Genomic DNA, 85,778 nt, shown 5'->3' with positions numbered 1-85,778 from the left:
CGCGCCCGCGGCGCCGGAGCCGACGCTCCGGGTGGACACCGCGCGGCTCGACACGCTGATGAACCTGGTGGGAGAACTGGTCCTGGTCCGCAACCGCCTGGTGGCCCTGAAAATGCGCGGCGGCGGCGAGGCAGCTGAGACCGCGGTGTCCGGCCTCGACCTGATCACCTCCGAACTGCAGGCCGCCGTCATGCGCCTGCGCATGCAGCCGGTGCGCAAGGTCTTCGGCCGCTTCCCGCGTGTCGCCCGCGACACCGCGCGTACGCTGGGCAAGGAAGTCGACCTGGAGCTGCACGGCGAAGACACCGAGCTGGACAAGAACCTGGTCGAGATGCTGGCTGACCCGCTGGTCCATCTCGTGCGTAACGCGGTCGACCACGGCATCGAGACGCCGGAGGAGCGCGTGGCGCTGGGCAAGCCGCGCGCCGGCAAGGTCGAGCTGTCGGCCGCACAGGAGGGCAACGCGATCGTGATCGCGATCAGCGACGACGGCAAGGGCATGGACCCGGAAGTGCTGCGTCGCAAGGCCGTGGAAAAGGGCCTGCACTCGGCGGACGCGGCGCAGCGCCTCAGCGATGCGGAAGCGTGGGACCTGATCTTCATGCCCGGCTTCTCCACCCGCGCGGAAGTCAGCGACGTCTCCGGCCGTGGCGTCGGCATGGACGTGGTGCGCACGGCGATCGGGCGGCTCAACGGCAGCGTGGTGATCGACTCGCGCGTAGGCATCGGCACGACCATCGAGATCCGGCTGCCGCTCACGCTCGCCATCTTCCCGACATTGCTGGTCAGCGTCGGGGGGCTGCGCTACGCCCTGCCGCTGGCCGGGGTGCGCGAGCTGCTGGAGCTGGATACCTGCCGCACCCGCCGCGTGGAGGGGCGGGAGGTGGTCATGGTGCGCGACGAAACCATGCCGCTGCACCGGATGGCGGAGTGGTTCCTGCCGGGGCACGAGTCGGCGCGGCCGAGCCATGCCGTCGTGGTCGACCTCGGCGCCGGGGAATTCGCTGCCCTGGCAGCCGATGCCCTGCTCGGCCAGGAAGACGTGGTCATCAAGCCCCTGGGCAGCGTGCTGGACGGATTGCCCGGCTTCTCGGGCGCGACCATTACAGGTGACGGCAGCATCGCGCTGATTCTCGATCCGCGCGGACTGGTTTCGCGCCACGCACCGGTCGCGCCCGAGAGGCTGGCCTCATGAGTGCAACGGGCGACTCGGTCGAGGCCGGCCTCGCACGGACGGCTGAAGAAGAAGCGCCGGAGGCCGGGCCCGCGACAGGCGGGCGACTGGACGTATTGAGCCTGGGCGGGCTGTTTCTCGCGGTTTTCGCTCTCCTCGGCGGCAGCATCCTCAAGGGCAGCGGGCTGGGCGCGCTGTGGAACGTCGCGGCCTTCGTCATCGTCATTGTCGGCACCATTTCGGCGGCGATGATCCAGTGGCGCATGCAGGCCTTCCTGCGCGCGCTGAAAATGTTTCGCTGGGTGCTGCGCGAGCCGGAAATGGACCGCAGCGGCGCGATCGAAAAGTTGGTCGGCTGGAGCCAGGTGGCGCGCAAGGAAGGCCTGCTCGGCCTGGAGCGCAGCTCGGAGGAGGAGCCGGACGCGTTCCTGCGCAAGGGCCTGCAGCTGCTCGTAGACGGCACCGAGCCGGACATGATCCGCAATATCCTGCACGTGGAGATCGACACGCTGGAGGATTACGACACGCTCGGCGCGAAGGTCTACGAGAGCATGGGCATCTACGCGCCGACGCTGGGCATCATCGGCGCCGTGCTGGGCCTGATCGCCGTGATGCAGAACCTGGCCGATCCGAGCAAGCTCGGCCACGGTATCGCTGCGGCGTTCACCGCGACGATTTATGGTATCGCCAGCGCCAACCTGTTCTTCCTGCCGGTCGGGCACAAGCTGAAGGCGACCGTGGCCGCGGGCAGCAAGTACCGCGAAATGCTCGTGGAGGGCCTGGCCTCGATCGCCCAGGGCGAGAACCCGCGCAGCATCGAGGTCAAGCTCAACGGCTACGTGAGCGGAGGCTAGGTCATGGCGCGGCGCAAGAAACACGAGGAGCACCTGAACCACGAAGCCTGGGCCATTCCCTACGGCGACCTGATCACGCTGTTGCTGGCGTTCTTCGTCGTGATGTACGCGGTGTCCTCGGTGAACGAGGGCAAGTACCGCGTGCTGGCCGACTCGCTGGTCGCGGCCTTCCGCGCGCCGCCGCGCTCGCTGGAGCCGATCCAGATCGGGCCCTACCTGGTGCGTGCCGACGAGGAAATCCCGACCGGCCTGCCGCGCACGCTGGTGCCTTTCGAGGTCGACGGGCGCATGGTGCCCGAGCAGAAACCAGTGGAAGTCGTGCACGAGGCGTCGCGCCGGCCCGACGGCGGTGCGCCGGTTGCGAGTGCAGAGAACGATTCCTCCTTCATCATGATCGAGCGTCTCGCCGACGAGGTGATCGAGGCGATGGCGCCGCTGATCGAAGCCGACCTGATCCGCGTGCAGCGCGTTTCGTTCTGGCTCGAGGTCGAGATCAACACCAGCTTCCTGTTCGCCAGCGGATCCGCCACTGTGGCGGCCGATGCCCAGCCCGCGATCAGTCGCCTGGCGCAGCTGCTGGCCGCAGCCGACGTCAGGCTGCAGGTGGAGGGTCACACCGACTCGGTGCCGATCAGCACGGCGCAGTTCCCGTCCAACTGGGAGTTGTCGGCCGGGCGCGCGGCGAGCGTGGTGCACCTGCTCGCCGCGCACGGCGTCGATCCCGCCGCAATGGCGGCGGTGGGCTACGGCGAACACCGGCCCGTGGCCGGCAACGACACCGCCGAAGGGCGGCGCCAGAACCGGCGCGTGCTCATCGTGGTGCTGTCCGGCAAGAACACGCCGCGGGATCCCGCCCTGTCCTCGCGTGACGCGCCCGGCTCCGTCGAGGCGGCCGAGACGGGCGAGAAGGCGGCGACGTCATGAGGACGATCGCGGTAGCAAACCAGAAAGGCGGCGTCGGCAAGACCACCACCACGGTGGCGCTGGCCGCGGCCATGGCCGAGCGTGGCCGGCGCGTGCTGCTGGTCGACCTGGATCCGCAGGGCTCCTTGTCCGCATGGTTGCGCCAGCCGCGCACGGAGGGACGCGGCGTCGAGCAGTTGTTCCTGGGCGAGCCGGAGGAGGCCGCATGGCGGGAACGGCTCGACGTCGAGGCGGGCGTTTCGATCCTGCCCTCGTCTCCGGCACTGGCCGGCGTGGAACGCCATGGCGTGCCGGGCCGCGCGCGGGCGCTGGCCGCCGGATTGGCGAGCCTGGCGGGCCAGTTCGAAGAGGCCCTGATCGATTGTCCGCCCTCGCTCGGCTTGCCGATGGTGAGCGCGCTGGCGGCATGCGACCGGCTGCTGGTCCCCGTGCAGACGGAGTTCCTGGCGCTGGAGGGACTCGAGCGGATGACGGGCACCGTGGCGATGGTCGAGCGCTCCCTCGCGCGCAAGATCACCTGGCACATCGTGCCGACGCTGCACGATCCCCGCACCGGCGCCGGGCGCCGCAGCCTGGAGTTGTTGCGCTCTCGCTACGAGGCGCAGGCCTGGCCGGGCCTGGTGCCGGTGGACACGAGCCTGCGGGACGCGGCGGAGGCGGGTCGCCTGTATGCCGGTGCGCCGGGCCGCGCGGGGCAGGCTTATTCCGGGCTGGTCGACTGGCTCGATGGCGCCGGCGTGACCGGCAAGCACTTGGCACAGGAGGCCGCGGCATGAGTGGCGCAAATACTGAAGACTGGGTGGCGGGGATGCTGGACGCGGGTGTGAGCAGCGTGCCGGTGCCGGCGGTCGCCCTCGCGGCTCCGGCCCTGCCTGCAAGCGATGCCGCCGAGGGAGGGTGCGAGTTGCCGCGGCGTTGCGTGACTTTCCGCGTGGAGGGAGAGACTTACGCGCTCGACGTGCTGCGCGTGCGCGAGGTGCTGCGCTCGGCCGACATCGTCCCGGTGCCCGGCGCGCCCGACAGCGTGCTGGGGATCATCAATCTGCGCGGCAGCATCGTGCCTGTGATCGACGCGCGCTCCCGGCTCGGCCTCCCCGCCGCGGCCAGCGATGCGCCATGCCGCGTGCTGGTGATGGAAAGCGACCGCCAGGCCGTGGGCCTGCGGGTGGACAGCGTGGCCGAGGTGATGAAGCTGCGGGCGGAGGAATTCGAATCCACGCCGGTGGTCGGACAGGGCGACAAGGCGCCCTTCATACGCGGTGTGGCGCGCAGCGACGACGGCTTCATCGTGCTGGTGGATGTCGACAAGCTGTTGCCGAGCCGAGTGGGGGCAGGGGCCGCTGCATGACGCCTCCAGGGCCGCTCAACCCGCTCGAGCCCACGTGGCCGCGCAAACCCCCCGGGGAGCGGCGAGAGCGCGGGTTGCCGCGGCCGCCGTCACCCGGCAAGGACGAGGGAGTCGCTCCGGACGCCGAGGATGAGCGAGAATCAGGGCCGGAACCCCGGCCCGCCCCCGGGCGCATCGTGGATGACTATGCATGAATGACCACCAGGTCATGGCCGCCGTGGCGTTGCTCGTGGTGCTGGCCGTCGCCATACGGCTGGCGCTGGGCGCGGCCAGGAAGATCGAGGCCTTGACAGCGCGCGTCGCGATGCTGGAGGCGGAACTGCGTGCTGCGCAGGAGCACACCGCGCAGCTGGCGCAGGGCGTCAGCCAGACCACGGGCGCATGCGCCGTGATGCAGCAACGCCTCGATACGCTCGGCGAGCGCCAGGAACAGTTGCGTATCCTCGACGAGGAGAGCGGGAGCTATCGCCATGCGATCCGGCTGGCGCAGGAAGGCCGCAGTGCCGAGCAACTGGTGCAGGACTGCGGCCTGAACCGGGGCGAAGCCGAGCTGGTGATCGCACTGCACGGACGCGGCGGCAGCCGCTGAGGCCCGACCGCCCTAGTGCATCGCGCGGGCGACAGGTGCCTTGCCGTGCACCGGCGCGCCGTGATGCAGGCGCATCTTCCAGCCCTCGCCCGTGAGCTCGTAGACGTTGGTCACGCTGACCAGCACCGTGCCGTCGTTCGGGACCCGGATGACTTCCAGTCCGACGTGGATCACGAGGCGGTCGACCGCGAAGCGGCTGCGCGGCTCGTAGTTGACGCGGATGCCGTTGCCGCTGTCCAGGATGGCAGTCCAGCTCCTGATCACCGCGTCGTAACCGATCAGAGGTATGGCCCCCGGGTGGATGCACGTGGTTCCCGGGGATACCAGCCACGTGCGGCGCATCTGTTCGCTGTCGCCCTCGCGCATGGCGCGGTAAAAAGCTTCCTGGCAGTCCTCGGCGCTGCTGAAGTGGGTCGTGCCGCTCGGTGGGCTCAAGACGCAAACCTCCCTGTCGTCGTCCCGGCCGTGCCGCCGGGGAAATGCCAAGTCACCCCGCGAGGCTATTCGGAGCGATCCAGGTAGTCGAGCGGGTCCGACCATTCCTGCTTCGCAGGTTGCTCAAGGTCGGCGCGGTAGTCCTCGCGCTCGATGTCGAGCGACCCGGAGTAGTCCTCGGGCGGATCTGCCGCCTGGAACTCGCTCTCCTCCCAGGCGTCGAGGTCCAGTTCTTCCACCGTACCGTCGAAATGCTGGATGTCGATGGTGCCGTCCTGGTCGTTCACGGCAACCACCTCGAACAGCACGCCCCCTGGGGCCTGGTACCAGTCTCCGATCGAGGGTGTGGGTAATGACATTGTGATTTCCCCGTTCAGCCGGGCCTGTTATCCTTGCCGGCCTTTCGCAGCGACACGCTGCCTGAATTTGCCCTGCCCCTCACTTATAGCTCACCTGCACCCGGCTGCAAGTGTGCTCCGCAACAAAGCCGCGCGGTCATGACCGAGCAACTCCTCAAGACATTCATCATTTTCTTCGTGGTCATCGAGCCGGTGTCGCTGGTGCCGATGTTCGGCGCGCTCACCCGTGGCGGCGAGCCCGGCTACCGCAAGAAGATGGCTTTCAAGTCGATCGCCATCTCGGCCGCGATCTTCATCGTCTTCGCGCTCGCGGGCGACTGGCTGCTGCGCCTGCTGGGCATCAGCGTCTCGGCCTTCAAGATCGCCGGCGGCATCCTGCTGTTCCTGCTGGCCGTGGACATGGTGCTGGCGCGCGAGTCCGGCCTGCGCTCGACGACCGTGCGCGAGCAGGACGAGGCGCGCTACCGCGAGGACATCTCGGTGTTCCCGATGGCCTTCCCGCTCATCACCGGCCCGGGCGCGCTGGCCACCATGCTGCTGCTGACGGCGGGCGCGGCCGACTGGATCGGCGTCGGCCTGGTGCTGGCCATGGGCCTGCTGGCGCTGGCAGTGACGCTGGTGATGTTGCTGCTGACCCAGCCGCTGATGCGCGTCATCGGCGTCACCGGCGGCTCGGTGATCAGCCGGCTGCTGGGCGTGGTGCTGTCGGCCCTGGCGGCGCAGTACGTCGTCGACGGCATCACGGAGGTCCTGGTCTAACCCCCCGGCACATCGTGAGACGTCCCATTTGCGGAACGCCGTAAATACGTCCCTGTAGGCTCGCTCGCGAACGTCCTGTTCGCGAGCGTCCGCAAATGGAACATCTCACGATGCACCACGCGCGGCACCCCATGACAGGCCGCGGTTTGGCTTGCACCGGCGCCCGGATCAGGGCCGTATCGTCCAGGCCCGCATGCCGCTCAAACCCGCTGGTAGAGCAGGTCGAAGACCTCGTGGCCGAGTTTCAGGCCGCGACGCTCGAACTTCGTCTGCGGCCGCGTCTCAGGCCGCGGCGCGTAGCCGCCGCCCGCCACCGTGTTCTCGAAGTGCGGCGAGGCCTCGCACACCTCCAACATCTGCTCCGCGTAGGGCGCCCAGTCGGTGGCGAGGTGCAGGCGCGCGCCCGGGGCCATGACGCGGGCGAGCCGGTCGAGGAAGGCCGGCTGCACCAGGCGGCGCTTGTGGTGGCGTTTCTTGTGCCAGGGGTCGGGGAAGAAAATCAGCGCCTCGTCGATCGAGGCAGCCGGCAGCCAGCGATCCACGACCTCCACGGCGTCGTGATGGGCGATGCGGATGTTTTCCAGTCCTTCCCGTTCCATGCGCAGCAGCAGGTGCCCGACGCCGGGGTCGTGCACCTCGACGCCGAGGTAATCGCGTTCCGGGTGGCGTGCCGCCAGCTCGGCGAGGTTGTCGCCGTTGCCGAAGCCGATCTCCAGCGTGCGCCGCGCCGCGCGGCAGAACAGGGCGTCCAGGTCGAGCGGCGCGGCCGGCGGCGTGATGCCGAAGCGGGGCCAGAGCTGCTCGAGTGCGCGCGCCTGCGACGGCGTCAGGCGACCGGCGCGCTTGACGAAGCTGCGGATGGGGCGATGCCCCGGGGACGCCGGGTCGCTCGCCGGGCTCTCCGCCGGGTCCCTCGACGGGCCGTTCACGCTCAGAAGAAGGTGCCGTCGATGGGCGAGGAGGCGGAGGCGAAGCGCTTGCGCGGGATGCGCCCGGCGAGGAAGGCCTCGCGGCCCGCTTCCACGGCCTTACGCATGGCGGAAGCCATGAGCACCGGGTTCTTTGCCCCGGCGATGGCGGTGTTCATGAGCACGCCGTCGCAGCCCAACTCCATCGCCACCGCGGCGTCCGAGGCCGTGCCGACGCCCGCGTCCACCAGGATCGGTACCTTCGCGTTCTCGACGATGGTGAGGATGTTGTAGGGATTGCGAATGCCGAGGCCCGAGCCGATCGGCGCGGCCAGCGGCATCACCGAGACGCAGCCCATCTCCTCCAGGCGCTTGGCGATGATCGGGTCGTCATTGGTGTAGACCATCACCTGGAAGCCTTCCTTGACCAGGATCTCCGTCGCCTCGAGCGTGGCGGTGACGTCCGGGAAAAGCGTCTGCTGGTCGGCCAGCACTTCCAGTTTCACCAGTGGCGCGCCGTCGAGCAGTTCGCGCGCCAGGCGGCAGGTGCGCACCGCGTCCTTGGCGGTGAAGCAGCCGGCGGTGTTCGGCAGGATGGTGAAGCGATCCGGCGACAGGTAGTCGAGCAGGTTCGGCTGGTCCTTGTCCTGGCCGATGTTGGTGCGCCGGATCGCCACGGTGACGATCTCCGCGCCGGCGGCCTCGGTGGCCGCCAGGGTTTCCTCGAAGTCACGGTATTTGCCGCTGCCCGTCAGCAGGCGGGAGCGGTAAGTGCGGCCGGCGAGCTCGAGCACATCGGCGGTGGGCTTGTTTGATTCAGTCATTTCATCCGCCTCCGACGGCATGCACGATTTCGACGCGGTCGCCCGGCGCCAGGCGATGGGCGGGGTGGGCGCTGCGCGGCACCAGCTCGCCGTTCACTTCCATGGCGTAGCGCCGCCCGGACAGGCCGAGCTGCGCCACCAGTTCGGCGGCAGTGGCGCCGTCCGGCAGTTCCATCGGTTCGCCGTTCAGGGTGATCTCCATGGGGCGTATTTTACACGTGTAGAATCCGCGCCATGAGCGGACGCATCGGCTTTGTCAGCCTCGGTTGCCCCAAGGCGCTGGTGGACTCGGAACGCATCCTCACGCGCCTGCGCGCCGAGGGTTACGAGACCGTACCGACCTACGAGGACGCGGATCTCGTGGTGGTGAACACCTGTGGCTTCATCGAGGCCGCGGTGGACGAGTCGCTGGAGGCGATCGGCGAAGCCATGGCCGCCAACGGCCAGGTGCTGGTCACCGGCTGCCTCGGCGCGCGGCCCGAGACCATCCGCGAGAAATTCCCCAACGTACTCGGCATCACCGGCCCGCAAGCTTACGAACAGGTCATGGCCGCCGTGCACGCGCACCTGCCGCCGGAGCACGACCCCTTCATGGACCTGGTGCCGCCGCAGGGCATCCGCCTCACGCCGCGCCACTACGCGTACCTGAAGATCTCCGAGGGCTGCAACAACAAGTGCAGCTTCTGCATCATCCCGGCGCTGCGCGGCCGCCTCGCCAGCCGCCCCATCGGCGAGGTGCTGCGCGAGGCCGAGGGGCTGGTGCGCGCCGGCGTGCAGGAGCTGCTGGTGATCTCGCAGGACACCAGCGCCTACGGCTCCGACATCAAGTACCTGCCCGACACCTGGCGCGGCGAGCGCTACGAGACCCGTTTCCTCGACCTGGCGCGCGGCCTCGGCGAGCTCGGCGCCTGGGTGCGGCTGCACTACGTCTATCCCTACCCGCACGTCGACCGCGTCATCGAGCTGATGGCCGAGGGCCGCGTGCTGCCCTACCTCGACATCCCCTTCCAGCACGCCAGTCCGAGCGTGCTGAAGCGCATGCGCCGGCCGGCGGCGGCCGAGAACACGCTGGAGCGCATCCGCCGCTGGCGCGACACCTGCCCCGAGCTGGCCATCCGCAGCACCTTCATCGTCGGCTTCCCCGGCGAGACCGAGGCCGAGTTCGAGACCCTGCTGGAATGGCTCGAGGAGGCGCAGCTCGATCGCGTCGGTTGCTTCCAGTACTCGCCGGTAGAGGGCGCGACGGCCAACGAGGTCGCCGCACCGGTGCCCGAGGAAGTGAAGGAAGAGCGCTGGCAGCGCTTCATGGAAGTCGCGGCCCGGATCAGTGCGGCGCGGCTGGCGGCGCGCGTGGGCGACATCGAGCAGGTGCTGGTCGACGAGGCCGACCCCGAGGAAGACGTGGCTTACGGCCGCACCCGCCGCGAGGCGCCGGAAATCGACGGCCGCGTGAAGCTCCTCGGCGGCGGCGAGCTCGAGCCGGGCGACCTGGTCGAGGTCGAGATCACCGGCGCCGACGACTACGACCTCGAGGCGCGGCCGCCGGCCTGATCCGGCTCTCCCGGTTCCCGTCGACGAGTTTGGCGGGTTTTCTCCCGATCCTGCGTTAACCACCTCAGGAGCCCCCGCCGTAAGAGCGGGGCCCGGAGCGCCTGTCGGGGGGAGATGTGTCGCCAGTGCTTGAAATGAGCAGTTCCAGCGCGGTGCGGGAGTCGCCGGTGTCACGGTGGCGCCTGGCGGCCGTCGCCTTGTTGTCGGGCCTGTTGCTGGCTGCCTGCGACAACTCTTCCCGCTCCACGGACGATGAAGAACCCCCCGCCACCCGCGTGGTGAGCCTGTCCGGCGTGGTGCAGAAGGGCCTGTTCAGCCAGTTGTCCGTGAACGCCTACAGCTTCAGCACCAGCGGCCAGCTGGGCGAGCCGGTGCTGGCCACGATCACCGCTGACGGCCAGGGCTACCTGGTGGACCTGGAGGCGACCGAGCTGGTGCTGCTGGAGGCCGAGGGCAGCTTCACCAGCGAGATCGACGGCAGCACCATCGCGCTCGACCAGCCGCTGCTCGCCGTGGTCGACGTGCGCGAGGACGCAAGCGCGTTCGAGAGCAACATCAATATTGCGACCACGCTGGAAGCCTCGTGGATCCTCGCCCAGGCCGAGACCTTCGAGGGCGGCACCGACGCCCTGCTGGACGCCGGCAGCGACCTGCTCAACGCCAGCCTCGGCTTCCCCGCGGGCACTGATGCGGGCACGCTGAGCTACAGCGGCATCGATTCGACCTCGACCGTCGCCGACCCGGACCTGCTGCTGCTGCTGCTCTCCGCTGCGCTGGTCGGCTCGCTGGACGATTCGGGCCAGCTGTACGCGGGCGGGTTCGACAGTGTCGTGCAGGATTTCTCCGCGGCCACCAGCGTCGAAGAAGCAGTCGTCGCGTTCGGCTCCCTGGACGGCTACTCCTCCGAGTGGCTGTACGACCAGGCGCTCGTGTTCGGCGGTTACGACCTGCCGCTGCTGACTTTCACTGACCTTGAGATCCTGGGCTGCCTGGCCGAGACCGGGACCTGCAGCTGGGAGACCGAGAGCGACCCCTCGCTGAACTACATCACCGTGAGTTCGCCGACCGTGCGCGAGGCGGACGGGGCACTGCTGGCCTATATCCGCTTCAGCCAGCCGACCGCCGCACCGGTTTCCCTGCGCCTGTTCACCACGGACGAGACGGCCACGGGCGGGCGCGATTTCGTGGGACCCAGCGAGGTGATCGAGGTCCCCGTCGGCACGGTACAGATCCCCGTGGAGATCCGGCTCATCATCGATGCACTGGCGGAGAGCGACGAGACCTTCATTATCAACGCAGAGACCGGCTTCGACGGTTACGCGGTGCGGCGGCCGGGGCTGGTCACGATCCGGGATGTCCTGCCGATTGTGGCCGAGCGCCGCACGGACCAGCTCGCAGTCGTGGAGTTGTGCGTGCTCAGCACCGGCAAGGCGGGCGCGCTGTCGCTGGACGCCTGCGACAGCGCCACGGTCAGTGGCGGGTTCGTCAACGAGCCGGACGCAGCCCTGGCCGCCAGCCTTGACCTGGCGGCGGCCTGCGGCGGGAGCGCGACGTGTCCGCCACGCGATGACGACTGGCTGGTCGAGTTCTTCCTGGTGGCCGACGAGGGTGGCCGGCCGCGCGACGAGCGCGCGCTCGGCACCTACATCTACCCTGTCGGTGCCCTGCAGGATGCCGGCAAGCCGGCGGACGCGCGCAGCTTCCTGCTGTCCCTGGCAGCGCCCGTGGTCACCGAGCTTGCGGAGCAGGCTTTCATCGCCGGCTGGACGCTGCGGCTCGAGGCGCGCATCGCCGGTGCGCCCGTGCTGGCAGCCTCGGCGCCGGCCGGTGCGGTGCTGTTCGTGCCGGCTGAGATCCGTGCCGGCGACAGCACGATTGCCATCGCCGAAGTGATCGCCCTCGACCCGGATGGGGGCGCGGTATGCGAGGGCGGCCGCGGCTATCGACTGGAGGCGGGATTCGTGGTGGGCGAGTTGCCCGGGGCGCCTGGCCTGGAGCGGCCGATCGTTGTCTACGGCGAAGTGTGTATCGGGCTTGAAGAGTTCGCGCCGGATCAGTCTCGCGCGGTCCTGACCGCAGGCAACATCGACCTGACGGCATCCGGGCTGTCCCTGCCGCCCGGTCATGGGACGCTGATTGGCGGCGGGTTCCCCCTGCCGATCTACCTGCCCGGCCAGCTCGAGTTCCGCCCGGGCCAGCCGACCTACCTGTACCAGGAGGACTGGCCGTTCTCGCTGCGCATCTCCGCGGCGGAGCTGAACCCCGGCGGCATCGAGCTGCAGTACACCGAGGTGCGCTCGCTGCTCGCCGTCGACTATGCGCCCACCGATCCGCGCGCGCCGCAGAACGGCGGCGCGCTCAGCAATGCACCGTGGATGCAGGGCGGCGCCGGTGCAGGGAGCCTGTTCCTGGGGCCGGACGGTGTCTCCGGCACGCTGGCGTTCAACCCGGGTTCCGGGCAGACCGTGTTCCCGCGCGGCGAGGTGGCCTGGCAGGCCTTCAGCTACCAGCTGCAGGACAGCAGGCTGCAGGGCACGACGCCGCTGGCGACGGCGTACAGCATGACCCAGTCGACGGCCTGCGCGACGCCGGACTGCCGCGCCGACGCGGAGATCGAGTACGCGGTGCAGGCGCAGGCGCAACTCGACGGCCGCGGCTTCCTGCTCGGCGCGGGCACGAGCACCGACGCCGTGACACCGGCGTGGGGCGCCCATCCGGGTTCCGGGTTTGCCTTCGAGCGCCCGGGCGACCTGCCGGCGGGCGGTGCGCTGCACCTGGCCCTGCCGGGGTACCGGGCGCCGGCCGGCGGGCGACCCGGCGACTACCTGCTCGCCCACGTGCAGTCGGCAGCCCCGGGCGAGTGGCTGCGCCTGCACCCAGCGCGCTCGCGCGCCTTCCGCGACGGCAATTATCACCCGGTCGGCATCTCGGTGGGGCCGGAAATCTACCGCGACCCGGCCAGCGGCGCGCCGGTCGAGGGCGCCGGCCGCAGCCTTGCCGGGCTGCCACTGCAGATCGACAACCAGGTCGACGCCGTGGCGCTCGACAGCTCGGTGGGCGCCAAGTACGTGGCGCGCAACGCCGGCATCACCGGCGTGTTCAACGTCGCCTCGGGGGAGTTGGCGCAACCGGTGCCCTTCTACGGCTACCCGCTGCAGTTCGACCGCTTCGCCATCCGTCTCACGGACAACGAGGTCGACGAGTTCAACTGGCTGGACGGCCGCCTGGCGCTGGAAGGCGACATCGGCGGGCCCTCCGGCCTGACGACCTACTTCAGCAACCTGGCGATCAACTGCGCGGCCAGGCTGGGCAACATGCGCCTCGACTGGGAGCAGTGTGACGAGGTCGATAACGACGGCGACGGCGTCAAGGACGAGAACTGCGACGTCACGCTGCACAGCTGGCGCGCTCCGGCCCAGGTCTACGGTGCGAGCTTCAGCGGGGCGCAGAGCTGCGCCGCCGATAGCCAGTCATTCACGCTGGAACACGACCTGCGCTTCGCCGCACTGGATCGCCCGGTGGGGTTCAGGACCGGCTGGAATCCGCAAGGCCGGCTGGCGTTCCAGGAGAGCAAGCTGGCTGCCCAGTACCGTGTCGACCAGCGACCCAACCGGCCCGAGACCGGCTTCGGTTTTGGCCCGGCCGGCGGCGCCGCGCTGACGGTCGGGGACTCGAACGGCGGTATCGACGGCCGCTACGGGGCGCTGGTGTTCCCCGGCGCCCGGGTCAGCGTGCCGTTCTGGAACGCGCTGCGCGCCGACATCCGTGTGGCCAACGGCGCGGTGGTAGAGAACGAGCGCGTGGCGGAGCAGACCGTGGTCGTGCGGGAAAGCGCGCTGAACTTCGCGGACGCCGGCATCACCAACGCAGCGATGCCGGGTGCGATCGGCACAAGTGCCCAGCTGACCGCATCGTACGACTGGGGCAACACCGGTTACGGCTTCGACCTGCCGGTGCGGTTCCGGCCCTTCCAGCTCGATCTCTCGGCCGAGGCCGATGCGGTCGGCCTGCAGTCGCGCTTCGTCGGCGTGACGGAGAGCGCCGATCTCTTCGTGCTGGACACCGAGCGGGTAGTCAATTTCATCGAGCCGCGCCGCACCAAGATGAGTTTCGGCGCCAGCGCCAACCTGGCCGACCTGGGGAACATCAGCTTCCAGATCGACCTCGACAACCCCGACACCCTGCGGCGCGTGGATGACTTCCTCATCTCGGTCGGCATCCTCAGCCAGCCCGTGCTGGAGCCCGGGCTGAGCGATGTCCAGGACGCCGTGTTCGTGGTCAACCGCCTGGCGGGACGCGGTCTCGAGGACCTGACCCGCCAGGGGCTCGAGCGCAGCCTCGAGTCCCTCGGCGGGGCCGCCGCCGATTTGACCCCCTTCGGCGAGGATCCCTTCGTCATCGCCAGCGAGCGACTGGCGGCGCTGAATGCCTTGCCCGCGCAGCTGGTCGACCTGGTCGAAACGCCGCTGCGGCAACCCTTTGACGCTGCGGTGAACGAGCTCGCTGGGCCGCTGCGCAACGAGCTGCTGCAATTGCGCCAGGACATCGAGAACCTCCGTGCGGGGGATGAGGCGAGTGACGACACGTTGGCCCGGGTACAGGCAGCGCGCGCACTGGTCGGCACTGCGCTGGCGCGGCTGGACGCCGTGGACGGCGCCATCGTCGGCACCATCAACGAGGCGTTCGCCTTGAACCAGCAGATTGACAGCTACGCAACGCAGGCGGGTTTCGCGCTGGAAGAAGTCGATCGCGTGCTGGAGCGCGCCGTCAGCTTCATCGACAGCAGCTGCAACAACGGCTTCATCCCCGGGGCGGAGCTGAACGGTTATCTCGAGGAGGTGATCGCACGCTTCACCTCGGTGCGCCAGTTGCTCGAACTGGTGGGCGCCAGCGACCTGCTGCTGCCGCTGTCCGAGCTGCTGGCCGAGGACCCCGAGGTGCGCGACCGCATCCGCAACGCGCAGGCCAGCCTGGCGCGCCAGGCCGAGGAACTGGCCGGCTTCCTCGCGACGGCCGATGCCGCCGTGCGTGGAGCCGTGTGCACGCAACAGGTCGATGAGGTGCTGGCCGGGGCGCGCGCTGTCATTTCCCGCATGAGGCAGGGCGCCGGAACCGCGACGGACACCACCCAGCTCATCCAGGCGCAGCTGCTGCAGCTGCAGGGCGACCTGGCCGATGTCTTTGGCTTCGCTCGCGATCGGTTGAGCTACACCGCTACGCTGCTGGACTCGTTGCAACGCGACCTGCCGGCGGCGCCGCTGACGGAGCCCGGTTCGGTGCTGCTCGCGCAGCTGGAATCGGGGCTGGAGAGCAACTCCGGCGGCGCCGTGAACCGGCTGGTGTCGACCGCGCCCGGCGATCGCGATGTGATTGAGCTGCTCACCGGCCCGGTGAGCGATGTCGTGGACCTTCTGTTCGACCGGGTGAGCACTGAGGTCGATCGCTTCGAGTTCCTGCCGGGCGCGTATTCAACGCCGGACCAGCTGCGGCGCCTGCTGGTCGCCGAGATCATGAAGACGGCGCCGGTGCGCCAGCTGCACGAGGAGATGAACCGCCACTTCGACGAGATCGGCCAGCAGGTGACCGGCCTCGTGCTGCAGCTCACCGACCAGCTGAACTTCGCCATCCGCAAGGCCGTGGCCTCGGTCGAGAGCAGCGTCAACGGCGTGCTGGACGAGGCACTGGCGCCGGTGCGCAGCATGCCCCTCAAGGCCTTCGAAATGGACGGCTTTGCAGTCATCGCCGGCAACGAGCTGGAGCGGGTGCGCCTGGGCGCGCAGTGGGAGCTGGGCAGCGTGGTCGGGGACGGCCCGACCGGCTTCGCCGCGGCGCTCGAGGCGGTGCGCTGGGGCGCGGTCAACGGTCCCGGTACCTGCGGCGTGGCCGGCGCAGCCAGCCGCCTCGACGTCACCATCTCGGCCTACGGCCTGCCGCTGCCGCTGCCGGCCAGCGACCTCGAGGCGGACGTCCTGATGCTCGGGTTCACCCTGGCGCCCACCGGCGACCGCGACATCCCGCTGTCGCCGCGCGGCCTCATGGGCGGCATCAGCACGACGGGCGAGATCGGCTTCGGTTCCGTCACCATCAACGACCCCGGCTTCGAGGTCGGCATCGGCGATGTGCAGAACTATCTCGGTGCGCGCGCCGATGCACGCTTCGGCGACATCCAGGGCGAGGCCGCTTTCCTGTTGGGCCGAATCTGCTCGACCGACAACATCCTCGCGCGGCTCGACCCGGACGTGGATCGTTTCATCGACCTGCCGGCCGACGGCTTCACCGGCGGCTACGTGCGCGGCGGGGCCACCATCCCGGTCATCCCCGGCGGGTGCTTCCTGAACTTCTCCGTGCGGGGCGATTTCGGCGCCTGGGTGCTGGGCCGGACCTGGGGCGGCCTGGTGGGTGGCGGCGCCATCGGCGAAGTGTTTTGCGTCGGCGCGCTGCGGGGCCAGGTGACTTTGCTGGGCGAAAAACGCGCCAACGGCACCTTCCGCTTCCTCGGCGAGGGCTTCGGCGTCGCCGGCGGCGGCTGGTGCGAGCCCGAGACCTGGACCACGGTGGCGCGCAGCCGCCGCGACAAGTGGTGCGCCACCGGCGACGCCCAGCTGACCCTCGAGTACAACCGCGGCTGGAACATCCTGCGGCGTGACGTGGACGGGACTTTCTGATGCGCAAGATCGGCAAGACAGGCGTGGCATGGATGCTGTTCATGGTGGCGGCCCTGTGGACGGGGGCAGCGCTGGCACAGGCCGAGCCCGCGCCCTTCTACCTGATGGCGCGCACCGCACCGGAAGGGTCCATCACCGCGGCCGGCCAGCAGCGACAGGTCGTGTACCTGCGCTGGGACCTGGTCGAGGGCGGGCTGCCCGCGGACCTGGCGCGGATCGAGCTGCTGCGCGATGGAGAGCTGCTGCTCGAGCAGCCGGTCGAGGCGGTGATGAGCGCGGCGGAGATCGCCGCCCTCTACCAGGGCCCTGCGCAGGCACGGCGACTGCAGGAGACCCTCACCCTGCTGCGCGAGGCCGTGGCCCAGTCAGGCGGCAGCTCGTTCTCGGCCGGCGCTTTTGCCGCGGTGATCCGGGCGCGACTCGACCCGGCTGCTGCGGCGGAAGACCGGGTCTGGGCTTACCAGGCCTCGCGCACGGACTTCAACATCGCCCGCGCCCGCTACCGTGCATTCCTCGACGATCCCGGCGCCGGCACCTTCAGCTACGAGCTGCGCGGCGTCAGCACCGGCGGCCAGCGCCAGCGCCTCGGCCTGGTGACGGTGAACACCACGGTCCCCACGGTGCTGCAGGGCTCGACCGGCTTCAGCCAGTTCCGCGAGGACCTGGTGCGTTGCGACCTGCCGGAGTCTGCGCGCGACCACCACGTCGTGTCCCTGACCTGGGACCGGCCCGGCGCCAACCCGACCGATGCCTTCGCCGCAGACCTCTACCTGGCGGGTTTCGACCTCTACCGCACCACCACCAACGTGGCCCCGGAACTGTCCGCCGCCAACCTGAGGCGTGACCTTGCCGCCGAAGCAGCGGCCGCCGGTTTCGACGCGCGCGGCAATCCCGAGCTGCAGGGGCTGCAGCGCGTGAACGATGCGCCGCTCAATGACCCGGGCGGCGTGTCGCGGCGACCGAAGTGGATCGAGACGCCTGCCGAGCTGGCGCGCGCGGGCGTGCGTCCGGGCGACCGCCGCGCCTACTACCTGGTGGCGCGTGATTTCACCGGCAACTACGGTCCGACCGAGGTGGCGATCGTCGAGGTGCCCAACCTGACGCGGCCGCCGGCGCCCTGGAGCATCCGGCCTTTCGCTGACCAGAGCGGCGGCATGCTGCGGGCGGGCGAGAACCTGACCCTGCGCTGGGAAGCGGTCAACCTGGACAACTACCTCGCCACCTTCAACAGCACCCGGCGCGCCTGCAACCTCGCCGAGGCCCGGACCACCGGCGTGCTCGAGTTCGTCGGGCCGGATGAGGACTGTGCCTTCGATGCGCGCCGGCGCGTGCGCCTGGATGTCGCCGGCTACGCGATCTACCGCTTCCCGGACTTCAGCTCGGCCGAGCAGTTCCGCGACAGCGACGGCGACGGCGTGGACGACTTCGTCGAGCGCCCGGACGGCATGCAGTGCGACATCGAGCGCCAGCCTGCCGGCGCCGCCAGCAATCTCGTCTGGCCGGCCCAGGTGCAGGAATTCGCGCTCGATTCCGGGCGGCAGGTGGTGCGCTTCGTCGACCAGGTGCCGGCGGGCGACAAGGGCCGCGTGTACTGGTACCGCGTCGCCAGCTATACGCCCGACGGTCGCTTCAGCCATCTCAGCGCCCCGGTGCGCGGGCTGTTCCCGGACCGCGAGCTGCCGGAGCCGCCGCGCGTGGACGCGACCCGCCCGGGCGGGAATCCGCAGGGCTGCCGCGCCACGGTCACGCGCCGGGACGGGCCCTGGAATTTCGACATCGCCTTCAAGGACAACGGCCGTCCCTTCGAGCTCTCGTGCGGCAAGACGCTGCTGCAGTCGGTGACCCTGGGCACGCTGGGCGCATCCTGCGCGCAGATTGCCACAGAGTGCGCCGGCGAGACTGTCGTCATCAACTACCCTGCGGTCGAGGACACCGGCGGTGTGGCGTGCCAGGCCGAGGTGCCGCCGGATGTCGCGTTCTGCTCGGCCGGCGAGGTGATCATCGAGCCGAAGCTGGAGCGGGTGGCGGTCGAGACCGGTGAGGTCACGGCCGGCCCGGTCGAGATCTCGGTTTTTGCGCCGTCTCCTGACACCTGCGTCTCCTTGTTCCAGGAGATCGACGGCGAGCAGGCGCGGGTGGCGACGAGCTGCGGTACGGCTAACCTGTCAGCGGTCCTCGAGGTGCCGGCGGGCTACTTCTGCGGCTACGCCGTCAGCCAGGATGCCAACAACAACGTCTCGGTCGCGCAGGCCACGCCCTGCGTGCTGGTGACGGGCGAGCTAAAGCCGCCCGGCATGCCGCAGCTGCTCGACTTCGACGTCGCGTCGAACGCGGCCCAGCTGCGCTGGCGGCTGCCGGTCGAGCCGCTTGCCGCCGTGCTGGTGCGCCTGGAGCACGAGCCCGCCGAAGGCGATCCGGTCAGTGAGGTGTTCAGTGTGCCGGTGGCCGGGTTCGGCGCGGGCGACCCCGTCAATCACGTCCGCACCGTGGCGGGGCTGGCGGGCGAGGTGGATCGCTGGTGCGTCAGCCTGCGCTCGGTGGGTGTGCATGGCGTGGAGCAGCAGTCCCGGGTCTCGGAGTGGACGCCCCGACGCTGCGTCAGCCGCTCCGCGCTGACCGAGACCCCGCCGGTTTACCTGCCGTGGCCGTCGGTGGCTGGCCCGGTTGAGCAGGCGCCGTTGGCGGCTGGCGCCTCACTGCTGCCTTTCCTTTATCTGCGCAGCATCGGCATTACAAATGCCGGCTACCAGGCTCAGGTGTCGCAGTCCGAGGTCGTGGGCGCCATCGGGGGCGAGGATGCTCAGTTACTGCTTGGGAGCCAGCCGATCTACGCCATCGAGCTGGGGCGCTTGAGCGGGCTGGAGGACGCGGGGGACTGCTCATACGATCGCGAGGCGGTCGCCGGATATCCGCCGCTCCCCACCATGGTCTGCGCACAGCGTGGACGGCTGCGCGTGGACAGCGTGCTGGCCTCGGCCGCGGGTTTCCTCGTCTACCGCCAGGCGCGCCCAATTGAAGGCGCCCCGGGCGACTGGCAGCAGGTCTCGCCCCTGATCGAGTTCGCGCATTGGGATCGCGAGGTAATCGAGTCGCCGTTGACTGATCGCCCGATCGTGACCTGGCGCCTGAACGATCCCTTCCTGAAGATGGTGCCGGTGGGCGTCGGTGTCGATGACTGGCGCATCCTGTTCTTCGACCGCTATCCGCAAATGAGTACCCAGGCCTCGATCTTCGGCGAGGCACGCGAGTACCGCTACCAGCTCGTGTATTTCGACGAGCGCCAGCGCCCGGTGGCCTGGCGCCAGTCGGAATGGCTCAAGCCGACCCTGGAGGGGCTGTAGATGCGCACCCACCTGCCAGGTCGCGAACCCTTCCGTGCGCTGCAGGCGCTCGCCGCCGTGGCGATGCTCTGCGGCAGCGCGTTCGCCAGCGCCAGCCCGTTCTTCGACGGCACCACCGGCAACGTCTGGGTGTTGGATCCGGAGACCGGACAGGTCGTGGCCTACGACTTCGGCACCTGGGTGGACGAGTTCGCGCCTTCCGGCTCGCCGCGCATCAACCTTTCCAGCGGCGAGATCGCACTGGTCAACGCCGTGCCGGGCAGCTCCGTTGCGCCCACGCCGGGCCAGCCCGCGCTCAGCCTGGCCGACGTCGGTGCGGCGGCGATCCCCGGCGCCTTCGACGCCGAGCGGCCGAGCCTGCTGATCCGCCCGGCAGACGGGGCCTACGACGGCACCATCGCGGTGCGACTGGAAGTGAGCAGCGCGGTCATCCGCGCCGGCGGCGCCGTGCTCAGCTGGCAGGTCAACGGGGAAGCAGCGGAACCGATCGCGCTGTCTGTGGCCGACCTGGCCGGCGCCGAGCTCGAGGAGGGCTATTTCGCGCGCATCATTTACCTGGTCCGCGACGGCGACTACCAGGTCAATGCGGATCTCTCCGTCAACAACGTCTCGCGCGCCAAGGCTGAGGCCCGTTACACCCTCGCCTCGACCCACCCCGACGGATTCCGCCGCGACACGGACGGCGACGGCATTCCAGACCTGGTCGAGGCCGAGCTCGGCCTCGATCCTTTCGCCGACGACTGGCAGGCGCTGGAGGCTGACGGCTGGAGCCGCTTCGACAAGTGGCTGCGCTCGCGCTGCCTGGACGAGAACCTGGTGCCTGTCGAGACCGGCGACGGATGCCTGGACGAGGACGGCCTGCCGATCGACACGGACGCCGACGGCTGGGCCGACTTCGATGAACGCCTGCGCCGCACCAACCCGGAAGACCCGGAGCCCCTGCTGGCGCCGGAGGGCGAGGAGACGGCGGAGAGCGAATCGTTCCGCCAGCGTGTGCTGCGCTACAAGGACTTTCCCGCGGCGGGCCGGCTGTATGAGCCGGAGCGGGTGGTCACGGCAGGACAGCTGCCGACCCTCACGACCGAGCCGTGGCTGGACGTGACGGCGGCCTCCGCGGTCGGCGTGCTGGCCTACTCGCTGCCGGCGCTGCTCACCGAGGACGAACTCCAGGCAGCCCGCATCGACCCCGCCACGGTCGCCACGCGCCTCCAGCGCATCGACGCCGAGGCCCGCCTGGCCGAGGGCCGCCTGCCGCAGCTGCGCCTGGGGGCGGGCGACAGCATGATCGTGGCCGCCGAGCAGTTCGCCCGGGCACCGGATGTCGAGGCCAGGCGTGTCTTCAAAGCCTGGCTGCCGCGCTGGCCGGACGTCACGCCCTTCCTGTTCCGCGAGTTGGCCGGGGCCGGCGCGTGGGAGACCGCCGCCGAGTGGCGTCGCGACTTCATCCGCTTCCTCGCGGCGCGGCTAGCAGTCGAGGAGGTGGTGAATCCCGACGCGGCCGGCACAGCCGTGGTCAGTATTCTCGAGGGCGCGCTTGGCGAGGAGGCGCGCGTCGCCGGCCGGCAGCCGCTGGTGCTGTTCGCCTACCGGGGCCTGCCGATAAATGCCGAGTTCGTCCAGGGCGTCGAGGCGGCCCTGGAGGACCTGGCGGAGGCCGGCGCGAATCTTGACACGGCGCATGCGGCGATGGCCGCCGACGTGGCCGCGGGCGGCCCGCTACAGGCCATCGCGGCCTGGCTCACTCCATGGATCGAGGCGCCCCCGGCGGGCACCCGCTCAGACGCGCACATCGCGGCGCAGTTCCAGCGCAGCTTCGACATCCGCTGCTACCTCACCGAGGAAGAACGTACCCTCCTGCAGGGCGATGGCGAGGCCTGGGATGCATTCCTGGCGCGCTGCGGCGAGCCGCTCGACCTTGCCAGGCTGCAAACGCTGCTGGACGAGGATGCCGGGCGCGTGTACCTGGCACGGCTGTTCCTGCTGCCCGGCGCGGCCGCAGCGCTGGCGAACGACACTTCCATCGCCGATGTCCTGGCCGACAGCGACCTGGATGGCCTGGAGAACGGCATTGAGCTGTCCGTGCCGCTGAACCGCATCGGCCTGCCGTGGCTCGCCGACACCGATGGCGACGGCGTGCTCGACGCTGCCGATCCCTGCCCGGTGGACCCGCTCGACTTCTGCACCGGCAGCCCGACGCGGCCGGGCGTGCGCCTGGACCCGGAGTTCAGCGTGTTCGAGCCGGCCTCCGGCGCCGGCTACGCGCTGGTGGGCATCGAGCTGGAGCGCGAGCACACCGAGCCCGTGACTATTTTCTTCGAGACCTTCATCGACGCCGGCGACGGCGCCACGCCGGGGCAGGACTTCGTCGCCGTCCAAGGCAGCGTCACCATCGCCGCCGGCCAGCGCGTTGCCCTGGTGCGCATCGAGATCGCGGGCGACCGCGAGCTGGAAGAGGACGAGAGCTTCAGCGTCCGCATCACCGGCATCGACGGGGGCGTGCTCTCGGGCGCCGGCACGGTCCGCATCATCATCAACGACACGCCGCCCGAGGGCGGCTGCGCCGCCGGCTGCTTCGTCGGTGGCGAAGTGCAGGGCCTGGTGGATGGCAACGTGCTGCGCCTGCTGCTGAATAACGGCGCCGGCGAGCTCGACTTGGCCGGAGACGGGCTGTTCACCTTCCCCACGTCGCTGGTTGATGGCAGCGCCTTCACCGTCAGCGTCGGCGCCCAGCCCGGCAGCCCGCCGCAGGACTGCCTGGTGCAGAACGGCAGCGGCGTGATCAACGGCGCGGACTTCCCGGGCGTGCTGGTGCTGTGCTTCCCGGCCGTGAACCTGCAGGCGACGGGCGGTGACGCCCAGGTGACCCTGGGCTGGAACGCGGCCGACTTCACTGGCGCCACCTTCGCCCTGTGCCGCGCGGAACAGGAGCCGCTGGCCGGCTTCGCCAACTGCCTTTCCTACACCGGTGGCCAGCTGTTCGAGAACGTCTCCCAGCCGCTGGTGCAGTCGGGCCTGGTGAACGGGCGCCGCTACTGGTACCTGCTCGAGGTGCGGCATGTCCAGGGCGTGCGTACCTACTCGGCGCCGGCCTCGGCCACGCCGGAGGCGCCGCCGGAGCCGGGGACGAGCCGGCTGAACGACTCGGGCCAGTTCCTGTGCTACGACGAGTCGACCGGGACCATGGCCGCCTGCCTGGAGGACGTCACCGGTGACGCGGCCGCCGTGCCGCGCCAGGACGGCCGCTTCGGCCGCGACGCGCAGTGGCTCGGCGGGCAGCTCGACAAGCGGGGTGGCGGCTCGGGCGGCTTCGACTTCACGCCGCTGGACGCGACCGGCAACCCGATCCCCATCGTGGGCGGCGTGCCCGAGACCACCCCGGCGTGCATCCGCGACAACGTCACCGGCCTGACCTGGGAAGTGAAGACGGCGGAGAATCGCAACACGACCATGAGCCGGGCAGGGGGGTTCAGCTACGCCAGCTCATTAAGTGCGGCGGGGTTGTGCGGCTTCACCGACTGGCGGCTGCCGCTGCGCCGCGAGCTGCTCTCGATCGTAGATTCCGCCCGGCGCAACCCGGCCATCGACACCCGCTTCTTCCCCAACGCGGTGGGCGCCGAGTACTGGAGCAACGATGTTTACCGGCCCAACAGCGCCAACGCATGGTATGTGCACTTTGCCTTCGGCCAGGCCTTCTACAACACCAACGGGACCAGCTACCGGGTGCGCGTGGTGCGCGGCGAACGGCTGCCGACGGCCGACCTCGTGGACAATGCCGACGGTACCGTGACCGACCTGGCTACCGGTCTCATCTGGGACAAGTGTTCCCTGGGCCAGGCCTGGGATGCGGGCACGAACACCTGTGCCGCGATTAGCAACGCCGAGACCAGGACCTGGCCCGACGCCCTGCGGCTGGTCGGCGACACCAACGCGGCAGGCCACCGGGGTCATAGCGACTGGCGCCTGCCCAGCCGCGTGGAACTGGAATCCATCGTCGACCTGGTCGCGCAGGCGCCCGGCACGACGGTCGCGGCGATCGACAACGCCGTGTTCCCGAATACCGCGCGTATCAGCTACTGGACTTCCACGGTGAGCTCGCGCGCCAACGAGCCCGAGGTCGGTGCGACGGCGCTGGAGGCCGTGCGCGTCAGCTTCGGCGACGGTGGAGTGGCTTTCTCCGGCCTGACGAACAGCGGGTATCCCATGCGGGTGGTGCGCGGCGGCGACGACTTCGACGTGCTGGACACGCCCGAGGTGGGAGGCGGCCGGCTCAACGACACTGGCAGGACCTCCTGCTTCGACGGCACCGCGATGGTCGAGTGCACGGCCGAGGTCAGCGGCGACGAGACGACTTGGCCGCGGCAGGACGGCCGCTTCGGCCGCGATGCACGCGCCCGCGCCGGGATACTGGCCAAGGTCGGGGGCGGCTCGGCCGGCTTCGACTTCACGCCGCTCGACGCCACCGGCCAGGAGATCCCGCTGGTGGCCGGTGCGCCCGCCAGCACGCCCGTGTGTGTGCGGGACAACGTCACGGGCCTGACCTGGGAGGTGAAGACGCCGGAGAACTCGAGGACCCTGTACACTCGCGGCCAGGCTTTCACGTTTGCCAATGCGGCCAACAGTGACAGCGGGTTGTGCGGCCTCACGGGTTGGCGAGTTCCGAAGCGTCGCGAGTTGCTCTCGATCGTCGACTATGAGCGCAACCGGCCGGCGGTGGACACGCGGTTCTTCCCGAACACCGTAGGCTTCCTTGGCGCTGCCGGGTACTGGGCAATCGAACAGAACCGTGCGCAATCGTTCCCGTTGAGCTACGCGACAGTCTTGTTCGCATTCGGCGAACCTAGCAACGCCGACGGCACGACCGGCCAGTACGTCCGGCTCGTCAACGGTACCCAGTTCCCAGAAACAGACTTCGCCGACAATGGCGACGGCACCGTCACCGACCTCAGCACGGGCCTCACGTGGGACAAGTGCGAATGGGGCCAGGCCTGGGATGCCGGCGCGAACGAGTGCGCTGCCGTGACCACGAGCCTCCAGATGCCCTGGCGGGAGGCCGTGCGCATCCCGAACGAGGCGAATGTGATCGGACATCGCGGTCAATCGGACTGGCGCCTGCCCAGCATGAAGGAGCTCGAGTCCCTGATGTTCCTCAACCGGGACCGGCCGGTGATCCTCAGTGACACCGTGCCCGGCAGCGTGTTCTACAACTTCCCGAGGCTCGCGTCCTACTGGACCTCGACGGTCTCGTTCACCGATGGCACGGATACCAGCGTTTGGCACGGTGCGTTCAACTATGGCGCGCTCGTCCGCACGACGCTGGACCTGTCCCTGGACAACCACGGCGTCCGCCTGGTCCGCGGCGGCGACGACTTCGACGCGCTGGAGTGAGATGGACCATGGCGCCTGTGCAGAACCTTACTGATCGAGCGACCGGCGGCGCAGCCAGGCGGGCTGCGAGGCCGGTCATCCTGCTCACCCTCGCCCTGGCGCTCACTGCCTGCGGCGGCGGCAGCAACGAGGCAGGATCCGGCGCAGGCGCGGTGGGCACTCCGCCGCCCGGTGGCAGTGCGCCTCCGTCCACGCCGCCACCCGGCAGCACGAACCCGCCGCCACCGATCCAGCCGCCGCCGGACTCGACGCTTGCGCCCGCCATCGCGCCCATCGGCGCGGCGCTGCCCGAGCCCTTGCCGGACAGCGACTACGATGGCATTCCCGACCACCTCGACGCTTTCCCCTTCGAGGCGCCGCTGTTCACCACCCCGGGCAGCGCGAGCTGGATGCGCGTGGAAGGTGCCTGGACCGAGATCGAGGGCCGCGCCGTCCCGGACGCCGTGGTGGCCGGGCACCAGCTCATGCTCAGCGGTCGCGGCCTCGGCGCGGGCGGCGGTGGCGAGTGGGCAGTGTTCGACACGCGCCGCGGCAAGGTCGCGGTGCGGCCGCAGATTGTCTCGCCGGGCACCTGGAAAGTTGCGGCGCCGCCGCTGGCGCTCAGCGTGCATGCGGTGGTCGGCAACCAGCGCAGCGAGAGCCGGCTGCTCTCCTACGTCGAGCCCGGCGCACCGGTGCTGTTCCCGCCCACGGGCCGGGTGCTGGCAGGTACCCCGCTACGTCTTGAGGGCCTGAACCTCGAGGGTGTCGACGTCGTCACGCTCGGTTCCGCGCTGCTGTCGGTGGAGGCGTCAGGTCCGGATTTCGTGCGCGTGACGCTGCCGGCGTCGAGTGACGGGAATGAGCTCAAGGCGCTGGCCGGCGGCCTGGGGTCGAACCCGGTGAGCTTCGATTACCGCCGCCGGGTCATGGTCTCGATCGACCCGGCGCTGCCGCTGAGGCCGGACGACGTGTTGCAGCTCAACCTCCGCGAAGGGGTGGTGCGCCTGCAGCCGGGGAATGCGGTTTCGCTCGAGGTCCCGGCGCACCGGCCCGGCTGGTACGCTTTCGATCTCCTACGTGCCGCGGGCGGGCCGAGCTACGGCATCCTCGGCTTCGCGGCCTGGCCGGACGAGCGGGTCGTGCAGGTCTCCCTCGATGCCACCATCGGCGCGGAGCTGCTGAAGCTGTGGCCCATGCTGGCAAGCGGCGGGGATGCCGACTGGCGGGAGCAGCGCGACCGGGTTCGCGGCGGGCTTGCCCTGCACGAGGCCGCGGCGTTCCGTGACGCGCTCGCCGAGCACCTCCGCTCCGGATCGGCCTTCGCGCGCTACGAATTACGCAGCCGCCTGCTGGCGGCGGTGGACCGCGCGGCACTCGAGGCCGCCGAGATACTCGCCGACGGGCCCAGCCTCGGAGGCGGCCGTTCGCTGGACGACCTGCTGGTCGGCGTCGTCGGGCTGTCCTCGGGTGATGCGCCGGACACGCCGCGCGCCACCTATTCCCAGTTCACCGTCCAGCGTGCCACCGACTGCGTGACCCTCGGACTGCCGGTCGGTACGTCGCCCTCCGACGTCTGTGTCGAGAACGGCACGGTCCTTCCGGCGAGCATCGCAGTCTACGTGCCGCAGCGTTTCATCGGGGGAAGTCGCTATACGCCCACTGCGGCGGACCGCCGGCGGGCGCACATCAGCGGCCCGACCGACAAGAACAGCCTGCGTGACGACAAGACCATCCTCAGCGCCGACGACAAGCAGTCGCTGTGCGGGATGAGGCCCTGCTTCGTGGAGATCCTGACTCCCGGCGCAGGTGAAGGCGCGGGCAACATCGTGCTTACGGCCGCCGAGCAGCAGATTCTCAACAACCTTCGACTGCGCTGGGTCCTGGACGCTTTCGTCGTGCCCATGGCGCGAGACCTGGCCGGCCTGTCGGCGGCGCCAGAGAATGCGGTCTGTCTCTTCGACGCGTTCGTGCAGGACCAGGTCGGTCTCGGCGCAGCGGTGTCGAGCTTCTACATCGGCGCCTTCCAGAACCCCAGTGGGGCGATCGATATTTTCGAGAATACGATGGGCAAGTACCTGGTGGACACGATCACCGAGACTGCCAACATCACGACGGCGGACAAGGTGCTCGACTGTGCTCTTGGCGAGCTGCCCGGTCTCGAGGACGTGCGCGACCGTATCGGGCAGAACCTCGGCAGCGCGCGCCGGCTGCTGAACAGGGTGCTCCTGTTCGTCGACGTGGTGGAGACCACCATGCGGTTTGGCGGCGTGCTCTTCACGCCCCCGAAGATGCTGTTCCGGGTCGAGCCGCGCGCCGAGATCACCGGCTTCAGCCCGTCGGTGCTGGACCTGAACGACATTTACGCGTCGGACGGCAGCGACCGCGTGTTCAAGATTTCCGGCGACTGGCTGGCCAACAGCACGGTGCCGCCCACTTTTGTCCCCACGCTGTACTTCCGCGACAAGCGGGGCGCCAGCCGCGACTTCAGCGTGCTCCCGACCCAGGTCGTGGAGGGCGTCGACCCGCAACGCGAGCTGTTGTTCTCGCTGCCGCGCCTGGCATTTTTCAATCCGGACCTGCCCTCCCCCCTGGCCTCGCTGAGCGGCCTCGAGCCGGGCCAGCTGGAGATGTGGCTCGAGTACAGCGACGAGTACAGCGATCCGGGCTTCAACAACTATCCTGACGGTGTGCTCAAGGTGCCTTCCGCCCTGTCGATCCAGCTGGTCACGCCGCCGCGAATCACCACCTTCGATCCGCCGTCAGCCCGTCCCGGGCAGCAGGTCCTGGCCAGCGGCAGTGGTCTGGAGCGCTATGCGGCGCGGCCGCGTGTAGTGCTACTGAGCAACACCGTTGTGCGCGAGGAATGGTCCGGCGGACCGATTCCGGCCGAGATCAGGGACGGCAAGCTGCTGTTCACCCTCCCGGCTTGCTCTTCGGACACCGGTTGTGTGCCGCGCGGCGACTGGCTGGTCCAGCTGAACGACGGCACAGGCTCGCTCGCGCAGGTGGTGGTCTCGGACCGCGCGTTCTCGACCGGGCCGGGCACGGTGTTCCCGGTCATCAAGCTCGGGGATTTCTCCTCCACCGACGACAGGATGTTCATGCAGTTGCAGGATATAAACGAAACCGTCCTGCAGGAGCGAGTGCTACCCGACGTGATCGGGGACCGCTTCGTTTCGCTGGTGGTGAACGACCCGTCCAACCTCAGGTACGTCGCGGTGGAGTGCGTGGATGCAGGCGCGGACAGCACGTGCACCTACGACCTGACCGGCGAAGACGTGGCGTACCTGGTCGGCACCGATTTCGAGGGGGGCACCGGCGGGCAGATACCCGAGGGCACGTCCGTCGTGTTCCCGGTCTGCGTGCCCGGCTCTTTCGCGGACTGGTGCGATGGATTCATCTGGTGAATTCATCTTCTGACCGGGACGGCCTGGCAGCGCCAGTACGGCACTGCCAGGCCTGAGAGGGGGTTAACCTCCGTCGCCGCTCAGGTCTTCGACGCCTGGTAGATGCTCTCGATCGAGGCGTCCAGCGTGGCGTTGAACTCATCGTCGCTCTGCTGCGCCGAGAGGCCCTCGGTCAGGGCGCGTGAGAAGCTGGCCACCATGCCGTGCTGGCGCGCGAGGCGCTCGTTGGCCTCGTCGCGGGAGTAGCCGCCTGACAGCGCCACCACCTTCAGCACGCGCGGGTGCTCGATGCAGTCGGCGTAGAGGTTGTCCTGCTCGGGCAGCGTGAGCTTGAGCATCACCATCTCGCCCTCGGGCAGGGCGTCGAGCTGCTTTATGAGCTCGGCCTTCAGCAGGTCCTCCGCGGCGGCCTTGTCCGGGCAGTGGATGTCCACCTCGGGCTCGATGATCGGCACCAGGCCGGCAGCCACGATCTGGCGGCCGATTTCGAACTGCTGGTCCACCACGGCCTTGATGCCGCTGGCGCTGGCCTGCTTGATGACGGAGCGCATCTTGGTGCCGAAGATACCCTTTGACTTCGCCTTGGCCAGCAGTTCGTCCAGCTTGGGCATGGGCTTCATCAGCTGCACGCCGTCGGCCTCGTCGGCCAGGCCCTTGTCGACCTTGAGGATCGGCACCACCTTCTTCGCCTCCCAGAGGTACTGGGCGGTCGGGGTGCCCTTGATCTCCCGGTCCATGGTGGCCTCGAACAGGATGGCGGCGAGGATGCGGTCGCCGTTGAAAGCCGGGCTGGTGATGATCCGCGTCCGCATCTGGTGGATGAGGTCCATCATCTCTTCGTCGTTGCTGTAGGCGGTCTCCGGGACGCCATACAGCTTGAGGGCCTTGGGCGTGCTGCCGCCGCTCTGGTCCAGCGCCGCGATGAAACCGGACTGGGTCTGGAACTTGGCTTTCTGCTGCTCGAACGTGCTCATTGCGGTGCCCTCATTGGCGACTGACGTAAACCGTGATTGTCGCGGATTTTGCGGCCCGAGGCGACCATGGGTCGCCCGGGTCCCCCGGCGCACGCCGGAGCCGGGCGCCTCACCGCCCGCGATGCGTGCCCATGCTCATGTAGCCGTGATCGCCGATCGGCACGCCGACGCTCAGCCCGACGCCGACATTGGCTGCGCAGCCCGCCACGAGCGCGCCGGCCACGAGCACGGCGACGAGCATCATCCGCCTGAAAGTCTTGTTCATCGTTCTCTCCCTGCGTCGACGTCTTGCTCAGCACCAGGATCGCGCCGCTCGGGTCGGTCACCACGGCGGTCGTCCCGTCGCGGAATTCGGGCGACGGCGCCACGATGATCCGGCCGCCGAGCGACTCTGCCTGCCGTGCCGCTGCCGCGGGGTCGCTGACGCCGAAATGGGTCAGCCAGGCCGGCTGCACAAAGTGCTTGCCAGGCGGCCCCGGCTGATGTATTTAGATGATTCTCGAAATATCTAAACAAGAACCGAGGCGATGTCTGATTCCCTGTTCAAGGCCCTGGCTGACCCGACGCGCCGCGAGGTGCTCAAGCGCCTGCAGCGCGGGCCGGCGACCGCCGGCGAGCTGGCCGAGGAGTTTCCCCAGGCCAAGGCCACGCTGTCGCACCACTTCAACGTGCTCAAGGCCGCGGGCCTGGTGCGTTCGGAGCGGCGCGGCCAGCACGTGGTGTATTCGCTCAACACCTCGGTGTTCGAGGACCTGGCGCGGATGATGGCAGACCTGTTCAAGCCCGAGAGGAAGAAGCAATGAGCAGCCGACCGACCCAGTGGATTTCCCTGTTGCTGTGCATGCTGGCGCTCAGCTTCGGCGCGCTGGTGTACGGTGACCTGCCGGAGCAGGTTGCCACCCACTTCAATCTCGCCGGGGAAGCGGACGACTGGTCCGACCGCCTTACCGCCGTGCTCATGATGCCCGCCGTGATGCTCCTGACGTGGCTGCTGCTGTGGGGCTTGCCGAAGGTCTCGCCCACCGGCTGGCGGGTGGAGCCCTTTGCGCCGATCTGGAACCGCGTCCAGGTCGCCATCCTCGGATTCCTGCTCTTCATCCACGTCGCCGTGCTGGGTCATGCGCTCGGCTGGTGGGGCGCCGACATGGGACGGCCGGTGCTGGTGGGGGTCGGGCTCCTGCTGGCGTTCCTCGGCAACTACCTCGGCAAGACCACGCGTAATTTCTTCCTCGGTATCCGCACGCCCTGGACCCTCGCCTCGGACGAGGTGTGGCGACGCACCCATCGGCTCGGCGGCTGGACCATGACCATGGCCGGCGTGGGGCTGGTCGTCATGGGACTCTTCGGCGCCAACGAGATTGTCGTGGCGGTCGTGATCGGCGCGGCCGCCCTGGTGCCAGTTGTCTATTCCTTCTTCGCCTACCGTGCCATCGAGGGCTTCAAGCCGCCGCCGGGCGATTGAGGGCCGGCACGCCGTGGCCGGGCAGTGCCGCCGGGCTTGCCGTCGGCGCGGCTCTCACCATAGACTCTCGCCTCGACGCGCGGGTGTAGTTCAATGGTAGAACAGTAGCTTCCCAAGCTACGAACGTGGGTTCGATTCCCATCACCCGCTCCAGAACAAAGAAGCCCCCGCATTGCGGGGGCTTCGTCTTTACGGGTGATGAAGGTCGATGCCCTACTCGTGGTCGTGGGCCTCGACGACAACGTCAGCATTTTCGATGATGGCGTCGTACTGGTAGCCCATGCCGAAGTCCTTGTCCACCGTCAGCACCCCGGTGACGAGGACGACGTCGCCGACATCCGCCATCTGGCCGGTGGTGACGGTGATGTTGTTGCTGCCTTCCGCGCCGGAGCCGTCGCGGACGTGCAGCCAGTTGGTGCCCATGATGCCGGCGTTGACCTTGACCACCTTGCCGCGCAGCGTGACCGGCTGGCCCGCAAGCTGGTCCTTGGCGGCAAAGAGCTCACCGACCGTGACGCCGCCTTCAGCCTTCTCGATGCCGGACAGGTCCACGTCGGCGACTTCCGCGGTCGGCATCGGGTGGGGCTGCTCGGCGGACATGGGAGCGGCCGAGCCGGCCGGCGCAGCGGGTGCAGGCGCCTCCGGTTCCTTGCTGCAGCCGGCAACGGCCAGCAGGGCGCCCAGGGCGATGAGGGAAAGATACTTTGGTTGGGGCACAGCGGGATCTCCGGTTCGTGTATTGGCAAGCTCGGTTTTGCGGAGTCCGAGCCGGCAAGAGTCGAGGCGGCATTATAACGGACAGCGGCGGCGTGTTCCCGGTTCCGCTGTCGATGGCGGCGCGGGCAAAAAAAGAGGCGCCCCGGCGACGGGGCGCCCCGAGTGACCGGCTGGAAACCGATCAGGGGAGGACGATGACGTCGACCTGGTAGATGGTGGTGGTGCCGCTGACTTCGCTGCCGACGACCAGCAGGGGAGCGCCGTTCGGGCTGTCCTCCGCGGAGATGAAGGCCAGGCCTTCGGGACCGAGGTCGCCGACCAGCGCCAGTTCGGTCTCTGGATCCTTGCTGAAATCGCGCGAATTGACGTACTGGACGAAGCGCGCGCTTTGCGGGTTGGTCACGTCGTAGACCATGATGCCGCCGATGCGCTCCAGGCCGATGAAGGCGAAAGTGCGCCCGGCAATCTCGCCCAGTACCACGCCTTCCGGCTCCGGGCCCTTGTTGTCGCTGCGTCCTTCGGGGTCGTTCTCGTCATTGCTGGCGTTGAAGTTGTTCGGATAGCGCTGCGCCGTGATGCGCTCGAACTCGGAGCCGCTGTCGTAGGTCTGCGTGCCGTCCGCCGCCCAGATGGAGAAGGAGCGGCCGCCCAGAACGTAGAGTTCCTCGAAGGCGCCGTCGTCGTCGATGTCGCCGTTGAAGGTGGTCGCGTTCAGGCGCCCGATCGCAGCGTCCGCCTGCAACTCGGCCGCATTCGGGAAGGCCGTGGCGTCGAGCACCAGGTCCTTGATCCGCGCCGTCTCCTCGCCCGGGATGAAGTCGTTGCGGTCGTCGCCCTCGTTGGCCGTGACGTAATACGTCCGGCCGTTGAACTCGTAGGCGGCGATGGCGTCGGGCTGGTACATGCCGTGCACGGGCCAGTTGCGGATGCGGATCTGCGGGTCGCCCTGCGGATCACGGTCGCTGGGATCGAGCTCGTTGCCGAGGATCATGTGGTCCTTGAAGCCGAGTGGCAGGACCGCCGTGATGACCGGCGCCGACAGGTCGGAGAAATCCAGCTCCGCTACCGCGTTGGCCTCCTGCAGCGTGACCCAGGCGGTCGTGCCGCCGGGCGCCACGGCGATGTACTCCGGTTCCAGGTCCTGCGCCACCGTTGCGCCGGGACCGTAGATGCGCACGCCGGCGGCGCGCAGGCTGTCGATCTCGGCGTTGAAGGCAGTGAAGTCGGCCGTGGCCACGCTCGGGTTCGCCGCGCCGGCGCCCAGGTCGATCACGCTCACGGAGCCCTCGGGGTCCACCGTGTAGCCTTCATTAGGCTCACCCTCGTTCGCCACCAGCACGGCGGTGCCGTCCGGGGTGAAGGTCAGCATGTCGGGCAGCGCGCCGACCGTGACCTCGCTGATCTTGGCCAGGGTCAGGGTGTCGTAGAACACCACCTTGCCCGGGTCGGTCTTGGGAGTGGCCTCGATGGCCACTGCGGCCACGCCGCCGAATACTGCCACGCTGTTGGCCGCGCCGCCTTCGGCGCTGGCGTCGATGGTGTCGAGCAGCACCGGGTTGGTCGGGTCGGCGAGGTTCAACACGTCCACGGCGACGGCCGCGGAGTTGACGACAAACAGGCGCTCGGTCGATGCGTCATAGGCGACGATCTCGGCCGCGCTCTCGTCGAATACGCCGGAGGCGTAACGGCCGACCTGGTTGAGGTCGAGCAGGACCTCGGTGGTGCCGGCGGGGCCCTGGGGGCCGGTCGGGCCGGTGGCGCCTGGCGCGCCGTCCCTGCCGTCATCGCCCTCGCAGCCGGCAAGGCCGACGCCAAGGATGCACACCGCCGCCGCGGCCTGGAATTTCGTCAACTGCATGCTTTCGCTCCTGCAAAGTTCCGGGATAAAGAGCGAAAGATGCCGGGCGATGATTACGCCGTGATGTCACCAGCATTGCAGTGGGTGTGCGCGCATAAAGAAGCCCCGGCCTCCTTGCGGAAGCCGGGGCTCGCAGGTTGCGCTGATGCGCTAAGGCCTGGTCGGTCTAGTCACAGTCGACCCGTTCGAGGACCACGCGGCGGTTCAGGGCGCGGCCTTCGTCGGTATCGTTGCTGGCAACCGGCATGGTCTCGCCGAAGCCGATGACTCCGAACTCCTGGGCCGGCACGCCGTTGGCGACCAGGTAGTCCTTGACCGCCTGGGCACGCCGCTCGGACAGCTGCTGGTTGAAGGCCTCGGGTCCGACGCTGTCGGTATGGCCCGAGATCGTGCCACGGATGAAGGTCAGATCGCGAAGCGTCGGAATGATCTCGTCGAGCATCGCCTTGTCAGCCGCAGACAGCGCGGCCGAGCCGAACTCGAAGGTCAGCCTCATCTCGAAATCACAGCTGCAGCCGTACTGGTCGACCCTGGCGCCGGCCGGGGTGGTCGGGCAGCGGTCGACGCTGTCCGGCACGCCGTCACCGTCCGTATCTGCGGGCGGTGGCGGTGGCGGCGGGGGCGGCGGAGCGGGCGGCGGCGGCGGCGGGGCTGCTGCTACCGGTGCAGCAGCGACGACCGGGGCCGGGCGACCGAAGCGGTAACCCAGGTGGATGCCGTAGATAATCGGATCGATCTCGATCGTGCCGATGTCGGCGCCGTTCAGGCTGGCGTCGGAATCGATGTCGATCCAGCGCACCACGCCGTTCAGGAAAATGTTCTCCGTGATGCCGATGTCCACGCCCGCCTGGACGGCCGGCCCGAAGGAGCCGCGCAGGTTCAGGTCCCCGGCGTTGCTCGTCTCGTTGGAGAAGATGGTGTAGTTCAGGCCTGCGCCGACATAGGGCCGGATGCGTGACTCCGGCAGGAAGTGGTACTGCAGGCTGAGCGTCGGCGGCAGGTGCTCGACGTAGCCGGAGATTCCCGCTCCGGGGACCGTGAAGCCGTGGTTCCACTCGTCGGAAGCCAGCAGCTCGATGCCCCAGTGGTCACGGAACATGTAGGTGACGTCGAAAGTGAAGCGGTCGTCGTCATCGACCTGCAGCACGACGCCGGGCGCCAGTACCAGGTTGTCGTCCTTCGGCTGTACGCTGCTCGCGCCGACGCGCAGCAGCACGTCGCCTTGGGCGGCCAGCGCGGTGGCTGGAATGGCTATGCTGAGTGCGGCGGCTACCGCCAGGCCCAGTGCAGTCTTGTTCATCTTTTTATCCTCGATCAGTCCCTGTGGATATCCACGTAACAACCACCCATAGCCTCGCGAAGCCCCGGGTGACATGGTCTTGATATAGGCTATCCGGGGCAAGATGGATATAAGTAGTTGACGTGGCGGCGCCGCTAACCGACTCCGCCCGGCAGGGCTGCAACGGGATACCACGATACTGCGCGTGGCCATGGATGATGAATAATGGTTGCGACCTCCCTCAGAGAGACCGGGATATGAAGATCGCCGTCGCCAGCCAGAACCGCCGCGAGGTCACCGGCCATGCCGGCCGCTGCCGCCGTTTCTGGCTTTTCGATAGCTCGGACCCGGATCTGCGTCCGAGTGAACTGCTGGAGCTGCCGCAGGAGCAGTGCTTCCACGACCTGGCGCCCGCCATTCCGGCGCCGCTGGAGGACGTGGACGTGCTCATCGTGGGCGGCATGGGAAACGGGCTGAGCGCCCGCCTGGCGCGTCACGGCATCCGCGTGGTGGTGACCGACGAGAAGGACCCCGAGCGGGCGGTCCGGCTGTGGCTGGCGGGCGAGCTGCCTGAGGCGGCCGTCGGCGCGGACTGCCACTGCCACCACTGACCTGGATTCACTCGGCGAGCTCGACCAGCTTCATCCGCCCGCCGGCGCCGCTCCGGATCTTCACCTGCGACTTGCGCAGGCCGAAGTGTTTTGCCACCAGCGCGACCAGCTCGGCATTGGCCTTGCCGTCCACCGGCGGGGCTTTCAGCTCGGCGCGCCAGCTGCCGTCGGGCTGCTGCTCCAGCGAGCTGTTGCGTGCCCCCGGCCTGGCCTTGACCTGCAGGGTCCGGGTCGCGCTCACTGCCCGCGCCGTTCGCCCGCCTTTTCCGCCGCGTAGGCGGCGAACTGCGCCCGCGTGAAGCGGATGCTCCACACCAAGCCGATCAGCCCGAGCACGCCGAACGGCGCGAGGCGCACCCAGTCGGCCTTGCCGAAGGCCACAATGGCCCCGTAGAGCAGGGCCCCGGTGACCAGCCAGGCCAGTACGGCCAGGCCCAGCCCCTCGAACAGTTCTCGTTGCGCTGCGTTCATTGCTCCTCCTGCCGGACGATGCGGGGCGGCAAGTCTAACTTGCCGCCCCGCCGCGCTTCATCGTGGCTTGACGCATCAGAGCTCGGTGGCAATCCGCAGCCACAGCGTCCGGCCCGGCTCGAAGATCCGGCGCATGCTGGCGCCCAGCTCGGCGCTGCCGCGCTGGATGTGCTCGCTGTAGGCGCGGTCGAGCAGGTTGTCGATGCCGGCCGTGACGGTCAGCTGCTCGCCGCGGCGCCAGCCGCCGTAGGCCGAGATCACGGCAAAGCCTGGCGTCTCGGTGGTGTCGAGGCTGTAGATGGTGCCGTAGCCCGGATGGATGCGGTCCTGCCGCGCCACGCCCCGCAGCAGCAGGCCGGCGAAGCGGCGCTCGGTCTCGTAGTCGAGGCTGAGCGTGCCCTCCAGCGGCGGGGTCTGGGCCAGTGGCGCGTCGTCCGTGTTGTTGTTGCTACGCACCCAGGCCGCCGTCGCGGTCATGCGCCAGGCGGAAGTGATGCTGAAGGTCAGGTCGGCTTCGAGCCCGCGGGTGTCGGCATCGACATTGCGCGCCTCGGTGCTTTCCAGGCCGGGCCGCACGATCAGCACGTAGTCGTCGAACTCGCCGTAGAACATGGCCAGCGTCGCGCTGACGCGCTCGGTGCGCAGGGTCGCGCCGAGGTCGAGCTGGGTCAGCGTCTCCGTGTCCAGCGTGAAGTCCCGGCGCAGCTCCCAGAAGTCGGGCGCGCGCTCGGCGCGACCGAGCCCCGCGTGCAGGGTCACGGGCCGTGCGGCGAGCTGGTGGCTGAAGCGGATGAAGCCGCTGTCCTGGTTGCTGGTGACGCGCGTGCCGGTCGGCGCGCCGCCGAAGTCCACCGGGTCGCGTGCGACGGACTCGCGACGATCGCGCCGCAGCCCGGCGTTGAGGCGCGAGCGCTCGCCGATGGGGCGCTCCAGCTCGACGAACACGCCGGAGTCCTCGAACTCGGCGTTGTCCTCCCGCGGCACGGCCCGCCAGTTGAAGGCGTCCATGCCCATGATCTGGTTCATGCGATGGCGGTTCTCGGACCAGTCCGCGCCCGCGGCGACTGTCCACGCGTCACCCAGTTTCATGTCCGCGGCGAAGCGCGCCCCCACCGTGCGCCGGTCCGGGTAGTTGACCATCGGCATCATGGGCGGCGCCCGCAGGGTGTAGTTGTCCATGACGTGGTCGACGTAGTTGTAGAAGGCCAGCGCCTCCACCGAGCTCAGCCACGGCGCCAGGTCGCTGCGCTCGGCGCGCAGCGTGTAGCCGGTGCGGTCGAAGATCACGCCGTCCATCGGCCGGTCGTCGTACGCGGCCTCGGCATCGCTGCGCTCGGCGCTGAACTCGACCAGCGTTTTCTCGTCCGGCGTCCAGCCCAGCGTCGCCGTGGTGCTCCAGCGCTCATATTCCGAATGCACCTCGCGGCCGGCGCCGTCGTCGTAGTTTTCCTGCGTGGAGATGGTGCCGATGAGGCGCATGTAGCCGATGCGGTCGCCAGTCGTGACGTCGCCGACGAAGTCCCGGCGGCCGAAGCTGCCGGCGATCACGCTGCCGAAGCCCGTCGTGCTCGCTTCCGAGAAGCGCGTGGGCGCACGATCGAAGTGCACCATGCCGGCCACGCTGGCGCCGTAGCGCACGGACTGCGGGCCCTTGATCACCAGGATCTCGTCGTAGGACTCCGGGAACACGTAGGCCGTGGGCGGATCCATGCGCATGCCGCAGCCGCCGAGGATCTGCGCGTCGTCCAGCATGACGTTGAGGCGGCCACCGCCCAGGCCGCGCAGCTCGGGGTCGCCGCTGGTGCCGCCCTTGCGGCTGACGGTGAAGCCCGGGATGGATTTCAGGTAGGCGCCGCCGTCGTGCGCCGGCAGGGGCAGGCGCGGCTGGCGCGGATCGGTGATGAGCGTGTAGGGGTCGCGCATCAGTACTGCGGTGACGACCACCGGCTGCAGCTGGGCGGCGGCAACGTCCGGCGCGGGCTCCGCCGCGACCACGGGCAAGGCCAGGGCGAGCAGGAGCAGCCCGGCAGGCATCGAGTATCTGGACATGAATGAGGCCTCAAAGCACGAGTTGGAACGGGCGGCGTGGGCGCCGGCCCGGACGACGGCCCATCCCGGCGCCCTGTCTGCGCTGAGACGGGGCGCCGGGTGGCCGCATGGCTCAGCTCAGGCGAGGCGGGGCGGGGCGCGGACGGGCGGGGTCGGCGTGCCGCTGGCGGTGGACGGCGCCAAGGCCCGTCCGGGCGGTGTCTCCCGCGTGACGGCCAGCGCCTGCGCCGCAGGCGGCAGCGCCGGGGCCGCGAGGGTGGTCAGGAGGAGGGACCAGGGGCAGGTCGTGGCTGCGGTGTCGTCCTCGCTGCCGAGGATCTCGCCGGTCTGCGTGTCGACCAGCATCCGCTGCAGGCCGTGCTCCGTGCACAGTTCCACCAGGCGGCCCGGCGCCGGCATGAAGCCCTCGGGCACCAGCGCGCGCAGGCCCAGCGCCACCAGCAGCAGGGCGACGAAGAGACGGGACTGCGCTGGACGGGGCAGGTGGAACACCGCGCGGTGACCCTGTCGGGCAAGGGCGATGCCTGAACTTTAACTCATTCTAATGTGGCGGCGCGACATGCGGCCGCGTCAGTCGCGCAGGATGGCGCGCGCCGCGTTCCGCCCCGGCAGGCCGGTGACGCCGCCGCCCGGGTGCGTGCCCGAACCGCACAGGTACAGCCCGGGCAAGGCGCCGCGATAACCGGCCTGGCCCAGCAGCGGGCGGGCGCTGAACAGCTGGTCGAGCCCGAGGGCGCCGTGGAAGATGTCGCCGCCCAGGAGCCCGTATTCCCGCTCCAGGTCGAGCGGCGAGAGAATCCGTCGCCCGAGCACGCTGGCGGCGAAGTTGGGGGCGTGCTTGTTCACGGTCGCGATGGCGAGATCGGCGAAGGTTTCGCGGTGGGCGTCCCAGCCGCCCGTCGGTTCCGGGTGCACGTGCTGGCAGAACAGGCTGGCCACGTGCTGCCCGGGCGGCGCCAACGTGTCGTCCAGGGTCGAAGAGATCACTACTTCGACCACCGGCTCGCGCGCCCAGCCCGGGTTGTGCTCGCGCGACCGCGCGTCGAAATACGCCCGCTCGAAATACTCCAGCGAGGGGCCGATGAGGATGCCGCTGGCGTGATGCGGCTGCAGCTGCGTGCCCGGCGCGGCGCGGAAATCCGGCAGCTCGGCCAGCGCCACGTTGATGCGGAAGGTGCCCGAGCCGCAGCGGTAGCGCGCGAAGCGCGCCAGCAGCTCAGGGTCCAGGTCGGCGGGATCGAACAGCCGCGTGTAGAGCAGCTTCGGGTTGACGCCGGCCACCACCCGCCGCGCCGGCAGCTCCGTGCCGTCCGCCAGCACCACGCCGGCGGCGCGGCCGTCGCGCACCAGCACGCGCGCCACGCGGGCCCCGGTGCGGACCTGGACGCCACGGGCGTGCGCCTCGGCCGCGATGGCGTCGCTGATGGCGCCCATGCCGCCGATGGCGTGGCCCCAGGCGCCGCTCTTGCCGTTCACCTCGCCGAAAACGTGGTGCAGGAGGACGTAGGCGCTGCCCGGGGCATAGGGGCTGGCGAAGTTGCCGACGATTGAGTCCCAGCCCAGCACGGCCTTCAGCGGCTCCGACTCGAACCAGTGGTCCAGGAGCTCCCCGGCGCTGCGGGTGAAGAGCTCGAGCAGGTCGCGCCGGCCGCGCATGTCGAGGCCCTTCAGCTTGCGCGCCACCGACCAGGAGGCCAGCCAGTCCGCCGGCACGAAGCGGTCGGATACGTTCGGCGGGATCTCCGTGGCCAGCGCGCGCAGCACCGAGACCACGCCCTCCAGCATGGCGTTCCACGCCGGCAGGCGCTCGGCGTCGCGGCGCGAGAAGCGCGCCACCTCCGGCTGGGTCCAGGCGCCGCCGAAGCGAAAGCCGTCGCCGTCCGGCAGCGGCAGGAAGTTCGCCATGGGGCGCTCGACGATCCTCAGCCCGTGCTGCGCCAGGCGCAGCTCCCGGATCACGTCGGGGTGCAGCAGGCTCACCGTGTAGCTGCAACTCGAATTGCGAAAGCCGGGGTGGAACTCCTCGGTCACCGCGGCGCCGCCGATCACGTCGCGCGCTTCCAGCACCGTCACGCCGTGACCCGCCGCGGCGAGGTACGCGGCGCACACCAGGCCGTTATGGCCGCCGCCGATGATGAGCGTGTCGATGGGTTCGCGGGACATGCGACAGGTCCGTGCGCCGCTGGCGGAAGACACACACTGTAGCCGCGGCCGGACGGAACACAACCCGCATGGAACGTCCTGCAGCGAACTGACAGGGCCGGCCCGTAGACTACAATAGCAGTGGAAAGACAGCCGCCCCACAGGCGTCCTGGCCTCTGCCAGGCGCGAGGTCAGACCGATGAAGAAAGCCCTTCTCGCCGCCCTGCTCACAGTCGTGCTGGTGGCCTGCGCCACCAGCCCCACCGGTCGGCGCCAGCTGATGCTGGTCTCTCCCGACCAGGCCATCGCCGCCTCGCGCACGGCCTACATCCAGCAGATGCAGGCCTTCGACGAGAAAGGCCTGATGAGCAAGGACCAGGCGCTCATCGAGAGGATCGACCAGATCACCGGCCGGCTGGTCGCGCAGGCGGTGCAGATGTATCCCCACACTGCGGACTGGGAGTGGAGCGTCGCGGTGATCGATGATCCCGAGACCGTCAACGCCTGGGCCATGGCCGGCGGACGCATGGCCATCTATACCGGCCTGATCGAGAAAACCGACGCCAGCGACGACGAGATCGCCCAGGTGATGGGACACGAGATCGCACATGCGCTGGCCAACCACACCGCCGAGAAGATGTCCGTGGCCATGGCCACGCAGGTCGGCATCCTCGCCGTGGGCATTTCGACCAACGACAATCGCGCCATGGCCGGCGCCGCGGCCGCGGCGCTCCTCGCGGTCAACCTGCCTAACAGCCGCACCGCCGAGACCGAGGCCGACCGCATCGGCATCGAGCTGGCGGCTCGGGCCGGCTACGACCCCGAGGCCGCCGCATCGCTGTGGCGCAAGATGGGCGAGGTCGGCGGTTCGGGCCCGCCGCAATTTCTCAGCACCCACCCGGCGCCGGGCAACCGCCAGGAGACGCTGGCGAAGCTGGCGCCGCAGATGATGCCTTACTACCAGGCAGCGCAGAATCCGCCGGTTTATCCGATCAAGCCCGGCAGTTACTGATACGCACTTCCTGCCGGCTGAGGAGCGGCCTGCAGCCGCAAAGAAAAAGGCCCCCGGGCTTGCGTCACGAGGGCCTAAACCAAGAGGAGAGTGTCGGGAGCCCAGACCTGGGAGCTTAAACCGGCCGGCAGTGCCTCCATGGCGTGCCGGCCGGTGCCACTTCCATATGGTCTCGACTGCCGAGGCTATTTATAGGGTCCCGGGCACGCGCTTTCATTGACCCGGGTCAAGTTTCGCGCTGACTGCGGAAAGTCCCTAGGTGAATGCGTGCTACTGGCCGGGGACGCCGCTCGTGCCGGGCCTGAACCGGAACACGTGATAGGGCGCGCGATCTTCGACCTGGCTGCGTGGTTTCAGCAGGGTCTCGGCCAGGGCGCTGTCGGAGACATAGAGCCAGCCGTCGGGCCCGAAGGACAGGCTTTCCGCCCAGCGGATCCGCGGCGAGCGCACGATGGTCCTGACGTTGCCGGCGGGATCCATGCGCACTACCGCCCCGTGCTCCACGTCGGTGATGTAGACGTTGCCGGCGGTGTCGGCCGACAGGCCGTCGCTCAGGGGCTTGTTTCCGACCTGCTCCACCAGCGCGGCGAGCTCCGCCGCGGAGGCCGAGGCATCGGCGAGGGCCGCGGCGGGTACGCGGTACAGCAAGCCGTGGGCCATGGCGCCGAGGTAGAGCCAGCGACCCGTGGGGTCGAGCGCGATGCCGTGCAGGCCCGGCTTGTAGGGCACCAGGCTGGCGATGTAGCGCATTTCCCGCACCGGGGTCTCGATCATCCAGTCCTCGGCGACGAGGGCACGATGCTGTTCCAGGCGGCGTTGGGACAGCCGCGTCACGGTGTCGTACACCACCACCGCGGGCGACTTGCGCCAGATGCCGGCGTCCGCGATGTAGAGCATGCGCCCGCTCGGGTCGACCTGGATGTCATGCAGGAAGGAGCCGCGCGGGGCGATCGCGCGCGGGAAAACATGCTCGTGCACCACCAGCCCGGTGTCCAGGTCGATGGCGACGACGCGCGGCCGCCCGAAACCGTGGCTGGCCGGGTCGACCACCCAGAGGCGGTTGGCGCGGTCGATGGCGAGGCCCGCCGGCGTGTCGAACAGGGCTGCCTGGATGCCGGCGTCGGGGAAGGGCCGGGCCTCGCCGTCGCGCCACTCGAAGACGCGCGGGCCCTCCGCGCGGCTGTCGGCATGGCTGGCGAAAAAGATGCGGCCCCCGGCACTGACCGCCAGCCCCCCGATGGGCTCGGCATGGGCGACGACCATGTCCAGCCCCGGTTCCTCGATGACCGGCGCCGTGGTGAGGTCCTTGTACGGCACCCCGCTGCCGAAATACAGGCGCAGGCCGACCACCGTGAATACGGCGATCAGCACCACGCCGATGAGGAGCCTGATAACGAAATTCATCGTGCATCCGTTGCGGGACCGGGTGTGACACAGCTTAGGGTCCCGCCGGGAGGGGCGGAAAGAACTGTGTCACAAACTTGTGCGGGGGCGGCGCCGGGCCCGGCGCGCGGAAGATCAGGCCGGGACCTGTTCCAGGGCGTCCCGCACGCGACGCAGCAGGATGCGGTCGATGACCGGCTTCTGGATAAAGTCGATCGCCCCGGCGCGGATTGCGCCGACGGCCGTGGCGACGTCGGAATCGCCTGCCAGGACGATGGTCGGCGCCTGGCAGCCGCGCGTCCGCAGCGCCTGCAGCAGCTCGATGCCGTTCTGGCCGGGAAGCTCGAGGTTGGTGACGAGCACGGCGATGGCCAGGCCGTCTGACGCGTCCAGCAGTGCTTCCGCCGACTCGAAGGCGTTCACTTCATGCTGCAGGTGGCTCAACAGTTGCGACAGGGATTCCCGTTCCCGGGCATCGCTCGCTACGACGCAGATGGTCGCCTGATGTGCCTCAGCGCTTCTTCCCGAGACTGGGGCCATGGATTTCCGAACCGGACAAGGATAGCGGCCAGGCCGACCCGGCAAGGGCCGACGTCCTCTCTGATGTTCTTTTTCTCGAACTGCGAGTATTGAAACTCGTCAGCAGCAAGAAAATACGAACATCTACCTAAGACGTTGGTGCGGGGGGGGTGGCGCCGGCCTGGGCTTCGGCCACCATGACCATCCGGACCAGGTGCGCCAGGGAGTTGGCCTGCATCTTTTCCATCACGCGGGCGCGATGGATTTCCACGGTGCGCTGGCTCACGCCGAGGTCGCCGGCGATGACCTTGTTGGCCTTGCCGAGCACGACCTGGCCCATCACCTGCTTCTCGCGCGCCGTGAGGCTGTCGATGCGGTCGAGGATCTCGAGGCGCTCCAGCTCGCCTTCACGCTGCTCGGCGGCCTGCTTCATGGCCTCGTTGATGCGGTCGACGAGGTCCTGGTCCTGGAATGGCTTCTGCAGGAAGTCGACGGCGCCCTGGCGCACGGCTTCCACCGCCATCGGGATGTCGCCGTGGCCGGTGATGAAGACGATGGGGATGTTGCAGCCGATCTCCTGCAGGTGCTTCTGCAGCTCCAGGCCGGTCATGCCGGGCATGCGGATGTCCAGCACCAGGCAGCCGTAGTCGCGTGGATCGAATGCCTTGAGGAAATCCTTGGCGCTGGCGTAACAGCGGGCCCGATAGCCGACCGAGCGCAGCAGCAGGCCGAGCGAATCCCGGACCGCCTCGTCGTCATCCACAATGAAAACCGTTGCCTCGCTGGACGCCATCACTCCTCCTCCGGTGCCGTGGGAAGTCCGATCCTGAAAATGCTGCCTTTTTCCGGACCCGAATCGTATCTCAATGTGCCGCCGTGCGCTTCAATGATGGAACGGCTGAGCGAAAGCCCGAGGCCCATGCCTTCCGGCTTGGTGGTAAAAAACGGCTCGAACAGCTGCTCCAGCAAGGTGTCCGGCACGCCCGGCCCGGTGTCCGCCACGCTGATCTCCACTTCGTCCTCGCTCGCGGCGCGCGTGCGCACTACCAGCCGGCGCGTCTCGGGGTCGCAGGCGTTCATCGCCTCGACCGCGTTACGCGTCAAGTTCAGCAGCACCTGCTGCAGCTGGATCCCGTCCACCTGGATGCGCGGCAGGTCCTCCTGCAGTTCCAGCTGCAGGTCCACCTCGTGTGAGCGGCAGTCCATCTCCACCAGCGGCAGGATCTCGTGGATCAGCTCGGCGGCATTGCGGTTGCGCCGGTCCGGCGTGTGGCGGCGCACGAAGGCGCGCAGGCGCTGGATGACGTCGCCGGCGCGCCGCGCCTGGCCCGTGACGCGGCTCAACACCTGGCCCAGCTCCTCCGGGTCCATGTCGCCGGCGGCCAGCAGGCGCTGGCAGGCCTGGGTGTAGTTGGCGATCGCCGCCAGCGGCTGGTTGAGCTCGTGAGCGATGCCCGCCGCCATTTCGCCCATGGTGCCGAGGCGGGCGACATGCGCGAGGCGCTCACGCTGCTTGCGCGCTTCCATTTCCGCCAGCACCACGTCGGTGCGGTCGAGGATCTGGCTGATGATGAGCAGCGGGCGCCCCTCGTGGTCCGCGATGACGCTGAGGTGCACCATGGCGTGCACGATGGAGCCGTCCTTGTGGATGAAGCGCTTTTCGTACTTCACCGTTTCGCTGCCCGAGAGCAGCAGGCGGAACTGGCGCAGCGTTTCGGCCATGTCCTCCGGCGGCGTGACGTCGCGCACGGAGCGCGCCAGCAGGTCGCCCTCGGTGTAACCGAGCATGCTGCACAGTGCCTGGTTGACCGAAAGGTAGTGGCCGTCCACCTCGTGTGCCGCGGAGAGCGTGGCCATGCCGACCGGGGCGCGCCGGAAAATGAGGCGCAGCTCCTCTTCCGCCTGGCGCAGCTGTGACTCCGTCTCGCGTTGCTCGGTAACGTCCTCGCCGGCGCTGAGCACGCCGTTGATGCGCCCGGTCTCGTCGCGCAGGAACTGGTTGCGCCAGAATACGCGGCGCGTGTGACCGTCGTGGGTCAGCACCGGGCCTTCCAGCAGGCTGAAGCCGGCTTCGCGCCCGGCCAGGGCCTCCTCGAACAGGATGCGCGAGCGACCGGCGAAGCCGGGCGGCTGGCAGGCGGCGAAGAAGTCCTTGCCGAGCATCTCGTGCTCCGGGTAGCCGAACAGCTCGCAGGCCTTGCGGTTGACCAGCGTGATGCGGCCCGAGCGATCGACCGCGATGATCATGACGTTCACCAGGTCGAGGTAGCGCTGGGCGCGGTCGCGCTCGCGCCGCAGGGCCTCCTCGGCCTGGCGGCGGAAAGTCTGGTCCAGGATGGTGCCCTGGATACGCCCGCCACCGGTCGCCGGGTCGGTGACGATCTGGTAGATGGTCTGGATGTGCCGCACCGTGCCGTCCGGGCGGATGATGCGGTACTCCAGCTCGCCGCCGCCCGAGGTCTTGCGCGCGTCCTCGGCGAGGCGCGCCTCTACGCGCGCGCGGTCGTCGGGGTGGGCGAAGCGGCGCACGAACTCGCCCTGGCTCATGGGCGGTTCCGCGGGGTCCACGCCGACGATGCGGCAGAACTCGTCGGACCAGAAATTCACCCCGGCCGTGGGCCAGTCGCCTTCGAAACTGCCGACGTGCGCCAGGGCCTGGGCCGTGAGCAGGTTGGTCTCGACGCGATGCAGCCGCGCCTCGGCCGCCACGCGCTCGCTGATGTCGCGAATGATGCCGATGAAACTCGGTGCGCCGCCGTCGGCGGCGTCGACCTGTCCCACCGAGACCTCGGCCGGGAAGGTCGTGCCGTTCTTGCGGCAGGCCTCGACCTCGCGCGGCGCCAGCATGAAACGGGCTTCGCCGGTGCGCTGGTAGCGGCGGATGTAATCGTCGTGATTGGCGCGGAAGGGCGTGGGCATCAGCAGGGCGATGTTGCGGCCGACGATTTCCGCGGCGCTGTAGCCGAAAATGCGTTCCGCGCCCGGGTTGAAGGACTCGATGATCCCGTCCCCGTCGATCAGCACGACGGCGTCCGGCGTTGCGCTGAGCAGCGCGGACAGCCTGCTCTCCGCCGCGGGGCCGACTGCGGCGGGAGACGATTTCCGGGCGGGTTCGGGGTGCTTCATCGCTGACCTTGACGCGCTGGCTGGCGGCGCGCCGGCGCGTGGCCGGCGGGCTGACGGCGAACTAGAATACATTACAGGCAGGTCATGAACGCATCTGCGCTGCGGAGAGCTGCAATATGAGCAAGGCCGCAAGAATCATCGTCGGCATGGATGCGCACGCGCCCAGCAGCGCCAGTGCCGCGCTCGGTGCCCGCCTGGCAAGCCGCCTGGATGCCGCGCTCGAGTTGTACGCGCCGGTGTACAACTCGCAGATCTCGCTGGCCCATTTCGAGGATCGCGACAGCCTGCAGCACGCCCGGGACACCCTGGTGCGGCACGCCGTCGAGCGGCTCGAGAACCTGGCGGCGGCCCTGCCGCCCGGCACGACGGCGGAATGCCACGCCGCCTGGGATCACCCGGCGGAAGAGGCCCTGATACGCCGTGTGCTGGAGTGCGGGGCCGCCATGCTGGTGGTGGCGTTGCCCGAGGAAGAGACGCGCGGCCGGCGCCACTGGTCGGCCGGGCACTGGCAGCTGGTGCGCCATTGTCCCGCGCCGGTGCTGCTCACGCGCGGCAAGCCGTGGGCGGAAGAGCCGGTCGTGGTTGCCGCGGTCGATCCCCTGGGCCGCCACGCGCGGCATGCCGACCTGGAGCACCGGATCCTGGTCGAGGCCGGTGCGCTCGCTGCCGGTATCGGCGGCGTGTGGCATGCCTGGCATGCATGGCAGCCCGGCCTGCGGATCGCCGTCGGCGGGCTCGACCAGCCGCTCGAGGACGAGGCCGGGGGCGACGGCCAGGAGGCGCATCACCGCGAAGCGGTGCTGCAGGCGCTGCAGGCGGCGGGCGTGACGCCGGCGCGGATCACCGTGACCGAGGGCAGGCCGGAACAGGCGCTGCCCGAATACTGCCAGGAGACCGGCGCGGACGTGGTGGTCATGGGCGCCATCGCGCGCAACCCCTTCGGGCGCATTTTCCTCGGCAGCACGGCCGAGCGCGTGCTCGATCGTCTCCCTTGCGACCTGCTGGTGGTGAAGCCGGAGGCCTTCCGCACGCCGGTAAGCCGCGAGCGCTGGCCGCGCGACGAGGCCGGGCCGTTGCTGGGTGTGCCGGGCATCTGAGCGCCCCGGCACGCGCCCCTGTACTGGCCGCAGTTATGCGAGGCCGGTCACGGGCGCTCACGACGCGGCCCGACTAACATGGTAATTTCAGTCGACACGGCAACACGGGTGGTGCGCCCGAGGAACATGTCCGACACGCTCCGCATTCTGCTGATTGCCGACGCCCCGGAGACGATCCGCAAGGTCGGCCAGGGCCTGCACCAGGGCGGCGGGCCGGTCGTGTCCGTGGAGGGCGCGGACAGCCTCGCCACGGCTTCACGCCGCCTGCGCGCGGGAGACTACGACCTGGCGCTGGCCGACGTGTCCCTGGGCCAGGACGGCCTGCACCTGCTGTCCGAGCTTGTTGCCACCGCGCCCGGCCTGCCGGTGGTGGCGCTGGCGCATGGCGCCGACGCCGCCGGCACAGCGGCCTGCCTGTCGGTGGGCGCCCTGGACCGCATCGCGGTGGAAGCGCTCGACGGCCCCGGGCTGCTGGACCGTCTCCAGGCAGTCGTGGCGCGCGCCCGCGCCTCGCACGAATCCCGCCAGCGCAGCCAGCGCATCGCCGCCAGCCTCGGCGCCGGGGGCGAGCTCGCCTGGCACTACGAGGCGGGCGACAAGGACGTTTGGCTGGCGTCGCCGGAGCCCGAGGCCTGGCAGCTGCCGGGACCGGAATGCCGCGAGAGCCTCGAGGCCTTGCGTTCATGGTTGCATCCGGACGACCGGGAACTGGCCCTGCGTCGGCTGGCGGAGGTGGCGCACGGCGCCGAGCCCTGGGAGCTCGAGGCTCGCGTCAAGGTGGGCGGCGGCGCCTACCGCTGGTGCGCCTTGCGCGGGCGATCCCAGCTCGACGGTCGCGGCCGGCTGGCGCGTGCCGCCGGCGTGGTGACCGATGCGCAGCGCCAGCACAAGCGCCTGCTGGCGCTGCAGCACGACCACCGTTTCATGCGCGCCGTGTTCGATTCCGCCCGCGTGCCGCAGGCGGTGCTCGATGCGGCGGCCGTGATCACCCACTGCAACCAGGCCTGGACGGCGCTGCAGGAGCCCGGCTGTCACGCAGGCGAGGCATTCGCGCCCGGGCGTCGCTTCACTGATTCCGGGGACGACGCCGCCTACGGCGATCTCGACATGGCGGCCCTGGCGCGGGGACTGAAGCAGGTCCTGGGCGGCGTCCTCGACCAGTACCAGTGCGAGTACGGCGACGACACCAGGCGCTGGCGCATCAGCATCAGCCCCTTGCTCAATCCCGGTATCGCCGGTGCGCTGGTGACCCATGAAGAGGTCACGACCGCGCGCAAGGCGGAGAAAGAAACCCGGGCGCGGCTCGCGGGCCTGGCGCGGGATTTCCAGGCCATCGCCGGGCCGGTGTTTCGCCTCGGCGCCGATTTCGAGGTGCGGGCGGCGAACGAGGCGGCCATGAAACTCGGGCGCGAGCCCGTGCTCGGGCGCGACATCTTCAAGGTGCTGCCGCGGGTCCACGGCGACGCGGTGAGCGACGGGCTGGCCGCGCTGGCCTCGGGCCGCGACGCGGTGTCCCGGGACGTGCGTGCGGGCGACGGCCGGACGATGCGCTGGCTGCTCGCGGTGCGACGCGACGGCGCGGACGAGCAGCGCGGATTCCTGTTGCAGGCGATCGACGTTTCCGACCTGGCGCCGCCGCCGCGCACCGAGCGGGAGAACCAGCCTGATGCGCGGCTGCAGGAGCTCGCCGAGCTGCTGGCGTCCGCCGAGGCTGCGGCGCAGGCTTCCCAGGCAGAGCTCGAGCGCCTGCGCAGCGCCGCGGACGACGCCAAACACGCCGGCGAGAAGCTGCGCCTCGAGGTCGAGCAGGCGCGCCTGGACGCGCGCGAAGCCAGGCTCGAGGCGGAGGACGCAGTGCGGCGTGAAGCGCGCGGCCGCCAGGCCAGGGAGGAGCTCGAGCAGGCGCTGGCCGCCGAGCGCGCGCGGGCGGAGCAGGCAGCGCAGGCGGGGCGCACGCAGCTGGAAGAGGCATTGGAGAAGGAGCGACGCAGCCGGGAGCAGGCGCTGGCGGAACTCCAGGGCGAGCAACGGCGGCTGCGGGCAGCGCTGGACGCAACGGAAGCCGAGGCCGCGCAACTGCGGCAGGCAATCGAGGAAGCGCACACGCACATGCGCGCCGAGCTGGCGCGGGTGCTCGACCAGGCCCTCGGCGCGCTGGCGCTGAAGCCGGGGCCGGCCGGGCAAGCGGGGAACGCCGGCGACCGCAACGAGAGCGGAAAAAGCTAAGCCATGGACCAGCCCATACGCACACGCCGCGTGCTCATCGTCGCGGACGACGACTTCGCCGGCCAGGCCCTGGACGAGGCCGCCGCGGCGTTCGGGCTGCTGGTGCGCTGGCTGCGGCGCGGTGACGGCATCCAGGCGGTGCTGGGCGAGTTCGCCCCGGACGCCGTGATCATCGATCCGGCCGTGGTCGTGCCCCCGGGGGATGAAGCGGTGCGCGCGGTGGCCAGAAACGGGGCTGCGCTGCTGCTGCTCGGCGCACCGGACGATGCCGAGGTGCAGGCCCTGCGGCAGGTGGCCGCCGAAGCCGAAATCAAAATCGAAGGCATGCTGGCGAAGCCGCTCACGCCGGAGGGCCTGGAGGTCGCGCTGCGCATCATCGTCGGCGAGATGGGCTTCTCGGCCGCGGACATCGCCGGCGCCGTGATGCGCGGCGAAATGACCGCGTGGTACCAGCTGCAGCTGAAACGGAGCGTCGACGGCTGGCGGGCCGCGGGCGCCGAGGCGCTGGCGCGGTGGGCGCATCCCGAACTCGGCCTGGTCATGCCGGGGGCATTCGTCCCCGTGGCCGAGGCGGCGGGGCAGATCGTGGTGATCACGGACTGCGTGCTGCAGACCGCGGTGCAACAGCTCAGTGTGTGGCACCAGAACAAGATGCCGTTCCGGATCAGCGTCAATATCACGCCGTCACTGGTCAGCGACCCGGAGTTCCCGGAACGCCTGTCGCGGCTGATGGCGGAGTACGACGTGCCGCCGGGCGCGCTGCTGCTGGAGATTCCCGAGCCGTCCCTTGCCACGGCGTCGGCGGATTTTCTCGGCATGCTGGCGCGCCTGCGGGTGCATGGTTTCGGGCTGGCGCTGGAGCACTTCGGCGTCGGCGTCTCGTCGCTGGCGGACCTCTATCGCACGCCGTTCAGCGAGCTGAAGATTCATCGCAGCCTGGTCGGGCGACTGGAGGAGGACGAGGACGCGCGGCACCTGGTGCGCGGCATCCTGCTCCTCGCCGCGGCGCTGGGGCTGGAGACCTGCGCCGAAGCCGTCGAGACGCGCGAGGCGCTGGACTTTCTCCACGCCGAGGGCTGCGCGAGAGTGCAGGGATTCCACATCAGCCGGCCCTTGCCGGCGGCGGCATTCCAGGTGGCTGCCACGCAATGGCTCTAGGCCGCCGCCGCGGCAGGGCCGGGAGGAAGCTCTGATGTCCCGGGTGCTGAAGATTGTTCTCGGCGTATTCGCCGTGCTGGTCGTGCTGGTGCTGGCTGCTGCCGCACTGATCATGTTCGTGGTCGACCCGGCCGACTACCGCGACCGCATCACGCAGGCCATCAGTGCAGAGACCGGCCGCAGCGCGCGCATCGAGGGCGACATCTCGCTGAGCTTCTTCCCCACCATCGGCTTCGAGGTGGGGCGCATGAGCCTCGGCAATCCGCCGGGTTTCGGCGACGAGCCCTTCGTCGAGATCGAGTCCGCCGCCATCGGCGCCCGGGTGATGCCGTTGTTGTCGCGTCGACTCGAGGTCAGCAAGCTGCGGCTCGAAGGGCTGCAGCTCCATCTGGTGGAGCGTGCCGACGGCAGCGCCAACTGGCGTGATGCGGCCGGCGAGGAAGACACCGGCGCGGGCGGGGCGCCACCCGCCGGGGGGCAGGCCGGGACGGGTTTCCAGTTCACCCGCATCGACGGCCTGGAGGTGCGCGACGTCAACGTGCGCTACGAGCACCTCGGCGATGGCCGCGTGGTCGAGATCGGCGTGCCGCGTCTCACCACCGGTCCCCTGTCGCCGGGCCAGCCGTTCGACCTCGAGGCCGAGGTCACGCTGGCGCTCGACGCGGGCGCGACCCGCGTGCAGGGCCGGCTCGAAACGGTGTTGCTGTTGCACGCGGGCGGCTCCGGCCTGGAAATGAGCGAGTTCGTGCTGCAGGTCGATGCCACGGGCGCCACGCTGCCCGGAGGCCAGCAGGCGGCGCGCGTAGAGGTGCCCCGGCTGGTCGTCGATCTTGCCGCCCAGACCCTGGACCTGCCGCAGCTGGTGCTGGATGCGGCGGGGCTGCGCGCCACCGCGGGGCTGCAGGGACGTGGCCTGATGGAAACGCCGGAGTTCGACGGACAGCTGGAGGTGGCCGAATTCTCGCCGCGCGAGCTGTTGCGCAACCTTGGCGAGGCGCCGCCGCAGACCCGCGATCCTGCCGTGCTGGGGCGGCTCGCGCTGAGCGCGGAGATGCGCTTCGCGGCGGGGACGCTGGCGCTGGAGGACGTGCGGCTGGTGCTCGACGACAGCAACCTGGAAGGCCGGCTGGCGCTGACGCCCGGAGAGGTGAACCGTGTCCGGGGCGAGCTGGCGCTGGACACGATCGACCTCGACCGCTACCTGGGCCCGGAGGCCGACGAGACCGCGGCCGCGGCGCCGACCGAGGACACGCCGCTGGCGTTCGACTGGCTGCAGGCACTGGACCTGGACCTGGGGCTGCGCGCCGGCAGCGTGGTCGTGTCGGGTCTCAGGCTGGCGGCGGTGGAGACGCGAGCCGTGGTGAAGGAAGGACGCCTGGCGCTGGAACCGCTCTCGGCCGACCTCTACGAGGGCGAGGCGCGCGGCAGCGCAGTCATTGACGCGCGCCGCGCACCGGCCACGCTGCGGCTGCGGCAGTCGCTGGAGGGACTCCAGCTGCAGCCCTTCACCACCGACCTGGCGGACTTCGAGCGGCTGACCGGCGTCGCACGGCTGGAAGCAGACCTGGCGACGTCGGCCGCCACCACGGCCGGCCTGTTGTCCGGCCTGGACGGCAACGTCGGCTTCCAGCTCAGCGACGGCTATTTCCGCGGCGTCAACCTGTGGTTCGAGATCCAGCGCGCCTATGCGCTTGCCAAGGGCCGGCCGGTGCCGGAGAAAACCTCCCCGGACACCGAGTTCCGCGAACTCAGCGGCACCGCCGTCATCCGCGACGGGCAGCTGGTCAACGAGGACCTGGTCGGCGGCCTGCCCTTCATTGCGCTGGCGGGCCGGGGCGCGGTGGACCTGGCGGCGGGGACGCTGGACTATCGGCTGACCGCGACGGTGATTCGCGAGGCGGTCGACGAGACCACGGGAGAGCGTAGCGAGCTGGCCGGCGCGCGGATCCCGCTGCGCCTGAGCGGCGAGCTGGCGTCGCCCAAGGTCAGCGTGGACGTGGCGGAGCTGCTCAAGGACGAAGCAGTGGAGAAACTCAAGGAGCGCGCCCTCGATCCGCTGCGCAAGCTGCGCGACCGCCTGCGTCCGGACGGATGAACCCGGGGCGCCTGCTGGCTGTCGCGGCTGCCTGCCTGCTGTGCGCGCCTGCTGGCGCTTTCGAGCTGCTGGCGGTGGAGAGCCGGCATGAGGGCGAGGAGTACATGCTGCGGATCGAGGCCCGGTTCAGCGCCGGGGCCGACGCCGTGCTGGGGGTCCTGACCGATTACGAGCGCATCCACGAGCTCCATCCCAATTTGCTGGAAAGCCGCTCCCTCGGCCTGGTGGCGCCCGGGGTCGAGGAGGTCTACCTGCGTTCGGAGGCCTGTGTCCTGCTGTTCTGCCGCGAGATGCACCGCGTGGAGCACATCCGCGTGGAAGGCCATACGCTGCACGCGGTGGACGTGCCGCGACGCGGCTCGTTCCGCTCGGGCGCCACTTCCTGGCGCTTCACGCCGGACGGCGACGGCGCGCTGCTGGAATACCAGACCCGGTTCGTGCCGGCGTTCGAGCCCTTGCCCATGCTCGGTCCGGCACTGCTGCTGGACGCGGTGGAACGGATGACCCGCGAGACCATGCTGGAAGTTGATCGGCGCGCCATGGCGAGCGATGACTGACGCTTTCGCCGCGGCCCTGCTGGAGTGGTTCGATCGCTGCGGCCGGCACGACCTGCCGTGGCAGCGCGAGCGCAGTGCCTACCGCACCTGGGTGTCCGAGATCATGTTGCAGCAGACCCAGGTCGCAACCGCAGCGTCTTACTTCGAGCGCTTCATGCAGCGTTTCCCCACCGTGGAGGCGCTCGCGGCCGCGCCGCTCGACGAGGTGCTGCACCTCTGGTCGGGGCTGGGCTACTACGCGCGGGCGCGCAACCTGCACCGCGCCGCGCAACGGGTAGTCCTGGAGCATGGTGGTGAGCTGCCGCAGGATCTCGAGGCCCTGCAGGCGCTGCCCGGCATCGGCCGTTCCACGGCCGGCGCCATCCTCGCCATGGCGCACGGCCGGCGTCACCCCATCCTGGACGGCAACGTGAAGCGGGTGCTGGCGCGGGTGCATGCAGTTCCCGGCTGGCCGGGCCAGGCCGCGGTCGAGCGCCGGCTGTGGGCGCTGGCCGAGACGCACACCCCGGCGCGGCGGGTGGGTGACTACACCCAGGCCATCATGGACCTCGGCGCGACCCTGTGCCGGCGCGCCAACCCGGCCTGTGCGAAGTGCCCGGTGGCGGCGCTGTGCGCGGCGCGCCGGGAAGGCCGCCAGTCCGAGTATCCCGCGCCGCGCCCGCGCCGGCCGCGCCCGCTGCGGCACGCGCGCATGCTCCTGCTGCGGGATAAGAGCGGCGCGGTGCTGCTGGAGCAGCGCCCGGCGGCCGGCGTCTGGGGCGGGCTGTGGTGTCCGCCGGAACTGGGCGAGGAGAACCCGGAGAGCTGGGGTCGGCGGGTGCTGGGCGCGCCGGTGCGGACGGAGCCGCCGCTCGCACGGGTGCGGCACGGTTTCACGCATTTCGAACTCGAGATCACCCCGCTGCGCGCCCGCCTCGACGGCGCGGCGCCGCGGCTGATGGAGAGCGGCCGGTGGGTCTGGTATAACGCCCGCTCTCCGGCGAAGCTGGGGCTCGCCGCCGTGGTGGAACGGTTGATCGCGGCGCTGGACGGGCCCGATGCAGGGCCAGCAACAAGGAAATCACCATGACCAGAACCGTCAATTGCGTGCTGCTCGGCCGCGAGGCCGAGGGCCTGGACCGCCCACCCTATCCGGGCGAGCTCGGGCAGCGCATCTACGAGCAGGTGTCGAAGCAGGCGTGGCAGCAGTGGCTGGCGCACCAGACCATGCTCATCAACGAGTACCGCCTGGTCGTCATCGAGCCGCAGGCGCGCGAGTTCCTGCGCGAGCAGATGGAGCAGTTCTTCTTCGGCGGCGGCGCCGCCGCGCCCGAGGGCTACGTGCCGCCAGAAGAGTCCTGAGCCGCGCCGGGGACTTCCAGCAGCTGGACCGAGAACAGGCCTTCCGGGTCCGTCCAGGTCCGGGCCACGCGGAACCCGGCGCCTTCGGCCAGGCTGCGGAAAACCGCGGGCGTGTACTTGTGTGAGTACTCGGTCACGAGGACTTCTCCGGCGGCGAACTCGAATGGCCTCCCGGCGACCTGCACCCGTTGCGCGCGGGTGCTGACCAGGCGCATCTCGATGCGCGCCGCATCCTCGTCCCACACTGCCTGGTGGCGGAACGCGGCGACGTCGAAGTCTGCGCCGAGCTCGCGGTTCAGGCGGACCAGCAGGTTCAGGTTGAACTGGGCGGTCACCCCGGCCGCGTCGTTGTAGGCCCGTTCCAGGGTGGCGCGGTCTTTCACCAGGTCGACGCCGATGAGCATGGCGCCGCCGGCGCCGACTTCGCGGCAGGTGGCGGCAAGCAGGTCCGCCGCCATGCCGCGGGGGAAGTTGCCGATGGTCGAGCCGGGGAAGAAGGCCACGTTGCGCTCGACCCGGCGGCGGGCCGGTTCCGGCAGGTCGAAGGGCTCCGTGAAGTCCGCCGTCACCGGCATGACTTCGAGGTCGGGGAAGTCGGCGGCGATGCGCGCCGCGGCCGCCAGCAGGTGCTCGCGCGAAATCTCCACCGGCACATAGGCTGCCGGATCTTCCAGCCGGCCCAGCAGCAGCTCCGTTTTCAGCGCCGAGCCGGAACCCAGTTCGATCAGGCGCACCCCGGGGCCGAGCGCGGCCGCCATCTCCGCGCCGTGGCGCTCGAGAATGCCGATCTCGGTGCGCGTAGGGTAATACTCGGGCAACTCCGTAATGGCGTCGAACAGCTCGGAGCCGCGCTGGTCGTAGAAATACAGCGAGGGGATGTTCTTCTGCGGCAGCGCCAGGCCGCGCAGCACGTCCTTGAGCATCACGGAATCATCGGGGCTGAAGTCCGTCATGGTGCCGAGGTTCTCGCTCATCACGCGTCCCTGGCGAGGCGCAGGCCGCTGAACTGCCAGCGCTGCGTGGGATAGAAGAAATTACGGTAGGTGGGCCGGACGTGCCCGGCGGGGGTGGCGCAGGACCCCCCGCGCAGGACCATCTGGCTGCACATGAACTTCCCGTTGTACTCGCCCAGCGAACCCGCCAGCGGCCGGAAGCCGGGATAGGGCGCATAGGGGCTCGCGGTCCATTCCCAGGCATCGCCGTAGAGCTGGCGCAGCCCGGGTCCGGGCGTCCCGGCGCGGGGTTCCAGCGCTCCGCTGTCGGCGAAGGTGCCCGTCACCGGCTCGCGCGCGGCGGCGGCCTCCCATTCGAACTCGGTGGGCAGGCGGGCGCCGGCCCAGCGCGCGAAGGCGTCGGCCTCGTAATAGCTCAGGTGCGCCACCGGTGCCGCAGGATCAATTGGCTGCACGCCATGGAGGGTGAAGGCATGCTCCAGGTCCTCCTGCCAGTAGAGCGGGCGCTCCCAGCCCTCTGCCATTACCGTCGACCAGCCGTCTGACAGCCACAGGCCGGTTTCGGCATAGCCCCCATCCGCAATGAACTCGCGGTACTCGGCATTGGTCACGGGCCGCGAGGCGAGTGCGTGGTCGCGCAACAGGGCGCGATGCCGCGGGGTCTCGTTGTCGAAGGCGAAGCCGTCACCCGCGTGGCCGATCTCGACGATGCCGGCCTGCCCGGGAATCCACTCAAGCGGGACGGCTGCATGCGGCGGCCCCGGGCGCGCCTCGGCGTAAGCCGGCAGCAGGGGATTCTGCGCCAGCAGGTGCTTGATGTCGGTGAGCAGCAGCTCCTGGTGCTGTTGCTCGTGGTGCGTACCCAGGGTGACGAGCTGCTCGAGCTCCGCATCGCCGGCCCCGTTTTGCAGCAGCCGGTTCATGGCCTCGTCCACATGCGCGCGGTAGCCGAGCACCTCGCCCAGCGAAGGTCGCGTCACCAGGCCGCGGCGCGGGCGCAGGTGCATCTGGCCCACGGTGAAGTAATAGGAGTTGAACAGGTAGCCGAAGCGCTCGTGGAACACCTGGTAGCCGGGCAGGCGGCCGGCGAGCACGAAATGCTCGAAGAACCAGGTGGTGTGCGCCAGGTGCCACTTCGCCGGGCTGGCGTCGGGCATGCTCTGCACACAGGCGTCCTCGGCGGACAGCGGCGCGACCAGCGCCTCGGTGCGGGCGCGCACGTCGGCGTAGCGGTCGCTCAGGGGCGCGGCCGGCAGCGGCGGCGCCAGCGGCGGCGCCAGGGGCGAGGGTATGCTCATGGCGTTGATCGGGGTGAGCGGGCCGACCCACAGGGTAGACGGTCGGCCGGAGGCGGGTCAAAAGCGCCGGCCTCCCGCGCTCGCCTTGACTGGCGCGCGGCGGCGCGGGTCTAATACGCGCCTCTCACCGGCGGCCAGGTAGCTCAGTTGGTAGAGCACGTGACTGAAAATCACGGTGTCGGCAGTTCGATTCTGCCCCTGGCCACCATCTCTCCACGGCGCTAGAGCGGCAGGCCCACCCGGGCCAGTGCCAGTGCCAGCACGGCCGCCACCGCGGCGCTCGCCGGCACCGTCACCAACCAGGCCGCCACGATCGTCAGCAGGTGCCTGCGCCTGACCAGGTAGCGCTTGCGCAGCTTCTGTTCCGGCGCAGCCCCGCCGCCCTGCGGGTCCGGCTGCTCTGCTGCCGTCCCGGGCGCCTCGAACGGCATGGTGTCGAGCCCGCTGCGCCCGTTGCGGCGGTTGACCATGAATTCGCGCAGGAACCCTACGCCGAACAGGGCGCCGATGGCGATGTGGGTGGAGCTCACCGGCAAGCCCAGCGCGGAGGCGATGATCACCGTGATCGCCGCCGAGAGGGTGACGCAAAAGGCACGGATGCGGTTCAGCTTGGTGATCTTTGAGCCGACGGTGCGGATCAGCTTGGGCCCGTACAACAACAGCCCGGTGGCTATGCCGAAAGCGCCGATGAGGAGAATCCAGGGCGGTATCGCAGCCACGCTGACGATGCCCCCTTCGGTCACGGAGGCGTGGATGGCCGCGAGCGGGCCGATGGCGTTGGCGACGTCGTTGGCGCCATGCGCGAAGGACAGCAGCGCCGCGCCGCAGATCACGGGGATCGTGAACAGGGTGCCGACCGTGCCGCGGTTCGATGGTTTGCCGTGAGTCATGCGAGCGATGACCGGCTGCACCCACATCAAGGTCATGAACGCCACCGTCAACCCGCCGCTCAGTGCGATCCAGAGCGGGACTTTCCAGATTCTCGAGAAACCCTTGAGCATCAGGTAGCTGGCGAAGGCGCCCGCCATGATGGCGACCAGCAGGGGCACCCTGCGGCGCGCCTGCTCGAGCTGGTCCGGCACGTAGAGGATCTTCAGCTTGATGTAGAGCAGGAAGCCGGCAGCGATCAGGCCGCCGAGCACGGGAGAGACCACCCAGCTGGCGACGATCCGGGCCACGACGTCCCAGTCAGCCGCGCCGAGACCCGCCATGGCGACGCCGCCGCCGAGCACGCCGCCGACAACCGAGTGGGTCGTGGAGACCGGCGCGCCGAGCCAGGTCGCCAGGTTGATCCACAGCGCCGCTGCGAACAGCGCGGACAGCATGGCGACGGTGAAGGCGCTGGTGTCGGGCATGAGATCCGGCCGGATGATGCCCCCCGAGACCGTCCTGACCACGTCGCCGCCGGCGAGAATGGCCCCTGCGGCCTCGAAGATCGCAGCGATCAGCACTGCGACACCGATGTGCAGGGCGCGCGAGCCGACGGCCGGCGACATGTTGTTGGCCACGTCGTTGGCGCCGATGTTGAGCGCCATGTAACCGCCGATGACGCTGGCGGCCACGATGATGGCCAGGCTGCCGCCGACCCCGACGACCGCAGCCACGGTGACACCCACGATGACCAGGAACAGCAGGGCGAGGCTGAGCGGCACCATCCCGCGCGACATGCCGCGCACCCCTTCCTCGAGCCGGCTGAGACGCTTGAGATCCTTGTCTAGTGCCGGTTTAGCCATAAATTCGGGGCGCTGGATGGTGCGGGCGGAGAACGCAACAGGCCGGCATGGTCACCGGCCTGTAACAAAACTGAAATATTTCAGGGATTGTGGGGGAGGCCCGCGCAAAGGGCAATGCGCGGGATCAATCTGCCGCGGCCTTCCCCGCAGCGCGGCCCTCAGGCGCCGGAATGCTCCCGGATGGCGGCGAGGAAGTCGGCGCCGTAGCGTTCCAGCTTCTTCTGGCCGACGCCGCTGACTTCCAGCAATTCACCAGGCGTGGCCGGCCGCCGGCGCGCCATCTCCACCAGCGTGGCGTCGCCGAACACGATGTAGGGCGGCACGCCCTGCGCGTCCGCGAGCGCCTTGCGCAGCGCCCTGAGCGCCTCGAACAGGGTCTCGTCGTAGGGACCGCCCGCGGCCGCTTTCGGCGCCTTGCGCTTCGCCGCGGCCTTGACGCGCGGCCGCGCCAGCTCCAGCGTCTCCTCGCCGCGCAGCAGCGGGCGCGCCGCCGGGGTGAGCCGGAGCACGGAGTAGCGCTCGATGTCCTGCTCCAGGTAACCGCGGTGGATCAGCTGGCGGATGATGGAGGCCCATTCCTGCGCCCCGTGGTGCGCGCCGATGCCCCAGGTCGAGAGGCGATCATGCCCGGCCGCGAGGATGCGCTCGCTGCGCCCGCCGCGCAGCACGTCGACCACGTACTTCAGCCCGTAGCCCTGGTTGAGGCGATAGACGCAGGACAACGCCTTGCGCGCATCCTCGGTGGCGTCGAAGCGCTCCGGCGGGTCCAGGCAGATGTCGCAGTTGCCGCAGTCATGCTCCAGCCGCTCGCCGAAATAGCCCAGCAGCACGCGGCGCCGGCAGGTCAGGCTTTCCGCCAGCGCGGCCATGGCGTTCAGCTTGTGCAGCTCGATGCGCTGGCGCTCCGGGTTTTCGCTGCGCTCCACCAGGCTGCGCGCCGTGGCCACGTCCTGCGCGCCGAACAGCAGCAACGCCTCCGCCGGCAGGCCGTCTCGTCCCGCCCGCCCCGTCTCCTGGTAATAGCCCTCGATGTTCTTCGGCATGTCGTAATGCACCACGAAGCGCACGTTGGGCTTGTCGATGCCCATGCCGAAGGCCACCGTGGCCACCACCACCTCGAGCTCGTCGCGCAGGAAAGCCTCCTGCACGCGCGACCGCTCCGCCGCGCCCAGCCCGGCGTGGTAAGCCGCCGCACGCGTGCCGCGCGTCGCCAGCTTGGCCGCCAGCTCGTCCACCCGGCGGCGCGAGAGCGCATAGATGATCCCCGACTCGCCGGGGCGCGTGTCGAGGAAGCGCGCCAGCTGCTCGAAGGGCTGGTGCTTCTCGCGCACGGTGTAGCGGATGTTGGGCCGGTCGAAGCTCGCCACGTAGCGTTGCGCATGCCCGAGGCCGAGCACGCGCACGATGTCCTCGCGGGTCTGCGGGTCTGCCGTGGCCGTGAGCGCGACCAGCGGCACGCCGGGGAAGCGCGCGCGCAGTGCGCCCAGCTGCACGTACTCCGGGCGGAAGTCATGGCCCCACTGCGACACGCAATGCGCCTCGTCCACGGCGAACAGCGCGAGGCGGATGTCGTCGAGACGGGCGAGGAAAGAATCGCCCATCAGGGTCTCCGGGGCCACGTACAGCAGGTCGAGCTCGCCCGCATGCAGCCGGGCCAGCGTGCGCCGCGCCGCATCGGCTTCCAGCGAGGAGTTGTAGAAGGCGGCGGCCACGCCGTTGGCGAGCAGGGCGTCGACCTGGTCTTTCATCAGCGATATCAGCGGGGAGACGACGATCGCGGTGCCGGCGCGGTGCAGCGCCGGCAGCTGATAGCAGATCGATTTCCCGCCCCCGGTGGGCATCAGGACGAAGGCATCCTCCCCGGCCACCAGTCCGGCGACGATCTCGCGTTGTGGCGGCCGGAAAGCGGAAAAGCCGAATACGCGCTGCAGCGTGGCGTCGATGGTTTCGTTCAGGGCGGGAGAAGGCATCGGCATGCACTGGCGGCTGCGGCGTCGGGCCGGCAGTACATGATAACTGCCGCACGGAAGCGGCCCGGCCTTTAGGTACAATCGACGCCAGTCGCAGCAAGAGCACACGCGCATGAGCCTGCTCCAGGGCAAGTCCAGGGCGAAGACGGGGCGCCGGGTCATCATCGACCTGCAGAAGGCGGAGCGGGCGTTCAAGGACGGCCATCTGAAGGAAGTGGAGCAGCTCTGCGGCGAGGTGCTGGAAGAGCGCCCGGACAGCTGCCAGGCCTGCCTGCTGATGGCCGAGCTGCGCTTCCGCCAGGCACGCTTCGAAGAGGTCGAGAGCTGGATCGCCCGGGCACGCACGATCGAGCCCGGCAACCCGCGGGGCCTCAACCTGCTGGGCCGGATGCTGCTGCGGGACGGCGACCTGGCCGGGGCCGAAGCGGCGTTCCGCGAGGCGACGGAGGGCGACCGCGAGTATTCCGACGCCTGGGCCAACCTCGGGCACGTGCTGTTCCAGGGCGAGCGGCGCGTGGATGCCGAGCAGTGCTTTCATCGCGCCATCCAGCACGATCGCGAGCACGGGCTTGCCAACCTCTCGCTGGGTAAGATGTTTTTCGCGCAGCGCCGCCCCGACCTGGCCGTGCCTTACCTGCAGACCGGGATCCAGCGCGAGCTGTCCCATCGCGAGGGCCAGGTCACGCTGGCGCTGGCCTTGTTCGAGCTGGGCCGGCTGGATGAGGCCATCACCGCCTATCGTCGCCTGGTGGCCGCCGGGGACGAGGACCCGGAGGTGTATTGCGGCCTCGCCATGTCTCTCGAGGCCATGCGCGACCTGGAGCTGGCGCTGGCCGGCTACGAGGTTGCACTGGAGCTGGACCCGGCGCATGCCCGGGCGGCCGCGGGGCTGGCCGGCGTGCTCATCGCCCTGGGTCACGCACCCCAGGCGCTGGAATTCATTGCCCCGCGCGCGGCGCGCGGCGACGCCGCGCCGTGCCTGCACGTCGCTTATGCTCGCGCACTGCAGGCGGTGGGAAGGCCGGCCGAGGCCTTGCTGCACCTGGCCGACCTGGTGAAGCGCCCGGCGCCCGCGCGCGAGCTGGCGCCGGCGCACCGGCTGCTCGGGGAGCTGCTGGACGCACGTGGGGAGCACGACCGCGCTTTTGCCCAGCATCGCCGCGCCAACCGCCTGCGCCCGGCGCGTTACGAGCCGGCCGCGAACGAGGCGCTCGTGACGCGCCTGATCGAGGTCTTCGACCGGGAGTTGCTGGACAGCCTGCCGCGGGGTTCCAACTCCGAAGTGCCGGTGTTCGTCGTCGGGCTGCCTTGCGCCGGCCAGGCGAGCGTGGGCGCGATGATTGGCGCGCACCGGCGCGGCGCCCATGCCGGGGCATTGCCGCATATCGACCTCGGCGCCGGTCGCACCAGCCGCTACAACAATGTCGGGCTGGCCTATCCGGAATGCATCAGGCTGCTGCGCGAGCGGGAATTGCGCGAGTTGTCGGCGGCCTACCTGGCGCGCCTGTTCGTCGCCGACGAGAGTGCGCGCCGCATCGTGGACTCGATGTGGCTGAACTGCCTGCACATCGGCCTGATAGAACTGATGTTCCCCCGGGCGCGGATCATCCATTGCGTGCGCGACCCGATGGACGCGGGCCTCGGCTGTCATTTCAGGACGTTCTCCGGCCTGCCGGCACCGTTTTCAGGGGCCTTTGAAGACTTCGGGCGCTTCCATGCCGACCACCTCCGCCTCATGGCTCACTGGCGTGAAACCACGCGCCTGTCCATGCTGGAGGTGGATTACGGTGCGCTGGCAGCGGACCGGGAGGCGCAGGGGCGCCGCATCATAGAGTTTCTCGGCCTCGAGTGGGACCCGTCGGTGGCGTCGGCCGCGGCCTCAGCGCCGGTCGAGGGCGAGGATGCGGCCTGCGAGGGTCGGGACGGGTGGCACCGCGATTATGCCGCGCACCTCGGCGCGCTGCGCCAGAGCCTGGACGTCGCCGGCCCGGCGCCGCCGGGCGGCTGAGCACGGGCGCGGGAGGCTAAAGAGGCCAAGGAAAAGGCGGCAATCCCTGCGGACTGCCGCCCCATGTTTCCCCCAAGCTCAATCAGTTCAGCTTGCCGCCGTCTTCTTCTTGCTCGCGGCCTTCTTCTTGCTGGCTGCTTTCTTGCGCGGAGCCGCCTTTTTCTTCGTGGCCGCTTTCTTGCGCGTGGTGGTCTTTTTCTTGCTGGCCGGCTTCTTTTTGCTGGCAGCTTTCTTCTTGCTCGCGACCTTCTTCTTCGTGGCCGGTTTCTTCTTGGCGGCGGCCTTCTTCTTGCTCGCCGCCTTTTTCTTCGTGGCCGCTTTCTTCTTCGTCGTGGTCTTGCGCTTGCGCGTGGCCTTCTTCTTCGCCGGCGCGCCGGTGCGCTTCGCCCATTCCTTTTCCACGGCCGCGACGGCGCGGTCGATCCCGCTGACGCGGCGCAGGTAGTCATAAGCGCGCGCCGCTTCCGTCTTCAGCCACTTCTGGTCCTTGCTGACCGCGTCCAGTTCCTTGCGGGCGTCGGTCAGCATCCCCTCGATCCGCTTGGCCTGGGTGGCCGCGGCCTTGGAGCCCTCGTTCACGGCCTTCTGCGCCTGTTCCTGCAGGCGGTGAGCCAGGTCGTTGACGCGCTCAGCCGTCCTGTTGGCCCGAGCGGTCAGCTTGTCCAGTTCGCGCCGCAGGCCCTCGTACGTGCGCTGTGCGGCGCTGATGAGTTCCTGCCGCGCATCGTGAAAGGTCTTCTCGATTTCGCTCAGCTGTCTGTCCATCGTTTTTCCTTCGCTTGCAGCACCTGGGCGCGCAGCACGCCCGCCACCCCGCACTATAGTGCAGCGCGGGGAACTGTTCCAAAGAATGAGGCCTTCGGATTTCCGCTACTTGATGCGCTTGACGCGTACCGTGCGGTTCAGTCCCTCGGGCTTGAGCGAGAAGCTGCCGAGGAAGCCGCGCTCGATCACCACGCTGCGGTCTTCGCCGCTGTATTCATAGCGACCCGATCCCGCCTGCTCCCACACCTGGCCGTTGTCCAGCTCGAACACCGTCTCGCCGCTCCAGCCCCGGAAACCGCCGATCACGTTGGCAGTGACGGAATCCAGCGCCTGCTGCGCCTTCTCCTGCTCGAGGCCGAAATCGTCGACCGCCGTGGCGGTCCGAGTCTCGGGCGATGTTGCCGCGGGACTCGGTGCCGCGACCGCGGCGGGCGCCGTGCTTCCGGCGCCGGGCAGGGTGAGGCCGAGTTCGACGGCCGCCACAGCCATGCGGTCGTAGCAGGCAAGCCGTTCCGCCGGGTCGCTCAGCTCGAGGCACTTGATGAACCCCCGTGTCGTCGCGCCGGGATCGTCCGCCGCGTGCAGCGGCAGGCAGGTTGCCAGCGCGAGCGCCGCTGCCATGAGCCGGTTGCCGCGCCACCGGACGCCATGGCGGCGCGGTGGCAATGATGCTGGACGGTACATGGAATCGGGATGCATCGCTGTTCTCCGTGACGCCGGGCGACGGCGCCGCAGGGCTGACAAGAGGAATAGCGGGTATTCTACGCCAGGGCCGCTAGCGTGCAGAGTAACAGCATGGGACAAAAACCCGCGGGCGTGCGCGAGCGCCTGGATGCGGAGGAGTGGAGCCGCTTCTGGGAACGCGGCACGCTGACGACCTTTGAAGGTCACTTCAGCGAGAACTACGACGCCGAGATCCGTGACTTCTGGTGGTCGCAGTTCGAGCGCCTGGGCCCTGATGCTGCGGTCGTCGACCTGGCCACGGGCAACGGCGCCGTGGCGCTGCTGGCCGCGCGCTTCGCGCGCGAGAACGATCGCGTCTTCAGCATCACCGGCGTCGACAGCGCAGCCATCGACCCGGCGCGCATCCGGGCGGCGTGGCCGGCGCTGGCGCCGGACATCGATGCCATCGCCCTGCGCGGCGGCGTGCCGCTGGAGGCGACCGGCCTGGCCGACGGCAGCGTCGACCTGGTGACCAGCCAGTACGGCTTCGAGTACGGCGACACGGCGGCAGGCAGCCGCGAGATCGCACGCATCCTGCGGCCCGGCGGGCGCGTGGCGATGATCGTCCACCACGCTGACTCGGCCATCCTGTCCCAGGCGCGCGAGGGCCTCCGCCAGGTGTCGATGTGCGTGGCGGAGGAGCGTTTCCTGCGTCTCGGCCGGCGCATGACCAAGCTCTTTCGCGGCCTGAAACCGGGTCCGCAGCGCGGCGGCCTGAACTGGACGCCGGGGGCAGTGAAGGTACGCGAAGAATTGATGGCCGCGGCGGCGCGCCTGGAGCGGCACGCGCGCCGGCCTGAAGTGCTGCAGGAGGATGCAGGCTTCCTCGAGTTCGTGGTGCCCGCGGTGCTGCGCCTGCTCGAGCAGGCGCGGGGGTCGTCCCCGGCAAACCTGGAGCGGGCCTGGGGCGAGATCGAAGGCGAGGCCGAGGCTTACCGGCTGCGCATGTCGGACCTGGTTTCGGCGGCGCGGGACGAGGCGGGCATGGCGCAGGTGCAGGCCGAAATGGAGGCCGCGGGGCTGGCGCCGCCGGCCGCGGCGCCGCTGCGCTACCGTGGCGAGACCCTTCTCGGCTGGACCCTGGTCACGCACCGGCCCTGACGCCCAGTTGTTGCATAAGCGCAACAACCCCAGCCGGCAGTCTGTTGTGGAATAGAGACGCCCTACATGTTGTGGCCGGGGCTGCCGGCCCTGGCCGGGCCCGCCTGCGCGACCCTGCGCCAATGCAATGAATCTGGACAAGTTCCAGCCGCCGCGGCGGCGCAGGGCGCGGCCAGCCCCGCGTTTCCGCGCTGCGGAAAACCGAAAAAAAATCGGTCCCGGGTGTTGGCATGGGGCAACAAAGTAGGCTAGTCTCCGGCGACGGGTGTTCAGGCCGGGTGCCAATTGTGCGCATTGCGGCCGTGGGGACACTTGCTATCAGGGGAGTCCGTCTCACGAGTTTGTGCTTTGTCGCAGCACGCGAGCGGAAGCTTTGGAAACCTAGGAGGAAACCTTCCGATGAGAAATAACCAGCTCAGGCTTGCGGTGCGCGGAGCGCTTGCGGCCGGCGCAGTTGCAACAGCTGTCGCCGCTCCGACTGCGTTCGCGCAGGAAGAGGCCGCCGACCTCGAACGCGTACAGGTCACCGGCTCGCGCATCAAGCGCACAGACATTGAGGGCGCCCTGCCCGTCACCGTCATCGATCGCGAGACGATCGAACTCTCGGGCGAGACGTCCGTTGCGGACCTGCTTCGCAACCAGCCCATCAACAGCGCCGGTTCCTTCCGGCCGCAGTCCGGCAGCACCGGCCAGTCCTTCGGCGGCCTGTCCCTGCGCGCTCTCGGCGAAGGCCGCACCCTGATCCTGATCGACGGCCGTCGCGCCCCGATCGCGCCGAACATCGGCCAGGGCCAGGACCTGAACACCATCCCGCTGGCTGCTGTTGAGCGCATCGAGATCCTGTCCGACGGCGCCTCGGCCATCTACGGCACCGACGCCATCGGCGGCGTGGTGAACATCATCACCCGCAAGGACTTCACCGGCGCCCAGATCAGCGCAGGAAAGGGCAACCCGACGCGTGAAGGCGGCGATACCGAAGACGCTTCCGTGATCTTCGGCGCCTCCAGCGCCAACGGCCAGATCATGGCCGGTGCCTCCTACAACAAGCGCGACATCGTGTTCCAGCGTGACCGCGAGTGGTCCACTGGCGGCGCGTCAATTTTCTCCAACAACTTCTTCGACACGGACTTCAACTTCCTGAACCAGCCGGACGTCGGTTCGGCCAACGTTGCGGGTTGCGACGGCGCCGGCTTCTTCACCTCGAACCTCGGCACCAACGGTGGCGCCCTCGGCAACGAGCTGGGCCGCTGCCTGTACGACTTCACCCTGCAGGCCGCTGACGAGGCCGAGGTCGAGAACCAGTCGATCTTCTCCCGCGCCCGTTACGACATCAACATGGACTGGAGCGTCTACGGCAACTTCAGCGTCAGCCGCGTGAAGTCCTTCGGCCGTTACGCGCCGGTGCCCTCGTCGCCCTGGCTCGTGGGCGGCTTCGGCGCCATCGTGCTGCCGGCCGGCTCGCCGAACCACCCGGGCACCGCGCCCGAGGACGGCGGCCTGAACCCGAACTGGCAGGACTACCAGGACCCGATCTTCATCAACATCGCAGTGCTCGACGAGGAAGGCGATCCGGTCAGGGATGAAGATGGCAACATCGTCACCGAGTCCGTGCTGCAGTACGCCGGCCCGGGCGACGACCTGCTGCTGACCCATCGCTTTGCGGCGAACGGTCCGCGCGACACCACGACCGACGGCAATGTCTACGACATCGACGTCGGCGTGACCGGTCGCATCATGGACTGGGACATCGAGGCTGGCGTGCGTCGCGTCGAGTCCACCTACATGGAGCTCGGCCGCAACTACATCGTCTCGGCCCTGGCGCAGCCCGTGTTCGATGCCGGCGACTACAACATCTACGATCCGTTCAACGTGCCGCAGGAAGCGCTGCAGTCGTTCACGGCGACCATCAACCGTGACGCCCGCACTGTTTCGCGCGAGGTCTACGCCCTGGCGTCGACCGACCTGTTCGAAATGGCTGCCGGCCCCGTCGGCTTCGCCTTCGGCGCCGAGTACCGCGACGAGGACTACAGGGACATCTTCGACGACCTGCAGGCCAACGGGAACATCACCGGTTCCGCCGGTAACTCGGCCTTCGGCAACCGCGACCAGAACGCCGTGTTTGCCGAGGCCCTGGTGCCGGTCACCGACGACTTCGAAGTCACCATCGCCGGCCGTTACGACGATTACAGCGACTTCGGTTCGGAGTTCTCGCCCAAGCTGGCCTTCCGCTGGCAGCCCATGGACGAGGTCACGATGCGCGGCTCCTGGGGCCAGGGCTTCCGTGCCCCGACCCTCGACCTGCTGTCGCAGCAGCCGGCTTTCTCGGCGGACAGCGTGCGTGACCCCGCGACCTGCGTCGCTCTCGGCCAGGCCTCGACCTGCCAGGTGCAGATCAACGGCTTCACCATCGCGAACCCGAACCTGGGTGCCGAGACCTCGGACCAGTACAGCTTCGGCGTGGCCTTCGAGCCGCTCGAGTGGCTGAACGGCTCCCTCGACTACTGGTCGATCTCGATCGAGGACCGGGTTGCCAACATCGCCGCGCAGACCATCGTGAACTGCATTAACGGCACGACGCAGAACTGCCCGCCGGGACTGAGCTTGCTCGATCCGAACGCGTCGCCGCCAGTGGTTAGCGCCGGCCTCGGTCTCGCGCGTAACGCCGAAGGTCGTATCCTGTACCTGCAGCGTGGCCCGGCCAGCCTGGGTACCATCGATGCCTCCGGTCTCGACCTGCAGCTGCGCACGAACTTCGACTTCGGTCAGTACGGTCGCCTCACCAACGAGCTGCTGGCGAACTACTACCTGACGTACGAGGTGGACAGCGGTGACGATGTTGCCGGCGAGGCGGGCCTGCCCGAGTGGCGTGCCGTGCTGCGGAACGTCTGGACCTGGGGCGACTTCAACGTAGCCTACAACCTCAACTACATCGGCTCGCAGGACAGCGCGCTGTCGTCTGCTCTCGACGGCCTGCCGTCCTGGACCACCCACGACATCCAGGTGAACTACTTCACCCCGTGGGACGGCCGTGTCACGGTTGGTGTTGACAACATCGGCGACAAGGATCCGGTCGTCGATCCGGGCGAGAGCCGCGGCTACAACAACAGCCTGTACGATCCGTACGGCCGTATCGTGTACGTCCGCTACACGCAGAACTTCTAAGTCCTCACGGACCTGGAGTGAATGCAGCCGGGGGCCCGCAAGGGCCCCCGGTTTTTTGTGCGCCCGGCCTGCGGACGGGTAGAATCGCGCCATGGCACAGATCCCGCCCGCTCCCCCCGCCTTGATGCGCACCCTCGGCCTGGCCGCATGCCTGCTGATCCTCGCCGGCTGCGCCGCACTCGAGGACCGGACCGACTATCACCGCCACACCATGAGCGACCTGCGCGAGGACTGGCGGCGACCCGGGATCTTCCTCTTCGACACCACGACTTCCAGCCTCTACCCGGCCGACAGCGAAGAAGCCGAGTCCAAGCGCATGGTGTGGCTGGCGGGGTGGATGAAGCGGCTCGGCTACTGCCCGGCGGGCTGGGAGGTGCTGGAGCGCTACCCCGTGCCCCCCGAGGACCAGCGCGGCGCGCGCCACGATCTCCGCTACGAGGTCCGCTGCGTGGCGGCTCAAGCCGGCGGCGCGGATTGAGGCAAACCACGATTACCCGGCCGGCCCGGATCAGGAATGATTCCCAGTCCGGAGAAGGCCGGGCCGAGACGGAACCCGGCGCCGGCCGCCGGTGACAAACACATGAACAAACACATGCACAAAGACATGCGGTGAGACATGACGACCAAGACGGCAGAGTTCGACCTCGACCTGATCAAGCGCTACGACGGCCGCGGGCCGCGCTACACCTCCTATCCCACCGCCGTGCAGTTCCACGACGGGTTCACGGAGGAGGACTACAAGCGCCTGGCTCTGGCCAGCAACGCCGGCGATCCCGCGGCACACCCGCTGTCGATCTACGTGCACGTGCCGTTCTGTCATTCGCTGTGCTACTACTGCGGCTGCCACAAGATCATCACCCGCCACCAGCACAGCGCCGACCCCTACGTCGAGCACCTGGTAGAGGAGATGCGCCTGCAGGGCCGGCTGTTCGACCCGCGCCGGCGCGTCGACCAGCTGCACTTCGGCGGCGGCACGCCCACCTTCCTCAACGACCAGCAGTTCACCAAGGTGATGGAGGGGCTGTTCAACAACTTCGGCCTGCACCACGGCGAGCAGCGCGAGTACTCCATCGAGATCGATCCGCGCAGCGTGGACGAGAACACCATCCCGCGCCTGGCCGAGCTCGGTTTCAACCGCCTCTCTCTCGGCATCCAGGATTTCGATCCTGACGTGCAGCAGGCGGTGAACCGGCTGCAGGACGAGGAGTGGACGCTTTATCTCATCCGCCAGGCCCGCGAGCATGGCTTCCGCGGCGTGTCGGTGGACCTTATCTATGGCCTGCCCAAGCAGACCGCCGACAGCTTCACGCACACCCTGGAGTCGGTGGTGCGGGCGAAGCCGGACCGCATCGCCGCCTACAGCTACGCGCACCTGCCGGAAATGTTCCGTGCCCAGCGCCTGATCCGCAACGAGGACATGCCTTCGGCCGCAGAGAAGCTGGCGCTGCTGACGCGCACCGTGGAGTTCCTCACCGGGCGCGGCTACGAGTACATCGGCATGGATCATTTCGCCCTGCCCGAGGACGACCTGGTCAAGGCGCGCAACAACGGCACCCTGCACCGCAACTTCCAGGGCTATTCAACCCACGCCGAGCTCGACCTCATCGGGCTGGGCGTGAGCGCCATCGGCAAGGTGGGGCACAGCTACTCGCAGAGCATCAAGCTGCGTCACGATTACTACGACGCCATCGACGCCGGACACATCCCGGTGCTACGCGGGGTCGAGCTGACGCCGGACGACGTCCTGCGGCGCGAGGTCATCCACCAGCTCATGTGCGGCGGCACCATGGACATGCGCCAGATCGAGGCCCGCCACGGCATCGAGTTCCCCGAGTACTTCGCGCGCGAGCTGGGCGAGATGGAAAAGCTGGCCGCGGACGAACTGGTGGAGCTGGACGAGGACACCATCCGCGTCACGCCGAAGGGCCGTTTCCTGCTGCGGCCCATCGCCATGCCCTTCGACGCCTACCTGGCGGCGCGGCTGGCGGAGCAGCGTTTCTCCAAGGTGATTTAATCGAAGACCCGGTGCAGCACCCGGTCGCCCGGCATGATGCCGAGTTCCGCGGCGCGGCCGCCCCGGATCTCCAGCACGGCGCGTACCGGGCGGCCCGAGCTGACGATCCCGGTGGAGAACGGCGTGGTCTCGGGCGCGATCTTCGCGATCACCCCGTCAGCGGTAATGAACAGCATGTCGAGCGAGAGCGGGGTGTTCTTCATCCACATGCCGACCATGCGCGTCTCGCCGAAATCGAACAGCATGCCGTGGTCCGGCTCCAGGGCGGTGACGTACATGAGTCCGCGCGCGCGTGTTTCCGGCGTGTCCGCCAGGCGCACTGCGAAGACATGGCGCGTGCCGTCGGCACCGACGACCTCGGCCTGCTCGAGCGGCAAGTCCCCGAGCGCGCCCGAGGCCAGCGTCATGGTGTGCAGCGCGAGCACCAGCGCGAGCACGCACAAGCCGGGCAGCAGGTAGCGCCTCACCTCAGTCCGCCCCGCTGCGCTCGGGCCACTCGGCGTACCCGGTGAATTCGAAGGGTGCGATGCGGATCTCGCTCGTCCCCGCCACCGCCTCGATCGGCGCCAGGCAACGCCCGCGGCCGCTGACCCGGTAGGCGCCGGGGACGCCGGCGAGCGGGGCGTTCTCCGTCACGTCCACCAGGCAGGTGTCGGCGCCCAGGGTGCCGAAGAACTCTGCCCGGCCCTCGCGCACCAGGGTGAGGTTGGCCGGCAGGCCGTCCCCGGTCCCGCCGCGTTCCAGTCCGGTGACGGCGATGACGACCAGGAGTGCGTCCTCCGCACGGCTGAACATCAGCCGCAGCGCGTTGCCGTCGGGCCGCGGCCCGCCGGCGCAGCGGGTGCCGGCATTGCCCCAGTCCAGCGCAGCGTCGAAGTGGCCGCTGATCTGCATCTGCAGCCGTCCCGCGCCGTCGGGCAGGCAGGCCGTCGCAGCCTCGGCACCTTCCGCGGCGGACCACGCCAGGGGTGCGGTCACGAGCCAGGCTGTCATCAGGAGGAGGAGGCGGTTCATGGGCGCGCCAGGGGACGAAACGAAGGCGGGGAGCATAGAGAATTGCTGCGGCGTGTCAATAGTGAAATCGGCTGATTGCACGGGGCGGCGTGCGGCGATCAGCCGCCAAAGCAAGCGAATTAGACGACGTAACTAATTGTTTTAATTATGGTTGAACTCTGGCAGGCCGTTTTCGCTAGGCATCGCGGCAGCTTTCGGGCTATGCTTCGTCTCCGCGCCGCCACCCCGTTCGGGGGGCCACCGGTTCAAGGCAGGTCGGCCGCGGGCGTCCCGGGTCAAGGGTTCGCACTCGAGGCGATAAGCGCCACCAGACTACGCGGATCGCGTGGATCCAAGGTTGCCTTGTCTCCGTGTACCCGGAACGCCCTGGCCGATCTGCCGCCAAACTGCCGCTGAGCCGGCGTCGCGCCGACGCCTATCCCGTCCGCCGCCGCAACGCTGCCTGGTAGACCCGGGCGTAGGCGGCTGCCGGCCGGCGCCAGCCGAAATCCTGTCGCATCCCGTTGGCCTGCAGGGCGGCCCAGGACTTCCGATCCTCCCGGTACATTTGCACTGCAGCCTCCAGGGCTGCGGCCAGCGCACTGCCGCTCGCCTCCTCGAACAGGAAACCCGTCCCGCTGCCGTCGGCGATGCTGGCCGGCGTCGCCTGCACCACGCTGTCGGCCAGGCCGCCGGTGCGCCGCACCACCGGCGCCGTGCCGTAAAGCTGGCTGTACATTTGCGTCAGGCCGGAGGGCTCGAAGCGGGAGGGCACGGTGAAGAGATCCGCGCCGGCGATGACGACGTGGGACAGAGCTTCGTCGTAGCCGACGTGCAGCCCGATGCTTCCCGGGTGGCGCGCGGCCAGCCGGCCCAGGCCTGCCTCGAGCTCGGCGTCGCCGCTGCCCAGCAGCGCCCACTGGACTTTTTCCGCGGCCAGCCGCTCCACGGCCTCGGGGAGCAGGTCCCATCCCTTCTGCGCGGTCATGCGCCCCACCATCCCGATGACCGGGACTTCGGGCCCGCGCGCGAGACCGAAGCGATCCTGCAACTCCAGCTTGCAGCGTGCCTTGCCCGCCATGTCGCCGGCGTCGTAGCGCGCCGGCAGCAAGGCGTCCGTGGCCGGGTTCCACGCCTCGCCATCGACCCCGTTGAGAATGCCCGTGAGGGCCCCGCCGCGTGCGCTTAACACCCCTGACATGCCATGGCCGTACTCTTCGGTACAGATCTGCCGCGCGTAGGTCGGGCTCACGGTGGTGAGGCGGTCGGAGTACCAGAGGCCCGCCTTCATGAAGCTGAGATGGCCGTAGAACTCGAGGCCGTCCGGCTGGAAGGCGGATGCCGGGATGTGCAGCGTGTCGCGCACCGTGGGCGGGAAGTTGCCCTGGTAGGCGAGGTTGTGGATGGTGAACACGGTGGCGGCGGTGACCGCGGGGTCGAAGTGCGCGTAGGCGGACACCAGGCCCGCATGCCAGTCGTGGCCGTGCAGGACGTCTGCCCGCCAGCCGTCGAGGCCCGCGCCCGCGCCAAACATGGCGCCGACCTTGCCGAGCAGCGCGAAACGCAGGCTGTTGTCGTCCCAGTCGCGTCCCTGGGCGTCCGTGTAAGGACCGCCGGGGCGGTCGTACAGCGGGGCGCAATGCAGCAGCCAGGTGGGAATGTCATAGCCGGGCAGGCGCCCGCGCAGCAGGCGCGCGTGCGGCAGGCCGGGCAGCACCTCGAAGGCGCGTCCCGCGGCCTTGCCGGCAAAGGCCTCCTCGACGGCGCGATACCCCGGCAGCAACAGCCGCACGTCGTGGCCCTGCTCGATCAGCGCCCGGGCCAGCGCCGGGACGACGTCCGCCAGCCCGCCCGTCTTGACCAGCGGCCAGGCTTCGGCGACGACGAACAGGATCCTGGGCTTGGGAGGCATTAAGGGCGGCGCGGGGAAGTTCGGGGAAATTTAACACAGTAGCGACGCGGCGGAGAGCGACCAGACGTGGCGCGACCCGGCGGTGCTGCTATCGTATGCACAGGACTCGAAAGCACCTGGGGGATGTCATGAAGACGGGAAGACCCGGACGCTATGTCAGCAGCCTGACTCGCGATACCGTGGCGCTGATCCTGGCCGGTGGACGCGGCTCGCGCCTGAAGGCCCTGACCCTTTCACGCGCCAAGCCTGCCACGCCCTTCGGCGGCAAGTACCGCATCATCGACTTCCCACTGTCCAACTGCGTCAACTCCGGGATCCGGCGCATCGCCGTGCTGACGCAGTACAAGGCACACGACCTCATCGTCCACCTGCAGCGCGCCTGGGGTTACTTCAGGGGCGAGTTCAACGAGTTCGTAGAGATCCTGCCGGCGCAGCAGCAGATCGATGCCTCCTGGTACAAGGGCACCGCCGACGCGGTGTTCCAGAACCTGGACTACCTGCGGCGCCAGGAGCCCGAATTCGTCCTCGTGCTCGCTGGCGACCACATCTACAAGATGGACTACGGCCTGATGCTGGCCGAGCATGCCGAGAGCGGCGCCGACGTCACGGTGGGCACGGTCGAGGTGCCGGTGGAGCGCGCGCGCGAGTTCGGCATCGTCACCATCGACGAGAACAACCGCATCACGCGCTTCGTCGAGAAGCCGCTGCATCCGGAGCCCATCCCGGGCCGCGAGGGCATCGCCCTGGCGTCCATGGGCATCTACGTGTTCAACGCCGATTACCTGGAGCGCATGCTGTGCGCCGACGCCAAGGACGAGGAGTCCGCGCACGACTTCGGACGCAACATCGTTCCCGGCGCCATCGATGCCGGCGACAAGGTGCATGCCTACGTGTTCCAGGACGCGGAGACCAAGGTGCAGATGTACTGGCGCGACGTCGGCAACGTCGACGCCTTCTACGAGGCCAACATGGAGCTCACCTACGTGGCGCCCGAGCTCAACCTGTACGACCAGGAATGGCCGATCTGGACCTACCAGGCGCAGCTGCCGCCGGCCAAGTTCATCCTCGACGACGCCCAGCGCCAGGGCCGCGCGCTGAACTCCATGGTCTCCGGCGGCTGCATCATCTCGGGCGCACTGGTGCGCGACTCGGTGTTGTTCAGCAACGTGCGGGTGGCCGAACACTCGGCGGTGGAGCGGTCGATCATCCTGCCGAATGTCGAGATCGGGCGCGGTTGCCGCATCGTCAAGACCATTGTCGACGAGGACGCCACCATCCCCGACGGCATGAGTATCGGTGTCGATCCGGAAGCGGACCGGCGCCGGTTCTTCGTCACGCGCGAGGGCGTCGTGCTGGTGACTCGCGACATGCTGGAGGCCTTGTGATGCGGAAGATGTTGTTGCTGCTGGCCCTGGTCGCGGCGTGCCAGGCCTTGCCGGCTGCTGAGCCGGTCGAACGCGGCGCAGGCTATGTCGAGGCCATGGCGCGCGAGCATGCCGGCGACCAGCCCGTGGCGGGCGCGGCCGGCGGCGAGGCGGCCGCGGGCGTGGTCGGCGCAGAGGTGGATTACGGTCCAGGCCGCGGCTACCTGGCGCGACCCGCGGGCACCCCGCGTGCCGGCCTGGTGGTGATCCACGAGTGGTGGGGACTGAACGAAAATATCCGCGAGATGAGCAACCGCCTGGCAGCCGAAGGCTACCTGGCGCTGGCGGTGGATCTGTATGAGGGCGAGGTGGCCGGCGAGCCGGGCGAGGCGCGCACGCTGATGCAGGCGCTGATGGGCGACGAGGATCGCGCCGAGCGGCACCTGGGCGCCGCGCTGCGCTGGCTGGAGGACGAGGGCGGCGTGGCGCAGGTCGGCAGCATCGGCTGGTGCCTGGGCGGCGCCATGTCGTTGCGCCTGGCGCTGCAGATGCCCGAGGAACTGGACGCCGCGGTGATCTATTACGGCCGCCTGGTCACCGAGCCGGCGGAACTGGCCCCGCTGCGGATGCCGATCCTCGGCATCTTCGGCGGGCAGGACCGCGGCATCCCGGTGGAGTCGGTACGCGAGTTCGAAATGGCGCTGCAGGCGCTCGGCAAGACGCACGAGATCGTCATCTACGACGATGCCGACCACGCCTTCGCCAATCCCTCCGGCACGCGCTACCAGCCGGAAGCCGCGGCGGACGCCTGGCGGCGCACGCTGGCTTTTCTCGACGAGCATCTCTAGGGAATACGGCATGTCCGACGCGCTGATGTTCTGGCCCATGCTCGGCATGGCCTTGTTGACGGCCGTGGCGTGGGGCGTGATGGGGCGGCGCCGCCAGGCGGCGGTGCGCAGCAAGGCCATGCGACTGGACGATTTTTCCGGTCGTGGCGAGGTGCCGATGTCGCCCGAGGTGTCGGTCTCGACGCGGCACTTCGCCAATCATTTCGAGATCCCGTTGTTGTTCCATGCCGCCTGCCTGGCGCACCTGGCGCTGGGAGTGGCGAACGTGGTCGCCGTCGCACTGGCCTGGGGCTTCGTGGTGTTGCGTGCGCTGCACATGCGCGAGCACCTGGGCCCCAACCGTGTCATGCGGCGCTTCAACCTGTATTTGTTCTCCACTGCGCTGATGTGGCTGTTGTGGCTGCACCTCGCCGGCTGGATCGTGCTATCCGGCTGAAGCGTGGATCGTGCCGCGTCAGTCGCGCGGCAGCGTCTCGACCAGGTCCCCGAGCAGCGCGGCTTCGCGCTGCGGGAACAGCGCCTGGTTGAGCTCCAGCTCCACGCCGAGGTAATCCTTCCCGAAGCGCCTGCGCAAAGCCGTGGTGTGGCCGTCGGCTGCCCCGCGGTATGGATAGTTGCGGCGCACGCGCCAGCCGCAGGCGCGCAGGCGGAGCTGCCACGCGCGGCTGAAGCGGGCCTCCGCGCTGCGTGCCGGGTCGTACAGCAGGCCGATGTCGGCGTTGCGCACTTCCACGCCCAGCACCGGCGTGAAGCTGTGCACCGAGACATGCCGCACCTGTGCGCCCTCCGCCAGCCACTTCTCGATGGTGGCGACCACGGACGCCCGCCAGGGCTGCCACCAGCGCGCCGCGATGTCGGCGCGCGTCGCCGGGGACAGTCCCCGGACGCGGCGGGAAAACACCTGCGGATGGTGCAGGGAGCGGTTCAGGTCGACCAGAAGCCGGCTGGTGGTGGCGCAGAACGCCGCGTCGGCGTGCGCCGCGGCGAGCGTCTCGAAGGCCTGCAGGGCGCCGCTGTCCCAGCCGCGATGGGAGGCCAGCTCCTCGGCCGCATCGCTGAAGGCATGCTGCAGCTCCGCCGGGATGTCATGCCCGCCATGCTCGCAGGTGAACAGCCAGCGCGTGTGCACCGTGGGCGTGGCGGTCACGGGTAGAGGCGGTTGCCCGCCAGGCAGCCGGCCAGCGTCCGGCAGGCCTCCTGCAGCACGGCGCGGTCGGGCGTCGTGCCGGTGCTCCGCAGCAGGCGGCGCGCCAGCGGGCCCTCGGCGAGGATGCGACCCAGCGTGCGGCGCGCATCCGGGGCGAAGTCGTCGCGCGCGCGTTCACAGATGCGCCGCCATGCTTCGCCGGCGGTCATGGCGCGCTCGCGCAGGCCGAACATGCGCAGGTAGTCGCCGTCCACGATACGTGCCTGGTCGCCGTCTTTCGCTACCGCCAGCAGGATGTCCGCCAGCAGGTCCTCCGGCCATGCCTGTTGCGCCTCGAGCGGCGCAGTCGACTCCGCCGTGAGCTGGCGCAGCAGCGCCACCACGGCGCCGATCACGGCCAGGTCGGCCGCCGGGCACTCCTGGATGTCGATCACCCGGATCTCGATGGCGTTGCGGTCGAAGCGCGCGATGGCGCCGCGCGAGTTGAGGAACAGCGGGTCCAGCACGCCGTCCGGGTCGTGCGGCCGGATGTCGCTGGCGATGCGCTCGAACAGGCCGCGGTAGTCGCGCTCGGTGAACAGGCGCTCGGGGATCACGCGACCGGTGATGGACGGGATGCGGGCCTGGTTGTGGCGGTAGGTCTCCAGGCGCGCGTCCAGGTAGCCGGTAAAGCGCCCGTCGAGGAACGGCGAGCTGGCCGCGAGGGCCGGGATCAGAGGCAGCGCGAGGCGGATGGCGGCATGCAGCCGGCCGAACTGCTCGTCGTCGGCGAAGGGCAGGTTGAGATGGGTGCTTTGCAGGTTCGACCAGCCGTGGCCCTGGCAGCCGAAGATGCGGTCGTAAGTGGCGTAGATCTCGGCGCCGCCGTGCGGCCAGATGCGCGTCTCGGTGGACGGGTCCATCCAGGGATGGGCGCCGGTGCCGAGCAGCATCGCGTTATGGGGGGCGAGCAGCCGGTTGGCCTCGAGCACGTCGGCGTGAAAAGCCTCGTCCAGGCCCGCCAGCGATGCAGCCGGCCCGTTGGTCTTGAGTTCCACCAGGTGCGAGACGATTTCGTTGGACCAGCCGATGGCGCCGCGTTCCACGTCCTCCGCCCAGGCGCCGGTCCCGGCCGCGTCACGCAGCAGCAGGTCGGCCAGCGGCCGCACTGCGAGCGTGTCGCGGTCGACGATCATGTACTCCATCTCGATGCCGAAGACCTCGAACAGGCCCCAGCGGCGGCGCGCATTCACTTCCGCTCTCCCTCCCGGCGCGCGTCGACGCGTCGCCGCAGCGCGGCGATGACGGCGTCGTACAGCGCCTGCCCGAGCACCTTGTCTTCCACGCCGGCGTCCACGCTCGGGTTGTCGTTGATCTCGATCACCAGCGGCTTGCCGTCGACCTCCTTGAGGTCGACGCCGTACAGCCCCTGTCCCATGAGACGCGCGGCGCGCACGGCCGTCTGCACGATCAGCGGCGGCGCGTCCGCAACGGCCAGCGTTTCGTACTGGCCGGAAAAGTCGCTGCGGTGCCGGCTGGCCCAGTTGTAGATCTGCCAGTGGCCGCGTGCCATGAAGTACTTGCAGACGAACAGGGGCTCGCCCTCGAGCACGCCGACGCGCCAGTCGAACCCGGTGGGGACGAATTCCTGGCCGATCACCAGGTCGGAGGCTTCCAGCATGCGGTCGGTCAGCTCCAGGTATTCCGCTTCGGTGTGCGCCTTGGCGACGCCGTGCGAGAAGGCGGAATCCGGGACCTTGAGCACGCAGGGCAGGCCGAGGCGCTCCAGCGCCGGGCGGCGCTGGCCGCGCTGGATGATTTCCGTGCGCGGGATCGGGATCCTGGCGCCCTTGAGCACCTCGGCGAGATACACCTTGTTGGCGCAGCGCAGGATGGAGTCCGGGTCGTCGATCACCGCCAGGCCCTCGGCCTGGGCGCGCCTGGAGAAACGCCAGGTGTGGTGGTTCACCGACGTCGTCTCGCGGATGAACAACGCGTCGAACTCGGCCAGCCGGGGATAGTCGTCGCGCCCGATGAACTCGACGCCGAAACCCTGCCGGCGCGCGGCCTGGACGAAGCGCTGCAAGGCCTGCCTGTCCGACGGGGCGTCGCGTTCCTCCGGGTTCACCAGGATCGCCAGGTCGTAGCGGGAACGGTCGCTGCGTTCCGGCGGGTAGCGCTTGCGGCTGAAATAGCGTTGCGCCGCCTGGTGCATGAACTCGAGGTGCTGCGGCGGGATCTCGTCCAGCGACAGCGCCCGCACGCCGCGCAGGTTCCACTTCTGGCCACGCCCGAACTTGGCGCGCAGGAACGGCGCGGGGAAGAGCCGGAACAGCGCGCGCGCCAGGGCCTGGTGCTGGGCCGCGAGGTTCTCGCCGAAATAAATCGACAGCACGAAGTCGTCGGACTTGATGCGCGCCAGGCTCTTCTGCACCAGCTCTTCCACGTCGGTGGGAATGAAGCGCACGAAGCCGGGCGCGTTCAGGTCCTGGATGGTGCGCACGTCCGGGATGACCCGGTGTCCGCGCGCCTCGGCCAGCAACGACACGTAATAGCCGCGTGTCTGGTAACCGTAGGAACGCGCCAGGTTGAACACCCGCACGCCCCGTCCCGGCCAGGGCTCGGCAGGATCGAGATAGCTGGCGACGGAAATCACCTCGCCGTCCTCGCCGCGCGACAGGGGCCACTCGGCCGGGTTGTCCACCACGATCAGGCGCTTCAAGGCAGGGTCTCCTCAGCCAGTACCAGCAGGTTGGCGTCGTAGGTCATGACGCCGAGCAGGATGGCCCGGATCAACCGGTCCACGCCGACGTCGTAGTAATGGCTCTCTTCTGCCAGCGGGTTGCCGATGAACGGGTCGGCCACGCGCACCTTGCGGCCCTCGCGCCCGCACAGCACCACGAAATGGCCCGTGGGCTCGCCGCGCAGGTCGTCGTACACCGCGCGGTTGTGGCGGTTGGTGTACTCGCGGCAGCTGTCATAGAGATAGGTGGCGCTGAGCCCGGTCAGGACCGGCAGCCCGGCGTCGAAGGCGTGGTCGAGCAGGCGCGGGCGCAGGTCGTCGAAGGCGATCTCGCCGCCGAGCTGGAGAAAGCGGATGTAGGCGCGACTCGCCTCCTGGAATTTCTTGCCGTGCTTGTGCTGCAGCTGCGCCTCCAGCTTGCCGACCAGCGCCGCCGCGTCCAGCCCGCGCCAGGAGGGATCGAAGATCTTCAGGTGGTAGCTGTAGAGGCGTGCGCGGTAGCCCAGGCGCAGCGCATGATTGCCCAGCGACACCGCCAGGGTGCCGCCCTCGGGCAGGCCGGGCACCTCGGAGATGAGCTGCCCGAGCTCCATGCGCCGCCCGAGATAGCGGTAAACCGCCTGCAGGCAGGTGGGGCCGCAGCTGATGTCGTCGGGCTGCGGCAGCATGCGGATGTCGAGGTAGGGGTGCGGGCTCACGGCTGCAGAGAGGTCATGCGTGGTGGGCGCAATCTCGCGCCTTTTACCGTCCCGCGTCAATCAGAAATTCGCCGGCTGGCGAAAAGGCGGCGCTCCCCGGCAGAATCGGGACATGGACGAGGACGCCGACATGCCACCGAGGCCGTTGCGAGACTGGCGCCACCAGGCGCTGCCGGCGCTCGGCATCGTCGCCCTGATGCTGTTCCTGGCGCTGGTGCGGCCGCCGGGGGACGCCTACGGCTGGCGTACGCTGTTCGAGATCGGCCACGTGCCCTTGTTCGGCGTCGCAGGCCTGCTGATGTTGCGTATCGTGCGCGCGCGGCGCGGCAGCGCGGTTGCGACGCCTCCCGACTTCCTCATCGCGCTGCTGGCGACGGCGATCCTGAGCCTCGCGGCCGAGGCCTTCCAGGTATTCCAGCCTGGCCGCGACGCCAATGTCGGCGACGCCGGGAAGAACCTCCTCGGGGCGGTCTGCTTCCTGGCCATTGCCGCGGCGGTGCATCCGGGGTTGTGGCAGCGGCTCGGCAAGGACGGACCGACCGCCGCCCGCATGGTGCTGGTCGCGGCGGCGCTGACCCTGGCGCTGGCCCTGGCGCCGGTGTTGGGGGTGGCCTGGCACTACGCACAGCGTGCCGCCGCTTTCCCCCTGCTGGCTGACTTCACTGCATCCTGGCAGAGGCCTTTCCTCAGCCTCGGGCGGTCCGAGCTCGAGAGCGTGCGGGCGCCGGACGGCTGGGACGAAATGGCCGGCCGGGAGGTGAGCCGCCTCACCTTTCTCGACGCGCCGTGGCCCGGCGTGACGGTGCGCGAGCCATGGCCGGACTGGTCGGCCTACGCGACGCTGCGTTTCCAGGTCTGGTCCGAGCTCGAGCAACCCGTGGAGATCGTGCTGCGGGTGGACGACACCCACCGCGAGCGCGATCACGCCGACCGCTTCAACGGCAGTTTCATCGTGGTGCCCGGCCTGAACGATTTTTCCATACCGCTGCACACCGTTGCTGACGGGCCGAGAGCGCGGCGCCTCGACCTCGCCGACATCAGCCAGTTCATCCTCTTCAGTCGCCGTCCCGGAGAGCCGTTCGCGCTGTACTTCGGCCCGGTGTGGCTGGAGGGCGAGCCGAACAGGATTGCCGATGCCCCCGGCTCGGATTAGGGTAGGCGCCAACCGATGCCGAAGCACCCGAGGCTGCGACCTTGAATCCCGCGGATCCGCCGCAAGTACCTGATCACGAGCCCGTGCGCGGCAGCCGTCGCGGGCCGGGCGCCCGCCTCATGGTGCTGTACGGCGCCATCGTCCTGTTCCTGCTGGCGTTGTTCGGCCTGGCCAAGCCGCGCGGCCTGCTCGAGGAAACGCTGCGCGACCTGCGGCACATATTCTTTTTCGGCTTTGCCGCCCTGATCATCCTGGAAATGACGGCGCTCATCGGCCGCCGCTGGATTCGCAAGCGATCCCTCTATTACGCCGTGGCGGTGCTGTCGGTGCTGGCGCTCGTTTTCGGCTACGAGATCGTCACCGGCACGGATCCCGAGTTCCCCGTGCGCGGCGTATACAGTTTCCTCGGCGCTTTCGGTTTTCTCGCCCTGAGCGCTGCGCTCGACCGCGGGCTGAAGCGGGAGCACACCTGGCTGCGTGGCTGGCCGCGGCGTTCCATCGGCGTCCTGGGGGCATTGCTGGTGGCCGGCGCGCTCAATCCGCTCGGGCCGGTGCTGGCCTCCTACGCCGGGCGCGCCGGCGCTTTCCCCGTCGTGGTGGACCTGGCCAGCACCTGGCAGGAGCCATTCATCGAGATGCACGACGCCGAGCTGTTCGTCGGCAAAGGGCCCGACGAGTGGCCGCGGCGCGCCGGCAGGCGCGTTGCGCTGCTGCTGCCGGACGGCACGCCCGGTTCCGGCGTCATGGTGCACGAGCCGTTCAAGGACTGGAGCGGGTTCTCGGTGCTGGTGCTCAACGTGTACTCGACAGCAGCCCATCCGGTCCGCGTCAACTTGCGCCTCGAGGACAGCTCGCGCCTGTTGCCGCCGGAGGAGCGGGCCGAATACCTGCTGCGCGTGACCCCGGGGGCCAACGACTTCTACATCCCGCTCGACGCGCTCCTGTCGGTGCCGTCCGGGCGCGAATTCAGGCGTGATGCGGTCCGGCGGCTCGGGCTGTTCCTGGCCGAGCCCGCGCCTCCGTTCCGGCTCTACGTCCACCGGATCCGCATCGCCGAGGAATGAATTACCGGCACGCCTTTCATGCCGGTAACTTCGCCGACGTGCTGAAGCATGCGGTGCTGTGCGCATTGCTGCGGCGCTTGCAGCTGCGCCCCAAGCCGCTGAGCTACGTGGAGACGCACGCCGGGGCGGGAGCGTTCTGGCTCGACGGGCCGGAGGCGCGCCGCTCCGGCGAGGCGGCCGACGGCATACTGCGCCTGGCGCGGCTGCAGCCCGCGTCGCCGGCCCTGGCGACCTACCTCGACCTGGTGCGCGGCCTGCCCGGCAACGAGCAGGGCATCAGGATCTACCCCGGCTCACCGCTGGTCGCGGCCAGGCTGCTGGGCGCGCAGGACCGGCTGGTCCTCAGCGAACTGGTCCCGGATGAGGCCGCTGGGCTGCGCCGGCTGTTTCGCGGCGACGCTCGCGTCGCCGTGCATTGCCGGGACGGGTGGGAGGCTCTCGGCGCGCTTCTGCCGCCCACCCCGAAGCGCGGCCTGCTGTTGATCGATCCTCCCTACGAGGCGCCGGACGACCTGGAACGAGTCGTCGCGGGGCTGGTGCTGGCGCGGCAACGCTGGCCCGTGGGCGTGCTGGCCGCGTGGTACCCGGTGAAAGATCGTCGCGCGCTGCGGCCGTTCGAGCGTGCGCTCGACCGCGCCGAGCTCGGCCCGGGCGGCGTCCTGCGCGCCGAGGTCGCGGTGCGTCCCGACGACAACCCGGGCAGCCTGAACGGCAGCGGCATGCTGCTGGTCGCGCCGCCGTGGGGCGTGGCAGACGACCTGCGGGCACTGCTCGAGGAGACGTGGGGCGCCCTGCGACAGCCCGGCGCGCCGCCGCCGCGCCTGGAGTGGTTACGGCCGCCGGCATGACCGCGTGGGCGTGCTGACAAAGCGCCCGCAGATTCGCGAACTGCGTCACGCCGCACTGGCCTCCGGGGTTGCTAGTCTCCGAATCTCAGGAGGAGTGCCCAATGAGCAACATACAGCCGATAAGCGAGAGTTACTGGGTCGAGCCCGGCGTACTGTTGGCGGGAGAGCATCCGGGCCACTGGGAAGAGGCGTTGTTGAGGCGCCGGATTTCGCGCCTGCTGGACGCAGGGGTCCGCCTGTTCGTGGATCTCAGCGGACGCGGCGACGTCGCCCGCCCCTATCGTCCCATGCTGGACCGCATCTGCAGCGATCGCGGCATCATCGCCGAGCATGTGCACAAGCCCCTGCCGCTGGAGCAGGTGCCGGAGCGGGCCGAGCAGGTGGTCGACATCCTGCGCGTCATCCACGAAGGCATCGAGCGCGGCGTCCGTGTCTACGTCCATTGCTCCGACGGCGTGGAGCGTACGGGGATGGTGATGGGCTGCTGGCTGGTGGAGCGCGGGCTGGATCCCGAGCGCGCCCTCGATGAGCTTTCGCGCCGCTTCATGGCCATGGGCAAGTCGCAGACTTTCCGCGGCACGCCGACCAACGCGGCGTACCTGGAGTGGGTGGAAAATTGGGAGCCCAGGCTGGGCATCCGGCAACTGCACTCGCAAGCTTCCTGAGCCGCTTGTCCCGGGGCTCATGGCGGGTTCCGCCTGCTCTTCCCGCTAGGCGCGCGTGGCGCTGTCCACCTCTGGCATTTCTTCGCCTTCGGGCACCGTGTCGATGGTGATGCCGCGAAACGCGAGCAGTGCCGCCACGAACGGGTTTACCAGGTTGAGAAAGGCCCACGGCAGGTAGGCCAGCGTGGCCACGCCCAGCGTCGTGGCCATGTAGGCGCCGCAGGTGTTCCACGGGATGAGGGGTGAAGTCAGCGTGCCTGCATCCTCGATGGTGCGCGAGAGGTTGCGGGCCTTGAGACGCCGGCGCCGGAACTCGGCGCGAAACATGCGGCCCGGCAGGACGATGGCGATGTACTGGTCGCCGGTCACGATGTTGGTGCCGATGGACGTCAGGAGCACCGAGGTGATGAGGGCGCCGGTGCTTTTCGCGGCGCGAATGACGCCCTGGATGATCCGCTGCAGCATTCCCGCGTGTTCCAGCACGGCGCCGAAGGTCAGTGCGGATATGATCAGCCAGATGGTGGTGAGCACGCTGCTCATGCCCCCGCGCGACAGCAGGTCATCGACCACCGCGTTGCCCGTGGTGGCGGCGTAGCCGTCCATCAGCGCCATCCAGGCGCCCTTGAGCAGCGCCAGGCCGAAGCCGATCTCCTCGGCGCCACCGTAGGCCGCCACCAGGCCGGGCTGGAATACCACCGCGAACACGGCGCCAAGGAGCGCGCCGAAGAGGATCACCGGCAATGCATGGAAGCGTGCTGCAGCCAGTCCGAGCACCGCCGCGAGCGGCAGCAGCGTCCACCAGCCGAGATCAAAGTTGGCTTCCAGCGCGCTCGAGATCTCACCGAGCGAGACCTCGGCGCTCGGGCCGCCACCCGCCACGCTGACGACGGCGAAGCCGGCCAGGGCAATGAGGAAAGAGGGCCCGGTCGTGTACATCATGTGCCGGATATGGGTGAACAGCTCGGTGCCCGCCACGGCCGGCGCCAGGTTGGTGGTGTCGGAGAGCGGCGACATCTTGTCGCCGAAATAGGCGCCGGAGATGACGGCACCGGCGGTGATCTCGGGCGCCAGTCCCAGGCCCTGCGAGACGCCCATCAGCCCGATGCCGATGGTGCCGGCGGTGGTCCAGCTGGAGCCGATGGACACTGAGACCAGGGCGCAGATCAGGCAGGCCGTGGGATAGAACACCGTCGGCGAGAGCAGCAAGCTGCCGTAGTAGATCATGGCCGGAACGGTGCCCGACATGCTCCAGGTGCCGATCATGGCGCCGATGGCGAACAGGATCAGCAGCGCGCCCATGGCGGTCGAGATGCCGTTGACGATCGCCGCGAGGATTTCCGTCCAGCGTTCGCCGTTGAAGATGGCAATCATGGCGGCCACGGCGGCGGAAAAAGTCAGCGCCACCTGGTTCGCGCCCTGCGAGGAGTCTGCGCCGAAGAGGATGATCGACAGGGTCAGCAGCACCACGAGGACCGCGATCGGCGTCAGCGACTGGAGCATGCTGGGCAGCCGCACGGCCGCGCCGGGATGGGCGCTGTGTTCCCTCAAGCCGGTGTCCCCGTGGTTCGTTGCGAAGGCGCAGTATAGACGAGCCCGCGGCTTGGCATCCCGCGCCGGGTGCGCGGCGGTCTCAGATTTTTTCCAGCAGGTACTCGCGCATGGCGATGCGCGCCTGGAGGCGCTGGCACAGCAGGAAGCTGCCGCCGAGCTTGCGGTGCAGCACCGCGGTCTCAGCCGGCGGGTTGCGGTACTCGCGGGAGCGGAACACGATGTCCAGCCCCGCGGCCGCGGCGCGCGAGGGCAGGTTCGAGGCGCCGAAGTCGTAGGCGCCCTCTGTCGTCAGCGGCTCGCACACCATCATGATGAGGTCCACCACGAGCTGTTTGTGGCGCTCCGAATCGCTTTCGCGCAGGTAGCCGATTTCCGCCGCATGCCGCTCCACGCCGGCACGGTCGTCGTCAAGGATAGCGCGCGTGATGCGACGGTAGCGATCGACGAACGGCGGCGGAAACTCCACCGCAGCGCCGAGATCCAGCAGCACGATCTTGCCGTCCT

Annotated in this window: 69 protein-coding genes and 2 tRNA genes (1 of these 71 running past the window's edge); 37 read left to right on the top strand and 34 right to left on the bottom strand. The window is 69.4% G+C overall.

Annotated elements, in window-relative coordinates:
* From G8346_RS01120 to G8346_RS01095, 6 genes are all read left to right on the top strand, one after another.
* The coding region (locus G8346_RS01120) for a chemotaxis protein CheA (protein ID WP_166047337.1) at positions 1–1,195 on the top strand (1,195 nt) is incomplete at its 5' end.
* A gap of 86 nt (positions 1,196–1,281) precedes the next feature.
* A complete protein-coding gene (locus G8346_RS01115) occupies positions 1,282–2,028 on the top strand; it encodes a flagellar motor protein (RefSeq protein ID WP_166047368.1) in 747 nt (248 codons plus the stop codon).
* A 3-nt stretch (positions 2,029–2,031) separates the two neighbouring features.
* Positions 2,032–2,952 carry a flagellar motor protein MotD gene (gene motD / locus G8346_RS01110; RefSeq protein ID WP_166047334.1) on the top strand — a complete coding sequence of 307 codons (921 nt, stop codon included), beginning with the start codon at positions 2,032–2,034 and terminating at the stop codon, positions 2,950–2,952.
* Positions 2,949–3,728, top strand: coding sequence for a ParA family protein (locus G8346_RS01105; RefSeq protein ID WP_166047332.1), 780 nt, complete (start codon positions 2,949–2,951; stop codon positions 3,726–3,728). Before motD ends, G8346_RS01105 begins: the two co-directional genes overlap by 4 nt.
* A complete protein-coding gene (locus G8346_RS01100) occupies positions 3,725–4,300 on the top strand; it encodes a chemotaxis protein CheW (RefSeq protein WP_240901212.1) in 576 nt (191 codons plus the stop codon). Before G8346_RS01105 ends, G8346_RS01100 begins: the two co-directional genes overlap by 4 nt.
* 190 nt (positions 4,301–4,490) lie before the next feature.
* Positions 4,491–4,889 carry a DUF2802 domain-containing protein gene (locus G8346_RS01095; RefSeq protein ID WP_166047330.1) on the top strand — a complete coding sequence of 133 codons (399 nt, stop codon included), beginning with the start codon at positions 4,491–4,493 and terminating at the stop codon, positions 4,887–4,889.
* Between the two features lie 12 nt (positions 4,890–4,901).
* Here G8346_RS01095 and G8346_RS01090 read toward each other — a convergent pair whose 3' ends face one another.
* Both G8346_RS01090 and G8346_RS01085 read right to left on the bottom strand, forming a co-directional pair.
* Positions 4,902–5,324: a nuclear transport factor 2 family protein gene (locus G8346_RS01090; RefSeq protein ID WP_166047329.1), complete on the bottom strand. Its 423-nt coding sequence runs from the start codon at positions 5,322–5,324 to the stop codon at positions 4,902–4,904.
* Between the two features lie 65 nt (positions 5,325–5,389).
* A complete protein-coding gene (locus G8346_RS01085; protein ID WP_166047327.1) occupies positions 5,390–5,683 on the bottom strand; it encodes a DUF6763 family protein in 294 nt (97 codons plus the stop codon).
* 138 nt (positions 5,684–5,821) lie between these two features.
* Here G8346_RS01085 and G8346_RS01080 point away from each other — a divergent pair, with 138 nt between their 5' ends.
* Positions 5,822–6,442 carry a MarC family protein gene (locus G8346_RS01080; protein ID WP_166047325.1) on the top strand — a complete coding sequence of 207 codons (621 nt, stop codon included), beginning with the start codon at positions 5,822–5,824 and terminating at the stop codon, positions 6,440–6,442.
* Between the two features lie 200 nt (positions 6,443–6,642).
* On the opposite strand, the gene trmB is transcribed toward G8346_RS01080, so the two are convergent.
* The 3 genes from trmB to thiS are packed head-to-tail and all read right to left on the bottom strand — an operon-like array spanning position 6,643 to position 8,376.
* Complete coding sequence (trmB, locus tag G8346_RS01075) at positions 6,643–7,371, bottom strand: tRNA (guanosine(46)-N7)-methyltransferase TrmB (protein WP_166047323.1); 729 nt, start codon at positions 7,369–7,371, stop codon at positions 6,643–6,645.
* A 2-nt stretch (positions 7,372–7,373) separates the two neighbouring features.
* On the bottom strand, positions 7,374–8,174 hold the full coding sequence (locus tag G8346_RS01070; RefSeq protein ID WP_166047321.1) for a thiazole synthase: 801 nt from the start codon (positions 8,172–8,174) through the stop codon (positions 7,374–7,376).
* A gap of 1 nt (position 8,175) precedes the next feature.
* On the bottom strand, positions 8,176–8,376 hold the full coding sequence (gene thiS, locus G8346_RS01065; RefSeq protein WP_166047319.1) for a sulfur carrier protein ThiS: 201 nt from the start codon (positions 8,374–8,376) through the stop codon (positions 8,176–8,178).
* Positions 8,377–8,408: 32 nt separating this feature from the next.
* Here thiS and rimO point away from each other — a divergent pair, with 32 nt between their 5' ends.
* The 5 genes from rimO (at position 8,409) to G8346_RS01040 (ending at position 28,505) form a co-directional block, all read left to right on the top strand.
* Complete coding sequence (gene rimO / locus G8346_RS01060) at positions 8,409–9,725, top strand: 30S ribosomal protein S12 methylthiotransferase RimO (RefSeq protein WP_166047317.1); 1,317 nt, start codon at positions 8,409–8,411, stop codon at positions 9,723–9,725.
* 134 nt (positions 9,726–9,859) lie between these two features.
* Entirely contained in the window at positions 9,860–16,390 is a 6,531-nt protein-coding gene (locus G8346_RS01055) for a Calx-beta domain-containing protein (protein ID WP_166047315.1), read from the top strand.
* A complete protein-coding gene (locus G8346_RS01050) occupies positions 16,390–19,731 on the top strand; it encodes a hypothetical protein (protein WP_166047313.1) in 3,342 nt (1,113 codons plus the stop codon). The genes G8346_RS01055 and G8346_RS01050 overlap by 1 nt, the downstream gene beginning before the upstream one ends.
* Positions 19,732–25,116, top strand: coding sequence for a DUF1566 domain-containing protein (locus G8346_RS01045; protein ID WP_166047312.1), 5,385 nt, complete (start codon positions 19,732–19,734; stop codon positions 25,114–25,116).
* A gap of 8 nt (positions 25,117–25,124) precedes the next feature.
* On the top strand, positions 25,125–28,505 hold the full coding sequence (locus G8346_RS01040) for a hypothetical protein (RefSeq protein WP_166047310.1): 3,381 nt from the start codon (positions 25,125–25,127) through the stop codon (positions 28,503–28,505).
* Positions 28,506–28,585: 80 nt separating this feature from the next.
* On the opposite strand, the gene G8346_RS01035 is transcribed toward G8346_RS01040, so the two are convergent.
* Together G8346_RS01035 and G8346_RS01030 are read right to left on the bottom strand one after the other, a co-directional pair.
* Positions 28,586–29,479 carry a fructose bisphosphate aldolase gene (locus G8346_RS01035; protein ID WP_166047308.1) on the bottom strand — a complete coding sequence of 298 codons (894 nt, stop codon included), beginning with the start codon at positions 29,477–29,479 and terminating at the stop codon, positions 28,586–28,588.
* A 109-nt stretch (positions 29,480–29,588) separates the two neighbouring features.
* Entirely contained in the window at positions 29,589–29,744 is a 156-nt protein-coding gene (locus tag G8346_RS01030; RefSeq protein ID WP_166047306.1) for a hypothetical protein, read from the bottom strand.
* A 262-nt stretch (positions 29,745–30,006) separates the two neighbouring features.
* Here G8346_RS01030 and G8346_RS01025 point away from each other — a divergent pair, with 262 nt between their 5' ends.
* From G8346_RS01025 to G8346_RS01015, 3 genes are all read left to right on the top strand, one after another.
* Positions 30,007–30,282 carry an autorepressor SdpR family transcription factor gene (locus tag G8346_RS01025; RefSeq protein ID WP_166047304.1) on the top strand — a complete coding sequence of 92 codons (276 nt, stop codon included), beginning with the start codon at positions 30,007–30,009 and terminating at the stop codon, positions 30,280–30,282.
* The gene (locus G8346_RS01020) at positions 30,279–30,941 is read left to right on the top strand and encodes an SdpI family protein (RefSeq protein ID WP_166047302.1); all 663 of its coding nucleotides are present in this window, start codon (positions 30,279–30,281) and stop codon (positions 30,939–30,941) included. Before G8346_RS01025 ends, G8346_RS01020 begins: the two co-directional genes overlap by 4 nt.
* A 79-nt stretch (positions 30,942–31,020) precedes the next feature.
* A tRNA-Gly gene (locus tag G8346_RS01015) sits at positions 31,021–31,094 on the top strand.
* A gap of 60 nt (positions 31,095–31,154) precedes the next feature.
* Here the strand turns inward: G8346_RS01015 and G8346_RS01010 are convergent.
* The 3 genes from G8346_RS01010 to G8346_RS01000 form a co-directional block, all read right to left on the bottom strand.
* Entirely contained in the window at positions 31,155–31,658 is a 504-nt protein-coding gene (locus G8346_RS01010; RefSeq protein ID WP_166047300.1) for a hypothetical protein, read from the bottom strand.
* A gap of 181 nt (positions 31,659–31,839) precedes the next feature.
* On the bottom strand, positions 31,840–33,516 hold the full coding sequence (locus G8346_RS01005) for a choice-of-anchor I family protein (protein ID WP_166047298.1): 1,677 nt from the start codon (positions 33,514–33,516) through the stop codon (positions 31,840–31,842).
* 166 nt (positions 33,517–33,682) lie between these two features.
* The gene (locus G8346_RS01000; protein ID WP_166047296.1) at positions 33,683–34,816 is read right to left on the bottom strand and encodes an OmpA family protein; all 1,134 of its coding nucleotides are present in this window, start codon (positions 34,814–34,816) and stop codon (positions 33,683–33,685) included.
* A 236-nt stretch (positions 34,817–35,052) separates the two neighbouring features.
* On the opposite strand from G8346_RS01000, the gene G8346_RS00995 reads away from it, so the two are divergent.
* Positions 35,053–35,406 carry a NifB/NifX family molybdenum-iron cluster-binding protein gene (locus G8346_RS00995; RefSeq protein ID WP_166047294.1) on the top strand — a complete coding sequence of 118 codons (354 nt, stop codon included), beginning with the start codon at positions 35,053–35,055 and terminating at the stop codon, positions 35,404–35,406.
* 7 nt (positions 35,407–35,413) lie between these two features.
* On the opposite strand, the gene G8346_RS00990 is transcribed toward G8346_RS00995, so the two are convergent.
* From G8346_RS00990 to G8346_RS00970, 5 genes are all read right to left on the bottom strand, one after another.
* Positions 35,414–35,647 (bottom strand): DUF167 domain-containing protein, encoded by a 234-nt coding sequence (locus G8346_RS00990; RefSeq protein ID WP_370520508.1) that lies wholly within the window; start codon positions 35,645–35,647, stop codon positions 35,414–35,416.
* The gene (locus G8346_RS00985; RefSeq protein ID WP_166047292.1) at positions 35,644–35,877 is read right to left on the bottom strand and encodes a hypothetical protein; all 234 of its coding nucleotides are present in this window, start codon (positions 35,875–35,877) and stop codon (positions 35,644–35,646) included. The genes G8346_RS00990 and G8346_RS00985 overlap by 4 nt, the downstream gene beginning before the upstream one ends.
* A gap of 75 nt (positions 35,878–35,952) precedes the next feature.
* Positions 35,953–37,926: a TonB-dependent copper receptor gene (locus tag G8346_RS00980; RefSeq protein WP_240901211.1), complete on the bottom strand. Its 1,974-nt coding sequence runs from the start codon at positions 37,924–37,926 to the stop codon at positions 35,953–35,955.
* Between the two features lie 117 nt (positions 37,927–38,043).
* Positions 38,044–38,418 carry a DUF2946 family protein gene (locus G8346_RS00975; RefSeq protein ID WP_166047290.1) on the bottom strand — a complete coding sequence of 125 codons (375 nt, stop codon included), beginning with the start codon at positions 38,416–38,418 and terminating at the stop codon, positions 38,044–38,046.
* A 78-nt stretch (positions 38,419–38,496) separates the two neighbouring features.
* Positions 38,497–40,089: an NAD(P)/FAD-dependent oxidoreductase gene (locus tag G8346_RS00970; protein ID WP_166047288.1), complete on the bottom strand. Its 1,593-nt coding sequence runs from the start codon at positions 40,087–40,089 to the stop codon at positions 38,497–38,499.
* A gap of 178 nt (positions 40,090–40,267) precedes the next feature.
* Here G8346_RS00970 and G8346_RS00965 point away from each other — a divergent pair, with 178 nt between their 5' ends.
* A complete protein-coding gene (locus tag G8346_RS00965) occupies positions 40,268–41,080 on the top strand; it encodes a M48 family metallopeptidase (RefSeq protein ID WP_166047286.1) in 813 nt (270 codons plus the stop codon).
* 270 nt (positions 41,081–41,350) lie between these two features.
* Here the strand turns inward: G8346_RS00965 and G8346_RS00960 are convergent, their stop codons facing one another.
* The 4 genes from G8346_RS00960 to G8346_RS00945 form a co-directional block, all read right to left on the bottom strand.
* Positions 41,351–42,484 (bottom strand): SMP-30/gluconolactonase/LRE family protein, encoded by a 1,134-nt coding sequence (locus G8346_RS00960; RefSeq protein ID WP_166047284.1) that lies wholly within the window; start codon positions 42,482–42,484, stop codon positions 41,351–41,353.
* Positions 42,485–42,598: 114 nt separating this feature from the next.
* Positions 42,599–43,003, bottom strand: coding sequence for a response regulator transcription factor (locus G8346_RS00955; protein ID WP_166047282.1), 405 nt, complete (start codon positions 43,001–43,003; stop codon positions 42,599–42,601).
* A 127-nt stretch (positions 43,004–43,130) separates the two neighbouring features.
* Positions 43,131–43,775 (bottom strand): response regulator FixJ, encoded by a 645-nt coding sequence (gene fixJ / locus G8346_RS00950; RefSeq protein ID WP_166047280.1) that lies wholly within the window; start codon positions 43,773–43,775, stop codon positions 43,131–43,133.
* Positions 43,775–46,108, bottom strand: a complete 2,334-nt coding sequence (locus tag G8346_RS00945; RefSeq protein WP_166047278.1) for a PAS domain S-box protein — start codon at positions 46,106–46,108, stop codon at positions 43,775–43,777. The genes fixJ and G8346_RS00945 overlap by 1 nt, the downstream gene beginning before the upstream one ends.
* Before the next feature lie 116 nt (positions 46,109–46,224).
* Here G8346_RS00945 and G8346_RS00940 point away from each other — a divergent pair, with 116 nt between their 5' ends.
* From G8346_RS00940 to G8346_RS00910, 7 genes are all read left to right on the top strand, one after another.
* On the top strand, positions 46,225–47,205 hold the full coding sequence (locus tag G8346_RS00940; protein WP_166047276.1) for a universal stress protein: 981 nt from the start codon (positions 46,225–46,227) through the stop codon (positions 47,203–47,205).
* A 126-nt stretch (positions 47,206–47,331) separates the two neighbouring features.
* Positions 47,332–49,431: a PAS domain-containing protein gene (locus tag G8346_RS00935; RefSeq protein ID WP_166047274.1), complete on the top strand. Its 2,100-nt coding sequence runs from the start codon at positions 47,332–47,334 to the stop codon at positions 49,429–49,431.
* A gap of 3 nt (positions 49,432–49,434) precedes the next feature.
* Positions 49,435–50,589 (top strand): EAL domain-containing protein, encoded by a 1,155-nt coding sequence (locus tag G8346_RS00930; RefSeq protein ID WP_166047271.1) that lies wholly within the window; start codon positions 49,435–49,437, stop codon positions 50,587–50,589.
* 34 nt (positions 50,590–50,623) lie between these two features.
* The gene (locus G8346_RS00925) at positions 50,624–52,684 is read left to right on the top strand and encodes an AsmA family protein (RefSeq protein WP_166047270.1); all 2,061 of its coding nucleotides are present in this window, start codon (positions 50,624–50,626) and stop codon (positions 52,682–52,684) included.
* Entirely contained in the window at positions 52,681–53,241 is a 561-nt protein-coding gene (locus G8346_RS00920; RefSeq protein WP_166047268.1) for an SRPBCC family protein, read from the top strand. Before G8346_RS00925 ends, G8346_RS00920 begins: the two co-directional genes overlap by 4 nt.
* A complete protein-coding gene (mutY, locus tag G8346_RS00915; protein ID WP_166047266.1) occupies positions 53,234–54,310 on the top strand; it encodes an A/G-specific adenine glycosylase in 1,077 nt (358 codons plus the stop codon). The genes G8346_RS00920 and mutY overlap by 8 nt, the downstream gene beginning before the upstream one ends.
* Entirely contained in the window at positions 54,307–54,582 is a 276-nt protein-coding gene (locus tag G8346_RS00910; RefSeq protein WP_166047264.1) for an oxidative damage protection protein, read from the top strand. The genes mutY and G8346_RS00910 overlap by 4 nt, the downstream gene beginning before the upstream one ends.
* Here G8346_RS00910 and egtD read toward each other — a convergent pair.
* On the bottom strand, positions 54,558–55,556 hold the full coding sequence (egtD, locus tag G8346_RS00905) for an L-histidine N(alpha)-methyltransferase (RefSeq protein ID WP_166047262.1): 999 nt from the start codon (positions 55,554–55,556) through the stop codon (positions 54,558–54,560). The two genes, G8346_RS00910 and egtD, sit on opposite strands and share 25 nt — an antisense overlap.
* Positions 55,556–56,833 (bottom strand): ergothioneine biosynthesis protein EgtB, encoded by a 1,278-nt coding sequence (gene egtB / locus G8346_RS00900; RefSeq protein WP_166047259.1) that lies wholly within the window; start codon positions 56,831–56,833, stop codon positions 55,556–55,558. Before egtB ends, egtD begins: the two co-directional genes overlap by 1 nt.
* Positions 56,834–56,965: 132 nt before the next feature.
* On the opposite strand from egtB, the gene G8346_RS00895 reads away from it, so the two are divergent.
* Positions 56,966–57,041: transfer RNA gene (locus G8346_RS00895), tRNA-Phe, on the top strand.
* Positions 57,042–57,054: 13 nt separating this feature from the next.
* On the opposite strand, the gene G8346_RS00890 is transcribed toward G8346_RS00895, so the two are convergent.
* Both G8346_RS00890 and recQ read right to left on the bottom strand, forming a co-directional pair.
* Complete coding sequence (locus G8346_RS00890; protein ID WP_166047257.1) at positions 57,055–58,566, bottom strand: inorganic phosphate transporter; 1,512 nt, start codon at positions 58,564–58,566, stop codon at positions 57,055–57,057.
* Positions 58,567–58,724: 158 nt separating this feature from the next.
* On the bottom strand, positions 58,725–60,542 hold the full coding sequence (recQ, locus tag G8346_RS00885; RefSeq protein WP_206202512.1) for a DNA helicase RecQ: 1,818 nt from the start codon (positions 60,540–60,542) through the stop codon (positions 58,725–58,727).
* Between the two features lie 106 nt (positions 60,543–60,648).
* On the opposite strand from recQ, the gene G8346_RS00880 reads away from it, so the two are divergent.
* Positions 60,649–62,544 (top strand): tetratricopeptide repeat-containing sulfotransferase family protein, encoded by a 1,896-nt coding sequence (locus tag G8346_RS00880; RefSeq protein ID WP_166047256.1) that lies wholly within the window; start codon positions 60,649–60,651, stop codon positions 62,542–62,544.
* 87 nt (positions 62,545–62,631) lie between these two features.
* Here G8346_RS00880 and G8346_RS00875 read toward each other — a convergent pair whose 3' ends face one another.
* Together G8346_RS00875 and G8346_RS00870 are read right to left on the bottom strand one after the other, a co-directional pair.
* A complete protein-coding gene (locus G8346_RS00875) occupies positions 62,632–63,309 on the bottom strand; it encodes a hypothetical protein (RefSeq protein ID WP_166047254.1) in 678 nt (225 codons plus the stop codon).
* A 105-nt stretch (positions 63,310–63,414) separates the two neighbouring features.
* A complete protein-coding gene (locus G8346_RS00870) occupies positions 63,415–64,008 on the bottom strand; it encodes a hypothetical protein (protein WP_166047252.1) in 594 nt (197 codons plus the stop codon).
* 96 nt (positions 64,009–64,104) lie between these two features.
* On the opposite strand from G8346_RS00870, the gene G8346_RS00865 reads away from it, so the two are divergent.
* The 4 genes from G8346_RS00865 (at position 64,105) to hemN (ending at position 70,309) form a co-directional block, all read left to right on the top strand.
* Positions 64,105–65,133, top strand: coding sequence for a class I SAM-dependent methyltransferase (locus G8346_RS00865; RefSeq protein WP_166047250.1), 1,029 nt, complete (start codon positions 64,105–64,107; stop codon positions 65,131–65,133).
* 399 nt (positions 65,134–65,532) lie between these two features.
* Positions 65,533–68,295: a TonB-dependent receptor gene (locus G8346_RS00860; RefSeq protein ID WP_166047248.1), complete on the top strand. Its 2,763-nt coding sequence runs from the start codon at positions 65,533–65,535 to the stop codon at positions 68,293–68,295.
* A 91-nt stretch (positions 68,296–68,386) separates the two neighbouring features.
* A complete protein-coding gene (locus tag G8346_RS00855) occupies positions 68,387–68,773 on the top strand; it encodes a hypothetical protein (protein ID WP_166047246.1) in 387 nt (128 codons plus the stop codon).
* A gap of 138 nt (positions 68,774–68,911) precedes the next feature.
* Positions 68,912–70,309, top strand: coding sequence for an oxygen-independent coproporphyrinogen III oxidase (gene hemN, locus G8346_RS00850; RefSeq protein ID WP_166047245.1), 1,398 nt, complete (start codon positions 68,912–68,914; stop codon positions 70,307–70,309).
* Here hemN and G8346_RS14710 read toward each other — a convergent pair.
* The 3 genes from G8346_RS14710 to glgA all read right to left on the bottom strand — a co-directional run bounded on the left by G8346_RS14710 (position 70,306) and on the right by glgA (position 73,214).
* On the bottom strand, positions 70,306–70,776 hold the full coding sequence (locus tag G8346_RS14710) for a DUF192 domain-containing protein (protein ID WP_206202511.1): 471 nt from the start codon (positions 70,774–70,776) through the stop codon (positions 70,306–70,308). The two genes, hemN and G8346_RS14710, sit on opposite strands and share 4 nt — an antisense overlap.
* A 1-nt stretch (position 70,777) precedes the next feature.
* Entirely contained in the window at positions 70,778–71,323 is a 546-nt protein-coding gene (locus G8346_RS00840; protein ID WP_166047243.1) for a hypothetical protein, read from the bottom strand.
* A 415-nt stretch (positions 71,324–71,738) separates the two neighbouring features.
* Positions 71,739–73,214, bottom strand: a complete 1,476-nt coding sequence (gene glgA / locus G8346_RS00835) for a glycogen synthase GlgA (protein ID WP_166047241.1) — start codon at positions 73,212–73,214, stop codon at positions 71,739–71,741.
* 128 nt (positions 73,215–73,342) lie between these two features.
* Between glgA and glgC the strand changes: the two genes are divergently transcribed.
* The 3 genes from glgC to G8346_RS00820 are packed head-to-tail and all read left to right on the top strand — an operon-like array spanning position 73,343 to position 75,862.
* Positions 73,343–74,599, top strand: coding sequence for a glucose-1-phosphate adenylyltransferase (gene glgC, locus G8346_RS00830; protein ID WP_166047239.1), 1,257 nt, complete (start codon positions 73,343–73,345; stop codon positions 74,597–74,599).
* Positions 74,599–75,426 carry a dienelactone hydrolase family protein gene (locus G8346_RS00825; protein ID WP_166047237.1) on the top strand — a complete coding sequence of 276 codons (828 nt, stop codon included), beginning with the start codon at positions 74,599–74,601 and terminating at the stop codon, positions 75,424–75,426. The genes glgC and G8346_RS00825 overlap by 1 nt, the downstream gene beginning before the upstream one ends.
* Positions 75,427–75,436: 10 nt before the next feature.
* On the top strand, positions 75,437–75,862 hold the full coding sequence (locus G8346_RS00820) for an MAPEG family protein (protein WP_166047235.1): 426 nt from the start codon (positions 75,437–75,439) through the stop codon (positions 75,860–75,862).
* Positions 75,863–75,880: 18 nt separating this feature from the next.
* Here the strand turns inward: G8346_RS00820 and G8346_RS00815 are convergent, their stop codons facing one another.
* Genes G8346_RS00815 through G8346_RS00800 form a run of 4 tightly spaced genes read right to left on the bottom strand, consistent with a single transcriptional unit; the run spans position 75,881 to position 79,993 of the window.
* Positions 75,881–76,573, bottom strand: a complete 693-nt coding sequence (locus G8346_RS00815) for an N-formylglutamate amidohydrolase (protein ID WP_166047233.1) — start codon at positions 76,571–76,573, stop codon at positions 75,881–75,883.
* Positions 76,570–77,805, bottom strand: a complete 1,236-nt coding sequence (locus tag G8346_RS00810) for a glutamate-cysteine ligase family protein (RefSeq protein ID WP_206202510.1) — start codon at positions 77,803–77,805, stop codon at positions 76,570–76,572. The genes G8346_RS00815 and G8346_RS00810 overlap by 4 nt, the downstream gene beginning before the upstream one ends.
* Entirely contained in the window at positions 77,802–79,274 is a 1,473-nt protein-coding gene (locus tag G8346_RS00805) for a RimK family protein (protein ID WP_166047230.1), read from the bottom strand. Before G8346_RS00805 ends, G8346_RS00810 begins: the two co-directional genes overlap by 4 nt.
* Positions 79,271–79,993 (bottom strand): hypothetical protein, encoded by a 723-nt coding sequence (locus G8346_RS00800; RefSeq protein ID WP_206202509.1) that lies wholly within the window; start codon positions 79,991–79,993, stop codon positions 79,271–79,273. The genes G8346_RS00805 and G8346_RS00800 overlap by 4 nt, the downstream gene beginning before the upstream one ends.
* 112 nt (positions 79,994–80,105) lie before the next feature.
* Between G8346_RS00800 and G8346_RS00795 the strand changes: the two genes are divergently transcribed.
* The 4 genes from G8346_RS00795 to G8346_RS00780 all read left to right on the top strand — a co-directional run bounded on the left by G8346_RS00795 (position 80,106) and on the right by G8346_RS00780 (position 83,723).
* Complete coding sequence (locus tag G8346_RS00795) at positions 80,106–81,146, top strand: VanZ family protein (RefSeq protein ID WP_166047228.1); 1,041 nt, start codon at positions 80,106–80,108, stop codon at positions 81,144–81,146.
* Positions 81,147–81,229: 83 nt separating this feature from the next.
* The gene (locus tag G8346_RS00790; RefSeq protein ID WP_166047226.1) at positions 81,230–82,210 is read left to right on the top strand and encodes a hypothetical protein; all 981 of its coding nucleotides are present in this window, start codon (positions 81,230–81,232) and stop codon (positions 82,208–82,210) included.
* On the top strand, positions 82,207–83,058 hold the full coding sequence (locus G8346_RS00785; RefSeq protein ID WP_166047224.1) for a 23S rRNA (adenine(2030)-N(6))-methyltransferase RlmJ: 852 nt from the start codon (positions 82,207–82,209) through the stop codon (positions 83,056–83,058). The genes G8346_RS00790 and G8346_RS00785 overlap by 4 nt, the downstream gene beginning before the upstream one ends.
* Before the next feature lie 101 nt (positions 83,059–83,159).
* On the top strand, positions 83,160–83,723 hold the full coding sequence (locus G8346_RS00780; RefSeq protein ID WP_166047222.1) for a protein-tyrosine phosphatase family protein: 564 nt from the start codon (positions 83,160–83,162) through the stop codon (positions 83,721–83,723).
* Between the two features lie 45 nt (positions 83,724–83,768).
* Here the strand turns inward: G8346_RS00780 and nhaC are convergent, their stop codons facing one another.
* Entirely contained in the window at positions 83,769–85,271 is a 1,503-nt protein-coding gene (gene nhaC, locus G8346_RS00775; protein ID WP_240901209.1) for a Na+/H+ antiporter NhaC, read from the bottom strand.
* Between the two features lie 82 nt (positions 85,272–85,353).
* Positions 85,354–85,778, bottom strand: partial view of an AarF/ABC1/UbiB kinase family protein gene (locus G8346_RS00770; protein ID WP_166047220.1) — the final stretch only. It continues 913 nt past the right edge of the window; 425 of the gene's 1,338 nt are visible here — the last part of the coding sequence; its start codon lies beyond the right edge, outside the window; it ends in the stop codon at positions 85,354–85,356.

Origin of the sequence: Thioalkalivibrio sp. XN279, assembly GCF_011089885.1 — a bacterium.
GTDB lineage: Bacteria > Pseudomonadota > Gammaproteobacteria > Steroidobacterales > XN24 > XN24.
This window is presented reverse-complemented; position numbering and strand designations above follow the sequence as displayed.

Coding starts and splice junctions, on each gene's coding strand:
- G8346_RS01020 (WP_166047302.1), top strand. CDS start 30,279: ATGAGCAGCCGACCGACCCAGTGGATTTCCCTGTTGCTGTGCATGCTG.
- G8346_RS01005 (WP_166047298.1), bottom strand. CDS start 33,516: ATGCAGTTGACGAAATTCCAGGCCGCGGCGGCGGTGTGCATCCTTGGC.
- G8346_RS01055 (WP_166047315.1), top strand. CDS start 9,860: ATGAGCAGTTCCAGCGCGGTGCGGGAGTCGCCGGTGTCACGGTGGCGC.
- recQ (WP_206202512.1), bottom strand. CDS start 60,542: ATGCCGATGCCTTCTCCCGCCCTGAACGAAACCATCGACGCCACGCTG.
- G8346_RS00875 (WP_166047254.1), bottom strand. CDS start 63,309: ATGGACAGACAGCTGAGCGAAATCGAGAAGACCTTTCACGATGCGCGG.
- G8346_RS01100 (WP_240901212.1), top strand. CDS start 3,725: ATGAGTGGCGCAAATACTGAAGACTGGGTGGCGGGGATGCTGGACGCG.
- G8346_RS00860 (WP_166047248.1), top strand. CDS start 65,533: ATGAGAAATAACCAGCTCAGGCTTGCGGTGCGCGGAGCGCTTGCGGCC.
- thiS (WP_166047319.1), bottom strand. CDS start 8,376: ATGGAGATCACCCTGAACGGCGAACCGATGGAACTGCCGGACGGCGCC.
- G8346_RS00825 (WP_166047237.1), top strand. CDS start 74,599: ATGCGGAAGATGTTGTTGCTGCTGGCCCTGGTCGCGGCGTGCCAGGCC.
- motD (WP_166047334.1), top strand. CDS start 2,032: ATGGCGCGGCGCAAGAAACACGAGGAGCACCTGAACCACGAAGCCTGG.
- G8346_RS00785 (WP_166047224.1), top strand. CDS start 82,207: ATGAATTACCGGCACGCCTTTCATGCCGGTAACTTCGCCGACGTGCTG.
- G8346_RS00995 (WP_166047294.1), top strand. CDS start 35,053: ATGAAGATCGCCGTCGCCAGCCAGAACCGCCGCGAGGTCACCGGCCAT.
- rimO (WP_166047317.1), top strand. CDS start 8,409: ATGAGCGGACGCATCGGCTTTGTCAGCCTCGGTTGCCCCAAGGCGCTG.
- G8346_RS00935 (WP_166047274.1), top strand. CDS start 47,332: ATGTCCGACACGCTCCGCATTCTGCTGATTGCCGACGCCCCGGAGACG.
- G8346_RS01080 (WP_166047325.1), top strand. CDS start 5,822: ATGACCGAGCAACTCCTCAAGACATTCATCATTTTCTTCGTGGTCATC.
- G8346_RS01025 (WP_166047304.1), top strand. CDS start 30,007: ATGTCTGATTCCCTGTTCAAGGCCCTGGCTGACCCGACGCGCCGCGAG.
- G8346_RS00880 (WP_166047256.1), top strand. CDS start 60,649: ATGAGCCTGCTCCAGGGCAAGTCCAGGGCGAAGACGGGGCGCCGGGTC.
- G8346_RS00940 (WP_166047276.1), top strand. CDS start 46,225: ATGAGCAAGGCCGCAAGAATCATCGTCGGCATGGATGCGCACGCGCCC.
- G8346_RS00980 (WP_240901211.1), bottom strand. CDS start 37,926: ATGTCCAGATACTCGATGCCTGCCGGGCTGCTCCTGCTCGCCCTGGCC.
- egtB (WP_166047259.1), bottom strand. CDS start 56,833: ATGAGCATACCCTCGCCCCTGGCGCCGCCGCTGGCGCCGCCGCTGCCG.
- hemN (WP_166047245.1), top strand. CDS start 68,912: ATGACGACCAAGACGGCAGAGTTCGACCTCGACCTGATCAAGCGCTAC.
- G8346_RS00840 (WP_166047243.1), bottom strand. CDS start 71,323: ATGAACCGCCTCCTCCTCCTGATGACAGCCTGGCTCGTGACCGCACCC.
- G8346_RS01030 (WP_166047306.1), bottom strand. CDS start 29,744: ATGAACAAGACTTTCAGGCGGATGATGCTCGTCGCCGTGCTCGTGGCC.
- G8346_RS01000 (WP_166047296.1), bottom strand. CDS start 34,816: ATGAACAAGACTGCACTGGGCCTGGCGGTAGCCGCCGCACTCAGCATA.
- egtD (WP_166047262.1), bottom strand. CDS start 55,556: ATGAGCGAGAACCTCGGCACCATGACGGACTTCAGCCCCGATGATTCC.
- G8346_RS01035 (WP_166047308.1), bottom strand. CDS start 29,479: ATGAGCACGTTCGAGCAGCAGAAAGCCAAGTTCCAGACCCAGTCCGGT.
- glgA (WP_166047241.1), bottom strand. CDS start 73,214: ATGCCTCCCAAGCCCAGGATCCTGTTCGTCGTCGCCGAAGCCTGGCCG.
- G8346_RS01095 (WP_166047330.1), top strand. CDS start 4,491: ATGAATGACCACCAGGTCATGGCCGCCGTGGCGTTGCTCGTGGTGCTG.
- G8346_RS01105 (WP_166047332.1), top strand. CDS start 2,949: ATGAGGACGATCGCGGTAGCAAACCAGAAAGGCGGCGTCGGCAAGACC.
- G8346_RS00890 (WP_166047257.1), bottom strand. CDS start 58,566: ATGGCTAAACCGGCACTAGACAAGGATCTCAAGCGTCTCAGCCGGCTC.
- glgC (WP_166047239.1), top strand. CDS start 73,343: ATGAAGACGGGAAGACCCGGACGCTATGTCAGCAGCCTGACTCGCGAT.
- G8346_RS01085 (WP_166047327.1), bottom strand. CDS start 5,683: ATGTCATTACCCACACCCTCGATCGGAGACTGGTACCAGGCCCCAGGG.
- G8346_RS00945 (WP_166047278.1), bottom strand. CDS start 46,108: ATGAAGCACCCCGAACCCGCCCGGAAATCGTCTCCCGCCGCAGTCGGC.
- G8346_RS00960 (WP_166047284.1), bottom strand. CDS start 42,484: ATGAATTTCGTTATCAGGCTCCTCATCGGCGTGGTGCTGATCGCCGTA.
- G8346_RS00780 (WP_166047222.1), top strand. CDS start 83,160: ATGAGCAACATACAGCCGATAAGCGAGAGTTACTGGGTCGAGCCCGGC.
- fixJ (WP_166047280.1), bottom strand. CDS start 43,775: ATGGCGTCCAGCGAGGCAACGGTTTTCATTGTGGATGACGACGAGGCG.
- G8346_RS00970 (WP_166047288.1), bottom strand. CDS start 40,089: ATGTCCCGCGAACCCATCGACACGCTCATCATCGGCGGCGGCCATAAC.
- G8346_RS00910 (WP_166047264.1), top strand. CDS start 54,307: ATGACCAGAACCGTCAATTGCGTGCTGCTCGGCCGCGAGGCCGAGGGC.
- mutY (WP_166047266.1), top strand. CDS start 53,234: ATGACTGACGCTTTCGCCGCGGCCCTGCTGGAGTGGTTCGATCGCTGC.
- G8346_RS00795 (WP_166047228.1), top strand. CDS start 80,106: ATGGACGAGGACGCCGACATGCCACCGAGGCCGTTGCGAGACTGGCGC.
- G8346_RS01050 (WP_166047313.1), top strand. CDS start 16,390: ATGCGCAAGATCGGCAAGACAGGCGTGGCATGGATGCTGTTCATGGTG.
- G8346_RS00865 (WP_166047250.1), top strand. CDS start 64,105: ATGGGACAAAAACCCGCGGGCGTGCGCGAGCGCCTGGATGCGGAGGAG.
- G8346_RS00955 (WP_166047282.1), bottom strand. CDS start 43,003: ATGGCCCCAGTCTCGGGAAGAAGCGCTGAGGCACATCAGGCGACCATC.
- G8346_RS00820 (WP_166047235.1), top strand. CDS start 75,437: ATGTCCGACGCGCTGATGTTCTGGCCCATGCTCGGCATGGCCTTGTTG.
- G8346_RS00855 (WP_166047246.1), top strand. CDS start 68,387: ATGGCACAGATCCCGCCCGCTCCCCCCGCCTTGATGCGCACCCTCGGC.
- G8346_RS00930 (WP_166047271.1), top strand. CDS start 49,435: ATGGACCAGCCCATACGCACACGCCGCGTGCTCATCGTCGCGGACGAC.
- G8346_RS00920 (WP_166047268.1), top strand. CDS start 52,681: ATGAACCCGGGGCGCCTGCTGGCTGTCGCGGCTGCCTGCCTGCTGTGC.
- G8346_RS01070 (WP_166047321.1), bottom strand. CDS start 8,174: ATGACTGAATCAAACAAGCCCACCGCCGATGTGCTCGAGCTCGCCGGC.
- G8346_RS00965 (WP_166047286.1), top strand. CDS start 40,268: ATGAAGAAAGCCCTTCTCGCCGCCCTGCTCACAGTCGTGCTGGTGGCC.
- G8346_RS01040 (WP_166047310.1), top strand. CDS start 25,125: ATGGCGCCTGTGCAGAACCTTACTGATCGAGCGACCGGCGGCGCAGCC.
- G8346_RS01045 (WP_166047312.1), top strand. CDS start 19,732: ATGCGCACCCACCTGCCAGGTCGCGAACCCTTCCGTGCGCTGCAGGCG.
- G8346_RS00925 (WP_166047270.1), top strand. CDS start 50,624: ATGTCCCGGGTGCTGAAGATTGTTCTCGGCGTATTCGCCGTGCTGGTC.
- G8346_RS00985 (WP_166047292.1), bottom strand. CDS start 35,877: ATGAACGCAGCGCAACGAGAACTGTTCGAGGGGCTGGGCCTGGCCGTA.
- G8346_RS00870 (WP_166047252.1), bottom strand. CDS start 64,008: ATGCATCCCGATTCCATGTACCGTCCAGCATCATTGCCACCGCGCCGC.